Source organism: Aeromicrobium sp. CF3.5, assembly GCF_051262695.1.
GTDB lineage: Bacteria > Actinomycetota > Actinomycetes > Propionibacteriales > Nocardioidaceae > Aeromicrobium.
Genome location: NZ_JBIMEZ010000001.1, coordinates 1 through 113857, shown reverse-complemented (window position 1 = coordinate 113857; position 113857 = coordinate 1). Strand labels below are relative to the sequence as shown.

Genomic DNA, 113857 nt, shown 5'->3' with positions numbered 1-113857 from the left:
CATCGACGGCACGGACGCGATGTTCTTCGCCGTCCTGCGCCGCTCCTGACCCGATCCGGTCGAGGTTCGACCCCTTCGTCAGCCCGGGCCCCAGGTATCGGTCACAAGTCCAGGAAGTCGCGCACCCACTGACGCACAGCTTCGACGGTCGACCCGTCGACCCGGCCTGCAACCCCGACGATGCGCTGGCGGGACACGGTCCGGATCTGCTCGGTCATGGCCCAGGAGGCTCGGGGTAGATCGCCGCCGTCGATCTGCACGTGGTTGGGCCAGCCGCGATCCACGCTCGTCACCGGGACGACGATGGCGAGCGTGTCGATCACCTGGAGGTAGTCCGTGCCAGCGACGACCATCGCAGGGCGCCGTCCCGACTGCTCGCGCCCGACCGACACGTCGGGTGAGACCCAGACGAGGTCGCCGGGGCTCAGGTCAGGCACGGTCGATCCGGTCCCAGTTCTCGACCTCCGCCGCATACGAGGCCAGGTCGTCGGCAGACGTCGACTCGATTGCCGTGCGCACCCGTGCGAGGCGGCGTTGACGTTCGCCCAGGTCGGCCAGGTGCGTGAGGTGCTGACCGAGTGTGCGGTTCTCGGCCGACGCCTGCTCCTTCAACCGGTCGCGGACCTCGGTGGAGACTTTGATCGTCGTGATGGTCATACTCTGAGTATACCTGCAGGGATACCGGCTACGCTCGCCTCGTGGGCATACAGATCTCGCCGAGCATGTTGAGCTCGGACTTCGCCAATCTCGAGGCCGAGGCGGCGCGCATCGCCGGAGCCGACTGGCTGCACGTGGACGTCATGGACAACCACTTCGTCCCCAACCTGACCTTGGGCGCGCCGGTGATCGAGGCGCTCGCGAAGGTGGCGAAGCAGCCCATCGACGCCCACCTGATGATCGAGAACCCGGATCAGTGGGCGCCGTCGTTCGTCGAGGCGGGAGCGGGCAGCGTCACGTTCCACGTCGAGGCTGCGGCCGCTCCGGTCCGGCTGGCTCGCGAGATCCGAGCGCTGGGAGCCCGCGCCTCCATGGCGCTCAAGCCCGCCACTCCCATTGAGCCGTACCGGGACATGCTCGGTGAGCTCGACATGGTGCTGATCATGACGGTCGAGCCCGGCTTCGGCGGTCAGTCCTTCCTGGATCTGTGCCTGCCCAAGATCGAGCGCACCCGCACGCTGATCGAGCGCCACGGTGGCGAGATCTGGCTGCAGGTCGACGGTGGTGTCTCGGTCGACACGATCGAGCGGTGCGCGGCCGCTGGTGCCGACGTGTTCGTGGCCGGATCGGCCGTCTTCGGCGCGGACGATCCCGACGCCATGATCTCCACATTGCGAGACCTCGCCTCGGCGCAGGACGTCGACGAGTAGAATCGACTTATTCGAGCAATTGCTCGCGTGCTCCGGGGTCGGTGCAATTCCGAACCGGCGGTGACAGTCCGCGACCCGCGGTCCCATCTCGGTGGGGTCCGGTTGAGCCGGTGGAATTCCGGTGCCGACGGTGAAAGTCCGGATGAGAGGCGCACGCAGGCGACGCACCCCGTGCGTGGCCTGTCCCCGGATCGCGCGTGCAGCGACACCGGAGGACGACATGGCCAGCGACATCGAGATCGACGCCCTGCGTCGTGCGCTCGAGATCGCCCGTGCGCGCGGCAACGCCCTTCCGAACCCCACGGTCGGTTGCGTGCTGCTGTCCCCGGAGGGTCGCGAGATCGCCAGCGGGGCGACGGTGCGGCACGGTGTGCACGCCGAGATCGAGGCGCTGCGAGCCGCGGGCGGCGCCGCGCACGGAGCGACCGCGGTCGTCACCCTCGAGCCGTGCAATCACACCGGCCGCACGGGTCCGTGCTCCCAGGCCCTCGTCGAGGCGGGTGTCCGGCGGGTCGTGTTCGCGCAGTCCGATCCTCACGAGACCGCCGCCGGTGGCGCGGCCGCACTCGCGGCAGCGGGCCTCGACGTGGAGGGCGGTGTGCTCGTGGATGAGACCGCCGATCTCAACGCCGCCTGGTCCTTCGCCGTCACCGAGAACCGGCCCTTCGTCACCTGGAAGTACGCAGCGACCCTCGACGGTCGTAGCGCCGCCCCCGACGGCACCAGCCAGTGGATCACCGGGCCCGAGGCGCGCCGCGACGTGCACAGGCTGCGTGCCGAGGTCGACGCAGTGATGGTCGGCACCGGGACGGTCCTGGCCGATGATCCCCGACTGACGATCCGCGACGCCGACGACCAACCACTGGCCCCGGACCGCCAACCCCTGCGCGTCGTGGTCGGCCAGACCGACATCCCCGCGACCGCGCGGGTGCGCGACAGCTCCGCCGAGACCCTCGTGGTCGCCTCGCGTGATCCCCACGCGGTGCTGGCCACCCTGGCCGACCGCGAGATCCGTCACGTCTGGCTCGAGGGCGGCCCGCGGCTGGCGGGTGCCTTCTGGGATGCAGGACTCGTCGATCGCGTCATCGCCTATCTCGCGCCCACGCTCCTCGGGGCCGGTCACTCGGCCCTCGCCAGCGCCGCGACGACCCTGACCGATGGACGACGGCTCGACATCACCGACCTGAGAACCCTCGGACCTGACCTTCGCATCATGGCAACACCGACAGCACGAGAGGAGCTGGTCTGATGTTCACCGGACTGGTGGAGGAGATCGGCACGGTCACCGCGATCGAGTCGCTCGGTGACTCGGTACGTCTCACGGTGAGCGGGCCGGTCGTGACCGGCGACGCCGCGCACGGGGACTCGATCGCCGTCAACGGCTGCTGCCTGACCGTGATGGCCCAGGACGGCGGGACCTTCAGCGCCGACGTCATGGCCGAGTCGCTCGACAAGACGTCGCTGGGCGATCTCGGCGTCGGGGACCCGGTCAACCTGGAACGCGCGATGGCGGTGGGACAGCGGTTCGGCGGTCACATGGTGCAGGGGCACGTGGACGGCACCGGTCGTCTGATCGATCGCACACCCAGTGCGCACTGGGAGGTCCTGCGCTTCGAGCTGCCCGAGCACCTGGCCCGCTACCTGGTCGACAAGGGTTCGATCACGGTCGAGGGCACGTCGCTGACCGTCGTCGAGGTCCGTGACCGCACCACGGACGAACCCGCGTGGTTCTCGGTGTCCCTGATTCCCACGACCCTGGCCGACACCACGCTCGGCACCCTCGTCCCGGGTGACCGGGTCAACCTCGAGGTCGACATCCTCGCCAAGCACATCGAGCGGCTCCTGGCTCGCCAAGCAGACACACACCGTGAAGGAGACACCCATGAGTGAGCAGATCCGGCTCGACAGCATCGAGCAGGCCATCGCCGACATCCGTGACGGCAAGGCTGTCGTCGTGGTCGACGACGAGAACCGCGAGAACGAGGGCGACATCATCTTCGCGGCCAGCAAGGCGACGCCCGAGCTGATGGCGTTCCTCGTGAGGTACTCCAGCGGCCTGGTGTGCGCCCCCACGACCGGAGAGATCCTGGACCGGCTCGCCATCCCGCTGATGACACCGCACAACCGCGAGAAGATGCGCACCGCGTACACCGTGTCGATCGACGCCCGCGACAACATCACGACGGGCATCTCGGCCACCGACCGGGCCCGCACCTGCCGGGTCCTGGCCGACTCGGCCACCGAGCCGTTCGAGCTCAACCAGCCAGGCCACATCATTCCGCTGCGCGCCAAGCCCGGGGGAGTCCTGGAACGTGCCGGGCACACCGAGGCGGCGGTGGACCTGACCCGTCTTGCGGGGCTCACCCAGGCCGGAGTCATCGGCGAGGTCCTGCACGACGACGGCACGCTGCAGCGGCTACCGGCTCTGCGGGAGTTCGCCGACCAGCACGGGCTGTCGCTGGTCTCCATCGAGGACCTCCAGGTGCACTTGCGGCTGCACGAGTCACAGACCGACCGGATGGCCACGACTCGGCTGCCCACGGAGTTCGGCGAGTTCACGGCCCACGGATTCCGTGACCGCATCGACGGTGCTGAGCACATCGCGCTGGTCTACGGAGACCTCGACTCCGGGACCGACGTGCTGACCCGCATCCATTCGGAGTGCTTGACCGGCGACGTGCTCGGCTCGCGGCGCTGCGACTGCGGCCCGCAGCTGGACCTGGCGATGACCGAGATCACCCGCCACGGCGCCGGGGTCGTGGTGTACCTGCGCGGCCACGAGGGTCGTGGCATCGGACTGCTGCACAAGCTGCAGGCCTATCAGCTGCAGGACTCCGGCGCCGACACGGTCGACGCCAACATCGAGCTCGGCTTCGGCGAGGACGAGCGGGACTACGCCGCCGGGGCTCAGATCCTGCGCAACCTGGGCGTCACGTCGGTGCGGTTGCTGACCAACAACCCGGACAAGACCACGGCACTGGAGGCGTACGGGGTCAAGGTGGCCGAGCGTCTTCCCCTGCTGATCGAGCCGAATCCTGACAGCCTGCGCTACCTGCAGACGAAAGCCGAGAGAATGGGCCACGACCTTCCCGGGTTGAGCTCGAAGGAGCGGTCATGAGTGGAGCGGGAGCACCGACCCTGACGATCGACGCCAGCGGTGCACGAGTCGTGATCGTGGCCTCGTCGTGGCACACCGAGGTGATGGACGGTCTGATCGCCGGTGCCCGGGCCGCTCTGGCCGACGCGCAGGTCACCGACGTCGAGCTGGTGCGCTCGCCCGGTTCGTTTGAGCTGCCCATCGTGAGTCAGGCAGCTGCTCGTGGGGGAGCGGACGCCGTGATCGCCCTCGGCGTCATCATCCGCGGTGGCACGCCGCACTTCGAGTACGTGTCTGCGGCGGCCACCGACGGGCTCGCCCGGGTCGCACTGGACACCGGTGTGCCCATCGGCTTCGGTCTGCTGACCTGCGACGACGACGCACAGGCGCTCGACCGGGCCGGACTGCCGGACTCCCGCGAGGACAAGGGGCGCGAGGCGGTCGAGGCGGCCCTCGCCACGCGTGCGGTGTTGATCGGCTCCTTCGGCTCGGGAGCTCGCAGCAGCTGACGTCCGGTACCAGAGTCTTCCTTCTGGTACTGAAAGCTGTAGGTTGTGGCCATGGTGCAGACCGTCGCGCGACCGCATCGGCGCCACCTGGCCGTGCTCGACGAGCTCGTCGAGGTGTTCTGCGCCGAAGGCTTCGCCGACACCACGCTCAGCGATCTGGCCGCGCGGCTCAAGTGCTCCAAGAGCACCCTGTACGCCGTCGCGGCCAGCAAGGAACAGCTGATCGCGGCCGTCGTGCGTGAGTTCTTCCGCCGCGCGACCGAGCGGGTCGAGGCCGCTGTTGCCCCCCACCGCGACCCGGTCGAGGCCATCGGCGTCTACCTGGAGGCCATCTCGGTCGAGCTGGCTGCCGGGTCACCGGAGTTCTTCGCCGATCTGGAGAACTTTGCGCCGGCCCGCGAGATCTACACCCGCAACACCGAGCTCGCGGCCGACCGGGTCCAGGAGCTGGTGCGTGCCGGTGTGTCCCACGGCCCGGGGATCGACCCGCGTTTTCTCGGTGTCGTCGCCGGCCAGGTGATGGAGGCCATCAACCGCGGACGCATCAGCGACGCCACCCATCTCGACCACGCGACCGCCTACCGGGCGCTCGCGGCGCTCATCACTGCCGGAGCGACCGGCACTCACGAGAGGACCACCACATGATCAGCACGAGCTTCACCGCCGAGTACGGCGTCGACCACCCGATCCTGTGCGGGGGCATGACCGGCCTGGGCACCGCCGAGCTGATCTCGGCGGTCGCCAACGCCGGCGCCCTGGGGTTCCTGACCGCACTGACCCAGCCGTCGCCGGAGGCGCTGTCGGCCGAGATCGCCCGCACCCGCGAGATGACCGACAAGACGTTCGGCGTGAACCTCACGATCCTGCCCACGATCAACCCCGTGCCCTACGACGAGTACCGCGCGGCGATCGTCGAGGCCGGCATCACGGTCGTCGAGACCGCCGGATCGAGCCCCGAGCCCCACCTTCCGGACTTCCACGCTGCGGGCATCAAGGTCATCCACAAGGCCACCTCGGTGCGACACGCTCTGTCGGCGCAGCGCAAGGGCGTCGACGCCATCAGCATCGACGGCTTCGAGTGCGCCGGACACCCCGGTGAGGACGACGTCCCCGGCCTCATCCTCATTCCGGCAGCCGTCCGCGCCCTCGACATCCCGGTGATCGCGTCGGGCGGCCTCGCGACAGGGCCGGGCCTGGCCGCGGCCCTGGCGCTCGGCGCCGTCGCCGCCAACATGGGAACTCGGTTCATGGCGACCCACGAGGCCCCGATTCACGAGAACGTCAAGCAGCAGATCGTCGCCAACGACGAGCGCGACACGGTCCTGGTGTTCCGGGACTTCCACAACACCGCCCGCGTGGTGCGCAACTCGGTCTCCGAGCAGATCGTCGAGATCGCCGGCCGAGACGGCGCCACCTTCGACGACGTCGCCGCACTCGCCTCGGGTCAGCGCGGACGCCAGGCCGTGCTCGCCGAGGGCGACATGGAAGGCGGCATGTGGTGGGCCGGACAGGCCCAGGGGCTCATCGACTCCGTCGGCAGCGTCCAGGACGTGATCGACGAGATCATCGCCGAGGCGGAAGCCACCATCGATCGACTGCCCTCGCTGCGCAGCTGACCCCGCGCGGCGTGTGCCACATGGTGACCGGGCTCCCTGGTGTCCTCCGGTCCGCCTAGACTTCGCTGGGTGAAGACCGCCAGGAAGGGTGAACCGTGCAGGCCTGCCTGAACGGCGCGCGCAGCAGCGACGAGCACCCGGTGATCGCCGTGACGCCCGAGGCATGCGCGGCCGAGGCCGTCGCCGCGGTCGAGGCCGGCGCCGACGACCTGCACATCCATCCCCGTACCGCTGACGGCCGCGACAGTCTCGTCGCCGACGACGTCGCACGGTGGGTTGGCGCGGTGCGAGCCGTCTGCGACCTGCCGGTCGGCGTCACGACGGGGGCCTGGGCGTGGTGCGGAGGACTGTCGGCCCCCCAGGCCGTCCGTTCCTGGTCGGTCCTGCCCGATCACGCGTCGGTCAACTGGCACGAGCGTGAGTCCGAGCAGATCGCCGAGGCCCTGGTCGAACGTGGCGTCCGCATGCACGCCGGACTCTGGACCGAGGAGTCGACGCGTCGCTGGGCGGACTCGCCGTGGCCCGAACGCACAGCATGCGTCCTGCTGGAGCTCTCGGACTCTCCGGACCAGACCGAGCTCGCCCGTCGTCTGGTGGACCTGGTCGTCGAGCGCCTGGGCGATCGAGAGGTCCCGATCCTGCTGCACGGAGAGGGCCTGTCGGCGTGGCCGGTGCTCGACTGTGCGGTTGCCTGGGGTGTGCAGGCACGCATCGGGCTCGAGGACGTGCTGGTCGGTCCTGACGACGAGGAGGTCGGCGGCAATGCCGACCTGCTGCATCTCGCGGCGCGCCGATAGACTCCTGCTCGATGAAGACCTTCGACGATCTGTTCGCGGAGCTCGCCGCCAAGGCGCGTGACCGACCCGAGGGCTCGCGCACCGTCGCCGAGCTCGATGCCGGTGTCCACACGATCGGCAAGAAGCTGGTCGAGGAGGCCGCCGAGTCCTGGATGGCTGCCGAGCACGAAGGCCCCGAGCGCACGGCCGAGGAGATCAGCCAGCTGCTGTATCACGCGCAGGTGATGATGCTCGCGGCCGGAATCTCGCTGGACGACGTCTACGCCCACCTGTGATCGCCCGCCCCCTCACCCGACGCCCCCTCACCCATCGCAGAGCTCCCGAGGACATCCCATGCTGAGAGTCGCCGTCCCCAACAAAGGCGCCCTGGCCGAGTCGGCCGCCGAGCTGCTGTCCGAGGCGGGCTACCGTCAACGGCGCAACCCCAAGGACCTGGTCACGATCGACGCCGACAACGGGGTCGAGTTCTTCTACCTGCGTCCGCGCGACATCGCGATCTACGTCGGCGAGGGGACGCTCGACGTCGGCATCACGGGCCGTGACCTCCTGCTGGACTCGGGCGCCGATGCGGTCGAGGACGCGACCCTCGGCTTCGGAGCCTCGACCTTCCGCTTTGCAGCACCCACGGGGGCCATGACCCGCGTCGAGGACCTCGCAGGCTGCCGCATCGCGACGTCATACCCCGGCATCGTCCGGTCTTTCCTGGGCGCGCGCGACATCGAGGCCGAGGTCGTGCGGCTCGACGGAGCGGTGGAGTCCTCGGTGCGTCTCGGTGTGGCCGATGCCATCGCCGATGTCGTCGAGACGGGCAGCACGCTCAAGCAGGCCGACCTCGAGGTCTTCGGCGAGCCGCTGCTGTCCTCGGAGGCCGTGCTGATCACGCGGCGTGACCCTGAAGCAGCAGACGGCTTCGAGGTGTTCCGCCGGCGCATCGACGGCGTGATCACAGCTCGCACCTACGTGATGATGGACTACGACATCCCCTCCGACGCCGCCGAGAAGGCCATCAGCCTGACGCCTGGTATCGAGTCACCAACGGTCTCCCCGCTGCATCGGGACAACTGGGTCGCCGTGCGGTCGATGGTGCCGCGGGTCGACGCCCAGAAGGTCATGGACGACCTGTACGGCGTCGGGGCCCGCGGCATCCTCGTCACCGACATCCTCGCGTGTCGGATCTGAGCGTGTCGTCACTCAGCTGGAGGCCCGGGGGATCGCGCTACGTCGCCTACGGCGTGGCCGTGATCCTGCTGGTCATGACGGCCGTCATCGGGGCTGCGCTGCCCGAGGACATCACCTTCACGCCGGCTGAGCTCGTCACCCTGGCGCTGTTCCTGATCGCCACGATGGTGATGCTGCACGGGGTGGGACGCAGTCGGGTCACGGCCGACGAGGCTGGAATGCGCGTGACGAACGGGTACAAGCGGCACGACGTGGCCTGGAGCGACATCGAGGGCTTCAGCCTGAACACGGGCGCTCCCTGGCCCACCCTGGTCACGACCGACGACGATCGCATCATGCTGTTCGCGATCCAGGCGTCGGACGGGCCGTCGGCGCGTGCGGCCGTCGGGAGTCTGCAGACCCGGCTCGAGCAGTTCCGGGTCGATGAGTTCCGTCGCGAGCTCGACACCGATGGCGAGTCATGAGCCACGACCGCACCCTGGCCGAGCCGCAGTTCCCCGGGGACGACGGCTTGGTCGATCCGCGGCTCGAGGCTGCATTCGGCGACGACGCAGCGGTCTTCGAGGTTCTGCCAGAGGTACGCGTGTTCGTCCCGATCGTGCCCATCCTCGGCGAGAGCACTCCGACCGGTGGTGACAAGAATGCCGACATGGCGGCGGTGCTGATGACCGGCGCCGACGGGCGCACCGCGTTGCTCGCGTTCAGCAGCACCTCGACCATGACGCACTGGAGTGCAGACGCCCGGCCGGTGCCGGTGCTCGGCTCGGGCGCCGCCCAGGCGGCCCTCGACGAGGGAGCCAGTGCGATCCTGCTCGACCTCGGCAGCCCCACCTTCACGGTCGTCGAGCTGACGGCGCGGCAGGACCGCCCCAGCTCCTGACGCTCGATGTCCGGCACGAGGTCAGACGGCGATCGCGCGAACGGCCTGGTTCGCGCGGCCCGCGGACTGCTTGACCACCAGGGTTGACTCCCTGCTCGGGCCGGATCAGGCGGCGAGCCATGCGCGTGGTCATCGGCATCTTGGTCGAGGACGTCATGCCGGACCGGACGCCTCGGCGTGATTTCACCGGCGAGGACAACGCCTGATAGGCTGACACATGAAGTGGAGGCCACTCCCACCTGCATGATTGAGAAATCGTGGGGTCTTGCCAGTCGATGGTGCCGGTTCGTCCGGTCTGTCGTCTGACTGCGATCACTCGCGGACACGCTCCGCCGGTCGTGGAACCGTGGCCTCCGTTTCGACGGAGGCCATTTTTCTGTCCGGACACCGATGGACCTCCACCCACGAACCCCAGGAGGATCCATCACCACAGAGATGCGCGTCAACGACCGAATCCGCGTGCCCGAGGTACGTCTTGTCGGTCCAGGCGGAGAACAGGTCGGCATCGTTCGCATCGAAGATGCCCTGCGGCTTGCCGCCGAGGCAGACCTTGACCTCGTCGAGGTCGCACCGACGGCTCGTCCGCCGGTCTGTCGCCTCATGGACTACGGCAAGTTCAAGTACGAGAACGCACAGAAGGCGCGCGAGTCGCGTCGCAACCAGACCAACACCGTCATCAAAGAGATGAAGTTGCGTCCCAAGATCGACCAGCACGACTACGACACCAAGAAGGGTCACGTCGTGCGGTTCCTCAAGGGGGGCGACAAGGTCAAGATCACGATCATGTTCCGCGGACGCGAGCAGCACCGACCCGAGCTCGGGTACCGGCTCCTGCAGCGTCTGGCCGCCGACGTGGAGGATCTCGGCTTCATCGAGTCCAACGCCCGCCAGGACGGCCGCAACATGACGCTGGTGCTCGGGCCGCACAAGAAGAAGTCCGAGGCCCAGGCCGAGGTCAAGGCCGAGAAGGCGATCACCACCGCCGAACGCGCTGCTGAGAAGGAGGCCGACGAGGCCGCCGACAAGGCGCACCGCGAGGCCCATCACGAGACCGCCACACCCAAGAAGCCACGTCGTCGTTCAGAGAACCTCGACCCGGACATGGAGGCATAGATGCCTAAGTTCAAGCCCCACTCGGGGATGAAGAAGCGAGTCAAGCGCACCGGTAGCGGCAAGCTCCGTCGCGAGCAGGCCAACCGTCGGCACCTCGCCGAGTACAAGACGTCCACCCGCAAGCGCCGCCTTGAGGGCACCACCGACGTCGCGAAGTCCGACACCGCCCGCGTCAAGAAGATGCTCGGCCTCTAAACCCGCCTGACCCACAGATCCAAGGAGTACCGACATGGCACGCGTCAAGCGTTCAGTCAACGCCCAGAAGAAGCGTCGCGTCACACTCGAGCGCGCCTCGGGTTACCGCGGTCAGCGCTCACGCCTGTACCGCAAGGCCAAGGAGCAGGTCACCCACTCGCTGGTCTACAGTTACCGGGACCGTCGCGCCAAGAAGGGTGACTTCCGTCGCCTGTGGATCCAGCGCATCAACGCTGCGGTTCGCGCCGAGGGCATGACCTACAACCGCTTCATCCAGGGGCTGCGGCTCGCGGGTGTCGAGGTCGACCGCAAGGTCCTCGCGGACCTCGCCGTGCACGAGCCTGCTGTGTTCTCGACCCTGGTCAAGACCGCTCGGGCAGCACTTCCGGCCGACGTCAACGCACCTGTTGCGTCTGCCTGAGACACCCACCACCCGTGGCGAGCACGCCTGATCGTGTCGTGACCGTTCGTTCTGGACGCGTCAAGCACAGTCGGCGGCTCGCCACTCGTGCGTTCCGGGCCGAGACCGGGGAGTTCCTCGCCGAGGGACCCCAGGCCGTGCGTGAAGCGCTGCAGATCCCCGGAGTCGTCCTCGAGGTCTTCGCCACCGGCGAGGCCACGAGTCGTCATCCCGAGCTGGTCGCCTCGGCAGGTGACGCCTGGGTGCAGGTCGACGACGACGTCGTCGCTGCGGTGGCGGACTCCGTCCACCCCCAGGGCATCGTGGCGCGGTGCCGCAGCACCATCGGTCAGCTCTCCGAGCTGCCCGGCCAAGCCGGTTTCGTCGTGGTCTGTGCCGACGTCCGCGATCCCGGCAATGCCGGTGCCGTCATCAGGTGCGCCGACGCCGCCGGTGCGGACGCCGTGATCTTGGCGGGCGACAGCGTCGACCCGCTCAATCCCAAGGCGGTACGCGCCACGGCCGGGAGTCTGTTCCACCTCCCGGTGCTGGTGGAACGTGACATCGGCGCAGTTCTCGCCGAGCTGCAGGGCCGAGGACTGCAGGTGCTGGCGGCGGACGGCACCGGTGACGTCGGGCTCTTCGATCCAGCCCTCGATCTCGCGGCGCCGACCGCGTGGCTGATGGGCAACGAGGCCTGGGGCCTGCCGACGGGGACCCGCGCGCTGGCTGACCACGTCGTGGCCGTTCCCCTCTACGGGCGGGCGGAGAGTCTGAATCTCGCCACTGCCGCGGCGGTGTGCCTGTACGCCTCGGCCGCCGCGCGTCATCGCTGACGCCAGCGCGGAGTGGCAGAGGTGACACCGCGTACTAGATTGGCCCGTCATGGACATCGATGATCATCCCGATGGCGTCATCATCGCGGGCCCGGACGGCATCGTGGAGTACGTCAACGACCGCATCAAGGAGATGTCCAAGGCCGTCGATGACGAGATGATCGGCATGCACCTGTCGACTGCTGTTCCGTTCGACGACCTGAACGGGAACTCCTGGTACGACTGCACGCAGCCGTACGACGGATACGCCCATCGCAGCCGACTGTCGGAGACCGCATGGTGGTCACCCCGCGGTAGCGAGTACCTGATCACCGCATCACTCGTGCGCGATCGACCCGCTGGCGCCGTCCAGCGCGTCATCGTCAGCGTGCGCAACGCCCGCGTCCGCAATCAGCGCGACCGGGAGCGTTCGGACCTGGTCGCGACGGCCGCCCACGAGCTGCGATCACCGCTGACCGGGATCAAAGGATTCACCTCCACCTTGCTCTCGAAGTGGGACAAGTTCACCGAGGAGCAGCGTCAGCTGATGCTCGAGACGGTCGATTCGGACGCCGATCGTCTGACCCGCCTGATCACCGAGCTGCTCGACGCAGCGCGCATCGATGCTGGCCGGCTGACTTTGCGGCGGGGACCCGTCCGTCTCGACGAGGTGGTGTCTCGGGTCCTGACCAATGTCTCCGCAGGATCCGGCGAGTCATTTCCCGTCGAGGTCGGACCCGACCTGGCCGTCATCTGGGGCGATGCGGATCGCATGACCCAGGTCGTCACGAATCTCGTCGAGAACGCGATGCGTCACGGCCTCGGACTGACCCGAGTGCTGGTGCACAACACCGTGCACCCCGACTACCAGGGTGGGGTCTCGTTGCAGATCCACGACCGGGGTCCTGGCATCCCCGCCGAGACGCGCCAGCGCGTGTTCAGCCGCTTCTGGCGCTCCGGCCCCGGCCAGGGGAGCGGCCTTGGCATGTACATCGTGCGCGGCATCGTGGAGCAGCACGGTGGATCGATCGACATCCAGGATGCCGACGGTGGCGGCGCCAACGTTCGCGTCTGGTTTCCGATCAACGAGCCCGAGACACTGAGCGACTGATCGGGGCCGACTGACGCTCGATAGACTCGGTCGGCACCTGCATCACACCCCTGCACGAGTCCCCCGGAAAGAGGTCAGCATGTCCACGCCCGCGGCACCGACCGCCGACGAAGTCGACCGACTGCGCGACGAGGCGGTCGTTGCCATCGACGCTGCCGTGACCCTCGCCGATCTCAAGCAGGTGCGACTCGACCACAGCGGGGACAAGTCGCCTCTTGCTCTGGCCAATCGTGGCATCGGGCAGCTGCCGACCGAGGACCGCAAGGACGCGGGTCGGCTCATCGGGCAGGCTCGTGGCGCCGTGCAGCAGGCGCTGGCCGCGCGCACCGCCGAGGTCGAGGCGGCCGAGGAGGAACGCGCGCTGATCGAGGAGCGCGTCGACGTCACCCTGCCGTGGGATGTCGAGCCGGTCGGAGCGCGCCACCCGCTGACCACCATCCAGGAACACGTCGCCGACATCTTCGTGGCCATGGGCTGGGAAGTCGCCGAGGGCCCCGAGGTCGAGGCCGAGTGGTTGAACTTCGACGCGCTGAACCTGGGCCCGGACCACCCGGCGCGCACGATGCAGGACACCTTCTGGGTGTCGCCCGAGAAGGCCGCAATGGTGCTGCGCACGCACACCTCACCGGTGCAGGCGCGCACCATGCTCGACCGCGAGCCACCTCTCTACGTCATCTGCCCGGGCCGGGTCTTCCGCACCGACGAGCTCGACGCCACGCACTCGCCGGTGTTCCACCAGGTCGAGGGCCTCGCCATCGACGAGGGCCTCTCGATGGCGCACCTCAAGGGCACGCTCGACCACTTCGCGCAGGCGATCTACGGCGATGACATGGTCACGCGCTTCCGCCCGTCGTACTTTCCCTTCACCGAGCCGAGCGCCGAGATGGACCTGCTCTGCTACGTGTGCAAGGGCAGGCCCGGCGAGGTCGCGGCCTGCCGCACCTGCCGCGGCGAGGGCTGGGTCGAGTGGGGTGGCTGCGGAGTGGTCAACCCGCGCGTGCTCATCGCTTGCGGGGTCGACCCCGAGAAGTACTCGGGCTTCGCCTTCGGCATCGGGCTCGATCGCACCATCACCGGTCGCTACGACATCGCCGACCTGCGCGATCTGTTCGACGGCGACATCCGTTTCACCCAACCGTTCGGAGTTGAGCTGTGAGAGTGCCGATCAGCTGGCTGCGCCAGTACGTCGACCTGCCAGCCGACCTCACGGCCGAGGCGTTGGCTGCACGTCTGACCGCATTCGACCTCAAGCTCGAGGAGATCGTGTCGTCGGGCATCTCAGGTCCGCTCGTGGTGGGTCGCGTGCTGGCGCTGGCTCAGTCGCCGCAGAAGAACGGCAAGACCATCAACTGGTGCCGCGTCGACGTGGGGGAGCACAACGACCCGAGCACGCCGGACGCTCCCCCCGCACCGGAGGCGGCAGATGGGAGCAGCGGCGACGTGCCGTCCCGTGGCATCATCTGCGGCGCCCACAACTTCGTCGAGGGCGATCTGGTCGTCGTGTCCTTGCCGGGTACCCGGCTGCCCGCGCTGGCCCACGTCATCGAGCACGGCGAGATCGGTGCGCGCAAGACCTACGGCCACGTCTCGGACGGCATGATCGTCTCGCTGGCCGAGATCGGTCGAACCGGCGACTCCCCGCTCATGGTGCCCGGGTCCGGCGCGGACGGCATCATCGTGCTCGAGCCGGGATCGGCCCAGCCCGGCGACGACGCCATCGGTCTGCTGGGGCTGGACGAGGTCGTGCTCGATCTCGAGGTCAATCCCGATCGTGCCTATGCCCTGTCGATGCGTGGAGTCGCCCGCGACGCGTCCATCGCGCTCGGCGTGTTGTTCCACGACCCCGCAGAGGTCACGGTCGACGTGGAGGGACCGTCGTACCCCGTGCGGGTCGACGACCCCGAGGCATGCCCCGTGTTCGTCACGCGGGAGGTGACCGGTTTCGATCCCACCGCCCCGAGTCCTGCCTGGTTGGTCGATCGGATCACGGCGGCGGGCATGCGGCCCATCTCGCTGGCCGTCGACGTCAGCAACTACGTGATGCTCGAGCTCGGCCAGCCGAACCACGCTTACGACCGCGCCAAGATCCGCGGCGACATCACCGTGCGGCGGTCGGGGGCAGGTGAGAAGGTCACCACCCTCGACGACGTCGAGCGCGTGCTCGATCCTGCAGATCTGCTGATCGCCGACGACGCCGGGCCCATCGGACTGGCTGGCGTGATGGGCGCTGCCCACGTCGAGATCGACGGCACCACGACCGACATCGTGATCGAGTGCGCCGCCTTCGACCCGCCCACGGTGTTCCGCATGGCGCGCCGACACAAGCTCTCGTCGGAGGCTTCCAGGCGCAACGAGCGGGGCATCGACGTCACGCTGCAGGCGCGCGCCGCCACCCGCGTGGCGGAGCTGCTGGTCGAGCTCGGCGGCGGAACGGTCGGCCGCGGTGTCACCATCGTCGGTGAGGCTCCTGCCAGGGCGACGGTCACCCTTCCCGCCGACCTGCCGGCCCGCATCAGCGGCGTCGACATCGATGCGGCCACGTGCGTCGAGGCGCTGCGGGCCAACTCCTGCACGGTCGAGCTCACCGACGCGACGCTGGCCGTCACGCCGCCGCCGTGGCGACCCGATCTCACCGACCCCTACGACATCGTCGAGGAGGTTCTGCGCGTCGTCGGCTACGACCAGGTGCCGTCCCTCCTGCCGCCAGCACCTGCAGGCCGCGGCCTCACGCACGCCCAGCAGCTGCGGCGGCGTGTCGGCCTGGTCGCCGCCGGCGCCGGACTGATCGAGGTCAAGACCTTCCCGTTCACCGGGCCGACCGCGCTTGATCGTCTCGGTCTGCCCGCCGACGACTCCCGGCGACAGCAGGTGCTCCTGGAGAACCCGCTCTCGGCCGAGGAACCTGGCATGACCACCACCTTGCTTCCCGGGCTGCTCAAGGCCTTGACGCTCAACGTCGGGCGCGGGCACCCCGACGTCCAGATCATGGAGCTCGGACGGGTCTTCCACCCCAAGCCGGCCGGTGCCGAGGCCCCGATCCTGCCGGTCGACCACCGGCCGAGCGCCGAGCAGATGGCAGCCTTCGCCGCTGCTCTGCCGGACCAGCCCCAGCATCTTGCCTTCGTGCTGGACGGTCAGCGCGAGCGCTCGGGCTGGAGCACCACGGGCCGCACGGCCGGCTGGTCCGATGCACTCGCGATCGTGCGACGCATCGCAGAGTCGCTCCACGTCGACCTCGTGGTCCGACAGGCCCAGCGGGCGCCGTGGCATCCCGGTCGCTGCGCCGAGATCGTCGTGCGGGCGGCATCTGATGTGCCCGGGTCCGGCACGGTGTCTGATGTGCCCGGGTCCGGCACGGTCATCGGTTACGCCGGTGAGCTGCACCCGCGCGTCGTGCGCGATCACGACCTGACCGGTGTCGTCGCGGCCGCGGAGATCGATCTCGACGCGCTGATCGCAGCCGCCCCGGTGGTCGGTCCGCGTCCGGACTTCTCGGCCTTCCCCGTCGCCAAGGAGGACCTGGCCCTCGTCGTGGCCGAGGAGGTCCCGGCCGAGACGGTCGCCGCGGCGCTGCGCGGTGCGGACCCGCTGATCGAGTCGGTAAGGCTGTTCGACGTCTACGTCGGCGACCAGGTGCCCGAGGGGCATCGATCGCTCGCCTTCGCGCTGCGCCTGCGGGCTCCCGACCGCACCCTGACCGACGAGGAGATCAAGGCCTCCCGAGAGGCTGCGGTCTCCGCTGCGGCTCGACTCGGCGCGACCCTCCGCTCCTGACTTCACGGCGAACCGCCGACCTCACCAACAGCCACGCCACCCAGACTGCAAGATATTGCAGAGTTGTGCAATACTGTGAGCATGTCCAAGGTACTCACCAGTCTTCCCGTCGGCGAACGCGTCGGCATCGCCTTCTCCGGAGGCCTCGACACGTCCGTCGCGGTCGCGTGGATGCGTGACAAGGGCGCCATCCCTTGCACGTACACCGCCGACATCGGCCAGTACGACGAGCCCGACATCTCCGGCGTGCCCGGTCGCGCCATGGAGTACGGGGCCGAGCTGGCCCGCTTGATCGACTGCAAGCGTCCGCTGGTCGACGAAGGGCTGGCCGCACTGGCCTGCGGCGCCTTCCACATCCGCTCGGGCGGCCGCACCTACTTCAACACGACGCCGCTGGGCCGCGCCGTCACCGGCACCCTCCTCGTGCGCGCCATGCACGAGGACGACGTCAACATCTGGGGTGACGGCTCGACCTTCAAGGGCAATGACATCGAGCGGTTCTACCGCTACGGGCTCCTGGCCAACCCTGAGCTGCAGATCTACAAGCCGTGGCTCGACGCTGCGTTCGTCGCCGAGCTGGGCGGCCGCACCGAGATGAGCCAGTGGCTCGTCGAGCGCGGCCTGCCGTACCGCGACAGCCAGGAGAAGGCCTACTCCACCGACGCCAACATCTGGGGTGCGACCCACGAGGCCAAGACGCTCGAGCACCTCGACGTCTCGCTGGAGACGGTCGAACCGATCATGGGCGTGAAGTTCTGGGACCCCGAGGTCGAGGTCGTCACCGAGGACGTCACGCTGTCCTTCGAGGAGGGACGCCCCGTCGCGATCAACGGCGTGCGGTACGACGACCCCGTCGCCCTGGTCCACGAGGCCAACGTCATCGGCGGTCGCCACGGCCTCGGCATGTCCGATCAGATCGAGAACCGCATCATCGAGGCCAAGAGCCGCGGCATCTACGAGGCCCCGGCCATGGGCTTGCTGTACATCGCGTACGAACGGCTCGTCAACGCCATCCACAACGAGGACACGATCGCCAACTTCCACCAGCACGGCCGCAGGCTCGGCCGGCTGATGTACGAGGGCCGTTGGCTCGACCCGCAGGCGATGATGCTGCGTGAGTCGATCGAGCGGTGGATCGCCTCGCTGGTGACTGGCGATGTCACGATCCGGCTGCGTCGCGGCGAGGACTACTCGATCATGGACACGCAGGGTCCGGCGTTCTCCTACCACCCCGACAAGCTCTCGATGGAGCGCACCGACAACGCGGTGTTCGGGCCGACCGATCGCATCGGCCAGCTGACGATGCGCAATCTCGACATCGCCGACTCGCGCGCCAAGCTCGAGATGTACGCGTCCCAGCCGCTCGACCAGGGGCAGGTGCTGGTGGAGAACGGCACCCTGTTCGGCGAGCTGCCGGCCGGTGGTGCCATGCGCATCGAGGCGAACCCGTCAGCAGGCGCCGACGAGGAGCAGTCGCTGGATGCTGCCGCCATGGAATCTGGGACGGACTGACCATGCCTGACGTCAACGACTCCAAGAAGTTCACGGTCGCGGTGGCCGGCGCCAGCGGCTATGCCGGTGGCGAGGTGCTGCGCCTGCTGCTGGACCACCCCCACATCGAGATCGGTGCCCTGGCCGCGGCGTCGAGCGCCGGATCGAGACTGGGCGAGCACCAACCACACCTGACCCCGCTGCACGACCGGATGCTGGTCGAGACGAGCGCGGAGACCTTGGGTGGACACGACGTCGTCTTCCTGGGGCTGCCGCACGGTCACTCCGGTGCCGTCGCAGCCGAGCTCGGTGACAGCTCGCTCGTGATCGACCTCGGGGCGGACCACCGTCTCGAATCGGCCAACGACTGGACTGAGTACTACGGCGGGGAGCACGCCGGCACCTGGGCCTACGGCCTGCCCGAGCTCATCGTGGGTCCAGGGCGTCAGCGCGACCACCTGGTCGGCGTCGACCGCATCGCCGTTCCCGGCTGCAACGTCACGGCCGTGACGCTCGGCCTCCAGCCCGCGATCGCTGCCGGGCTGGTCGACCCGACCGACATCGTCGCAGTTCTGGCCAACGGCTACTCCGGCGCAGGCAAGGCCGCCAAGCCGCACCTGATGGCCTCCGAGGCGCTGGGTGCCGCGGTGCCCTACGCCGTGGGAGGCAGCCACCGCCACGTCCCGGAGATCGCACAGAACCTCACCAAGGCAGGAGCCAGTGACTTCTCGATCTCCTTCACACCGACCCTGGTGCCGATGGCGCGCGGCATCCTGGCGACCTCGACGGCCCGCATCGCAACCGGGACCTCGATCGAGCAGGTTCGCGAGGTCTTCGAGCAGGCCTATGGAGACGAGCCCTTCGTGCACCTGCTGCCCGAGGGCCAGTGGCCCTCGACCGCGGCCACGACCGGTTCCAACACGGCTCTGATCCAGGTCGCGATCGACGCCAAGGTCGGCCGCCTGGTCGTCACCAGTGTCATCGACAACCTGGTCAAGGGCACCGCCGGCGGTGCCATCCAGTCCATGAACATCGCCCTGGGTCTCCCCGAGACCACGGGCCTTCCGTCCACAGGAGTCGCACCATGAGTACGTCCCAAGATTCCCAGGAGCACCCCGAAATATTCCAGGCGTCCCCCAGAAACCTGACGCTTCACCCTCGTTGCAACAGGGGTGAAGTGTCAGCTTCGGGGGTTCTCCTGGGAATCTTCACACCCGGAGGAACACCATGAGCGTCACGGCAGCGCAGGGATTCCGGGCCGCGGGAGTGGCTGCCGGTCTCAAGAGCACGGGCGCAGCCGACATCGCCGTCGTGGTCAATGACGGACCCACCCAGTCGGCCGCAGCCGTCTTCACGTCGAACCGGTGCAAGGCCAATCCGGTGCTGTGGAGCGAAGAGGCCATCAAGGGCGGCACGGCGAAGGCCGTGGCGATCAACTCCGGTGGCGCGAACTGCTACACCGGCGCCGACGGGTTCGCCATCACCCACCAGACCGCAGAGCTGGTCGGTGAACGCCTCGGCGTCGGCGCGGTCCAGGTGCAGGTGTGCTCCACGGGCCTCATCGGCCTGCTCAACGATCGCGACGCCCTGCTCGGCGGGGTCGGGGCAGCCATCGACGGGCTCGACCACACCGCCGGTGACGCTGCGGCCGCCGCCATCATGACCACCGACTCGGTGGCCAAGCAGGCTGTGGCCCAGGCATCCGACTTCGGCGATGAGGGGTGGATCGTCGGTGGCATGGCCAAGGGCGCTGGCATGCTCGCCCCGGCCCTCGCCACGATGCTCGTGGTCATCACGACCGACGCCGACGTCGATCCCGTCACCGCCGACGCTGCACTGCGCGCCGCCACGGCACAGACCTTCGACCGCCTCGACTCCGACGGCTGCCAGTCCACGAACGACACGGTCCTCCTCATGGCCAGCGGAGCTTCGGGAGTCTCCCCGGACGTCGAGGTGCTGACCGATGCCGTCACCGCGGTATGCCACGATCTCGCGATGCAGCTGCTCGCCGACGCCGAGGGCGCCGACCACGAGATCGCGATCGAGGTCGTGGGTGCCGCCTCGGAGGACGACGCACTCGAGGTGGGACGTTCGGTGGCGCGCAGCAACCTGTTCAAGTGCGCGATCTACGGCAAGGATCCCAACTGGGGCCGCATCCTGGCGTCCGTCGGTACGACTCAGGCCACCTTCGACCCGGCGGATCTCGACGTCGCCCTGCAAGGCGTGTGGGTCTGCCGCAACAGCGGGCCGGGGGAGTCCCCGAACACCATCGACCTGACCGATCGCGCGGTCTCGGTGACGATCGACCTCAAGTCGGGCGATCGCACGGGCACCATCTGGACCAACGACCTGACCACGGCGTACGTCCACGAGAACTCCGCCTACTCCAGCTGACATGACACCAGAGAAGAATCCAGACATGAGCACTGATTTTCCCGACCCCGACCACGAGTGGCATCCCGACGAGTGGAAGAAGGCGACCGACAAGGCCGCCACCCTCGCCGATGCGCTGCCCTGGCTGAAGCGCTATCACGGCAAGGTGATCGTGGTGAAGTACGGCGGCAACGCCATGACCGACGAGTCGCTCAAGCAGGCGTTCGCCGAGGACATCGTCTTCATGCGACTGGCCGGCTTCAAGCCGGTCGTGGTGCACGGCGGAGGTCCGCAGATCAGCTCGATGCTCGATCGCCTCGGCATCGAGTCGGAGTTCAAGGGTGGCCTGCGCGTCACGACGCCCGAGGCCATGGAGGTCGTCCGCATGGTGCTGACCGGTCAGGTCGGCCGCGAGCTGGTCGGGCTGCTGAACCAGCACGGCGACCTGGCCGTCGGGCTGTCCGGAGAGGACGGTGGCCTCTTTCGGGCCAAGCAGTGGAAGCCGGTCATCGACGGCGAGCCCACCGACATCGGGCTGGTCGGCGAGGTCGTGGGCGTCCGTCCCGAGGCCGTGCTCGACCTGATCGAGGCCGGCCGCATCCCGGTGGTCTCGACCATCGCTCCGGACGAGCATGGTCAGGTCCACAACGTCAACGCCGACACCGCGGCTGCTGCCCTCGCCGCAGCCCTTGGCGCGGAGAAGATGCTGGTCCTCACCGATGTCGAGGGCCTGTACGCCGACTGGCCGAACAGCACCGACGTCATCGGCGAGATCAGCCCGGAGGCGCTCGCTGAGATCATTCCCGGCCTGGCCACCGGCATGATCCCCAAGATGACCGCCTGCCTCAAGGCGGTCCAGGACGGCGTCAAGCGGTCCACGGTGATCGACGGCCGTACCCCGCACGCCGTGCTGCTGGAGATGTTCACCGACGAGGGTGTCGGCACCCAGGTGGTGCCGGGCGTGGAGACGCGCATCCGCACGGCGCTGTACACCACGAGCGCCACGGGAGACGACGCATGAGCTCGACGCAGCACGATTCGGCCCAGCAGTGGACCGAGCGCTACACGCACGCGGTGATGAACACCTTCGGCCCGCCGCAGACCGTCCTGGTGCGCGGTGAGGGCTGCTACGTCTGGGACGCCGATGGCAAGCGCTACCTCGACCTGCTGGCCGGCATCGCGGTCAACGCCCTGGGCCACGCCCATCCGGCTCTGGTCGAGGCGGTGTCCACCCAGATGTCAACCCTGGGGCACGTCTCGAACTTCTTCGCCACCGAGCCACAGGTGGGTCTCGCCGAGAAGCTCCTCGAGCTGGTCGGCCAGCAGGGTCGGGTGTTCTTCGCGAACTCCGGTGCCGAGGCCAACGAAGCCGCGCTCAAGGCCACCCGTCGCACCGGTCGTACCAAGATCGTGGCCACGCACGGTTCTTTCCACGGTCGCACGATGGGCTCGCTCGCACTGACCTCGAAGGAGGCCTACCGGGCCCCCTTCGAGCCGCTGCCCGGCGACGTCCTCTGGGCGCCGTACGGCGATGCCGAGGCGCTCGAGGCAATCGTCGACGACACGGTCGCAGCAGTCGTCATCGAGCCGATCCAGGGCGAGGCCGGCGTCATCGTGCCGCCCGACGACTACCTGGCGAAGGTTCGCGAGATCACCCAGCGCCACGGTGCCCTGATGTGGATCGACGAGGTGCAATCAGGCATGGGTCGCGTTGGTGAGTGGTTCGCGTACTCCGCCTCCGGCGTCGTGCCGGACCTGCTGACCCTGGCCAAGGGACTGGGTGGGGGTGTCCCGATCGGAGCCTGCATCGGCATCGACGAGGCGGCCATGCTGCTGCAACCGGGCAACCACGGCACCACCTTCGGTGGCAATCCCGTGGCCACCGCCGCAGCCCTCGCGGTGATCGACACCATCGAGCGCGACGAGCTGCTCGCGCACGTCGTCGAGATCGGACAGCGGTTCCGTGACGGGCTGGGCGACCACCCCCGCGTCACCGACATCACCGGGCGGGGCCTGTTCCTCGGGGTCGTGCTGAGTGATCCAGTGGCGGCCGAGGTCATGAAGGCTGCGCTCCCGGCCGGCCTGATCGTCAATGCACCCACCCCCGATCGTCTGCGCATCGTGCCGCCGCTGATCCTCACCGCCGACCAGGCCGACGACGCCGTGGCGATCCTGCGCGAGCTGCTCGACACGGTGCCTGCTGCGCCGGCCGGGACGTCCTCGTGAGGCACTTCCTGCGCGATGACGACCTCAGCCCGGCCGAGCAGGCCGAGGTGCTGGCGCTCGCGGCCGAGATCAAGGCAGCGCCGTACGCGCGCACCCCGCTTGCCGGGCCGCGCAGCGTCACGGTCGTCTTCGACAAGGCGTCCACGCGCACCCGGGTCTCGTTCGCGGTCGGCATCGCCGATCTGGGTGGCCACCCGGTCATCCTCGAGACGGCCATGACCCAGGGGGCGCGCGGCGAGATGGTGGCCGACACCGCGCGTGTGCTCGGCAGCATGACCAGCGCCATCGTGTGGCGCACGTCGGCCCAGTCCGGGCTCGTCGAGATGGCTGAGCACGCGGGTGTGCCGGTGATCAACGCCCTCAGCGACGACTTCCACCCGTGTCAGATCCTCGCCGACTGGCAGACCGTCATCGAGCGCAAGGGCGCCCTCGCCGGCCTCACGGTGGCGTTCCTGGGAGATGGTGCCAACAACATGGCGCACTCCTACCTGCTCGGCGGAGCCACGGCCGGCATGCACGTGCGGGTCGGTGCGCCCGAGGGATATCACCCCAGCCCCGCGATCCTCACGGAGGCCGAGAACATCGCCGGCACGACCGGGGGATCAGTGCTCGTGACCGACGATCCGGTGGTGGCCGTCACGGGCGCTGACGTCGTCATCACCGACACCTGGGTCTCGATGGGGCAGGAGGCCGAGAAGAAGGCACGTCTGGCTCTGTTCGGCCCCTACGCGGTGACGCCGGAGGCCATGGCCCTGGCTGCGTCCGACGCCATCGTGCTGCACTGCCTCCCGGCCTACCGCGGCCTGGAGGTCGCCGCCGAGGTGCTCGACGGTCCGCAGAGCGCCGTGTGGGACGAAGCAGAGAACCGTCTGCACGCCCAGAAGGCATTGCTGGTCTGGCTGCTGGAGCGCGCATGAGCATCCCGGCCACCAAGGCAGCGCGGCAACAGCTCATCATCGATCTGTTGGGGCGACACACGGTGCGGTCCCAAGGAGATCTGACGGTCCTGCTCGACAGCCACGGCGTCACGGCCACGGCCTCCACGGTGTCACGTGATCTGGTCGAGCTCGATGCCGTCCGGGTGCGCCACACCGACGGTTCGCTGGTCTATGCGGTGCCGGCGGAGGGGGGCGATCGCACGCCTCGCTCGGCCGAGTCGACCGACGCGGCTCAGAACCGGTTGCAGCGGCTGGCCCGCGACGTGCTCGTCTCGGCCGACTCCACCGGAAACCTCGTGGTGCTGCGCACGCCGCCGGGCGCCGCGCAGTACCTTGCCTCGACCATCGACCACACCGCGCAGCCAGACCTTCTGGGCACGATCGCGGGCGACGACACCGTGATGCTGATCGTGCGCGACGCCGACGGTGGGGCCGCCATGGCGCGTCGGTTCCTGGCACTGGCCGACCTGCCGCTGGACGTCTCCCACCCATCAGAGAGGGTCTGATCGTGACCTCCGCATCGGACAACACCAGCCACGAGAAGACGGGCCTCTGGGGCGGCCGCTTCGCGTCCGGCCCCTCGCCCGAGCTCATCGAGCTCTCGCGCTCGACTCATTTCGACTGGCGTCTCGCGCCGTACGACCTGGACGGCTCGCGCGCCCACGCCCACGTGCTGGCCGCCGCGGGGCTGCTGGGACCCGACGACCTGGTGGCCCTGATCGCGGGCATCGACGCGTTGGCCGGGGACGTCGAGGCCGGTGACTTCGTGCCGGCTCCCGGCGACGAGGACGTGCACAGCGCGCTCGAGCGCGGCCTGATCGAGCGTCTCGGGCCCGAGCTGGGCGGTCGCCTGCGCGCCGGCCGCTCGCGCAACGACCAGGTCGCCACCCTGTTCAAGGTCTACCTGCGCGACCACGCCCGCGTGCTGGCCCGGCTCGTGCGTGACCTGGTCACGGCGATCGCCGACCAGGCGGAGGCCCACCTCGGCGACCCCATGCCGGGACGCACCCACCTGCAGCACGCGCAGCCGGTGCTCCTGTCGCACCACCTGATGGCGCACGCCTGGCCGCTGGTGCGCGATCTCGACCGCCTCGCTGACTGGGACGAGCGAGTCGGTGCCGACTCGCCCTACGGGTCAGGTGCTCTTGCGGGAACCTCGCTGGGGCTCGATCCGCGCAAGGTGGCCGCCGATCTCGGCTTCAGCGACTCCACGCCCAACTCCATCGACGGCACGGCGGCGCGCGACTTCGTGGCCGAGTTCGCCTTCGTCACCGCCCAGATCGGCGTCGACATCTCCCGGCTCGCCGAGGAGATCATCATCTGGAACACCAAGGAGTTCGACTTCGTCACGCTGCACGACGGGTACTCCACCGGCTCGAGCATCATGCCGCAGAAGAAGAACCCTGACATCGCCGAGCTGGCGCGCGGCAAGGCCGGCCGACTCATCGGCAACCTGTCCGGCCTGCTGGCGACGCTCAAGGCCCTGCCGCTGGCCTACAACCGCGACCTGCAGGAGGACAAGGAGCCGGTCTTCGACTCGATCGACACGCTCGAGGTCCTGCTGCCGGCGTTCACCGGCATGGTCGCCACGCTCACCTTCCACACCGAGCGCATGGCTGAACTGGCGCCCCAGGGATTCGCGCTCGCCACGGACATCGCCGAATGGCTGGTGCGCCAAGGAGTGCCGTTCCGCATCGCCCACGAACTGTCCGGTGCCTGCGTGCAGGCGTGCGAGCAGCGCGGCATCGAGCTGTGGGACCTGTCCGACGACGACTTCGCCGCCATCTCCGAGCTCCTGACCCCGGGAGTTCGCGAGGTGCTGACGGTCCAGGGCTCCCTGGCCTCGCGTGACTCCCGCGGCGGCACGGCGCCGGACCGGGTCGCCGAGCAGCTGACCGAGCTGCGTGCACGGTTGGACTAGCGGTGAACTGATCAGCAGGTCGACGGCGGTTCGGGCAGTGCGGCTCTGATCTGGGCGACGACCGTGTCCAGCGCGTCGACGTCGGCCGAACTCAGCACGAGGGGAGCGAATGCCCGCGACGTGGTGAAGCCCGGTGGTTCACCACAGGGGTCGTCGGGCGATCCGACGGTCGCCGGTTCGCAGACCGTGACGGCACTCCCGTCGCGCACGGCGGTGAATGACCGTCGATCGTCCAGCTCGAGGATCCGGGGGGCCTCGACACCGAGCAGCTCGCGGGCGCCGTCGAAGGTGGGCGCGTACCCGATGGGAGCTGTCAGGCAGTCGGTCGAGCAGGCCGACGCCGTCGACACGGCGAGTGCCGCGGCGACGGTGACGAGCCGAGCTTGCATGTCTCGAAGATAGCCCAGGCACGATGCCAACGTCCTGCGACAGATCCGCTCCATCCGGTCGCGTCACGTGCGTTCACCGCACGTTCACGCGGCTCGGGCATGATGTTCCGGTGGCCGAGAATCACGATCTCGACGTTCGGCTGCTGAGGTCGAACCTCGCTGCCTCGCCTCGGACGATGGTCGACATCCTGCGGGAGACCGCCGCCAGGTTCCCCGACGATCCCGCCATCGACAACGGCGCCGTCGTGCTCACCTACGGAGACCTGCTCGAGCGGGCCGATGAGGTGGCCGACCATCTGGCCGCGACAGGCGTCGGCCCGGGGTCGAGGGTCGGCATCCGCGTGGAGTCCGGCACGGTCGACCTCTACGTCGCGATCCTCGGCACGATCCTGGCCGGGGCGGCCTACGTGCCGGTCGATGCCGACGACCCGGACGCTCGCGCACGAGTGGTGTTCGACGAGGCCCAGGTGGCAGCAGTGCTCGGATCCGGCCTGGTCTGCACCCCACGGGGCGTCGCACCTGCGGTCGCCCGTGCCGTCCCCGGGCTCGAGGACGACGTGTGGGTCATCTTCACCTCCGGCTCCACCGGCACCCCCAAGGGCGTCGCGGTCTCGCACCGCTCGGCGGCCGCCTTCGTCGACGCCGAGTCGCGCCTGTTCCTCACCGAGGCACCCATCGGCCCGGGGGATCGGGTCATGGCTGGGCTCTCTGTGGCGTTCGACGCCTCCTGCGAGGAGATGTGGCTGGCCTGGCGCCACGGCGCCTGCCTCGTTCCCGCGCCGCGGTCACTGGTGCGCAGTGGCACCGACCTCGGCCCGTGGATGACGGCGAACGCCGTGACGATCGTGTCCACCGTGCCGACGCTCGTCGCGCTGTGGCCGGCCGAGGCGTTGGACGCCGTGCGACTGCTGATCCTCGGCGGCGAGGCCTGCCCGCCCGAGATCGGATCCCGACTGGCCCGCCCGGGCCGCGAGGTCTGGAACACGTACGGCCCGACCGAGGCCACCGTGGTCGCGTGTGGCGCACAGCTGACCACCGAGCCGCCCGTGCGCATCGGCATGCCCTTGGACGGCTGGGACCTCGCGGTCGTCGATGACGACGACCACCCCGTGCCGCAGGGTGAACCGGGCCAGCTGATCATCGGCGGTGTCGGGCTGGCCCGTTACCTCGACACCGAGAAGGACGCCGCCACCTACGCGCCCATGCCGACCCTCGGATGGGATCGCGCCTACCGGTCCGGCGACCGCGTGGTCTTCGACGGAACCGGCCTGCTGTTCGTGGGTCGCGGTGACGAGCAGATCAAGATCGGCGGCCGGCGCATCGAGCTCGGTGAGGTCGACGGGGCGCTCCTCCAGCTGCCGGGGGTCCTGGCAGCTGCCACCGCAGTGCGCACCACCGAGTCGGGCAACAAGATCCTGATCGGCTACGTCAGCACCGAGTCGGACTTCGACGCCGGAGCGGCCGCAGCTCGGCTGCGGGCCGCGATGCCAGCGGCGATGGTGCCGCGGCTCGCCGTGGTCGCGACCCTGCCCACCCGCACGTCGGGCAAGATCGACCGCGACGCACTGCCGTGGCCCATCCCCGCGAGCGAGACCGATCGGGCTGCCCCCGACGAGATCACGGGCACGGCGGCCCGCATCAGTGAGTCCTGGCGCAGGTTGCTCGGCTCACCGGCGACCTCGCCGACCGACGACTTCTTCGCACTCGGGGGCGGGAGTCTCACCGCCGCCCAGCTCGTTGCAGAGCTGCGCTCGGAGTGCCCCGACCTCACGGTCGCCGACGTCTACGAGCACCCGCGCCTCGTCGATCTCGCCACGGCGGTCGAGCGGCTCGGAACGGGCAGCGGGCCGACCAACGAGTCAGTGCGTCCGGTGCCCCTGAAGACGCAGACCGGTCAGGTCGTCGCCAGCGTGGCACTGCGGGGCCTTGGCGGGCTGCGGTGGGCCACCTGGCTCGCAGTCCTCACCGCCGTGCTCTCCACCACGGACCCGTTCAGCGATCTACCGGCACCCCACCCCGTGTGGATCGTCGTGGGGCTGGCGCTGCTGGTGTTCGCGCCCGGACGCATGCTGCTGGCCGCCGGGGCGGCACGCGTTCTGCTGCACGGGGTGGAACCGGGGGAGCACCCCCGCGGTGGAAAGGTCCACCTGCGACTGTGGTTGGCCGAACGCATCGCCGACGAGCTCGGGGCGGCCTCGCTGTCCGGTGTGGCGGTCATGACCTGGTACGCCCGCCTCCTGGGCGGTGACGTCGGCCGGGGTGTCGATCTGCACACCGTCCCACCGGTGACCGGCATGCTCACGATCGGCCAGCGTGCCGCGATCGAGCCGGAGGTCGACCTCTCGGGCTACTGGGTCGACGGCAACACGCTGCATCTGGGCCACGTGCACATCGGCGCCGACGCCCGCGTCGGGGCGCGCACCATGCTGGCCGGGGGAGCGCGGATCGGCAAGCGGGCCGAGGTCGCTCCGGGCTCGGTGGTGTTCGGTCATGTGCGTGCCGACGAGTACTGGTCCGGCGCTCCCGCCGTGCATTTCGGCACGACCCGCGGGCCGGCCGCCGAGGACCTCGCCCCGCGTCGCACCTCGTGGCAGGTGGCCTATGCGGTGAGCGGCCCCGCCATCGCCGTGCTGCCGGTCCTGGCCGTGCTGGCCGGATTCACCGCCGCCCTGCCGTTCGTCGACCTCGGAGCAGACGTCGTCTCGACCGCCGGCCACGTGCTGGTCGCGCTACCGCTGATCGTCCTGGTCGGGTTCGTGACGCTGTGCGCCCTCGTGCTGGCGGTCGTGCGTGTGCAGTCCATCGGCCTGGTCAGCGGGGTGCACCCGGTGCACGGTCGCCGAGCCTGGCAGGCATGGACCATCCTGCGGGTGCTCGACGAAGCCCGCACCTGGCTCTTCCCGTTGTACTCCAGCTCGCTGACGTCCGTCTGGCTGAGGTGTCTGGGTGCCCGCATCGGACCCGACGTCGAGGCCTCGACCGTGCTGATGCTGCCGAAGCTGACGGTCGTCAACCAGGGTGCCTTCCTGGCCGACGACACGATGTTGGGCATGTACGAGCTCGGAGGTGGGTGGCTGCGGATCGAGCGGGTCAAGATCGGTCGTCATGCCTTCGTCGGGAACTCTGGCATGACCGCGCCGGGCCGCAAGGTGCCCAGGGACGGGTTGGTCGCCGTGCTGTCGGCGGCGCCGCGACGGGCCAAGGCCAAGGCCGGCACCTCGTGGATCGGCAGTCCGCCGGCCAGGCTGCCCCGATCTGCATCCGATGCGGACACCTCTCGCACCTTTGAGCCACCGACCCGACTGAGGTGGGCTCGCGCAGCGGTCGAGGCAGCACGCATCGCGCCCCTCGTCGTGTCCGCAGCTCTCGCCGTCGGCAGCGCGGCAGGCATCCTCGCTGCAGCTGACCACAGCTGGTGGCTCGCGGCGCTGGTGGCGGGACCTGTGCTCGTCCTGGCGGGAGCTCTGGCCGCGGCGATCTCGAGCGCCGCCAAGTGGCTCCTGGTGGGTCGGGTGCGCGCCGAGGACCATCCGCTGTGGAGTGGGTTCGTGTGGCGCAACGAGCTGGCCGACACCTTCGTCGAGGTCGTGGCGGCGCCGTGGTTCGCCCGCTCCGTGGTCGGCACCCCGATCCTGACGTCGTGGCTGCGCTCGATGGGCGCGCGCATCGGTCGCGGCGTGTGGTGCGAGACCTACTGGCTGCCTGAACCGGATCTGATCGAGCTGCGTGACGGCAGCACGGTCGGCCGTGGGTGCGTGGTGCAGACCCACCTGTTCCATGATCGGATACTGAGCATGGACACCGTCACGCTGCGGACGGGGGCCACCCTGGGGCCGCACAGTGTCGTGCTGCCCGCCTCGAGCCTGGGGCGTCACGCCACGATCGGCCCCATGTCGTTGGTCATGCGCGGCGAGGTCGTCCCGCACAAGACGCGGTGGATCGGTAACCCCATCGGCCCGTGGGCCGGAGCCGCAGACCCCAGCAAGGAGCACGTCACCCCATGAACCCGCTGTCCGTTCCCGCGGCCGATCCGCGCTACGTCCCCGGTCACGGTGACCCCACCTACGCCGTCGAGTCGTACGACCTCGAGCTCAGCTGCACGCTGGAGAACAACGGCCTGACAGCCAGGGCCACGCTCTCGATCGTGGCGCTGGAGGATCTCGACCGGTTCGCTCTCGACCTGTCCCACCTCCGGGTGCAGCGGCTCAAGGTCGACGGCACTGCGGCCAAGTACACCCAGCGCCAGCACAAGGTGCTCGTGCGCCTCGGCCGTCTGGTGGCCGCGGGGGAGCGCTGCGAGGTCGTCGTGCAGTACTCCGGATCGCCGAGGCCGATGGCCGGGCTCGACGGTGATGCCGGGTGGGAGGAGCTGACCGACGGTCTGATCGTGGCTTCGCAGCCGCACGGTGCACCGTCGTGGTTCCCGTGCAACGACCGTCCCGACGACAAGGCGCTGTATCGCTTCAGCGTCACCGCCCCCAACGACTACCGGGTCGTCGCGAACGGCGAGCTGGAGTCCAGGCCACGCCGCCGCGCCGGCGCCACGACCTGGGTGTGGCGGGAGAAGGCGCCGATGGCCACGTACCTCGCCACGCTGCAGATCGGTCGCTACGAGGTCTCCGAGGACGTCGTGCTGCGTGTCCCGGTTCGGGTCTACGCCACGTCCTCGAACATCGAGGCTGCCGAGCGCGCCTTCGGGCGCCAGACCGAGATGATCGCCTTCTTCTCCGAGGCCTTCGGCCCCTACCCGTTCGAGGCCTACTCGGCCGTCATCACCGACGACGAGCTGGAGATCCCGCTGGAGGCCCAGAGCCTCTCGATCTTCGGGATCAACCACGTCAGCGACGACTGGGAGGCCCAGCGGCTGATCGCGCACGAGATGTCGCACCAGTGGTTCGGCAACAGCCTCACCCTGCGGCGCTGGCAGGACCTCTGGCTGCACGAGGGCTTCGCCTGCTACTGCGAGTGGTTGTGGTCTGAGGCCAGCGGTGGCCCCACGACCGCCGAGCAGGTCGACCACCACGCGCGGGCCCTCGCCCAGAAGCCGGCCGACCTCCTGGTCGGCGATCCCGGGCCGGAACTGATGTTCGACGACCGCCTCTACAAGCGGGGTGCTCTGACGCTGCACGCCGTGCGACGCGCCGTGGGTGACGAGGCGTTCTTCGCACTGCTCAGAGCCTGGGTGACCGAGCACCGCCACGGATCGGTGACGACCGAGGACTTCCTGGCTCTGGTCGCGGACCGTCTGGGTCAGGACGCCGCCGACATCGTGCGGCACTGGACCGAGGACGTCAGGCTTCCGACGCTGCCCATCGGAGACTGACGTCGCTGCGACTCTGGCCGCGGTCCGGCAGAGCGATCGCCGCGACATGATGGGGTCCCACGTCGAGGTCCAGTGCGAAGGCCCCGGGCCGAGCGGACCCGGCTGGCCACTGTCGGACCCGATGGAGGCCGGCCACATCGGCGGTGTCGACAGCCTCTGGATCCACGGTGAGGCCGTCTCCGGTCAGCTTCAGCAGGGCCTCGACCCGAACCCAGTGCGCGACCCGACGCGGAGTGAGGCCAGCCGGCGGCCGCACCGGCTCGACGTCGACTCCCACAGGCCCCTCCGCAGCGAGCACAGACACGCCGCGGTCGTGGCAACGGCTCAGACTCACGTGAACGGTGGGGCCACCCAGCACGATCGGACGCCCGTGCGACGCGCTGCCGCACTGCGGACAGGCGCGGACGAGACGCAGGTCTTCGAGGTCGACCCCGGTGATGTCGGCCGCCGCAGCGAGGGTCATCTGCCGCAGTCGTTCCGGCTCCGCCGTCCAGAGCACGGTCACGTTCACACCGTCATGGTGCCATCGATACTCTCGGTCGCATGCGAACACGACTGCTGGCCCTGCCTGCCGCTGCCCTGATGACCTTCGCCCTCGCCGCGTGTGGATCCGACGAGGAGGAGCCGGCAGCGGCCGAACCGAGCGGCTGTCAGTACACCGAGACCGGCGACGGCGCCAAGCCGGTCGATCTGCCTCCCAGCGAACCGGCGGGTGGAGATGAGCTGACGATCGCCACCAACCGCGGGGACATCAAGGTCGCCCTGACCCCCGACGCCGCCCCGTGCGCGGTCAACTCCTTCGTGTCGCTGGCCGAGCAGGGCTTCTTCGACGACACCGTGTGCCACCGGGTGGTCCCCAACTTCGTGCTCCAGTGCGGCGATCCGACGGCCACCGGAACCGGCGGCCCCGGGTACGCCTTCGCCGACGAGGTCACCGGGTCCGAGACCTACCCGGCGGGCACGCTCGCGATGGCCAACTCAGGCCCTGACACGAACGGGTCGCAGTTCTTCATCGTGCTCGAGGGTGCACAGCTCGATCCGCTGTACACGGTGTTCGGCACCGTCGACGACGCGGGCCTGAAGATCGCCGAGGACATCGGCGCCGAGGGCACGGGCCCCGACGGAACAGCCCCCGTCAACGAGGTCCGTATCGAGTCGGTCAGCTGAGGTACTGAGGGCCGATGACCGCCGAGGGTCCGGTGCAGGTGCGAGCCACGTCGTTGCTCGGGCGCATCTTCACCGGTCACGGGGTGGCAGTCCGCATCACCGAGGTCGAGGCCTACGGGGGTGTCGACGACCCGGCGTCGCACGCGTTCACCCGGACTCGGCGTTCCGAGCCCATGTACGGGCCGCCCTGGCACCTGTACGTGTATCGCTCCTACGGCATGCACTGGTGCGCCAACGTGGTGACCGGCCCCACCGAGCAGGCCGCCGCAGTCCTGATTCGCGCGGGCGCAGTGGTGTCGGGCGTCGAGCTGGCCCGCGAGCGTCGCGGCGACGTCGCGAACCGCCAGCTCGCGCGCGGACCGGGCAACCTCGCACGGGCGCTGGGCATCACCGGCGATGACCTGGGCACACCGGTGGGCGAACCCGGGGGAGTGACGCTCGGCCCGGCCCCCGAGGTGCGGCCCACGATCACCGCCGGTCCACGGGTCGGGGTCTCGCGGGCCGCGGACGTGGCGTGGCGGTTCTGGGTCACGGATGACCCCACCGTCTCGGCGTACCGCCGCAGTCCGCGCGCGCCCTGAGCCAATTGATCTGAGGGCAGGCGATGTGGGCCAGGCGCACCTACGCTGGCCTCATGACCGCCACATACGAACCGACGACAGCCGATGAGGTCTACACGTCGGCTCTCGAGCCGCCACCGCGCGGGCTGGTCGGTCGCGTGGTGTGCTCGGCACTGGACCTGTGGTGCGCCATGACCGGCGGACTGCTGGAGCTGACCAGCGCTGCCGACGTGGTGGTCCGACGCCGCAGCGACTCGGCCGAGGAGTTACGGGTGGCGGGTGGGCCACCCACGGTGTCGCTGGCCCTCCTCGAGCAGGTCCGCATCGATCTGATCGAGCTGGGACCGGATCAGTTCCGTTCCGAGTGGGGCATCGACTGAGCGACCGTCGCGCCACCCATGGTGGAACTCTCCGCAGGCTCAGCCGAGACGGCGCACACGCCGTCCTCGCACACGGGCGCGCCGGGGCCGACCATCTCGAGCGGACGCGTCATGACGACACCGAACCGGCGGCCTTGCGCAGGGCCTGTTCGAACACGGCTGGTTCCTGAGCTCCTGAGACGGCGAAGCGGCCGTCGAGCACGTAGGACGGAACTCCGCCGATGCCGTACTCGACGGCCTGGTCACGGTCGGCCTCGACGTCAGCGGCATAGGTCTGATCGGTCAGTGCCTGCACCGCTTCGTCGCGGTCCAGGCCGATCTCGGCCGCCAGGTCGGCCAGATCGGCGATCCGGCCGACGTGTCGGCCCTGCTCGAAGTACGCGGCCAAGAGGCGTTCCTTCAGGTCCAGCTGGCGTCCGTGCGCCTTGGCGAAGTGCAGCAGCTGGTGGGCCAGCACCGTGTTGGTGTGCTGGAGCGCATCGAAGTCGTACGACAACCCTTCGGCGGCGGCCAGATCTGTCATCTGTGCATTCATCTGCCGGGCCTGTTCGACCGGGACTCGCAGGTGCTGAGCCAGGAACTCCTCGGACCGACCGGCGAACTCGACCGGAGTACTGGGGGAGAGCTCGTAGGAGTGGAACTCGATCTCGACCTCCCCGCCGTCATCGGCGAATGCGGCGACAGCCCGCTCGAAGCGACGCTTGCCCACGAAGCACCAGGGGCAGGCGATGTCGGACCAGATGTCGACCTTCACAGGGGCACTCATAGCGGGGTCAACGCCGGGCCGTCCGGGGTCATTCCTTTCTGCAAAAGAACTCAGAAGGACTATGGTCTTGTCATGACAATCGCTGTTGCCTGCCGCCCTGACGAATACGGTCGTGCCGCTCTGGCTTGGGCCGCCGCTCATGCTCGCACCCAGCACGACACGCTGCTGATCGTCAATGTCAATCGCGCAGATCCGCGTCTTGACGGTGGCCATGCGCGCGGCGACCACATCCAGGACTTGACCGAGGCACTCAAGGCCGATGGTGTGGCCCTCGAGGTTCGACAGGTCACCGGCGAGAACGTCTCCGACGCCGTGCTGTTCGAGGTGGAGCAAGCCGGAGCGTCGCTGCTCGTCATCGGTGTTCGGCCCCGCAGCCCGGTGGGCAAGATGCTCATGGGCAGCGTCGCCCAGTCCATCCTGCTGGACTCCCAGGTCCCCGTCGTGGCGGTCAAGCCCTGACCTGAGACGCGTCACCGATCGAGGGGGCGACCGATAAGGTCGCCGGTGTGACTCATGTCCTCGACGACCTGGAAAAGCGCAGTCTGATCGCGCACTCGACCGACGCCGACGCACTCAGAGCGGCACTCGACGAGGGGCCGATCACGTACTACGTGGGCTTCGACCCGACCGCGCCCAGCCTGCACATCGGCAACCTGTTGCAGATCCTCACGGCGCGCCGACTGCAGCTGGCCGGCCATCGGCCGTTGATGCTGGTCGGGGGTTCCACGGGCCTGATCGGCGACCCCAAGGAGGCGGGGGAGCGAGTGATGAACTCGACCGACACCGTGGCGGCGTGGGTGGAACGGATCCAGAGCCAGGTGGCCGCGTTCGTGGACTTCGACGGTCCCCACGGTGCCGTCATGGTCAACAACCTCGACTGGACGCAAGGACTGAGCACGATCGACTTCCTGCGCGACATCGGGAAGCACTTCCCGGTCAATCGGATGCTGGCTCGCGATGTCGTCAGCAGCCGACTCGAGTCCGGCATCAGCTACACCGAGTTCAGTTACGTGCTGCTTCAGTCGATGGACTACCTGGAGCTGCACCGTCGACACGGCTGCATCCTGCAGACCGGGGGCAGTGACCAGTGGGGCAACATCACGGCCGGTGTCGAGCTGATCCGACGGGCAGAGGGTGCCAAGGTGCACGCCCTCGCGACCCCGTTGGTGACCAAGGCAGACGGCACCAAGTTCGGCAAGACCGAGAGCGGAACGGTCTGGCTGGACCCCGAACGCACGAGTCCCTATGCCTTCCACCAGTCGTGGATCCAGGCGGAGGACGCCAAGGTGGGCGAGTACCTGCTGCAGTTCACCTTCGTGCCGGTCGCCGAGATCGAGGCACTCATGATCGAGCACGAGCAAAAGCCCGGACTTCGGCTCGCACAACGACGCCTGGCCGCGGAGATGACCACGCTCGTGCACGGGGCCGACCAGACCGCGAGTGCCGAGCTGGCCGCTCAGGCACTCTTTGGGCGAGCCGAGCTCATCGACCTCCCCGAGGACGTGCTCGTTGCTGCGCTGCGCGAAGCGGGTGCCGTCGATGTCGACGAGGCGCCGAGCATCGTTGATGCGCTCGTCGCATCCGGGCTGGCGCCCAGTCGTTCCGCGGCCCGTCGAGCGGTCGCGGAAGGCGGCGCGTACCTCAACAACGAGCGGGTCACCGATCCAGATCTGCGGTTGCAGGGAGAACTACTTCTGCACGGCTCGTGGGCCGTGTTGCGCAAGGGCAAACGGTCGGTGTCCGGCGTGTGCGTGGCAACCCAACAGGCGAGAAACTTCTGACCGTCGTTTCAGGCAAATTCGGAGAGCGCAAGCCAATGTGACGGCCGCCACAGGGCACGGATTTGACGGCGGCGAATCGCATCCGTAATGTTCTTCTTGTTGCACAGCACGGCGGAGCGAAAGGCCGAAAGGCAGGTCGCTCGGGCTGGCATCCATCTCGACCGAAACGATCAACGCCAGGAAGTTTTCTTCCGGATACGGATCGCTGACAACGGGGGATGCGCACGGTGACCGACCCGGGTTTGACCGGTGAAAACGAACCGTGTAAGTTAGACGAGTTGCCCCGAAGCAGCCGGCCGCAAGGCTCAAGCTGAGGTGTGCGTCTGATCCTTGAGAACTCAACAGTGTGCCAAAAGTCGACGAGATTAATTAGTAATACCCCGTCGAGACCCGTCAGTGAGCTTCGGCTCGCTGATCTCGATGGTAATCAATTCCGACAATTTATTTGTCAGCAAATAGTTTGTCGGGATCAACTGAAGTTGAGCAGGCCTTGAGCCTGCACTTTCAACGGAGAGTTTGATCCTGGCTCAGGACGAACGCTGGCGGCGTGCTTAACACATGCAAGTCGAGCGGTAAGGCTCCTTCGGGAGTACACGAGCGGCGAACGGGTGAGTAACACGTGAGCAATCTGCCCTTCTCTTTGGAATAAGCGCGGGAAACTGCGTCTAATGCCGAATATGACCTCCTTTCACATGATCGGAGGTGGAAAGCTCCGGCGGAGAAGGATGAGCTCGCGGCCTATCAGCTTGTTGGTGAGGTAATGGCTCACCAAGGCATTGACGGGTAGCCGGCCTGAGAGGGTGACCGGCCACACTGGGACTGAGACACGGCCCAGACTCCTACGGGAGGCAGCAGTGGGGAATATTGGACAATGGGCGAAAGCCTGATCCAGCAACGCCGCGTGAGGGATGACGGCCTTCGGGTTGTAAACCTCTTTCAGCGGGGACGAAGCGAAAGTGACGGTACCCGCAGAAGAAGGACCGGCCAACTACGTGCCAGCAGCCGCGGTAATACGTAGGGTCCGAGCGTTGTCCGGAATTATTGGGCGTAAAGGGCTCGTAGGCGGTTTGTCGCGTCGGGAGTGAAAACTCAGGGCTCAACCCTGAGCGTGCTTCCGATACGGGCAGACTAGAGGTATGCAGGGGAGAACGGAATTCCTGGTGTAGCGGTGGAATGCGCAGATATCAGGAGGAACACCGGTGGCGAAGGCGGTTCTCTGGGCATTACCTGACGCTGAGGAGCGAAAGCATGGGGAGCGAACAGGATTAGATACCCTGGTAGTCCATGCCGTAAACGTTGGGCGCTAGGTGTGGGGACCTTCCACGGTCTCCGTGCCGCAGCTAACGCATTAAGCGCCCCGCCTGGGGAGTACGGCCGCAAGGCTAAAACTCAAAGGAATTGACGGGGGCCCGCACAAGCGGCGGAGCATGCTGATTAATTCGATGCAACGCGAAGAACCTTACCTGGGTTTGACATATACCGGAAAGCTGCAGAGATGTAGCCCCCCTTGTGGTCGGTATACAGGTGGTGCATGGCTGTCGTCAGCTCGTGTCGTGAGATGTTGGGTTAAGTCCCGCAACGAGCGCAACCCTCGTTCTATGTTGCCAGCACGTAATGGTGGGGACTCATAGGAGACTGCCGGGGTCAACTCGGAGGAAGGTGGGGATGACGTCAAGTCTTCATGCCCCTTATGTCCAGGGCTTCAAGCATGCTACAATGGCCGGTACAAAGGGCTGCGAAACCGCAAGGTGGAGCGAATCCCAAAAAGCCGGTCTCAGTTCGGATTGGGGTCTGCAACTCGACCCCATGAAGTCGGAGTCGCTAGTAATCGCAGATCAGCAACGCTGCGGTGAATACGTTCCCGGGCCTTGTACACACCGCCCGTCACGTCATGAAAGTCGGCAACACCCGAAGCCGGTGGCCTAACCCCTTGTGGGAGGGAGCCGTCGAAGGTGGGGCTGGCGATTGGGACGAAGTCGTAACAAGGTAGCCGTACCGGAAGGTGCGGCTGGATCACCTCCTTTCTAAGGAGCACTTGGCAGCCCATCGCAAGATGAGGTTGTCCATTGGCTTGTTTGTACGGCGAATGTTCGTACGCAGGCCAGCTCACTAGTGGATCGTCGATTATTTGGTGCGAGATGACTCAGATATTGTCAGTACACCTCTTCGGAGGACGGAACCGCAGTTGATGGGAAGTCTCGCTTCAGGCACACTGTTGGGTCCTGAGGGATCAGTTACTTGATCTCTCGGACCATGCACCACTCCCGTCGCCGGGAGCATGAGCATGGGACCGCCCGTATTTTGAGAACTTCACAGTGGACGCGAGCATCTTTGTAGTAATAACAAGCTACTAAGTGCACATGGTGGATGCCTTGGCATCGAGAGCCGATGAAGGACGTTGGAGTCTGCGAAAAGCCCCGGGAAGGTGACAACCAACCTGTGATCCGGGGATGTCCGAATGGGGAAACCCACCTGGAGTAAAGTCCAGGTACCTCTGTCTGAACACATAGGGCAGCAGGAGGGAACGTGGGGAAGTGAAACATCTCAGTACCCACAGGAAGAGAAAACAACCGTGATTCCGGTAGTAGTGGCGAGCGAAACCGGACCTAGGCTAAACCCCTTGTATGTGATAGCCGGCAGGCGTTGTACCTGGGGGGTTGTGGGGCCAGATCGTTGATTCTGCCGAATCAGCAAAGAGTTATAAACCATGAGTGAAGTGGAAGCCGACTGGAAAGTCGCGACATAGAGGGTGATATCCCCGTACACGTAAGCTCATGGCTCTTTTCTGTCACCCCGAGTAACACCGAACCCCTGAAATTCGGTGTGAATCTGGCGGGACCACCCGTTAAGCCTAAATACTCCTCGATGACCGATAGCGGACAAGTACCGTGAGGGAAAGGTGAAAAGTACCCCGTGAGGGGAGTGAAATAGTACCTGAAACCATGTGCATACAATCCGTCGGAGCAGTTCCTTGTGAACTGTGACGGCGTGCCTTTTGAAGAATGAGCCTGCGAGTTAGCGTGGTGTAGCGAGGTTAAGGCGAGAGCCGTAGCCGTAGCGAAAGCGAGTCCGAATAGGGCGCCTGAGTTGCACCATCTAGACCCGAAGCGGAGTGATCTATCCATGGGCAGGTTGAAGCGCGGGTAAGACCGCGTGGAGGACCGAACCCACCTAGGTTAAAAACTGGGGGGATGACCTGTGGATAGGGGTGAAAGGCCAATCAAACTCCGTGATAGCTGGTTCTCCCCGAAATGCATTTAGGTGCAGCGTTGCGTGTTTCTTGCCGGAGGTAGAGCACTGGATGGACTAGGGGGCCTACAAGCTTACTGAATTCAACCAAACTCCGAATGCCGGTAAGTGAGAGCGCAGCAGTGAGACTGTGGGGGATAAGCTTCATAGTCGAGAGGGAAACAGCCCAGACCATCAGCTAAGGTCCCAAAGAGATCACTAAGTGGAAAAGGATGTGGAGTCGCACAGACAACCAGGAGGTTGGCTTAGAAGCAGCCACCCTTTAAAGAGTGCGTAATAGCTCACTGGTCAAGTAATTCCGCGCCGACAATTTAGCGGGGCTCAAGTGATCCACCGAAGCTATGGGATTCATGCAATAGCCCGATGGCAGTTTCGACTGTTGTCCAGGCGTATGGATCGGTAGGGGAGCGTCGTGTGGCGAGTGAAGCGGCGGTGTGAACCAGCCGTGGACGCCACACGAGTGAGAATGCAGGCATGAGTAGCGAATGAGGAGTGAGAAACTCCTCCACCGAATGACCAAGGGTTCCAGGGTCAAGCTAATCTTCCCTGGGTAAGTCGGGACCTAAGGCGAGGCCGACAGGCGTAGTCGATGGACAACGGGCTGATATTCCCGTACCGGCACTGAACCGCCCATGCTGAATCTGGTGATGCTAAGTGCCCGAAACCTTTCCTTAAGTCCTCTTCGGAGGGCATGGAGAGGCAGAGCGCACGACCCGAACCAGTAGTAGGCAAGCAATGGTGTGACGCAGGAGGGTAGCTCAACCGCGGCGATGGTAGTCCGCGGCCAAGGAAGTAGGACTGATGGTAGGCAAATCCGCCATCTACATGTCTGAGATCTGATGGCGAGACGTTTTAGTCGAAGTGAGTGATCCCATGCTGCCGAGAAAAGCATCTAGCGAGGTTCTGAGCCGCCCGTACCCCAAACCGACTCAGGTGGTCAAGTAGAGAATACTAAGGTGATCGAGTGAACCATGGTTAAGGAACTCGGCAAAATGCCCCCGTAACTTCGGGAGAAGGGGGGCCGGATTTGTTAGTGAGCTTGCCTCACGAAGCGATGAAGGCCGCAGAGACCAGGCCCAAGCGACTGTTTACTAAAAACACAGGTCCGTGCTAAGTCGAAAGACGCCGTATACGGACTGACTCCTGCCCGGTGCTGGAAGGTTAAGGGGACGTGTCAGCGCAAGCGAAGCACAGAACTTAAGCCCCAGTAAACGGCGGTGGTAACTATAACCATCCTAAGGTAGCGAAATTCCTTGTCGGGTAAGTTCCGACCTGCACGAATGGAGTAACGACTTGGGCGCTGTCTCAACCATGGACTCGGCGAAATTGCAGTACGAGTAAAGATGCTCGTTACGCGCGGCAGGACGGAAAGACCCCGGGACCTTTACTATAGTTTGGTATTGGTGTTTGGTTCATCTTGTGTAGGATAGGTGGGAGACTGTGAAGCGTGGACGCCAGTTCATGTGGAGTCATCGTTGAAATACCACTCTGGCTGAACTAGATATCTAACCTAGGTCCGTTATCCGGATCAGGGACAGTGCCTGATGGGTAGTTTAACTGGGGCGGTTGCCTCCCAAAAAGTAACGGAGGCGCCCAAAGGTTCCCTCAGCCTGGTTGGCAATCAGGTTTCGAGTGTAAGTGCACAAGGGAGCTTGACTGTGAGAGTGACAACTCGAGCAGGGACGAAAGTCGGGACTAGTGACCCGGCGCTGGCTTGTGGAAGCGGCGTCGCTCAACGGATAAAAGGTACCCCGGGGATAACAGGCTGATCTTCCCCAAGAGTCCATATCGACGGGATGGTTTGGCACCTCGATGTCGGCTCGTCGCATCCTGGGGCCGTAGCAGGTCCCAAGGGTTGGGCTGTTCGCCCATTAAAGCGGCACGCGAGCTGGGTTTAGAACGTCGTGAGACAGTTCGGTCCCTATCCGCCGCGCGCGTAAGAAACTTGAGGAAGGCTGTCCCTAGTACGAGAGGACCGGGATGGACGAACCTCTGGTGTGTCAGTTGTTCTGCCAAGAGCACCGCTGATTAGCTACGTTCGGAAGTGATAACCGCTGAAAGCATCTAAGCGGGAAGCACGTTCCAAGATGAGGTTTCTCACTGGTTTACCAGGTAAGGCCCCCAGCAGACCACTGGGTTGATAGGCCGGAAGTAGAAGTGCAGCAATGCATGGAGCTGACCGGTACTAATAGGCCGAGGGCTTGTTTCTTACAAAGATTACCGCGCGTCCACTGTGAGGTTCCCGAGATACGGTCGGGAGCCTGTTCGAGGCCTAAGGGCCTCTCCTCAGGTGGGGTTCGACGAATTCGTCGGCTCCGTCTGAGAGGAACGGCTTTTGATATCTCCATAGAGTTTCGGCGACCATGGCAAGAGGGAAATACCCGGCTACATTCCGAACCCGGAAGTCAAGCCTCTTTGCGCCGATGGTACTGCACTGGAGACGGTGTGGGAGAGTAGGACGTCGCCGGACAATCATTTGCGCGAGGCCGCTCCTTCGGGAGCGGCCTCGCTGCATTTCCCCTGCGACTGCCGCGATGGCAGCGTGTGGGGCACTGACACGAAAGGACCTGCCTGATGGCTGAGTCGAACAGGCCCCGTGGGGGCGGATCGAGCAATCGCCGCGACGGCGGTCGCCCGCCAGCATCAGGGCGAGGCAGCGGCGGGCGTGACGGCAAGCCGGCCGGCCGAGACGACCGGGGAGGCAGCGGTCGAGGTCGTGATGATCGTGGCCGCGACGACCGTCGGCGTGACGACCGAGGCCGCGATGATCGTGGCCGGGGTGATCGCCCGACCGGTGGTCGAGGGCGCCCCGACTCGCGTCGACGCCCCACACCTGAGGAGCGCACCGCTGAGCAGCAGATCTACGACGGTCCGCCCATTCCGGACGACATCAGCGCCAGCGACCTGGACAAGTACGCCAGGCAGCAGCTGCAGGGCCTGCCCGAGAAGCTGGCCGACAAGGTCGCCAGGCACCTCGTGATGGCGGGTCTGTTGATGGTCGAGGATCCCGAACAGGCCTACAAGCACGCGTTGGCGGCGCGGGCTCGAGCGACGCGCTCGGCCCTGGTGCGCGAGGCGTGCGGCGAGACGGCCTATTCCGCTGGCAAGTGGACGGAGGCTCTGTCGGAGTTCCGCGCCGCACGGCGCATGTCGGGCAATCAGATGTACGCGGCCATGATGGCCGACTGCGAGCGAGCACTGCGCCGTCCCGAGAAGGCCATCGCCTACGACACGCCTGAGCTGCGCATGAAGCTCGACGATGCCGGAGGTGTCGAGCTGTCGATCGTGGTGGCCGGGGCCAGGCGCGATCTCGGTCAACCCGAAGCTGCTGTACGGCTGCTGGAGACAGAAGCACTACACACGCCCAGTCGAGCACCCTGGGTGGCCCGACTGCGCTACGCCTACGCCGATGCGCTGCTGGACGCCGGCCGCACCGAGGAGGCGCTCGAGTGGTTCCACCGCACGGTGGCCGTCGACAACGAGTCCTTCACCGATGCCGCCGATCGTCTCAAGGAGCTCGGGGCCTGAAGATCCACAGGCCGACGTGAGCGTCGGTCTGTCCACAGGCCGATCATCGGCGAGTTCGCCGTGCTCGACGTGCGGCGACAGTGGTTCCATGAGTGAGTCCGTGTTTCGCCACCTAAATCGTGTGGAGCTGGTCGGCCGCGTGTCGGCACTCCCACAGTCGCGTACGTTGCCCAGCGGAGACGAGGTCGTCTCGATCCGCATCATCGTCGACCGGTCCGCGGCCGCACGTCGTCGTTCCAAGCAGCTGGTCGACACCTTTGAGTGCAGTGCCTGGACTGTTCGGTTGCGGCGGCGCGTGGCTCGTCTGTCGCCCGGTGATGTCGTCCAGGTGCACGGCACGCTGCGTCGCCAGTTCTCGCGCGGTGCGGCCGGTCCGATCAGTCGTGTCACAGTTGATCTGACCTCGGTCACGACGCTTGAGTCCGCGCGTCGATAACCTCACTGCATGAGTCCTGCGACCGATCTCGACGTCTCGAGCGGACCCTTGGAGAACCAGCACGATCTCGTGATGCTCGACCTCGACGGTGTGGTGTACCTCGGGCCGCAGGTGATCGATGGTGTCGTCGACGCCTTGTCATCGGCGCGGGAGGCCGGGGCCCGACTGGCCTACCTCACCAACAACGCCTCACGACCGGCCACGGACATCGCACAGCACCTGCGCGAGCTGGACCTTCCCGCCCTGGCCGATTCCGACGTGGTGACGTCAGCCCAGGCGGTGGCGCGTCTCATGGCTGCGGACCTGCCGCAGGGGTCGGCTGTTCTCGTGATCGGTGGTCCGGGCCTTCGTCGTCCGCTGGAGGAGTGTGGGCTGCGGTGTGTGGAGTCCCTCGATGACGGGCCCGTCGCCGTGGTGCAGGGGTTCCACGCAGATCTGGGGTGGCGCGACCTGGCCGAGGCCTCGTACGCCGTGGCCACCGGGCTGCCGTGGTACGCCAGCAACACCGATCTGACCATCCCGACCCCTCGAGGAGTGGCTCCGGGCAACGGCGCCCTGGTCCAGGCCGTGGCCACCGCCACGGGCCGCCGGCCGGTGGTGGCCGGCAAGCCGGAGCGTCCACTGTTCGAAGTGACCCTCGCTCGGCTCGGCGCTGACCGTCCGCTCATGGTGGGCGATCGGCTCGACACCGACATCGACGGCGCGATCAACGCCGGCGTCGCCAGCATGGTCGTCCTGACCGGAGTCAGCACGCTCTCGGACATCTTCGCCACCCCACCCGGGCACCGGCCCGACTTCGTCAGCCACGACCTGCGTGGACTGGGCCACGAGCACGAGCCGGTGCACGTCGTCGGCGACACGGCCACCTGCGGCACAGTCACTGTCGAGGTGGACTCCGACGACGTGGTGCAGGCCCTCGACCACGCCGAACGGGACGACGACACGGGAATCCACACGACCCGGACCCTGCGCGCCGCCGTCGCGCTGGCGTGGTCGATGCGGGACGGCTCCGGCCGCGACGTCGCACCGGGTGGGACACTGGACGCATGAGTCAGTCTCCTGCGGAGGACGCGCACAGCGACCAGGGCGACGTGTCGGTGTCCACGGGTGATTCCCGCGTGGATGAGGCACTTCGGACGACCGAATCGTTGGATGACCTGGACGTCGCCGAGCACCCGGCCGCGTTCGAGCACGTGCACCGCGTGCTGCGCGACTCTCTCGCGGGCACTCCACCCACGTCGGACGAAGGGCAGCGGGAGTGACCGTGGCGCCCGGGCACCTCGCATGACCCGACGACTTCGTCTCGACGCCGAGCTGGTGCGCCGCGGGCTCGCCCGGTCGCGCGACCACGCCGCCACCTTGATCGACGACGGTCTCGTCCGCGTGGCCGGCACCCGCGCGAGCAAGGCCGCGACGGGAGTGACGACCGATCAGGCGATCGTGGTCAAGGAGTCCCACGAACCCTCCTGGGCCTCGCGCGGCGCGCACAAGCTGCTCGGCGCCCTGGAGGTCTTCGAACCCCAGGGCCTGCAGGTGGCAGGGCGCCGGTGCCTTGACGCAGGTGCCTCGACCGGTGGCTTCACCGATGTCCTGCTGAGTCGGGGGGCGGCGCAGGTCGTGGCGGTCGACGTTGGCTACGGCCAGCTGGTCTGGTCCCTGGCCAGCGACGACCGGGTGCACGTGGTGGACCGCACCAACGTCCGACACCTGACCCCGGACGACATCGACGGCACCGTGTCACTCGTGGTCAGTGACCTGTCCTTCATCTCCCTGACGGTGGTGATGGGCGCGCTGACGAGCCTGTGCGAGCCCTCGAGCACCGAGGGAACCCAGATGCTGGGCGGGGACATCGTGCTGATGGTCAAACCACAGTTCGAGGTGGGCCGCGAGCGCCTGGGCAAGAACGGAGTCGTGCGTGATCCGTCGCTGCACGCCGAGGCGGTGCACGGAGTGTGCGAGAGCGCGCAGACGTTCGGGTGGGGCACGCGAGCGTTGGCCCCGAGTCCTCTGCCGGGCCCGGCAGGCAACGTGGAGTACTTCTGCTGGTTGCGGACCGACGCGCCTGCACCCGACCCATCGGCCGCTGACGCGGTCGTCGCCGCCGGACCCCTCACCGCCGACTCACCCACGAATCGAGAGCCCGCATGAGAGCAGTGCTGATGCTGGTGCACGGCGTGCGCACCGAGGCGGCCCGCGTGGCCGTCGACTTCGCGCACGCCATCCAGTCCGAGGGCATCGAGGTCTGCGTCCTCGAGTCGGATGCTGCCGTGCTCCAGGCAGCAGGTCTGATGGGCACCCGCCAGGTCCAGACTCCACCATCGGAGTGTGAGCTCGCGGTCGTGTTCGGCGGTGATGGCACCATCTTGCGCGCGGCCGAGTCGTGCCGAGGCACCGAGATCCCGGTGCTGGGCGTCAACCTGGGCCATGTGGGTTTCCTCGCCGAGGCCAACGCCGAGGACGTCAACGCGGTGGTCCGTGGCGTCATCGATCGCACGTACACGATCGACGAGCGCCTCACCGTCGACGTCTCGGTGATGGTCGGCGGTGAGGTCGTGGCCACCAACTGGGCCCTCAACGAGGCGTCGGTGGAGAAGGCTGCTCGTGAGCGCATGCTCGAGGTGGTCGTGGAGATCGACGATCGACCTGTCTCGCGCTGGGGATGCGACGGCGTGGTCTGCGCGACGCCCACAGGCTCGACCGCGTACAACTTCAGTGCCGGCGGTCCGATCGTCTGGCCCGGTGTCTCGGCCCTGCTGATGGTGCCGATCAGCGCCCACGCGCTGTTCGCCCGCCCCATGGTGGTCTCGCCCGACTCCACGCTGGCCATCGAGATCGTGGGCCACCAGAGCACAGGTGTGCTGTGGTGCGACGGGCGCCGGGCCGCAGATCTGCCGATCGGTGCACGGGTCGAGGTCGTCCGGGGCGCCAGCGTGGTCCGCCTCGCCCGACTGAGCTCTGGGTCGTTCGCCGATCGACTGGTCCGCAAGTTCGACCTGCCTGTCGCCGGGTGGCGCGGCGGTGCCGCGAGACGAGACGAGGACCACTGATGTGGCAGCACCTGCAGCTGACCTCGCTGGGCGTCATCGACTCGGCCGAGCTCGAGCTCGAGGCTGGTTTCAGTGTCATCACCGGCGAGACCGGCGCGGGCAAGACGATGGTCGTGACGGCGCTGGGTCTGTTGCGCGGTGATCGGGCCGATCTCGGACTGGTTCGTCATGGGGCCGACCAGGCTCGGGTCGAGGCCACCATCTCGCTTCCTCCCGGGTCCACTGCTGCCACCGTGGTCGACGGTGCTGGAGGTCGGGTCGATGACGACGTCGTCATCATCGGACGCGTGCTGTCGGCGCAGGGACGATCGCGTGCGGTGGCCGGGGGAGCGACGGTGCCGGCGGCGTTGCTCGCCGAGGTCACCGACGAGCTCGTCGCCGTCCACGGACAGTCCGATCAGCACCGGCTGCTGCGCGCAGCCGAACAGCGAGCCGCTCTCGATCGGTTCGCAGGTAGTGACCTGGCCGACGCGATGTCGACCTACCAGCCCGTCCACCATCGGTGGCGCGAGGCGGGGCGACGACTCGACGAGCTGCGCAGCCATGCTCGTGAACGAGCTCGCGAGCTCGACGTCCTGCGCCACGGCGTCGACGAGGTCGCTGCGGTCGAACCCCAGGCAGACGAGGACACCGCCCTGCTCGCCGACGAGCAGCGACTCGCTCACGCCGAGGCCCTGGCCCGCGCTGCCGAGATCGCCCACGGTGCACTGGCCGGTGATTCCGACGAGGTGGGAGTCGGCGCGGCGCGCGACGTCGTCGGCAGCGCCATCTCGGCGCTGCGCGACGTCGCGGGACACGACCCCGAGCTCGACGCACTGGCAGGCCGCACCGACGAGCTGGTCATCCTGCTCGACGAGGTGGCGGCGGAGCTGTCGGTCTACGCGACGAGCATCGAGCTGGACCCCGAGCGGCTCGCCGACGTGCAGGACCGGCGAGCGCAGATCGCAGGCCTGCAACGCAAGTACGGTCCCACCCTGGACGACGTCCTGGACTGGGCGGCCACGAGCGCCAAGCGGCTGGCCGAGCTGGTCGACGACGACTCGGTGATCGAGCAGCTGCAGGCCGAGTGTGCCGAGCTCGAGCCGCAGGTGCGGCAGCAGGCCGAGGAGCTGTCGCGCCTGCGCCAGGAGGCCGCAGGTCGTCTGTCCGGCCTCGTCGACGGTGAGCTGGCCCAGCTGTCGATGCCGTCGGCCCACCTCGAGGCTCGCGTCTCCACACCCGAGGAAGCAGTGCCCGGCCCGTACGGCATCGACGATGTCGAACTGCTGTTCGCGGCCAACAGTGGTGCGGGTCTGCGGCCCCTGAACAAGGGAGCCAGCGGCGGCGAGCTGTCGCGTCTCATGCTGGCACTCGAGGTCGTCCTCGCCGATCGCTCGACCGTACCGACCCTGGTCTTCGACGAGGTCGATGCCGGAATCGGTGGTCGCGCCGCCGTCGAGGTCGGGCGCCGCCTGGCCCGTCTCGCGGAGCACGCCCAGGTCATCGCGGTCACCCACCTGCCCCAGGTCGCAGCATTTGCTCACCACCACTTCGTCGTGGACAAGGACGATGACGGTGCCGTGACGCGCAGCTCGGTGGTCCGGCTCGGTGACGGCGAGCGGGTCGACGAGCTGGCGCGGATGCTGGCGGGACAGGACGACTCGGCGAGCGCTCAGGCGCATGCGCGCGAGCTGTTGCAGCTCGCCGGACACGCGGACTGAGACGCAATAGCTGCCGACACGCCGCGCCAGCGTGGCAGAACGCCGGCCGACTCGGGGGACGATGGCCCCGATGGCCAGACTTCGTAGAAACAGCAAGCAACCCGTTGCGCCGGGAGCGTTGGTGGGACCTGTGCGGTTCGTCCGGCGGCCCAGCGAGCTCGGGGCACTGCGCTCGGGCGACATCGCCGTGGTGCAGATGCCCGATCTCAATGCACGGCAGGCTCGATCCCTGGTCGACCACGGCGTGCGGGCCGTCCTGAACATCGGGTTGTCAGCGTCCGGACGGGTGCCCAACCGCGGACCCAGCATCCTGGACTCGGCCGGCGTCGTGCTGATCGACCTGCCCAACGACGACGCGTGGTCGCGGCTGAAGAACGGCGAGACCGTCCAGCTCGACGAAGGACGGGTCCTGCGCGACGCCGAGGTCGTCCTCGAGGGCCAGCTGCTGGACGGCGATCTCAGCCGGTCGGTGCTGGCCGAGGCCGAGTCCGGTCTCGTCAACCGCCTGGACAGCCTCACCGCGAACGCCTCCGACCACATCCAGCACGAGCAGGCGATGCTGCTCGACGACGCCCGGATCCCGCACTTGCGGACGCGCGTGCGCCGCCGGCCCGCGGTCGTGGTCTCCCACGGATTCGACGACGCAGCCGACCTGGCGTCGCTGCGTCGATTCATCGCGGGCAACGATCCGGTCCTGATCGGCGCCGGGTCCGGTGCCGATGTCCTCATCGCCGCCGGCTACACACCCGACCTGCTGGTCGGTGCGGTCCAGAACCTGTCCGATCGCGCCATCCGCAGCAGCGGCGAGGTGGTCGTCACCACAGCATCGGGAACTGTCGAGGGTCACGAGCGGCTGGAGCGTCACGGCAAGGAGATCGTGACCTTCGTGTCGACCGGTTCGGACGACGACCTCGCGATCGTGCTGGCCGACACCAACGAGGCCAGCGTGATCGTGCACGTCGGTGGCCCACCGACGCTCATCGAGCTGCTCGAGCGGCCCGCAGCCGAGGCATCGCGTCTACTGGTCGCCAAGCTTCGCGCCAGCTCCAAGATCGTCGACGCGAAGGCCGTCGATCATCTGACCGTCCGCCAGATGTCCTGGTGGCCCCTGGTCCTGCTCGTCGTCGTGGGACTGGTGGCCGTCGCGGTCGCCATCACCGTGACCCCGATGGGCCAGGACTGGTTCGCACGCATCACCGACACCATCGGCCTCGGCGACACCATCAACTCGATCGGCCGTGTCGGCACCTGGAGTGCCGGCACGTCGCCTGAATGGGGAACCAACTCGTGATCAACTTTCGCTACCACGTCGTCTCCCTCGCGGCGGCTCTGCTCGCACTGGCAGCAGGCGTCGTCCTCGGGGCGGGATTCCTCGACACCACCGACAACGCGGGTGAGGACGCCGATCAGGCCGCATCCGCCGATCCGGCCGTCGAGTCGTTCGAGTCCGGGTTCGCCGGTCGCGTCGAACCCGCTCTGCTCAACGACCAGCTGGCTGACCAGACCGTCCTGATCCTCACCACGCCCGGCGCGGGGGCCGAGGACATCAGCGGCATCAGCGGTGCCGTCGAGCAGGCCGGCGGCGAGGTCGTCGGTCAGGCCGAGCTCACCTCCAAGCTGTTGGACCCGGCGGGCCGGCAGTTCGCCGAGGGCGTCGCGCAGCAGGTCGGCGAGGGCGTCGACGGCATCGACGCCGAGGGTGACAGCTACCAGCGCATCGGCGCTGCGCTGGCCCGTGCGCTGGTCTCCGACGAGGCGGCCGACGTCGATGACGACGCCACCACGCTGCGTGCCGCCTTCGTCGAGGGCGACCTGATCACGCTGGAGGGTGAGCCGTCCGCCCGCGCCACGTTGACCGTGGTCGTCACGGGTCCACGCAGCTCGACGTCTGAGGACCAGGGCGTCAGCCTGGCGGGCATCACCGCAGCCCTGGACACCGCGAGCTCGGGCGTCCTCGTGGCCGGGCCCGCCTCGGCCTCACGCCCGGGCGGCTTCGTCGCCGCACTCCGTGGCGACGACCTGGCCGGCACCGTGTCGACCCTTGACGTGTCCGACTCCCCGGCAGGGCGGATCGTGGCCGCGCTCGCCCTGGCCCAGGAGGCTGGCGGCGACGCGGGCGCCTGGGGAACCTCGCGCAGTGCCGACGGCGCGGTCCCCAGTGACGACTCCTGATCACTCGGCCCGAGCAGCACGGTAGGTTGGAGTTCCGTGGAGCACGACACGGCGAACAGATCGCCGGCAGCCACATCGGCCTTCGACCACGGGAGTCATCTTGGCAGGTAGCGCGGTTACCAAACACGTCTTCGTCACGGGCGGCGTCGCATCGTCGCTGGGCAAGGGGCTGACGGCGTCGAGCCTCGGTCGGTTGCTCAAGTCGCGCGGGCTGCGGGTCACGATGCAGAAGCTGGACCCGTACCTCAACGTCGATCCCGGGACGATGAATCCGTTCCAGCACGGCGAGGTGTTCGTCACCAACGACGGCGCCGAGACCGATCTCGACATCGGCCACTACGAACGGTTCCTCGACGAGGATCTGGTCGGACGAGCCAACGTCACCACCGGCCAGGTGTACTCCGAGGTGATCGCCCGTGAGCGCCGCGGCGACTACCTGGGAGACACCGTCCAGGTGATCCCGCACATCACCAACGAGATCAAGGACCGGATGGTCTCGATGGGTGGACCCGACGTCGACGTCGTGATCCACGAGATCGGCGGCACGGTCGGCGACATCGAGAGCCAGCCGTTCCTGGAGTCGGCGCGTCAGGTGCGTCACGAGATCGGCCGCGGTCACGTCTTCTTCCTGCACGTCTCGCTCGTGCCCTACATCGGCCCGTCCGGCGAGCTCAAGACCAAGCCCACCCAGCACTCGGTGGCAGCGCTGCGGTCGATCGGCATCCAGCCCGACGCCATCGTGTGCCGGTCCGATCGAGAGATCCCCGAGAACGTCAAGCGCAAGATCTCCCTGATGTGCGACGTCGAGCCCGAGGCGGTCGTGACCGCGACCGACGCCCCGTCGATCTACGACATCCCCAAGGTCCTGCACAGCGAGGGCCTCGACGCCTATGTGGTGCGCCGACTCGATCTGCCGTTCCGCGACGTCGACTGGACCGAGTGGGATGCGCTCCTGCGTCGGGTCCACCAGCCGGCCGAGAACATCACGATCGCCCTGGTGGGCAAGTACGTCGATCTGCCTGACGCCTACCTCTCGGTGGCCGAGGCGCTGCGTGCCGGTGGCTTCGCCCACGACGCCCGCATCACGCTGCAGTGGGTGCCGTCCGACGAGTGCGCCACCGAGGCGGGGGCCGCTGCGTACCTGGGCGACGTCGACGGCATCTGCGTGCCCGGCGGGTTCGGCGTGCGCGGCATCGAGGGCAAGGTCGGGGCCCTGCGGTACGCCCGCGAGCAGGGCATCCCGGTGCTTGGTCTGTGTCTCGGCCTGCAGTGCATGGTCATCGAGTACGCCCGGCACGTCGCCGGCATCGAAGGAGCGAGCTCGTCGGAGTTCGACCCCACGGCCTCGGACCCGGTCATCGCGACGATGGCCGAGCAGCTCGACATCGTCGATGGGGCCGGTGACCTGGGTGGCACCATGCGACTCGGCCTCTACCCGGCCTCGCTCACCACCGGCAGCATCGTGGCCGAGCTGTACGGCGCGGACAAGGTGCAGGAACGTCACCGGCACCGCTACGAGGTCAACAACGCCTACCGGGAGCGGATCGAGTCCGCCGGACTCGTCTTCAGCGGCACCTCGCCGGACGCTCAGCTCGTCGAGTTCGTCGAGCTGCCGCGCGACGTGCACCCGTTCTACGTCGCGACGCAGGCGCACCCCGAGCTGCGGTCGCGACCCACCGCTCCGCACCCGCTGTTCGCCGGACTCGCGGCGGCCGCGATCGATCGTCAGCGCCAGACGCGGCTTCCCGTCGACGACCCGGCATGACCGAGCACCCCCGGCTGCCGGGACGGATCGTCGAGACCGAGATCCTCACCGACGAGGCTGCTGCCTGGCCGGTGGCCTCGACCGAGGTCGTCTACGACAGCGACTACCTCAGCGTCACCGTCGACACGGTCGCCGATCCCGGGGGAGCCGAACACCTGCGAGCCGTGGTGCGGCCGCATGGCGCCGTGGGAGTCGTGGCGCTCGACGAGGACGATCGGCTGCTGCTGATCGCGCAGTACCGCCATCCGGTGGGGCGTCGTCTGCTCGAGATCCCCGCAGGCACGCTCGACGTCGTCGGCGAACCACCCCTCGTTGCCGCCGCGCGAGAGCTGGCCGAGGAGGCCGACGTCACGGCAGCGACGTGGTCGCACGAGCTGACGCTGTTCGCGTCTCCCGGTTATTCCTCGGAGCAGTGGGACCTCTACGTGGCCACGGACCTGTCGCCGGTACCGCTCGACGACCGCACGGAGCGGCACGCCGAGGAGGCCGACATGGCGCACTGGTGGATGCCCTTCGCCGACGCGGTGGCTGCGGTGCTCGACGGTCGCATCACCGACTCCATGGCTGTCGCGGCCATCCTCGGAGTGCACGCCCGACGCACGTGACGGGGACCGAGCGCGCTGTCCAGGACTACCTCAGCCACCTCGCCGTGGAGCGCGGGCTGGCCGAGAACACGTTGCGCTCGTACCGCCGCGATCTGCGGCGCTATCTCCAATTTCTGCACGCGCACGACATCATCGAGCCGGAGGCCGTCGGAGAGCAGGACGTGGCGGCCTTCCTCGGTGCCCTGCGCACCGGCGACGAGGACCATGTGCCGCTCGGTACCGCGAGTGCCGCTCGTGCCGTGGTCGCGGTTCGGGGCCTGCACCGGTTCCTGCTGAGGGAGCAGGTGCTCACGACCGACGTGACCACGGCGGTCAAGCCGCCGCGACCACCGTCGCGACTGCCCAAGGCATTGACGGTCGAGCAGGTCGAGTCGATCCTGGAGGCTGCGGCCGGGCCGGGGACCACGCTGTCGGCGCGCGACCAGACCCTGCTCGAGGTGCTCTACGGCACCGGCGCCCGCATCTCCGAGGCGGTCGGGCTCGACATCGACGACCTCGATCTCGGGGAGGTCTCCGGCGCGGGTGTCGAGCAGGGCTCCGTGCTCCTGCGCGGCAAGGGGGGCAAGCAACGCATCGTGCCCCTCGGCTCGTACGCCTCGGCCGCGGTGCGTGACTACCTGACCGCCTCGCGACCTGCGCTGGTCACCGCATCGGGTTCCGGCTCAGGAGCGGCGTTGTTCCTGAACGCCCGAGGCGGTCGTCTGTCCCGCCAGAGCGCGTGGACCGTCCTGAATCGTGCCGCCAGCCGGGCCGGAGTCACCTCTGACGTGTCGCCGCACACCTTGCGACACTCCTTCGCCACCCATCTGCTCGATGGGGGAGCAGACGTCCGTGTGGTCCAGGAGCTGCTGGGACACGCATCGGTCACCACGACCCAGATCTACACCCTGGTCACGGTGGAGAAGCTGCGCGAGATCTACGCGACCGCCCACCCGCGCGCGTCACGGTGACGGGCGCGCCGGACGGTATGCTCAATATCGACAAATCGTCTACGTCAGGGGAGCAGATGGACCTCACGACAGGGCCCACGGGCCGGTCGACACCACACTTCCCCGATCCCGCGCCGCGTGCGCCGGGAGCGCCGGCGGTCATCATCGCCATGTGCAACCAGAAGGGTGGCGTGGGCAAGACCACGACCACGATCAGCCTCGGTGCGGCACTGGTCGAAGCTGGTCGACGGGTGCTGCTGGTCGACTTCGACCCGCAGGGGTCCCTGACCGTCGGTCTGGGCTTCAACGCCCACGATCTCGACCAGAGCATCTATCACGCCCTGATCGATCGCGAGATCGGTGTCAAGGACCTGGTCATGTCCACGTCGGTCAAGGGACTCGATCTGGTGCCGGCCAATATTGACCTGTCCGCCGCCGAGATGCGCCTCGTGACCGAGGTGGGCCGAGAACAGGCATTGGCGCGGGTGCTCAAGCCCGTGCGGTTCGACTACGACGTCATCTTGATCGACTGCCAGCCCTCGCTCGGGCTGCTCGCGGTCAACGCGCTCACCGCGGCGCACGGGGTGATCATCCCACTGGAGTGCGAGTACTTCGCCCTGCGGGGGGTGGCGCTGCTGAAGGACACCATCGAGCGGGTGCGTGAGCGCACCAACGACGAGCTGTCCATCATCGGTCTGCTCGGCACGATGTACGACAGTCGCACGCTGCACGGCAAGGAAGTGCTGCAGTCCCTGGTCGAGGGCTGGGGCGACCTCGTCTTCCACACCGTCATCCGCCGCACCGTGAAGTTCTCCGACGCGACGGTCGCCGGCGAGCCGATCACCGTGTACGCGCCGAACTCACCGGGCGCTGCGTCCTACCGTGAGCTGACCCGAGAGGTGCTGTCGCGATGCCCCGACGCGTGAGCATGCCCGGCGCCGACGAGCTCTTCCGTGCCACCGCCCGCGAGGGACTGACCGACGCCCCCGCGGCGGAGGCAGCGACGACAGATGACGCGACACGGCGACTGCGGCCGGTCGATCGCGACTCCTCCACCGAGAGCGGTCGGGTCAAGCACGACGAGAAGATGACGATCTACGTCACGGCCGACGAGCTCCTCGCCGTGGAGCACGCGCGCCTGCAGCTGCGCGTCGCGCTGGGCCGCACGGTCGATCGCGGCCGATTCGTGCGGGCTGCGGTGGCGTTGGCGCTGGCGGACCTCGAGGAGCACGGCGTCGACAGCCAGGTGGCTCGGCGGTTGAGCGAGACGTGACCGTCACCGCCGCTGACCAGAGCGGGTCGGCGGGCTTCTCGGTCAACCTCGCCAACTTCGAGGGACCGTTCGACCTGCTCCTGCAGCTGATCTCCAAGCACGAGCTGGACATCACCGAGGTGGCTCTGTCCTCAGTGACCACCGAGTTCATCGCCTACGTGCGCGGACTCGACGACGATCTGGACCAGACCACGAACTTCCTTCTCGTCGCCTCGACCCTCCTGGACCTGAAGGCCTCTCGCCTGCTGCCCCAGGCCGCCGTGGAGGACGAGGAGGATCTCGCGCTGCTGGAGGCGCGTGACCTGTTGTTCGCGCGGCTCATGCAGTACCGCGCGTTCAAGCAGGTGGCGGCCACCTTCGGTGCGCGGCTCGAGGCCGAGGCGCGCCGCCACCCGCGGATCGCTCAGCTCGAGCCGCGATTCGCCGAGCTGCTGCCCGAGGTCATCATCTCGGCCGGACCGGATGAGCTGGCCCGCCTCGCGGCGGCCGCCTTCGCTGACAAGCCGGTCCCCATGGTGTCGTTGGCCCATCTGCACGCACCTCAGGTCAGCGTGCGCGAGCAGGCCCACCTCGTGGTCGATCGGCTGCGCCGCAACGGCGAGATGTCGTTCCGCGCCCTGACGGCGGACGCTCCCGACCTGATGACGCGCGTTGCACGCTTCCTGTCCCTGCTCGAGCTGTTCCGCGAGGGCGCCCTGTCCTTCGAGCAGGCCACGCCGCTGGGTGATCTCCTGGTGCGCTGGACCGGTTCAGAAGCGGGCGATCTCGATGTGGGCGATGAGTTCGATGCGCCCCCCGGCGAGCTTCCCGTGGACGAGATCCCCGTGGACGAGCCACCCACCGTCGAGGAGCCCGATCAATGAGCAATTCCGAGAACCACGATCCCCAGCAGGTGCCGACCGGCCCGCACGAGCTCGAGCTGGAGATCCTCGAGCTTCGCCCGGCGCTGGAGGCTGTGCTGATGGTCGCCGACCAGCCCTTGGATCACCTCACCCTGGCGCAGGCCGTGGGACATCCTCCTGCAGAGGTCGAACGAGCTTTGGCCGACCTGTCCGCCGAGTACCTCCAGCAGGGGCGCGGTTTCGATCTGCGTCCGGTCGCCGGTGGCTGGCGGTTCTTCTCCCGGGCGGAGTTCGCCTCGGCGGTCGAGCGCTTCATCCTCGAGGGACAGCAGGCTCGACTGACGCAGGCCGCGCTGGAGACCGTGGCAGTGGTGGCCTATCGCCAGCCGATCAGCCGCTCGCGGATCTCGGCGATCCGAGGCGTCAACGTCGACGGAGTGGTCCGCACGCTGGTGACCCGCGGCCTGATCGAGGAGCACGGCACCGACGCCGAGAGCGGCGCGCTGCTGTACCGCACCACGTCGTACTTCCTGGAGCGGATGGGCCTGGGCGGCATCGACGAGCTGCCCGCCCTGGCGCCCCTGCTCCCCGAGGTCGACGACCCCGACGCGTACGGTTCTGATGAGTTCGCGCACGCCGCCCCGACCCCAGACGGTGACACCCCAGACGGTGACACCCCAGACCGTGACCCCCCAGATGCAGAGAGTGACGACGATGCCTGAGATCCGTCTGCAGAAGGTGCTCGCGGCGGCCGGTGTCGCCAGTCGTCGTCGGTGCGAGCAGCTCATGGCGGACGGTCGGGTGGAGGTCGACGGCGAGATCGCGACCGAGATGGGGGTGCGCGTCGATCCGGCGGTCGCCGTGATCCGGGTGGACGGTGCACGGCTCCCACCGCCCAGCGACCACGCCTACGTGGTGCTCAACAAGCCCACGGGCGTGGTGTCGACGATGTCGGACGAGAACGGCCGGCCCGACTTGTCGGGGGTGCTCGAGCGACGCACCGATCGGCTGTTCCACGTCGGACGACTCGACACCGACACGTCCGGACTGCTGCTGCTGACCAACGACGGAGAGCTGGCCCACCACCTGGCCCACCCGTCGTTCGAGATCTCCAAGACCTACGTGGCCCTCGTCGAGGGTGCTGTCTCCGACCGGGTCGCGACCCAGCTGCGTGCGGGCATCACCCTCGACGACGGACCGGCGCGCGTCGACCGTTTCGAGGTCAAGAGTCGCGGCCGCGGGCGCTCGATGATCGAGATGGACATCCACATGGGACGCAATCGGATCGTGCGCCGCATCCTGGACCACGTGGGCCATCCGGTGGTCGAGCTGACGCGCACCTCGTTCGGGCCGCTGCGACTCGGGGGCCTGGGCGTCGGACAGCTGCGCGACCTGTCGCGCGGCGAGCTGGGCGAGCTCTTGGACAGCGTGACGCCGTGACGCTTCCTCCTGCTCCTGTGCTGGTCATCGGCTGCGGCCTGATCGGCACGTCGGTGGCGCTCGCGCTGGCCGCGCACGGCACGGAGGTGTTGCTCGATGACACCTCCGACGCCCATCTGGCCGAGGCGGTCTCGCAGGGTGCTGGGGTCGGGCTGTCGTCGGACGACGAGCCGCGCTTCGTCGTGGTGGCCGTGCCGCCTGTGCACGCGGGAGCGGTGGTCGTCGAGGCGCTGCATCGCTGGCCGCAGGCCCTGGTCACCGATGTCACGAGTGTGAAGTCCCGCATCCAGGACGCCATCGTCGAGCAGTCGCATGCAGTCCCGACCGGTGCCGGCCGGTACGCCGGCGGCCACCCCATGGCCGGCAGCGAGCTCTCGGGCCCGGGGGCAGCCAACGCCCAGCTGTTCGAGGGGCGGCCGTGGGCGGTGACGCCCACGGCAGCCACCCGGCCCGAGGCACTCGACGCGGTGGTCGATCTCGCGCTCCAGGTCGGTGCTGTGCCCATCATCATGAACGCCAGTGCCCACGACCGTGCCGTCGCCGTCGTCTCGCACGTGCCGCAGGTGATGGCCACCCTGACGGCGGCTCGGCTCAACGACGCCCCCGACAACCACCTGGCTCTCTCGGGGGCCGGGCTGCGTGACGTCACCCGCATCGCGGGCAGCGACATGGCGTTGTGGCGCCAGATCCTCGGTGACAACGCTGCCGACGTGCGGTCGGTGCTGGCAGAGGTGCGCGCTGACCTCGACCGGGTCATCGGAGTGCTCGAGACGGGCGACGACGCCCAGCTCGACGCGGTGCTGGGAGAGGTGCTCGAGTCCGGCCGCCGGGGGACCCAGCTGATCCCGGGCAAGCACGGCAGTGCACCGTCACGCCTCGACAGCGTCTTCGTGCAGCTCGCCGACCGCCCGGGCGAGCTGTCCAGGCTCATGGCGCACACCGGCGAAGCGGGGGTCAACATCGAGGATCTGCGCCTCGATCACGATCTCGGTCGACCCGTCGGCCTGGCCGAGATTTCGGTCGCCCCGGGGCTCGGTGAGACACTGGTGGAGGCGTTGACGTCACGTGGATGGACCGCGTACCGCTGAACCGTGTCAGGAGCTGGAGCACACCGTGAGCACGTCTAGGGTCGTCGCGATCGATGGACCGTCAGGATCGGGCAAGTCGAGCACGTCCAGAGCAGTCGCGGCTCGACTCGGACTGGCATACCTGGACACCGGGGCCATGTATCGCGCCATGACGTGGGCCCTCCTGCAGGCGAAGGTCGATGTCACCGACGCGGAGGCCGTCGCGACAGCAGCTCACACCGTCACCCTGGCCTCGGGAACAGACCCCGCGAGTCCCACCATCTACGTCGATGGCCAGGACGTCTCCGTGCCGATCCGCGGTGAAGAGGTCACGGCAGCGGTCAGCCCCGTGGCGACCGTCCCGGCCGTGCGCCACCTGCTGGTCGCCCGGCAGCGCGACATCATCGCCGGCAGTGACGGCATCGTGGTCGAAGGTCGCGACATCGGCAGCGTCGTCGTGCCGGACGCTGCGGTGAAGATCTACCTCGTCGCCGATCCCGGAGCACGGGCCGTTCGCAGGGCCGCCGAGACGGGTGCCACCGACGCCAGCGCCACCGAGCGGTCCTTGGTCCGACGCGACCAGATCGACTCCACCCGAGCGACCTCACCGCTCCTGAAGGCCACGGGCGCCGTCCAGATCGACAGCACCCACCTGAGCCTCGACGACGTCGTCCAGGCCATCGTCGACATCGCCCACGCATCACTCGAGGCGGCTCGATGAGCCGCGGACTGTCCGAGGTGGGACTCGCCACCGCGCGCGCCACGCTGGGGCCGCTGTTCCTGCGCCGTTGGGACATCCAGCTGCACGACGAGCAGCACGTTCCGGGCCAGGGGCGGGTCATCATCGCCGCCAACCACCTGGGCTGGGCCGACGGACCGGCGCTGGTCGGCCGGTCGCCTCGACCCCTGCACATGATGGTCAAGGAGGAGGAGTTCGCCGGAGGCCACCGTCACCTGCTGCGCGCTCTCGCGCAGATCAAGGTGGCGCGCAACAGGGTCGACTCCGGCGCGATTCGTCGAGCCGTGCGCGCCCTGGAGGCCGACCAGGCGGTCGGCATCTTCCCCGAAGGACTTCGCGGCGACGGCGAGCTGAGCACCATCAAGTCCGGCGTCGCCTACCTGGCCCTGGCCACAGGTGCGCCGATCGTGCCGTTGGCGATCTTCGGCACCCGCGAGCGCGACGAGGACTCGTCGTCGCGTCCGGCGGCCGGGGCACGGATCGACCTCGTGTTCGGCGCGCCGATCCAGCTCGACGCCGCGCCGTGGCCTCGCACACCCGATCGACTCGGTGCAGCCACCGACACGATCCACGCACACCTCACTGACCACCTGGCCCGGGCCAAGACGGCCGTCGGCCGTGAGCTTCCCGGTCCTCTTCCGGCGGGAGCCTGGGATGTCTGAACACCAACCTGTCCTGGCGGTCATCGGCCGCCCCAACGTCGGCAAGTCGACGCTGGTCAACCGCATCATCGGTCGCCGCGAAGCCGTGGTCGAGGACGTCCCGGGCGTGACCCGCGACCGCGTCTCCTACGAGGCGGTCTGGAACGGACGCACCTTCACGGTCGTCGACACCGGCGGCTGGGACCCCAATGCCAAGGGCATGGCCGAGCGGATCGCCGCGCAGGCCGAGATCGCCATCCAGATCGCTGACGCGGTCCTGTTCGTGGTCGATGCCACGGTGGGCATCACCGACGTCGACGAGAAGGTCGTGCGCATCCTTCGCGCGGCCAACAAGCCGGTCGTGCTCGCAGCCAACAAGGTCGACGACCAGCGCGGCGAGGCGCAGGCCGCCACGTTGTGGAACCTGGGACTGGGCGAGCCGATCCCTGTCTCGGCGTTGCACGGACGAGGCAGCGGCGACATGCTCGACTCGATCCTCGAGGCCCTGCCCGACGCGCCTCCCGAGGACTGGGAGCCCGAGCTGGGGCCCCGACGGGTCGCGATCGTCGGCAAGCCCAATGTCGGCAAGTCCAGCCTGCTGAACCGGTTGGCCGGCGAGGAGCGGGTCGTGGTCGACGACGCGTCCGGCACCACCGTCGACCCGGTCGACGAGATCGTCGAGCTGGGCGGCCGGATCTGGACCTTCATCGACACGGCCGGAATCCGGCGTCGCGTGCGCGACGCATCGGGCCACGAGTACTACGCGAGTCTTCGCACCTCATCGGCGATCGAGCGCGCCGAAGTTGGCGTGCTGATCATCGACGCCAGCGTCCCGCTGACCGAGCAGGACCTGCGCATCGTGTCCTCGGTGTCCGAGACCGGTCGCGCGCTGGTCATCGCGTTCAACAAGTGGGACCTGGTCGATGAGGAGCGCCGCTACTACCTCGATCGTGAGATCGAGCGCGAGCTGGTGCAGGTACAGTGGGCGCCGCGCATCAACATCACTGCCCGCACCGGATGGCACGTCGACCGGCTCGTCAAGGCTCTCGACGCGTCGCTGGAGGGCTGGGAGACCCGCGTACCCACGGGTGCGCTCAACGCCTTCCTGGGTCGTCTGGTCGCCGAGCACCCGCACCCGGTGCGCGGCGGCAAGCAGCCCAAGATCATGTTCGGCACCCAGGCCAGCACCGCGCCCCCGACCTTCGTGCTGTTCACCTCCGGCAAGCTCGAGGCGTCCTACATGCGCTACATCGAACGTCGCCTGCGCGAGACGTTCGGGTTCGTCGGTTCTCCGATCCACCTGACGCAGAGGCCGCGCGAGAAGCGCAAGCGCCGCTGAGAGTTCTCGAGGGTCAGCGCAGCTCGTCGAGCACCACCGCGGCGGCGCGGGCCACGAGCTCGTCGTCGTATTCGGCCGCTGGGTCTGTCCTGGTGGTGAGAACGGTGATGATGATGGGGTCCCTGCGTGGAGGCGTGACGACGGCGACGTCGTTGCGCATCGCGCCAGCTCCTCCGGACTTGTCGGCGACGACCCAGCCTGTCGGCGCTCCCGCTCGGACGAGGGTGTCGCCGGTGGCGTTGTCGCTCATCCAGTCGAGCAGGGTGGCGCGGTCGCGATCCTCCAGCACCGAACCGTCGAGATAGGCCTCCAGGTTCGCAGTGAAGGCTGCAGGCGTCGTGGTGTCGTCGGTCGATCCCGGATCGACGTCGTTGAGATCGGGTTCTGTGTTGACGACCTCCGTCGTGTCGTCGCCGATCCGCTCCAGGGCGGCGTCGAGGCCTGCGGGGCCACCGATGCGTTCGAGGATCAGGTTGGTCGCGGTGTTGTCACTGTCCCGCACGGCCGCCTCGGCCAGCTGGTCGAGCGGGAGCCCCTCCTCGGTGTTGTCCGCCGTGACCGGTGAGTACCCGGCCGCGGTCACGTCCTCGCCGCTCCAGCGAACCGTCTCCGTGCGATCGCCCGGGGCCACCACGCGCAGGAACTCGGCCGCGATGAACACCTTCAGGCTCGATGCGTAGCCGAAGCGGGTGTCCGGTCGGTACTCGAAGGTGGTGTCGTCGCCGGTGTCGACGGCGACGACGCCGACCCGGGCATCGAACCGGGTCTCCAGCGACTGGAGCGCATCGATCGCAGCCGATGCCCCCGTGCTCGAGGTCGGCTCGGCCGTGGGTGTCGCGGGCGTGGAGGTCGTGCACGCCGCCGTGGTGAGCGCCAGGACTGCGACGAGCCAGGTCAGGATGAAGCGTCGTCGACCGTGCATGGACGAAATTCTTGCAGAGGGTGACGCTCGGTCGCGAACTACGTCAGCGGCGTGACGCGACCCACCAGGTGGGGGACCGGCTTCTTCGTGCCGACGACACCGAAGGTGATGCCGGCCTTGGGTCCTCCGGCTTGTCCGAACACGACGGTGCCGGGCAGGAAGATCGGCTTCTTGAACTCGACGTCGACCGTGAAGCCGTCGGGTAGCCTGGCGTCCAGGGCGGCGAGACAATGGGCCTTGGTCCACATGCCGTGGGCGATGTTGGACGGGAAGCCGAAGGCCTTGGCCGTCAGCGGGTGCAGGTGGATCGGGTTGCGATCGCCGGAGACCGCGCCGTAGCGACGCCCGAGATCACCGTTGAGCTTCCATTGGACGGCAGCCGGGGGAGGGTCGACGCCCTCGAGGGGTGCTGCTGCCTGCTCGGGCCCGCCACCCTTGCCACGGGAGAACAACGCGGTGCTCTCGCGCCAGACACTCTCGCCGTCGATCGTGACATCGGTGCGGAGGTCGATCAGCTGTCCCTTGGGGTGGGGGCGCAGGTCGGCCGCACGGACCGCGACGTCGAACGTCTCGTCCGGTGAGATGGGGCGCACCTGGGTGATCGTGTTGCGCAGGTGGACCAACCCCATCGGGGCGAATGGGAAGGCCGTGTCGGTCATCAGCGCCAGGTGCAGGGCGAAGGCGGCCATGTGCGGGTAGGTCGCAGGCAGCGTCGTGGACGGCTCGAACCCGCAGACCTCTCGGTACGCGCCGAGGTGCGCCGGATCGGTGGTGACGCCGCGGCGCTCGAGCACCAGGTCGGGCTCGTTGCCGCGCTGGTGTCGGATGCCCGGCAGGCCGCCGACCACCGGCAGCGCCGGCAGCACCGCCTTGAGCATCAGCGGCAGCGTCGACGGTGCTCGGTCGAAGGTGCGCGTCGTGGCACTCACGAGGCGCCGATCAGCATCTGGCCGTTGACGCCGATCACGTTGCCGCTGACGGCGGCAGAGCCCGGCTGGGCCAGCCAGGCGATCGTCTCGGCCACGTCGACGGGCAGACCGCCCTGCGACATCGAGTTCATGCGCCGGCCGGCCTCACGGATGCCGAGGGGGATGGTCGTGACCATCTCGGTCTCCATGAAACCGGGTGCGATGACGTTGGCCCGGATGCCGTCCTTGGCCGCGCGCTCGGCGAGCGACTGGATCCAGCCGATCACGCCGGCCTTGGCCGATGCGTAGTTGGTCTGGCCGTTGTTTCCGGCGATGCCGGCGATCGAGGCGATGCCGACGACGAGTCCGCCGGAGTTGATCAGACCCGCGTCGAGCAGGTGATCGGTGATGCGCTGGGGGGCGCCCACCGAGATGTCCACCACCAGCTGCCAGTTCTCCGGGGCCATGTTGCGCAGGCGCTTGTCGCGGGTGATGCCGGCGTTGTGCACGATGATGTCGACGCCGCCGTGCTTCTTCTTGATGTGCGCGGCGATGTCGGCGGGAGCCTCAGGTGCCGTGATGTCGCCGACGATGTACTCACCGCCGAGCTCGGTGGTGAGTGCCTTGAGGTCGTCGGCGAGCGCAGGGACGTCGAGGCCGATGACGGTCGCGCCGTCGCGCGCCAAGGTGCGCATGTCGGCCTCGCCGAGGCCACGCGATGCGCCCGTCACGAGCGCGACCTTGCCGGCGAGAGGCTTGGTCAGGTCCTTGACGGTGGGCGCCGAGGTGATGCCTGTGGCACCGACGCGTGTCACCTGGGCCGAGACGTAGGCCGACTTGGCGGACAGGAAGAAGCCGAGCGTCGATCCGAGAGTCTTCTCGGCCCCCTTCGACACGTAGATGAGGTTGGCCGTGGAGCCACCGTCGATCTCCTTGCCCAACGAACGGGTGAATCCCTCCAGGGCTCGCTGGGCGATCGCGGCGCGCTCGGTGGCTGCCTCGTCGACGGCACTGCCGATGACCACGATGCGTCCGCAGCTCTTGAGCTGGCGCAGTACCGGAGTGAAGAACTCCTGCAGGGCGACCAGACCCTCGGCCGAGTCGATTCCGGTGGCGTCGAACACCAGGCCCTTGTACTTCTTGCTGGGCGCCGACACGGTCGTGGACTCGATGCCGGCCGCCTTGAGCGCCGCGGCGACATTCTTGCCCAGCGAGGTGCCGGCAGCCGCTCCGTGCAGGACGGTGCCATCGACCAGCGGATCGCCCGCAGAGAACCGCTCGAGGAACGGCGGGTTCGGCAGGCCCAGGTTCTTGACGAGGAACTTGCCGATCGGGTTGTGGGCGAAGGACTGGTAGTTGTCTGACACGGTGTGTCCTAACTCTCGAATACCATCGGTATCTGAAATCTCTTCCTGACTGTAGCCTCGTCGGACAGACCCAGTCCACAGGGCTGGACGAGGCGTGTGTCACGTCACGCTCACCGTAGTCTCACCCCGCACCGAGGAGCCCCCATGGCTGAGTCCACCCCCCAGACGACCCCCGCGAAGAAGAGCACCCCGAAGAAGAGCACAGCGAAGGCGACCCCCGCGACGAAGAGTGCGGCCACCGAGGCCGCCTCGGCCTCGACGCCCGACACCGGGGGCATTCGCCGGGTCGCCGTGATCGGCGGCAACCGCATCCCGTTCGCCCGGTCCAACTCGGTCTACACCGACATCTCCAACCAGGAGATGCTCACCGCCGCACTCGATGGCTTGGTCGATCGGTTCGACCTGCGCGGCGAGCGTGCCGGCGAGTTCGTCGCTGGCGCGGTGCTCAAGCACAGCCGTGACTTCAACCTCGCCCGCGAGTCGGTGCTGGGCTCGGCCCTGTCGCCCGACACTCCGGCGTACGACATCCAGCAGGCCTGCGACACCGGCATCCAGGCGACCATCCAGGTGGCCAACAAGATTGCGCTCGGCAAGCTCGACTTCGGCATCGCCGGCGGCACCGACACCACCTCCGACGCCCCGTTGGCGGTCGGCGACAAGCTGCGCAGGATCCTGCTGGAGGCGAATCGGGCCAAGGACAACAAGGGCCGCCTGGCCGCCTTCGCCAAGATTCGCCCGGGCCACCTGGTGCCGGATCAGCCGCAGAACTCCGAGCCGCGCACCGGACTGTCGATGGGGGACAGCCAGGCGCTGACCACCAAGCAGTGGGGCATCACGCGCGAGGCGCAGGACGAGCTGGCGGTCGCGTCGCACCGCAACCTCGCTGCTTCCTACGAGCAGGGGTGGCAGGACGACCTCGTGACGCCGTTCCGTGGCGTCACGAAGGACACCAACATGCGCGCCGACTCCTCGATGGAGAAGCTGGCCAAGCTCAAGCCGGCCTTCGGCAAGAAGGACCCGGCCGCGACGATGACCGCCGCGAACTCGACCCCGTTGTCCGACGGAGCCTCCACCGTGCTGCTGGCCTCCGACGAGGAGGCGGCCAAGCGTGGGTGGCAGCCGCTGGCCTACCTGGCCGACTACGAGACGGCCGCGGTCGACTACGTCAACGGAGGCGAGGGCCTGCTGATGGCACCCGTCTACGCGGTGCCGCGGATGCTGGCTCGTCAGGGCCTGACCCTGCAGGACTTCGAGTTCTACGAGATCCACGAGGCCTTCGCCTCGCAGGTGCTCACGACGCTCGCCGCCTGGGAGGACCCCACGTTCTGCACGGACAAGCTGGGCCTCGACGTGCCGCTGGGCGCGATCGACTGCAGCAAGCTCAACGTGAAGGGCTCGTCCCTCGCAGCAGCCCACCCGTTCGCCGCCACCGGCGCCCGCATCGTGGCGAACGCCGCCAAGCTGCTGCACGAGAACGGCTCGGGCCGCGCCCTCATCTCGATCTGCGCCGCCGGCGGCCAGGGCGTCGTCGCGATCCTCGAGGCCTGAGCTCGGCGGTGATGGTTCCCCAGGTTCAGTGGGTTTCGTGTCACTCCACCTGGCGAATTTGCCCGGTGGAGTGATGGCGTTCCTACGTAACCTGGGGAACCATCACTCCGACGCGGCTCAGTTGAGCATGCGGAAGTGCGGGGGGAGGCCGCCGCCGGCGACCACGTCGCTGGCGAGGTCCTGCAGGGCCATCAGGGCGACGGACTGCGCGAACGGGCCGTAGGACACCCGGGCCACGCCGAGCTGGGCCATGCGCGCCAGAGGTACGGTGCCGGGGGCGCCGATCAGGGTCAGCTTCTGCGGACCCCACACGTCGACGATCGCGGAGATGTCGTCCTCGGACAGTCCGCCGGGAACGAACACGAGGGGAGCGCCTGCAGCGATATAGGCCGATCCGCGTTCGATCGCATCGGCGAGCACGTCGGCGTGCGGTCGGTCACCTGCTTTCACGAAGGCATCGGTGCGGGCGTTCAGCACGAAGTCGATGCCCTCGGCCTGGCCGGCAGCCAGCACCGCCTCGACGGCGGCCACGGCTTCGGCCAGCGGCTTCATCTGGTCCTCGAGGTTGGCGCCCACGATCCCGACGCCGATGGACTTGCGGGTGGTCTCGCCGGGGTCGCCGTAGCCGGCCTCCAGGTCAGCCGTGACGGGCAGCGAGGTGGCTGCGACGATCCGACCGGCGGCCTCGATCATCAGGTCGGCGGGGATGTGCTCGCCGTCCTCGTACCCGTAGGACGCAGCGATCGAGTGGCTGGCGGTGGCGAGTGCCTCGATGCCATCGACGTCCGTCACGACGCGAGCGCTGATGGCGTCCCACACGTTGACGACCTTGAGCAGGTCGGGCGCTGCGTGCAGGTCGAGGAGCCGCTGGGACTGGGCCGTGATGTCGGTCATGACACCGAGGCTACCGAGCGGGTCAGGCGGCGATCTTGGTCTTGGGCTTCGACTTCTTGTCGATCTTGACCAGCTTGCGCTTCTTGACGGTGTAACCGGGGGGAAGTGTGCCCTTCTTCATCATGACGAGAGGACAGCGCTTGCAGGCAGGTTTGTCGCTGCAGCACTTCTTCTTGGGCATCTTCGGCACGCCCCTAGACTACCAGTCGGAGGTGAGCCTCGCCTTACTTCACGCCTGTGGCACGATTCACTCATGGCAGCCCCAGCATTCGTCAGCAAGCTCAACGAACAACTCGGCCACGAGTTCGGAGCCCACCAGCAGTACATCGCGATCGCGACCTACTACGACGCGCTGACGATGCCGCAAACGGCCGCCCTGTTCTACCAGCAGGCGCACGAGGAGCGCGATCACGCCATGATGATGGTGCAGTACCTCCTCGACGCCGACGAGGTGCCCCTCATCCCGGCGCTCGCGGCCCCGCGGGCCGACTTCGCCGACGTGATCGAGCCCGTCGCGGCGGCGCTCGCCCAGGAGAAGCAGGTCACCGAGCAGATCAACGAGCTGACCCGAATCGCCCGCGAGAACAACGACTTCGCCTCCGATCAGTTCATGCAGTGGTTCATCAGGGAGCAGGTCGAGGAGGTCTCGAAGATGAGTGACCTCCTGGCCGTCGTCACACGCTCCAAGGACGACTACGAACGGATCGAGGACTGGGTCGCCCGCGAGGACGCTGGCGAGAGCGCCGACCCCACGGCCCCGCCCATCGCCGGTGCGTAGAGCGCTGCTGGCTCTCGTCGCGATGGTCGTGCTCAGCGCGTGCGGATCTGGTGGGGAGCCGTCCGCCGATGTAGCGCCGACCCCGGACGCGTCGACCGAGACGTCATTGACGATCACCGTGGTGACGGACGAGGGCGCAGCCCCGAATGTCCTGGACCTGCGGTGCGATCCGGTGGGGGGAGACCACCCCAACGCCGAGGCTGCCTGCGCGGCGCTCGTGGAGGCCGGCGGTGAGGTGGCCTTCGAGCCCACCCCTGGTGACCAGGTGTGCACCGAGATCTTCGGCGGCCCGCAGACCGCCACGATCACCGGGACCTACCGGGGCGCCGACGTCGATGCCACCTTCAGCCGCGAGAACGGTTGCGAGATCGACCGCTGGGATGCTCTCGGCACCGAGGTCTTCGACGTGCCGATGCTGTGAGTCAGGCGGCGAGTCGGGCATAGAGCAAGGCGTCCATACGACGGTCGCCGACGGGGGCGAAGGACTTCATCAACCCCTCGTGCTCGAACCCCGCCCCTTCGACGACCCGGATCGATCCGGTGTTCCACGGCTCGATGTAGGCCTCGAGTCTCATCAGTCCGGGCTGCTCGAGCGCCCAGTCGGCCGCGAGTCGCACCGCCCGGGTCGTGAGTCCGCGCCAGAACACGCCGACGAAACCGACGGATCGCTCGCTCTCGGCAGGCACGACGGCGAAGGCCCAGCCGACACCATCGATGACGCGCTGGTTCTGCCGCGTGATGTAGTCGAGGGCACTGGCGTGGCCGCCGTCCGTCGGTACAGTCGAGATCAAGGGAATCAGCGGATCGTGGGCCACCGCGAGAACCACACCTGTGTCGGAGTCGCGCCAACCGCACAGCATAGCGCTCTTGCCGCGCAGGGCAGGTACTTCCACCGATCAGGCCCGGGCGATCAGGTGGGTTCGGGAAGTCGCCGCAGCACCTCACCGAGAGTGCTCTCGATCCGGTCGATCTTGACCTCGACCGAGCCGAGTCTGCCTTCGACCTGGCCGAGTCTGCCTTCGACCGAGCCGAGTCTGCCTTCGACCTGGCCAAACTTTCGATCGACCTGGTCGAAGCGGGTACGGGTCTCGCTCCGAAAGTCATCGATCAGCTCGTAGATCGCGTCGCGGTCGTTCTCCAGGCGAGCGACTCGGAGCTCGATGTCGGCGTCGTGGGTCATGTGGCCCAAGGTGCGAGGCCGAACCGAGATGCGCCAGCATCCGGCGGATCTGCTGTGGACGCTAGAACAGCCGCAGGCTCGGGTCGTCGATTCCGCGCAGCTCGTCGTAGTTGACCACGACGCAGCTGATGCCGCGATCCTCGGCCAGCACGCGCGCCTGGGGCTTGATCTCCTGCGCGGCGAAGATGCCACGGACGGGACGCAGGCCGGGGTCGCGGTTCATCAGCTCGAGGTACCGGGTCAGCTGCTCGACGCCGTCGATGTCGCCGCGACGCTTGATCTCGACCGCGACCGAGGAGTTGGACTCGTCCTTGCAGAGCAGGTCGACCGGCCCGATGGCGGTCATGTACTCGCGGCGTACCAGCGTCATGCCGTCGCCCAAGGTGGTGGTGTGCTCGGCGAGCAGCTCCTGCAGGTGCTTCTCGACACCGTCCTTGCGCAGACCCGGATCGACGCCGAGATCGTGCGAGGTGTCGCTGAGGATCTCTTCGAGTCGGATGCGCAGGGTGTCGTCGCTCTTGGTGGCCGACACGGTCCACTCGATGACGCCGTCGTCGCCAGAACCGTCGGACACTGTGCCCTCGCGCAGCGTGCACGGCGGGCTCATCCAGTTCAGCGGCTTGTAGGAGCCACCATCGGAGTGGATCAGCACCGAGCCGTCGTTCTTGACCATGATGACCCGGGTGGCGAGGGGCAGGTGAGCTGCGAGCCGGCCGGCGTAGTCGACCTGGCAGCGAGCGATGACCAGTCGCACTACTGCCTCGTCAGGGTGCCGAGATTGAACTCGATCTGCAGGTCGTCGCCCGAACCGGACACAGTGCCTTCGTCGGTGTTGCCGTCGTCGCCGATCAGGCGCACGGTCTCGCCCTCGACCTCGTACTTGCCGACCCGAAAGTCAGTGACGCCCTGGAAGTCCTCGGAGTACGAGCCGTCCTCCTGGAAGTGCACGATCCACTCTGCGTCGGGTGCCTCCCAGTCGCCGCGGATCGCGATGGCTCCGTCCGTGGACGAGTCGACGGATGGGGTGGCGCTGGGAGAAGGTGTCGGAGAGGCGGTCGACGTCGTCGAGGGGCTGCTCGGGTCGGCCTGATCGGCGCCGTCGGACCCGCCACAGGCGGAGAGAGCGGTGGCCGATGCCGCAACTACGGCCCATGTGGCGACGGTCATACGCGTGTTCATGGCATCTCGCTTCTCTCGACGGGAGGTCACGTTAGTGTGTCACGAGCCCGAACCTACTCAGGAGTAGCCATGCAGGAGATCGTCGACCAGTTCAACGGCACCGGAGCAGACGCTGACATCGCGCGCACGCTGTTGCTGCCCTACCTCAACCACGCTGCCACGATGTACGAGAGCGGCTACGCGACCGCACCCGACATCGATGCGGCGATGCGTTTTGGTTGCGGCTACCCGATCGGCCCCTTGGCGCTGGTCGACGCGCTCGGCGCCAAGGCCGTGGCATCGGGTCTGGACGATCTGTTCGCCCGCACCGGCGACGAGCTGCACCAGGCCGCGGCCGTGCTGACGGCGCAGGCCAGCAACGGTGGAACCTTCGCGGCGGCCGGGGCCGATGCCGACCAGGCCGAGCCCGCGTTCGCGCACACGATCGAACGGGTCGGCGTCGTGGGCACCGGCACCATGGCCTCGGGAATGGTCGAGGTGTTCGCCAAGGCCGGCTACGACGTCACCTTCGTCGGCCGCAGCACGGACAAGGTCGATGGCGTCATCGCAGCCATCACCAAGAGCCTCGACAAGGCGATCGCACGCGGCAAGATCGATGAGGACGTCAAGTCGAGCGTGCTGGGTCGTCTGACCGGCGCCACGGAGCGCGAGGCGCTGGCCGACGCCGACATCATCGTCGAGGCCATCGCCGAGGATCTGGCGATCAAGCTCGAGCTGTTCGCCGATCTGGACCGGATCGCCAAGCCGGGCGCGATCCTCGCGACGACGACCTCGTCACTGTCGATCAACGCCTGCGCGGCAGCCACCGGACGTCCGCAGGACGTCATCGGCATGCACTTCTTCAATCCTGCGGCGGTCATGAAGCTGGTCGAGGTCGTCACGGCCGACGACACCTCCGTCGAGGTCGACGCGACGGTGCGGGCCCTGTGCCTGGCCACCGGCAAGCATCCGGTCTCGTGTGGAGATCGCGCCGGGTTCATCGTGAACGCACTGCTGTTTCCGTACCTCAACGACGCGATCAAGCTGAACGAGGCCGGTGGCGCCTCCCTGACCGAGATCGACGACGCGATGAAGGCCACCCAGCTGCCGCTGGGACCGTTCCAGCTGCTCGATGTCGTGGGCACCGACGTGTCGCTGGCGATCCAGCGCTCGCTCGTCTCGACCTTCGGACACGCTGGTTGGCAGCCGGCCCCGGCCCTGGAGAGCGCCGTGGCGCAGGGGCGACTGGGCCGCAAGACCGGCGAGGGCTTCCACGCCTACTGAGCGTCCCTAGGATGGTCGGGTGCCCCGTCGACACAGCCGCCGCCCCACGGAGCGGCCGCCTGCGCGGGCGGGGTCCTCCGACCACGTCGAGGTACGCGCCTCGGGGGAGTGGAACGTGCGCCCGTTGGCGGGGTCGCAGCGCGAGTACACCTGCCCCGGATGCCACCGACCGGTGCGCCCGGGCGTGGGGCACGTGCTCGTGTGGCCGGTCCAGAAGGCATTGCTCAGCGCCGAGGCCATCGACGAGCGACGCCACTGGCACACCGACTGCTGGCGGCGCGGCCTGTCCTGAGGGGTCCCGCCTGAGCGGACTACCTGTCGTTCGCCGTGCCATCCTTGGCCGCGGCCGCAGACGGGTCTTGCTTGGTCTGGGCCTGCTCGTCCTGGACTTGCTGGACCGGGGCCTGCTTGTCCTGAGCCTGCTTGTCCGGCGCCTGCTTGCCTGGGGTCGCGTGCTTGGCTCCGGAGGTCTCACCCGAGGTGTCGGTGGTGAAGGTCGAGACGATGTCGCGCAGCTGGCCCATCTGAGCCACGATGCCGTCGCGCCTGCGTTGCAGCTCCTCGACCTCCGAGCGCAGCGATCGCGTCTGACGCTCGGTGTCGGTGGCCGCGCTGGCCCGGGAGTGCTCGGCGTCGGCCCGGGCTCCGCTGATCAGCTGCGCTGCGTCCTTCTTCGCCGCCTCGATGAGGCGGGTGGACTCCACGCTGGCCGCGTCCCGCGACTTCGTGGCCTGAGCCATGATGTCGCGAGCGCGGGTGTCAGCGGCCGCTGCGCGTGACTCGGCATCAGAGACCAGCTGCTGGGTCTGCTGGGTGGCTGACTGGTGCGCCTCCGTGGCTTCTCGGGCGAGCCGCTCTCGCTCGACCGCCAGCACACGGCGGGCCTCGGTGACCTCACGGTCGGCTGCGGCGCGGGCCTGCTCGACCTCGCGGGTGGCCCCCAGGCGCATGTTCTGTGATTCCTGCTCGGCGCCGAGCTTGAGCTGGGCCGCCTCCCGCTCGGCGTGGGCCCGGAGGTCCTCGGAGTGCGCCTTGGCATCGGCGTGCAGTGCCTCGGCCTCCTCGAGCAGCGTGGTGCGACGGTCGTCGATCTCCGCCGTGGCCTGCGCCTTGGCGCCCTCGGCAGACTTGCGAGCCCCGGCGAGCATGACGGTGGCCTCGTCCTGAGCGTTGCGCACCATCTCCTCGGAATCGCGCGCGGCGCGACTGCGCACGTCCTCGGCCTCCTGCTCGGCAAGACCGAGCAGCTGGGCGGCGTGATTGCCCAGACCTGTGTAGGTCGGCTTCTCGACGGCTTCCACGCGGTCCTTGAGCTTCTCGATCAGCTCGCGCAGGTTCGCGTTCTCGTCCTCGGCGGTCCTGAGTGCCTGGGCAGCACGCTTCAGCTCGGCGGTCTGCGTGCGGGCCCATGTGTCGACGGCATCGCTGTCGTACCCGCCGCGACGTGCGAGCGGGAACGAGGCGTCGGCCGACTTGCGGGCGGCATCGAGGACGGATTTGGCGAGCTGATCAGACATGAGCATCCAAGGTCGTCGAGTGGAGAGGGACGATCGTCAGCATACCGGCCCCCACCACCGCCGAGAACCCGCTCAGACCCCGCGGAAGCGGTTGATGGCGTCGAGGTGGATCGCCCGCTTCTCGGGGTCGCGGACGCCCAGGCCCTCTTCGGGCGCCAGGCACAGGACGCCGACCTTGCCCTGGTGAGAGTTGCGGTGCACGTCGAGCGCCGCCTGCCCGGTCTCGGCCAACGGGTACACCTTGGAGACGGTGGGATGGATGAGTCCCTTGTCGATCAGGCGGTTGGCCTCGAACGCCTCGCGGTAGTTCGCGAAGTGCGAGCTCTTGATGTTCTTCAGGTTCATCCACAAGTAGCGGTTGTCGTACTGGTGCATGTAGCCCGAGGTCGACGCGCAGGTGATGATCGTGCCGCCCTTGCGCGCGACGTAGACCGAGGCGCCGAAGGTCTCGCGGCCCGGGTGCTCGAAGACGATGTCCGGGTCCTCGCCGCCGGTCAGCTCGCGGATCTTCTTGCCGAACCTCTGCCACTCCTTGGGATCCTGGTTGTTCTCGTCCTTCCAGAATGCGTAGTTCTCGGCCGAGCGGTCGATGACGTGCTCGGCGCCGAGCGACCGTACGATCTCGGCCTTCTCCGGCGAGGAGACGACGCACACCGGGATGGCTCCACCGTTCAGTGCCATCTGGGTGGCGTATGAACCGAGCCCACCAGAGGCGCCCCAGATCAGCACGACGTCGCCCTGCTTCATGTTGGCGCCGTTCTTGGACACCAGCTGGCGGTACGCGGTGGAGTTGACCAGACCGGGGCTCGCCGCCTCTTCCCAGGTGAGGTGGTCCGGCTTGGGCATCAGCTGGTTGGCCTTCACGATCGCCAGGTGGGCCAGTCCGCCGAAGTTGGTCTCGAATCCCCAGATGCGCTGCTGGGGATCCATCATCGTGTCGTCGTGACCGTCGGGGCTCTCCAGCTCGACCGACAGGCAGTGGGCCACGACCTCGCGGCCCGGCTTCCACAGGTTGACGCCGGGACCGGTGCGCAGCACGACGCCGGCCAGGTCCGAGCCGACGACGTGGTACGGCAGATCGTGGCGCTTGGTGTACTCGGACAGGCGGCCGTACCGCTCGAGGAACGAGAAGGTCGAGACGGGCTCGAAGATCGACGTCCAGACCGTGTTGTAGTTGATCGCGCTGGCCATGACGGCCACGAGGGCCTCGCCGGGCGCGAGTTCGGGGATGGCGACGTCGTCGAGGTGCAGGCTCTTGCGCGGGTCCTTCTCCTTGCTGGGTACTCCCTCGAACATGTCGACGTCGTCCTTGTGGACGGTGATGGCCTTGTACGAGTCGGGCAGGGCGATGGAACCGAAGTCCTCGGCGGGCGTGTCGCCGGCGAGGATCGCGTCGAGAATGTTCTGCACAGTGGGACCTCCTGAGGTGTCCCGGCGATGTTACCTATCCGTAACCGAGCGGGCTACGGCGTTCGGTGTGATCCAAGCCTCAATGTGCAGGCTCGACCAGCTCGACGAGCACGCCGCCAGCATCCTTGGGATGCACGAAGTTGACCCGGCTGTCGGAGGTTCCGCGACGGGGTGCGTCGTACAGCAGACGGACGCCGCGGTCACGCAAGATCTGCGAGACCGCCTCGATGTCGGCGACGCGATAGGCCAGCTGCTGGATGCCCTGACCATTGCGCGCGATGAACTTCGCGATGGTCGACTCCTCGCTCAGTGGCGCGAGCAGCTGGATGCGGGTGCCCTGCGGTCCCTGGGACTGGTCGCCGACCGCCAGCATGGCCTCACGCACCCCTTGCTCCTCGTTGACCTCCTCGTGCACCGCGTGCAGACCGAAGGTGGAGGCGTAGAACTCGAGGGCGTCATCGAGATCGGGCACCGCGATGCCCACGTGATCGACGGCCAGGAGCAGGTGTTCGGGGACGAGTGCATCAGACATGCGAATGAGCGTAGGCCAGGAAGCGCCGAGGTGGTGGTCGGGTCAGGCGAATAGATGGATCGCAGCGACGGATACCAGCACGATCGCGATCGGTGTGCCCACGAGGATCCCGATCGCCCAGGGCTTCCCCGTCACCATGTCCTCGCCCGTGCGGGGGTCGGCCACGCGCGTCGACCGACGTCGCACCGCGAGGGCTCCCGGCACGCCGATCGCCAGGCCGAGGACGATCCAGAGCCATCCGGAGCGGCCCAGGTACAGGTCGTCGAGCAGTACCGCGAACAGGCCCTGGGCGACCAGCCAGCCGGCGGCGAACGACCAGATCACGGTGAGCGTGGTGAACCACCACGGCCCCGTCCGGTGCTCGGTCGTCAGGGTGGCCGCGTAGTCACGGGGGATGCCGAAGGCCTCGGTCGGGTGCTCGCCCGTGTCGGCGACGTGGCTCTCGACCTCCGCGACGATCTCGCCGATGCGATCGCCGGGGACGTTCTTGAGTCGAAGGGCCAGGATCAGCTCCTGGCGATAGCTGGCGAGGGTGGTCTCGTCGGATCGTTCGCTCATGTCGCACTCCTGGTGTGGGGGAGCAGGCCGGCGGCCCGCTCGGTGAAGGACGCCCACGCTGCGGCGCGTGCGTCGAGGTGGGCTCGGCCCTGTTCGGTGACGGCGAAGAACTTGCGGCCCGGCCCGCCGACGCCTTCGCGCCAGGACGAGGTCAGCAGCTCGTCTGCTTCCAGTCGATTCAGGATCGGATAGAGCGTTCCGCCCTTGATGGTGCCCAGTCCGGCTGCCTGGAGCCGTTGGCCCACCGCGTAGCCGTAGGTCTCCTCCTCGGCCACGATCGCAAGGGTGGCCAGCGGCAGCACGGCTCGGAGCCACTCGGTCGGCAGGTTGTCGGAGCTCATGACTAGAACCTATTCGTCACTAGTCAGGGAGTCAAACTAGTTGGACGGCTGAAGTGTGCCGGTGGGTGCCTGTGACAGTTACCGCTGGGTACAGTTCGACTCACGTCTTTGTTCACGTCCAACGTCGTTTTCAGGAGCACTCATGACCCAGTCCGTCATCGTCGCCGGAGCCCGCACCCCCATCGGACGCCTGCTCGGAGGGTTCAAGACCCTCTCCGGTTCTGACCTCGGTGGTCTGGCCATCCAGGGTGCGCTGAGCAAGTCCGGCGTGTCCGGCGACCAGGTCGACTACGTCATCATGGGACAGGTGCTCACCGCAGGAGCCGGCCAGATCCCCGCTCGCCAGGCGGCGCACAAGGGCGGCATCCCGCTGAACGTGCCCGCGTTGACCATCAACAAGGTGTGTCTGTCGGGCATCAACGCCATTGCTCTGGCCGACCAGCTGATCCGCGCCGGTGAGCACGAGATCGTCGTCGCCGGTGGACAGGAGTCCATGACGCAGGCGCCGCACATGCTGCTCGGGTCGCGCGAAGGCACCAAGTACGGCGACACCAAGCTGACCGACCACATGGCCTACGACGGACTGTGGGACGCGCTGACCGACCAGGCCATGGGCGGTCTGACCGAGCAGATCAACGCCGACCAGCAGAAGTTCACCCGCGAGGAGCAGGACGCATTCAGCGCCCGGTCGCACCAGCGAGCCGCCGAGGCCCAGAAGAACGGCCTGTTCGACGAGGAGATCGTGCCGGTCGAGATTCCGCAGCGCAAGGGCGATCCGGTCGTCGTGGGACAGGACGAGGGGGTGCGGGGCGACACGACCACCGAGTCGTTGGGCAAGCTGCGTCCGGCGTTCGACAAGAACGGAACCATCACGGCTGGCTCCGCCAGTCAGATCTCCGACGGTGCCGCTGCCGTGATCGTGATGAGCAAGGACAAGGCCGTCGAGCTCGGCCTGACGTGGATCGCCGAGATCGGCGCGGCTGGCGTCGTCGCGGGACCGGACTCCAGCCTGCAGAACCAGCCGGCCAACGCAATCGCGCTGGCGTGTGAGAAGGAAGGCATCACGCCCGCCGATCTCGACCTGATCGAGATCAACGAGGCGTTCGCGGCCGTGGGCATCGCCAGCGCCAAGGAGCTCGGTGTCAGCGAGGACATCATCAACGTCAACGGCGGTGCGATCGCTCTGGGTCACCCCATCGGTGCCAGCGGCGCCCGCATCGCCCTGCACCTGGCGCTGGAGTTGAAGCGTCGCGGTGGTGGCATCGGTGCGGCCGCCCTGTGCGGTGGCGGCGGTCAGGGCGACGCCCTGATCATCCGCGTGCCGAAGGCCTAGAGGCCACCGTGACCCGCCCCGACGACGTCGAGACCCTGGTCGCCGGCGCGCGGGACGGGTCCGCCCGCGCGGTGGCGCGGCTGATCTCGCTGGTCGAGGATCGGTCGGCGCTGCTGCGCGAGGTGAGTGCTGCGCTGGCGCCCACGGCTGGCCGAGCGCACGTTGTCGGCCTCACGGGCTCGCCTGGCGTGGGCAAGTCGACGTCGACCTCGGCCTTGGTGTCCCGCCTGCGTGAGGTCGGCCGCACGGTGGGTGTGCTGGCCGTCGATCCCACCTCGCCATTCACCGGCGGTGCGCTGCTCGGCGACCGCATCCGCATGCAGGATCATGCCACCGACGCCGGGGTGTACATCCGCTCGATGGCCAGTCGTGGGCATCTGGGCGGACTGTCGACCTCGGCCCCCCAGGCCCTGCGCGTCTTCGACGCGGCCGGGTGCGACATCGTGCTGGTCGAGACCGTCGGCGTGGGCCAGTCCGAGGTCGAGATCGCCGGAATCGCCGACACCACACTGGTGCTGCTGGCACCGGGCATGGGTGACGGCATCCAGGCCGCCAAGGCGGGCATCCTCGAGATCGGCGACATCTTCTGCATCAACAAGGCCGACCGCGACGGCGCGGAGTCGACGCGTCGCGAGCTGCGGAGCGTGCTGGCGATGAGCGCGGGGCGCGACGGCTGGAAGCCGCCCATCGCCATGACGGTCGCCACCACCGGTGACGGCCTGGACGCGCTCGTCGAGCAGATCGATGCGCACCGAGCCCATCTGCGAGACAGCGGCGGCCTGCAGCGTCGCCGTCTGTCTGGTGCGCGCCGCGAGATCGAGGCACTCGCCGTGGCCGCCGTGCAGGAACGGTTAGCGCACGTGTCTGGTCACGCGGATCTGGAAAGCCTGGCCGAACAGGTCCTGGCGGGGACCAATGATCCGTTTGCAGCCGCAGATGCCCTGGTGGCGGGTCTGGAGCGACACGACACGCAGGACAACGAGGTTGCAGTGACTGACGTGACGCGTGGGACACAATGATGTCGTGCTCAAGAAGGTTGTCGCGGTGCTCATCCTCGGATTCGCCGTGTTCTATCTGCTCACCGCCCCCGCAGGCGCGGCCGATGCCGTGTCCAATGCGGCCGGCGCGGTGATGGATGGCTTCGCCCAGGTTGGCGTCTTCGTCAACGAGCTCGTCGCGTAGGGGTAGACCGATGCTGCAGTCGGTGCTGAACCGCCTGCCCGAGCAACAGGTCGAGCGGCATCTGCTGTCCGAGCAGGGCGAGCACGTCGTCGATCTCGTGCGCCACCACCCGATCGTGTACTGGCAGGCATCGACCGAGCTTCTGGTCGTCGCCGCGCTGTGGGTCGCCGCGGTCTTCGGGCCGATATCGCTGGGATGGTTCTTCATCATCGCGGCTTGTGCCCTCGGGGTCCACGCGCTCTACGTGATGGCGCGCGAGCACCGCGACGTCTTCGTCATCACCAACATGCGCGTCTTTCGTGCCAGTGGCGTCTTCTCGGTGCGGATCGCCACGATGCCACTGCGCCGCATCCTGGACATCACGGTGGAGAAGCCGTTCCTCGGCCGGATCCTCGGTTACGGCCACTTCGTCTTCGAGTCGGCCGCTCAGTCGCAGGGGCTCCGCGACATCCGTTTCATCGGTGATCCGGACGGACGCGACCTGACCATCCAACGAGTCGTGCAGGGGAGCGGACTGCGGGGCAGCTCGGACCAATTCCTCAGCGAGTGAGTCCGCTTCCTACACTGCAGGTATGACTTTCTCGCGTCACGGAGCCATGGACCTGTCCGCACTCAAGCAGCCTCCGGCCGGCCAGCAACCTCCCGGCGCCGCGGCGCCCATGTCCGGAGGGGGTGGATCGTGGGTGCTGGACGTCTCCGAGGCGAACTTCCAGGACGTCGTGCAGTCCTCGATGTCGCACATCGTGGTGCTGAGCCTGTGGTCCCCACGGTCGCCGGAGAGCGCTGCGTTCAACGACACCGTCGCGGCGATCGTCAACGGTCACCAGGGCAAGATCCTGTTCGCTCGCGTCGACGTCGACGCCAACCCGTCGGTGGGCCAGGCCCTGCAGGTGCAGGCTGTGCCGGCCCTGTTCGGGCTGGTCAAGGGTCAGCCTGTCCCGCTGATGCAGGGCACCGCCGACGAGGCGGAGGTCCGCTCGCTGTTCGATGAGCTGCTCAGTCTTGCCGTTCAGCACGGTGTCACCGGTGTTGCTGCCCCCGTCGGCGCAGCGCCCGAGGTCTCGCCCGAGGGCGAACCGGACGAACCGGCCGACGACCCACGATTCGCCGAGGCGGATGCTGCCTTCGCCGAGGGCGACCTCGACCGGGCCGTCGCCGAGTACGAGAAGATCCGCGCGCAGTACCCCGCCGACGACGAGGTGTCCGAGCGGCTCGCCGGGGTTCGCCTGATGTCACGTGCGTCCGGCGCCGATCTGCAGGCCGCGCGGGCGGCTGCCGCCGATGCGCCCGACGACGTCGAGGCCCAGATGCTGATCGCCGATCTCGACGTGTCCGGCGGGCATGTCGACGATGCCTTCGACCGCCTGATCGGACTCATCGGCCGATTGCCCGCAGACGAGCGCGAACCGGTGCGCGAGCGGCTCATCGAGCTGTTCACGGTGGTCGGCCTGACCGACCCGCGGGTCGGCACGGCTCGACGCGCCCTGGCGCGGGCCCTGTTCTGACCGGTAGCGGCGCCGGTGGCCGGTAGGGTCGGCTCACCATGAAGACGGCGACGGGGTGGGCGATCTCGGCGATCGGCGTCGTCCTCGCTCTGGCTGGCGTCGCGCTCATGGTCGTGCTCGGACCCGACAACCGCATCGTGACCGGTCCCCATCCGGTCGACGTGGAGGGCTCGGTCGTCGTCACGGGCCCGCGGGTGATCCGCTGGACTGATGCCCAGGTCGACATCCTGGCCGAGCTCCCGGCTCAGAAGCCGATGTTCCTGGGCATCGGCAACAGTGTCGACGTCGAGAGTCTGGTCGACGGCGCCGAGCGGGTCGAGGTCACCGGGTTCGACACCCCGTGGGACCCCACGACCCGGGTCGTCGACGGGCGTCCGAGCGTGCAGGCTGCCCCGACGTCGCTGGACTGGTGGCTCGCCGACTCTGCCGGTCTGGGGGGAGCCAGCATCAGCCTGCGCCTGCCCGAGGAGCCGGTGTCGCTGGCGATCGTCTCGATCGGCGCCTCGAATCTGTCGGGCCTCCAGGTCACCTTGGCTTACGGGATTCAGGGTGGCTTCACCCGTGGCATCGGGCTGCTGCTGCTGGGTCTGGGGGGAGTGCTGGTCGGTCTCGTGGTGCGCCGGCGCCCCGCCGACGGTGGCGTGCTCGACGAGCTGGTGGAGACCGACGAGGGGATCGTCTACGTCGTGGGGGACGACGACGGAGTCGAGCGCGAGCTCACCGCGGATGAAATCGAGGCCGGGGGCTTCGTCGTGACGGACGACGAGATGCCGCCTCCTCCCGAGCTCGTGCCCGAGCCCACTGAGCCGGCGGCGAGGGTGATGTACGTCTTCGTCGACGAGGATGGTGTCGAGCACGAGGTCTCCGAGGATGAGTTGGACGAGTTCGAGATCGTGGAGGACGACGACGTGGGCCCTGCGGGCGCCGGCGAGGAGGGCGAGTCCCGATGACACCAGTGAGGCGCCTGAGCGTGCTCGGTCTCGTGCTGGGACTCGTGCTGGCCGGATGCGCCGTGCCGCGCGAGCGCGAGGTCGAGACGATCGACAAGATCGCGGCCTCCGACGACGACGTGCTGGGTGTCTACACCCGTTATCGCGAGGTCCGCAATGCTGCGATCGAGCTGCTGGATCCCAAGCCGTTGTCGACGATCGAGACCGGAGCGACGCTGGCCATCGATGCTGGTTCCTTCGAGGTGGCCCAGCGGCTCAGCACCACCCGTGAGGAGACGACCGGCGACATCGAGGTCCTGGACATCAAGACGCCCCGGTTCGAGAAGTACCCGCTCTGGTACTACTCCGTGGTGCGCGACGGCGCACGTGGGGTGCAGCGGGTGCAGATCTTCGAGCGGGCCTCAGCAGTCGAACCGTGGTTGCTGGTCTCGACGCCAGAGACACTCGCCGACACGAGCCTGCCCTCGATCCGCATGTCCGACGGTGCAGCTCGGCGGGTCAGTCCGGCGGACGGCGCTGGGATGGCGATGTCGATCGACGAAGCGGCCGAGGCCTACGTCCGCACGCTCACCGACCCGACCGCTGCGGAGGCCGACACGATCGAGGAGGACTCGTTCATCGACCAGATGCGCGAGGCCGCGGCGGTCAACGCGTCGCTCGATGGCGTGGGGTTCTCCCAGGAGTGGGAGGCCGAGGACGTGCAGTACACGCTGCGCACCAGTGATGGCGGGGCCCTCGCGTTCGTGACCCTGCTGCGTACCGACAGCTACACGGTCGAGGACGGACTGCAGGTCACCTGGCCGCCCGGATCGCCACAGCAGGCCTTCCTGGCCGACGGCGTGCAGGGGTCGGGAGTCCTGAGCTACTACCACCAGATCCTGGTCTACCTGCCCGGAGGCAACGACAAGCCGCGCGCGCTCGGACAATTCGGCGGCGTCGTCAGCGGCGACGTCGGCTGAGCAAGACGCCCCAACTTTTGTAGCGGTACGCAGGTTCAGATGTGCTTCTCGCCTGCCAAAGGCTACAAAAGTTGGGGGTCAGGGCCCTTCGGGCGCCTCGCGGTAGGGGCGGTTGTCGCCGTCGCTGAGTCCCTCGAGCAGTGCGACGGTGGCGGCGGTGGCCTTCTCGCGGATCGTGGCGGGGTCGCACCAGTGGACGGCCTTGATCTCGGTCGGCTGCAACGACATCGACTCGGTGATCGCAGCGTCGACCGTGCCGAGGTCGAACAAGAAGATGCAGGCGTCATCCCAGCCGCGCCAGGCCGGCAACCAGTTGACGGTCACGAGCCCGCGGATCTCGGCCTCGATGTCCAGCTCCTCGCGCAGCTCGCGCACCAGGCCCAGCGCCGGGGACTCGCCCACCTCGACCACGCCGCCGGGCAGGTCCCACTCGCGCTTGTAGGTGAGCTCGCACAGCAGCACCCGTCCCTGCTGGTCGCGCAGCAGTCCCTGACCGATCGCGCGCTTGGTGGGCAGGCCCGCGTTCAGGATCGCGATGAATCCGTCGCGCCCGCCGGTGGGCGGATCGTCGACGAGGCGGGCCATGAGGGCGCGATCAGGATCCGAGCCGGCGCCGCGCAGGATGCCTTCGCGGCGAAGCCCGGAGATCGACGCGGCGCGGACGTCGTCAGTGCGATCAACCGGGATGCGCGCCTCGACCCGCGTGGCGTCGAGCTCGTCGAAGGCGTGGGGGATGGCCAGTCGCAAGACACGCACGGCCAGCGCCAGAGCGTGCTCACCCATGTTCCAGCGAATGGACACGGTGCGCGCGCTCTCGCGACGGAACGCGAGGGTGCCGACCCGCTCGCCGGCGTGCTCGACGGCGAAGCCGATCAACTGATCCGATCCCGAAGTTGGCTCCAGGACGAGGTCCTCGTCGCGCAGGCTGCTGCTCACGCGTCCACCGTAGGCGAGACCTGCCGAGCCGCGCATCCGGCGCTAGCGTGGAGTCACGGTTCGGACCGGACTCGTGGATGAGGGGCCTCGCTGATGGAGCTGTCGGGAGCACGGGTGCTGGTCGTCGGTGGAACCGGAGTGCTGGGCGCAATGATGGCGACGGCGCTCGTCGATCGCGGCGCCCGCGTCGTCGTCACAGGACGTGACGAGGGCAGGCTGGCCACGATCGCTGCAGCGGTCGGCACCGAACCGATTCGCCTCGACGTCGTCGACGACCAGGCCTGCGCTGCGGCCGTGGCCTCCGCCGTCGACCAGCTCGGTGGTCTGGACGGACTTGTCGTCGCCACGGGCGTGCCAGCCTTCGGGCCAGCGGTCGAGACCGATCCGGCCGTCGCCGAAGAGCTGTTCGCCGTCAACACGCTGGGTCCGATGTCCCTGGTGCGCGCCGCCGCTCCCCACCTGGCCGAGCGAGACGACCACGACGGGTTCGTCGCCGTGCTGTCCGCCATCCTGGCGGACCTGCCGACCAACCAGATGGCCGAGTACTCGGCATCGAAGAGCGCCCTGTCGGCCTGGCTGGACGTCCTTCGCCGCGAGAACCGGCGTCAGTTCGCGGTCCTGGACGTGCGCCCACCCCACCTGGACACCGGTCTGTCCGATCACCCGTTGGCCGGCACCGCCCCGAAGCTGCCCGATCCGCTGGCTGGTCAGGTCGTGGTCGACACCATGGTGCGCGCGATCGAGCAGGGCGCGCACGAGATCACGTGGGATCCGAAGGCGAAGGAGCTGACGATCTCGTAACCGAGCAGGACTGCAAAGAAGTGTTTGCAAAAAGATCTTTGCGGTTTACGATCGATGCATGTCGTTCACGTCGAAGCAGGTCGAGGATCTCGACACCCTCAAGGCCGTGTCGCACCCCATCCGGATGTCGCTGCTCGCAGCGCTGCGGACGCACGGTCCCGCCACGGCCTCCGAGCTCGGTCGCCGGATCGAGCAGTCGAGCGGGTCCACGTCATATCACCTGCGCCAGCTCGAACGCTTCGGCTTCGTCGGCGACGACACCGAGCAGCCGTCGGGCCGCGAGCGTCGATGGCGGGCCCTGCAGGACTCGACGCGACTGCCGACGTCGCTGGCTGCCCTGCCGGGGGGACACATCTACCTGGACGCGGTGCGACGGCGGCAGCAGGAGTACCTGCTCGAGGGCCTGAACGCGTGGACCGAGAACGACCCCGGGCTCGGACACTCCGACTACCTGGTGCGCCTGGAGCCCGATGAGATCGACCAGATGATGGACGAGATCGGGGAGGTCGTGAGTCGCTACGCGGGTCGCTCGGGTCCGCTGACCGCGGCGGTGCACGTACTCGCGCTGCCCGCAACGCGCGCATGAGTCTGGTCCATCGGTTCTGGCTGCTCACGGCGCTGCGGTGGCTGCCGACCGGATTGATCCTTCCTGTTCTCACGCTGCTCCCGCTGGATCGAGGATTGTCCCTGCAACAGCTGGGAGGAGTCTTCGCCGTGCAGGGCCTCGTCGTGCTCGCCCTCGAGCTGCCGACCGGCGGGTTCTCCGACTCCATCGGCCGACGCCCGGTCGTGCTCGCCTCGGCGGTGATCGCCCTGGTGGCGTACGTGGCGTTCGCCCTCGCTCAGGACGTGCTGTGGTTCGCGGTCGCGATTGCGACGATGGGCGTCTTCCGTGCTCTGGACAGCGGCCCCCTGAACGCCTGGTTCGTCGACCGGGTGCACGCGGAGGTCGAGGCGCCCTCGGTGGCGGTGACCCGGGGGTTGTCGGGAGCCTCGGCCGTGACGGGCTCCTCCCTGGCCGTCGGCTCGCTGTTGGCCGCGGCGCTCATCGCCTGGGCCCCGATCGACCGATCGTGGTTGCTCGCCGCTCCGTACTGGGCGGCCGCGCTCCTGGCCGGCGTGCAGCTGATCGCCACACTCCTGTGGATGGACGAGGACCGTCCCGCAGACGGCCCTCGCCTGCTGACCTCGATACGACGCACCCCACGCACGGTGGCCGAGGGGGCAGCGCTGCTGGTCCGGTCCCGGGTGCTGGCGGCCCTGGTCGCTGTGGAGCTCTTCTGGGGCTTTGGCATGTCGGGCTTCGAGATCCTCATGCCTGTGCGGTTGTCGGAGCTGCTGGGCGACCGGGAGGACGCCGCTGCCGTTCTCGGGCCAGCTCTGGCCGGTGCCTGGCTCTGCTCGGCACTGGGGTCACTGGCCGTGCCCGCCCTCGCCCGGGCCTGGGGTGCCGCGCCGGTCTCGGTGGCGCTCCGGCTCGTCCAGGGCGCCACGGTCGTGGGCATGGGACTCGCCTTTGGGCCGGTCGGCCTGATCGGGGCGTTCCTCGCGACCTACGCCGTCCACTCGGCCGCGGGCGTGCTGTACGAGACGCTGCTGCACGAGCAGGTCGGCTCAGCCCACCGTGCCACGGTGCTGTCCCTGGCCTCCATGGCTGCGCAGCCTGCGGGCTCTGTCGGGGCGATCATGCTCGGTGCCATCGCCGCGGGCTGGGGCTCGGGCGCGGCGCTGATCCTCGCCGGTGTCGTCCTGGCTCTGGCCGCACCGCTGTTCCTGGTGCGCCCGAGGTCAGGGGACGAGCGGCACGATGTCCGCGATGGAGTCGTAGATCGCGGACGGTCGGAACGGAAAGCGCTCGACGGCCGAGGCGGGAGTCGAACCGCTGAGGACCAGGAAGGTGCGCAGGCCCGCTTCGAGTCCTGACAGCACGTCGGTGTCCATGCGGTCGCCGATCATCACGGTGGTCTCCGAGTGCGCCTCGATCTGGTTGAGCGCACTGCGCATCATGAGCGGATTGGGCTTGCCGATGAAGTAGGGCTCGACCCCGGTCGCCTTGGTGATCAGGGCGGCGACCGATCCGGTGGCCGGCAGGGAGCCCCCGGGGGAGGGGCCCGTGACGTCGGGATTGGTCGCGATGAACCGCGAGCCCTTCTCGATCAGCTGGATGGCGCGCGTGATGGCCTCGAAGGAGTACGTGCGCGTCTCGCCGAGCACGACGTAGTCCGGCGCGGTGGTGGTCATGGTGTAGCCGACATCGTGCAGCGCGGTGGTCATGCCGGCCTCGCCGATCACGTAGGCAGTGCCGTCGGGGCGTTGCTCGGCCAGGAATCTGGCTGTGGCCAGGGCCGAGGTCCAGATGGCGGACTCGGGCACGTCGATGCCGGCGGCGCGCAGTCGGGCGCGCAGGTCTCGCGGCGTGAAGATCGAGTTGTTGGTCAGGACCAGGAACTTGAGACCGCTGGCACTGAGCCGGGAGATGAACTCGGCGGCGCCGGGAATCGCAGTGTCCTCGTGGACCAGCACTCCGTCCATGTCGGTGAGCCAGGTGTCGATCGGCTTGGCCTCCACGGGGGCGCTCACCGGACGACCAGGGGGAAGGTGGTGCCGGTGCGCTGCTCGGAGATGTCCCAGAGGTCACGCGCGACGTCGGAGCTCTGTGCCTGTGTCGACCGGGGGTTGGGTCCGGGCGCGCCGCGCGTGCCACCGAGCCTGGTCGGCCCGATGTAGCTGGCTGGTGGCAGGTCGGCGGTCGCGGCGTGCACGGTGGGCCGCGAGCCGAACTCGGCACTGGTGGCCACGACCTTGTTCGCGATCCACATCAGCTTGTTCATCAGGGGATTCGCATGGTGGGACTGCAGGTTCGTCGCCGAGTACCCCGGGTGGGCGGCGTGGGCGACGACTGCCGAACCCGACTCACGCAGGCGCCGCTGCAGCTCGAGGGTGAACAGCAAGTTGGCGAGCTTGGACTGCTGGTAGGCACGCGAGGGCGTGTAGGCGCCGTCGAGATCGAGATTGTCCAGACGCACCTGGGGTCCGTGGTGCAGTCCCGAGGAGATCGTGACGACCCGGTCGGTGACGTGGGGGAGCAGCAGGTTGGTGAGTGCGAAGTGACCGAGGTGGTTGGTACCGATCTGGCGCTCGAAACCGTCTGCGGTGCGGCCCTCGGCGACCATCATGATGCCCGCGTTGTTGACCAGCGTGCGGATCGGCCTGTCCCAGTCCTCGGCGAACGAGCGCACCGACGACAGGTCGGCCAGGTCGAGCTCGCGCACCTCGGTCGAGCCGTTGATCGTGGCGGCGGCCGCGCGGCCCTTGGCGATGTCGCGGACCGCCAGGACGACGTGCGCCCCACGTGCGGCGAAGGTTCGGGCGGCCTCGAGGCCGATGCCGGAGTTGGCGCCGGTGACGACGACGGTGTGACCAGTCAGATCCGCAGTATCGCTCATGAGACCACGGTATCGGTCCGGTCGGGGCGGTCCTATGCTCGACGTGATCTATCAACGTGGAGGACACATGCCCGAATTCGTTTCACTGCAGGTCGACGACGGGGTCGGAACCATTCGACTGGATCGTCCCAAGATGAACGCACTCGACGCCCAGCTCCAACGCGAGCTGATCGAGGTCTCGATCGAGGCGGACGAGCGTGCCGACATCGGTGCGGTGGTCGTCTACGGAGGCGAGCGGGTCTTCGCCGCTGGCGCCGACATCGTGGAGATGGGCCAGATGTCCTACCAGGACATGGCTCGCCACTCGCACCTGCTGCAGAACTTCACCAAGGCGCTGGCTGCCATCGGCAAGCCCACCATCAGCGCGATCACCGGCTTTGCCCTGGGTGGCGGCCTCGAGGTCGCGCTCGCGACGGATGTGCGATTCGTCTCCGACCAGGCCAAGCTCGGCCAGCCCGAGGTGCTGCTCGGTGTCATCCCCGGCGCGGGCGGAACACAGCGTCTCGCGCGCCTGGTCGGCCCGGCCAAGGCCAAGGACCTCATCTACACGGGTCGATTCGTCGGCGCCGATGAGGCGCTGACCATTGGCCTGGTCGATCGTGTCCTGCCGGCCGACGAGGTCTACCCCGAAGCTGTGCGCTGGGCCCAGCAGTTCACCGGCGGACCTGCCCTCGCGCTGCGGGCAGCGAAGTCTGCGATCGACCGTGGCCTGGAGGTCGACCTGGCTACGGGGCTCGAGATCGAGCGTCTCGAGTTCAGCGCCTTGTTCGCCACCGACGACCAGGCCGCCGGCATGCAGTCCTTCGTGGAGAACGGTCCGGGCAAGGCCTCGTTCACGGGTCGGTGAGGAAATCGAGGTCCTGGGACGTCCCAGGACCTCGGCAGGCCCGTTTCGCGATGAGCCGGTGTGACGGCGCTTACATGAGGCATACTGACCGCACCGATAAGACAGCGCTTCAAAGGTGGAAACATGTCGGACTCCCAGTCCAGCAGTTCGTCCGGTTCTCGTCGCTTCGATCCGCTGCAGGCGGCTGCCGAGACCATGCGCGAGCCCGAAGCGTCGGAGGTGGCCGAGTCCGTCGACGAGGGCCGCGACGGCGAATCCGGCGAGCTGAGCCCGCGCGAGCGACGCGCCTCGGCCCGGATGGCTCGACAGAAGGCTGCTGAACGGCGGCGTGAGGAGCGAGCCGCCGCGAAGGGTCGCAGCAGCTCGAAGGAACGCGGCAAGCGCCGCCAGGACGATGCTCCCGAGCCGGTCGAGGAGAAGTCGCTGACCGAGAAGCTCGCTGACGCGCGGCGCCCGGTCACCGACGATTCCCCCGCGGTCGAGCACTCTGCTGCCGATGAGACGGCACCCCACGACACCGTGACGGACGACACCGTGACGGACGGTCGACGCGTCGACGCCTCGGCCGACGTGACCGAGGAGCACGTGCGCGAGGCCACAGCGGCTTTCGACCTGCCGGCCTGGCCAGCGCCTGTCGAAGCGCAGGACCAGCCGTTGCGTGAAGAGCCGCCGAACGTCTCGTCCTTCGCCGACGATCTGAACGCCGAGAACGAGCAGTCCCCCGCATCGGCTGAGCGGCCGGTCGAGGAGCCGCCACGCCCATCTCCGGCGGCTGATACGAGCCGTTTCGGCGGGATCATGACGGCCTCCCAGCTGGCCGATGACCCAGCACCTGCGGGTCAGGCGGGTCCAGCCGAGTCGGACGACCTCTCGGCTGAGTTCACGCCGGAGCCCGAACCCGAGTCGGTGCCCGAGCCCGAACCCGAGTCGGTGCCCGAGCCGGAGCCGGCACCGGAGCCGGAGCCAGCCGCGGAGCCCGAACCGTCCGGCGAGCCGGTGGCGACGGCGGACGAGCTCGACGAAGGGATCGAACCCGAGGAGCCCGACGCAGGAGTGGTGCAGGCAGACGTGACGCAGGAAGGAGCAGCGCAGACTGACGAGGCACCGACTGACGACGCACCCATCGAGGAAGCACCAGTCGAGCAGCTCCAGGTCGACGAACCTCCGGCCAGGGAGCCCGCAGCACCCGAACCCACCATCACCTCGTCGGTGTCCTTCGCCGAGAAGTTGGCTGCGGCCAGTGCCGCCGCGCAGGGCCGCGTTGCGGCCGCGCGGGCCGAGGCAGCTCGTCTCATGGAGGACGCGGCTCGCGAACGTGCCGACGTGGCGGCGCGTCTGTCGGCGGACGAGGCGGCCCAGCGTGAGCTGGCGAGCCAGAAGCTCAGGGCGGCCGAGGAGGTCGCCGCGGAGCGTGTGGGTGCCGCTCGGGCCGAGGCTGACCGTGTTGCGGAGGAGATCGAGCGTGAACGGGCCGCGGCCAACACCAAGATCGCCGAGCTGCAGCGCGAGGCCGATGAACGGGTGGAAGCCGCTCGTGCCGAGGCCGAGCGTCAGGCGCAGCGGCGCATCGACGAGGCGACCACGGAGGCCAAGCGGCTGACCGAGGAGTCCGACCAGCAGACGCGTGCGATCGCCGAGCAGAAGCTGAGGGAGGCGGAGGAGGCAGCCGAGATCGCTGCAGGCCGCCGTCTGGAGGCAGCGGAGTCCGACGCACAGCGCCGCATCGAACAGGCCACGGCTGAGGCGCAACGTGTTGCTGCTTCGGCCGCGGCCGATCGCGACGCCGCAGAGGCGCAGCTGGCCCGCGAGCGTCGCGATGCGGACAACCGACTCGCGGAGGTCAAGGCCCAGAGCGAGCAGGTGGTGCGGGAGGCGGACCAGAAGGCGGCCGAGCATGTTGCCGCGGCCCGGGCCGAGGCCGACAAGGTTGCCACGCAGGCTGCCGCCGATCGCGATGAGGCGCAGCAGCGGCTTGCCGCTGAGCGCGAGGAGGCCGAGACGCGACTCGCCGAAGTACGGGCCGAGTCCGATGAGATCGTGCGGGAGGCCGAGAAGAAGGCCGCCGAGCACGTGGCCGTGGCACGCGAGCAGGCAGAGAAGGTGTCGGCCTCGGCGCAGGCCGACCGTGAAGCCGCGCTCGCCCAGCTGGCTGCAGAACGCGAGGAAGCCAACGCCCGGCTGTCCGAGGTCAAGGCCGAGTCCGAGCGCATCGTGGCCGAGGCCGAGAAGAAGGCCGGACAGCACGTCGATGCTGCGCGTGCCGAGGCCGAGAAGTTTGCCCAGGAGACCGCCTCCGAGCGTGTCGCCATCGCCGTGCGCGTCGCCGACGCCGAACGCGCAGCCGAGGAGAAGCTGGTGGCGGCCAAGGCCGACGCCGATCGCATGGCGAATGAAGCCCAGCAGCGCCATGACGAGGCGGCGGCCGGACTCGAGCGTGAGCGCGACGAAGCCAAGGCGATGGTCGAAGGGGCCAACGAGGAGGCTCGTTCGGTGGTGGCTGCCGCCGCCGCAGAACGTGAGGAGGCCGCTCGCAAGCTGGCGGAGGCCGAGAAGGAAGCCGAGTCCAAGGTGCGCGCCGCCCAGGTCGAGGCCGAGCGGGTCGCGGCCAACGCCGCGGACTCCGAGGCCGCTGCCGAGCGGGCCAAGGTCGAGGCCGACCAACGCATCGCCCAGGAGGCGGATGCGTCGCACCGGCGGGTCGAAGATGCGCTGGCCAAGGCTGACAAGGAAGCCGCAGAGCGGATCGCCTCAGCCGAGGCGGAGGCCCGCAAGATCGCGGAGCAGGCCGATCGCCAGGCTCGCGATCGGGCTGCGTCAGCAGAGGCGGAGGCCCGGCGCGTGTCGGAGCAGACCAAGATCGAGGCTCAGGACCGCATGTCGCAGGCCGTTGCCGCTGCCCGCCGTGCAGCGGAGGAGAAGCTGCAGGAGGCAGAGCGGACCGCCATGGAGTGGATCGCGGCTGCCGAGGCCGAGGCCGACCGCGTGGCACAGTCCCACATCTCCGCGGCTCACTACCCCTCGAACCAGACGTCCCTCGCCGCGCCACCACCGACGGCCGAGGAGTACGTGGACGAGCGCGAGACTCCCAACGGTGACTCCGAGAAGCAGCCCGAGGAGGTGAACGACGAGTCCGGGGCACTTGCCGCCCCGACCAAAAAAAGAGTCATCCGTCGACGATGAGCTGAACCAACCATCCCCGGCCCCGTCGGTGGCATCAGCCCCGAGGACTGCTCTGCAGTCGGATCGGGAACGCTTCGAGCAGGCCCTCAAGGCGGCGCGAGCCGCGAACGATGCCGAACGGGCCGCGGCTCTGGCCGAGGCCACTCCTGCCGTGGCCGCCCACGAGGCGGCAGCAGAGGCTGCGGCGACTCAGGCCGCGACGCCTGCGCCGGAGGAGACCACACCCGGTGACACCAAGGCCGATGATCGCGAGCAGCGTCGCGACGAACGCCGTCGCGTCAAGGCTGAGCGCACCGCCGCGCGCGCCGAGGCCAAGCAGCAGCGGACACAAAAACGTGACGCGGCCAAGGTCGAGCGCGAGGCTGCCAAGGCAGAACGGGATGCCGTCAAGGCAGAACGGGATGCCGCTCAGCAGGCGGCCGCTGTCGCTCCCGACGTCGAGGAGCCGACCCCGACCGAGACCGGCACCGATGACGTCGACGGGGACGTCGACGGGGATGAGCAGACTGCGCTGATCGCAGCAATGCCCGAGCACACCGACGTGGTGGCCGAGCCTGACACGCCTGAGGCTGACACCAGCGGTGCGCCCACCAGCAACGAAGACATCGGTGACAACGAAGACATCAGCGATGACGAGCAGACAGCTCTGACCGAGGAAGCCGCCCCCGAGCGCGAGCCAGGACATCGCGCAGACCGGACACCCGACGACTCGATCGTCGAGCCGCCGCCGGCCCTGCCTGTGGCACAGAAGAAGAAGTCCACGACCAACGAGAAGATCGGCGTCCTGCTGGTCGGGCTCGGAGCGCTCGGTCTGCTGTGCTCGGTCGTGCTGGCTGTCGGCGCTCTCCTGGCCGCGATCGAGGTCGACGTCGATGCGGCGTTCGCGGGCGCGGTCTCTGACGTCTGCGACGCGCTGGTGGGCCCGCTGAGTGGTCTGTTCTCCTTCTCCGGCGAGAACGCCGAGGCCCGCAACGATCTGTTCGCGCGGGGGATCGGATCGATGATCTACCTGGCGATCGGACTCTTCCTTCCCTCGGTGGCGCGTCGCCACGAGCGCTGATCATCGACCACGTGTGACCGATCCCATGCCTCGACTCATCGCGCCCACTGCTACCAGTAGGTAACATCGTGATGAAGAAGGGCTGCTCGGTCTGTCGGCTCCGACAGTGGCAGAGTGGGCCCCGACATCAGTCATCTGACCAACAGGAGGGTCCCTCGTGACCAAGATCGTTGTCGCTGTCAAGTATGTGCCGGACGCCACCGCGAACCGCACCTTCAGCGCGGACAACACCGTCGATCGTGAGGGCGTGGACGGCTTGCTGTCCGAGCTCGACGAGTACGCGGTCGAGCAGGCGCTGCAGGTCGTCGAGGCCGGAGAGGGAGAGGTCACGGTCCTGACCGTCGGCCCCGCCGACGCCGCCGACGCCGTGCGCAAGGCATTGCAGATGGGCGCCCACGCCGGCGTCCACGTGCAGGACGACTCGATCGCCGGTTCGGACGCGTTCGCCACCTCGCTCGTGCTGGCCAAGGCCATCGAGAAGCTCGACTACGACATGGTCTTCTTCGGCATGGCGTCCACCGACGGTGGACTCGGCGTCGTGCCGACCCTGGTCGCCGAGCGTCTCGGCCTGCCGGCTGTCACCTACGCCTCCGAGATCACGGTCGACGGTGACACCGTCAAGATCCGTCGCGATGGCGACACCGCCACCCAGGAGATCGAGGCCTCGGGCAAGCTGCTGGTCAGCGTGACCGATCAGACCGGTGAGGCCCGCTACCCGTCGTTCAAGGGCATCATGGCGGCCAAGAAGAAGGACGTCCAGGAGTGGACGTTGTCCGACCTGGGTGTCGATGCCGGCGATGTCGGCCTCGACAACGCCTGGACCAAGGTCGAGTCGTACGAGCCCCGCCCGCCGCGCACCGCCGGCGAGATCGTCACCGACGAGGGAGACGGCGGCACCAAGCTCGCCGAGTTCCTCGCCTCCAAGAAGTTCGTCTGAGAAGGGCTGAGACATGTCTGAAGTACTGGTACTGATCGATGCCCCCGACGGCAAGGTGACCAAGCCTTCCTTGGAGCTGCTGACGATCGCCCGTTCGATCGGCGAGCCGTCTGCGGTCGTCTTCGGCGACTGCGACACCACCGTGCTCGGTGAGTACGGCGCCGAGAAGATCTACACCTACGACGACGCCGCGTACGCCGAGTACCTGGTCGCCCCCAAGGCCGAGGCGCTGGCCCAGCTGGTGGCCGACAAGAGCCCGGCTGCCGTGCTCGTCGGCGCCAGCACCGAAGGCAAGGAGATCAGCGCCCGCGTGGCCCTGAAGACCTCGTCGGGCTGGATCAGCGACGCGGTCGACGTCTCGGTCGACGGCGACACCATCACCACCACGCAGTCGGTCTTCGCTGGCAACTTCACGGTGCAGTCGCAGGTCACCCAGGGTGCCCCGGTCATCACCGTCAAGCCGAACTCCATCACCCCCGAGGCCGCCTCGGGCGCGGGCGCAGTCGAGGCGATGACCGCCGAGATCTCCGCCGCGGCCAAGACGGCGAAGATCACTGCGAGCAAGCCCAAGGAGTCCTCAGGACGTCCTGAGCTGACCGAGGCTGCCATCGTGGTCTCGGGCGGTCGTGGCACCGGTGGTGACTTCACCGAGGTCGAGGGCTTCGCCGACAGCCTCGGCGCTGCGGTCGGCGCGAGCCGCGCTGCGGTCGACTCGGGCTGGTACCCGCACAGCTTCCAGGTCGGCCAGACCGGCAAGACGGTCTCGCCGCAGCTGTACGTCGCCAACGGCATCTCCGGTGCGATCCAGCACCGCGCCGGCATGCAGACGTCCAAGACGATCGTCGCGGTCAACAAGGACGACGAGGCTCCGATCTTCGAGCTGGTCGACTTCGGCGTCGTCGGCGACCTGAAGACGGTCCTGCCGCAGGCGACCGACGAGGTCAAGAAGCGCAAGGGCTGACTGCTTGCAGGTCAGCCCAGTAAGCAAGGGCTGACTGCTTGCAGGTCAGCCCAGTAAGCAAGGGCTGACTGCTTGCAAGTCGGCACCTCCCCCTTCGACGGGCGTCACCACCAGGTGGCGCCCGTCGTGGCGTGTCCGCACGGTTCGATGGGGCCAGCAACGGTGGTTCCAGTCAGCCATTGACCAATTTGGTGACACTTCGGTTACGGAGCAGTAGGCCTCTACCCCAGACGAGTGAACAGGTGATATTCATAGGGGGCGCGTGACAGCGCGCACACCTTTTTGACACCTCAGGAGGAACCCCTATGCAACTCACTCGGCGCACACGCCTTGCGGGTATCGCATTGCTCGCCGCATCCAGCCTCACGCTGGCTGCTTGCGGCGGCGGCGGAGACGGCGGCGGCAGTGGCAGCGACCAGGTCATCTCGGTCTACGGCACCAACCCCCAGAACCCGTTGATCCCCACCGCGACCAACGAGGTCGGTGGCGGAGACCCGCTCGACAACCTCTTCTCCGGAGTCGTGGCCTACAACTCCGACGGATCGGTGTCCAACGAGGTGGCCGAGTCGGTCGAGCCCAACGAGGACAGCACGGTCTGGACCGTCAAGCTCAAGCCCTGGAAGTTCACCGACGGTTCCGACGTGACCGCCGAGTCGTTCGTCAAGGCCTGGAACTACGGCGCCAACCCGGACAACAAGCAGCTCAACAACTACTTCTTCTACCCCATCGAGGGTACCGACGAGGTCGGCAACACCACCGATGGCGCCGACACCGTCTCCGGCCTGGAGGTCGTCGACGAGTCGACCTTCACGATCACGCTGAAGGAGCCGGAGTCGGACTTCAACCTGCGCCTCGGCTACTCCGCGTACATGCCGGTCCCCGAGAGCGCCTACGACGCCGACGGCAAGATCACCACCGAGTACGGCGATGCCCCGATCGGCAACGGCCCTTACATGCTGACCGACGCCGGCTGGGAGAAGAACAAGCAGATCTCACTGGAGCCGAACCCCGACTACGAGGGAGTTCACAAGGCTCAGAACGCCGGCCTGGTCTTCAAGTTCTACAACTCGGTCGACTCGGCCTACACCGACGTGCAGTCGGGCAACCTCGACGTCCTGGACCAGGTCCCGCCGAGCGCGCTGACCACGTTCGAGAGCGACAGCGCGGTCACGGCATACAACCAGCCCGGCTCGAGCTTCTCCTCGTTCACGATCCCCGAGCGTCTCGACCACTTCGGCGACGACGAAGAGGGCAACCTGCGGCGCGCCGCGATCTCGCAGGCGATCAACCGCGAAGAGATCACCGAGAAGGTCTTCAACGGCGCGCGCACGCCCGCGTCGGACTTCACCTCCCCGGTGCTGGACGGTTGGACCGAGGACGTCGAAGGCAATGACGTCCTGGAGTTCAACGAGGAAGAGGCCAAGGACCTGTGGGCCCAGGCTGACGCCATCGACGAGTGGGACGGCAGCTTCGAGCTGGCCTACAACAACGACGGCGCCGGCAACAAGGAGTTCTCCGAGGCCGTGACCAACCAGATCTCCAACGTGCTGGGCATCGAGGCCGCTCCCAAGGTCTACCCGACCTTCGACGAGCTGCGCACGGTCGTCACCGACCGTTCCATCGAGACCCCGTTCCGCACCGGTTGGCAGGCTGACTACCCGTCGATGCTGAACTACCTCGGTCCGATCTACGGCACCGGAGCCGGCTCGAACGACGGCGACTACAGCAACGAGGAGTTCGACCAGCTGGTCTCCGAGGCCGCCACGGCCGAGGGCGACGAGCGGTACGACCTGATCGGTCAGGCCCAGGCGATCCTGCTCGAGGATCTGCCCGCCATCCCGCTGTGGTACCAGAACGCAACGGCCGTCACCACGACGGACCTGGAGGGCTTCGAGTTCAACTGGAAGGCCAAGCCGGACTACTACGCGCTGACGAAGTAGCTCGACCCGCCACGACAACGGGGGGCAGCCCGCCTCGGGCTGCCCCCCGTTGTCGTGCGGCGTACAGTGCACGATGTCGCGTGACCACGTGGCAGGTGCTTTTTTGACCCTTCGACATCCATGGAGGCTCGCGTGTGGTGGTACGTCGCCAAGCGTCTGCTACAGACCATCCCCGTCTTTCTCGGGGCGACATTGCTGATCTTCGCGCTCACCAAGCTGCGACCCGGCGATCCGATCCTTGGTCTGGCCGGTAACAAGCCCATCTCCGACGCAGTCCGCGAGGCGCTGCGCGACCAGTACCACCTCAACGACTTCATCGGCGTGCAGTGGCTGTACTTCCTGCGCGACATCGTGACCTTCAACCCCGACCTGGTGGGCCTCGACGGCCAGCCGGTCTTCGAGAAGATCGCCAACGCCCTCCCGGTCACCGCGACGCTGGCGCTGATGGCCCTGGCGATCGACGCCGTCATCGGCGTGGTCGTCGGCACCATCGCCGGTCTGCGCCGCAACGGCGTGTTCGACTCGGTCGTGCTGGTGCTGTCACTGATCCTGCTGTCGATCCCGATCTTCGTGCTCGGCTTCGTGCTGCAGTACCTGTTCGGGGTGAAGTGGGCGATCGTCTCACCCACGGTCGGCGGCAGCTACACGATCGTCGACCTGCTTCTGCCGGCGTTCGTGCTCGCGATCGCCAACATCGCCACCACCACACGACTCGCGCGCACGTCGGTGGCCAACAACCTCACCGCCGACCACGTCCGCACGGCTCGGGCCAAGGGCCTGGGCAACGTGCTGGTGATCCGCAACCACGTGCTGCGCAACTCGTTGGTGCCGGTCGTCACCTACATCGGCATCAACCTCGGCGCGCTGATGGCTGGCGCCATCATCACCGAGGGCATCTTCAACGTCCAGGGCGTGGGCAACCTCGCGTTCGGCGCGGTGACCCGAGGTGACACGCCTCTGACCGTGGCCGTCGTGTCGGTGTTCGTGATGATCTACGTGTTCATGAGCCTGATCGTCGACCTGATCTACGCCGTTCTCGACCCGAGGATCCGCTATGTCTGACTCCAGCGCGAACTCTGCGCGTACCTCTGGGCGCACGTCCGGTCGCCGCGGCCAGGAGCGCTTCGTCGCCTCGATCGAGGACACTCCGCTGCGCGAGATCGACGTCGTCGACGTCGATGCCGTGCCCGAGAGCCAGTGGCGCGAGGCGTGGAAGCGTCTGCGCCGTTCGCCGCTGTTCTGGCTGGCCACGGTGATCCTGGTCGTGCTCGCCGTCATGGTGGCGTTCCCGTCGCTGTTCACGAGCGCCGATCCCAACCAGGCCTCGCTCGGCAACCAGTTCGCGCCGCCGAGCGAAGGTCACCCCTTCGGCTACAACTTCCAGGGAGCCGACATCTGGGCACGCACGGTCTACGGGGCACGCGCCTCGGTGGCCGTGGGGGTGCTCGCCACGCTCGTCACGGTGCTGCTGGGCATCGTCACCGGAGCCATCGCCGGTTTCTACGGCGGCATCGTCGACACCTTGATCTCGCGCATCAGCGACATCTTCTTCTCGATCCCGTTGCTGCTGGCCGCGATCACCGTTCTGTCGGTGATCAACAACCTGATCCCCAATCGCACCTTCTGGACTGCGGTGATCGTCGTGGTGATGGCGCTCGCGCTGTTCGCCTGGCCGCAAATCACCCGCCAGATGCGTGGTGCCGTGCTCGAGGTCAAGAACCTGGAGTTCGTCGACGCGGCCACGGCCATCGGCGCCTCCAAGCTGGCCAACCTGCGCCGCCATATCGTGCCCAACGCCCTGTCGCCGGTCATCGTGACGGCCACGATCACGCTCGGCATCTTCATCGTGTCCGAGTCGGCCTTGTCGTTCCTGGGTCTTGGTCTGCCGCAGAACATCGTCTCGTGGGGCAACGACCTGTCCGATGCGCAGACCTTGGTGCGGTCGGGTCAGAATCTGGTCGTCATGTACGTTCCAGCCACCGCGCTGGCCGTCACCGTGCTCGGGTTCGTCCTGCTTGGTGAGGCCGTGCGCGAGGCCCTCGATCCGAAGGCGAAGAAGTCATGACCGCGTTCACGCACGAAGCGTCCACCGAGCCCCTGCTGGAGATCACCGACCTGAAGGTCGGCTTCACGGGCGAGAAGAAGTCGGTGCTGACCGCCGTCGACGGCGCCAGCCTGACCATCTATCCCGGGCAGACCGTGGCCATCGTGGGGGAGTCCGGATCGGGCAAGTCCACCCTCGCGCACTCGATCATCGGGCTGCTGCCGGGATCCGGTCACGTGATCAGCGGTGAGATCCGCTTCGAGGGCGAGCCGATCAACGACGCGTCGCGCAACCAGGTGATGGCGCTGCGCGGTTCGTCGATCGGGCTGGTCCCGCAGGACCCCATGTCGAACCTCAACCCGTTGTGGCGGGTGGGCAAACAGATCAAGGAAGCCCTGATCGCCAACGACGTGTGCAGCGGCGACGAGGCCGACCAGCGTGTCGTCGAGCTGCTCGAGGAGGCCGGGCTGCCCGATGCCGAGCGTCGCGCCCGCCAGTACCCGCACGAGTTCTCCGGCGGCATGCGTCAGCGCGCTCTCATCGCGATGGGCCTGGCGGCGCGTCCCAAGCTGCTGATCGCCGACGAGCCCACCTCGGCGCTCGACGTCACGGTGCAGAAGCAGATCCTCGACCACCTCGACACGCTGACCGAAAATCTCGGCGTCGCGGTCATGCTGATCACCCACGACCTGGGCCTGGCCGCCGAGCGCGCCGATCACCTCGTCGTGATGTACCGGGGCAACATCGTCGAGTCGGGGCCGGCGTTGGACATCCTCAACGATCCCCAGCACCCCTACACCCAGCGGCTCGTCGCCAAGGCCCCGTCGATCGCTTCGCAGCGCCTGTCCTCGGCGCGCGAGCGCACTCCGGCGGCCGAGGCGGACACGGCCAAGGTCGGTGGCTCGGACGTGCTGGTGGTCAAGGACCTCACCAAGGTCTTCAAGCTGCGCGGCGCCAAGCCGTGGCAGAAGGTCGACTTCACCGCGGTCGACCAGGTCTCGTTCCGGTTGCCGCGCGGCACCACCACGGCGATCGTGGGAGAGTCCGGTTCGGGCAAGTCCACGGTGGCGCGCATGGTGCTCGGCCTGCTGGAGCCCACATCGGGCTCGGTGGAGTTCGAGGGCACCGACGTGCGCTCCTACGCAGGCAAGTCCGACCGACTGCGCCTGCGCCGAGCCATGCAGCCGGTGTTCCAGAACCCGTACGCCTCGCTGGATCCGCTGTACTCGATCTACCAGTCGATCGAGGAGCCGCTGCGCACGCACAGCATCGGCAGCACCAAGGAGCGCGAAGCCAAGGTGCGCGACCTGCTCGACAAGGTCTCGTTGCCCACCACGGTCATGGGCCGCTTCCCCGGTGAGCTGTCGGGCGGACAGCGTCAACGCGTGGCCATCGCTCGTGCGCTGGCGCTCGATCCCGAGGTCGTCATCTGCGACGAGGCCGTCTCGGCGCTCGACGTGCTGGTGCAGGCGCAGATCCTCGAGCTGCTCAACGACCTGCAGTCCGAGCTGGGTCTGAGCTACCTGTTCATCACGCACGACCTCGCGGTGGTGCGCCAGATCGGCGATGACGTCCTGGTGATGCAGGACGGCAAGGTGGTGGAGCACGCGTCGGTCTCGGAGGTCTTCGACAACCCGAGCCAGCCCTACACGCGCAAGCTGCTCGACGCCATCCCCGGCGGGTCCATCGAGCTGTCGGCCGAAGCCTGAACGGGGCAGCCTGACTGCCCACGGGGTGGACGTCTGTGATGTCTCAGGACATCGGTGACAGTTCTGTATCAGGACATCGGTGACAGTTGATGTCTCAGGACATCGGTGACGGTTCGGAGGTGTTTGGGCGTCCTCCGCGGGGTCTGCCGTTGCCGACGTACTTGACCCCTGGTGCGGGCTTGGTGTGTTCGATGAGGATCTCGCCGTCCAGGTCGGCGACGGTGATCTGGTTGCCGTTGGTGATGACCAGGACCTCCTGATAGCCGTAGCGTCCGTCGACTTTGTAGTGGACTCCAGCCAGCATGAAAGTGCCAGCTGTCGTCAGCTTCTTGATGAGGGTGCCGACGGGTAGGTCTCTGGGTGCAATCGTTGACCGATGTCGCTTGGCGGCGGGCTGGTCGAACGATGGCCGACCTGGTCTGGGCCGAGGCGCTTGGGCCTTCACTGTGGCGTTCCACGCCGTCTGGGGTGTGACACGGCCGGGGAGACCCTGGTGGGGTCGTTCGCTGTTGTAGATGTGGTCGAACTGGTCGACCTGGGCTTGCAGTTCTTCGAGCGTGTCGGCGAGTGGCTGCTTGTCGAGGTAGCGGAACAGGGTCTGGTGGAAGCGTTCGTTCTTGCCCTGGGTGGTCGGTTTGTAGGGCTTGCCGGTGATGGCCTCGACCCCTAGCGAGGTCACGTAGATCACGAGCTGGCCTTCCCAGCCACGCCTGCTGGGGTTGAGAGCCAAACCGTTGTCGGACAGCAGCCGCTGCGGGACGCCGTGGGCGGTAATGCCCTGCTTGACCACCACGAGTGCACCCTCGGCGGTCTCACCGCCGGCGACATGAGAAGCAACCGCGAGCCGAGAGTGGTCGTCGATCAACTGGAAGATCACGCACTTGCGGCCACCCGTGAGCACGTACTCGGTGGCATCGAGCTGCCAGCACGCGTTCGGTGCCGGATAGACGAACCGGCGCCATGCCGAGCGGGGTTTCTTCTTCGGCTCACGACGGGCGACACCGGCCTCGCGGAAAATCCGCGCCAACGCTGCGATCGAGGTCACCTGATCTAACCCCATTGAGCGCATCTTGTCGTGCACGCTGATCGGCCCGTGGTCCAGCCCGGAAGCCTCCAAAGCGGCCCTCACCTGCAACGCCTGCTCCTTGATCTCATCGGTCAGCTTCGACGGGCTCGACCGCGGACGCCTGGACTTGGGCTCAAGCACCGCAGCCGGCCCGTCGACTTCGACACGCTTGCGCAGCTCGTAGAACGACTTGCGCGAGATGCCGTGCTCGACGCAGAACGTCGACACCGCCCCGCGAGGCGCATCCTTGGGCCACTGCGAGATCGCGAGACGGACACGGGGATCAATGGGCTCATTGGCAGACACCGCCAGAGCCTCGCGGACCAAGTGTCACCACCAAGACCGCCCACAGTGTCACCGATGTCCTGATACAGAACTGTCACCGGTGTCCTGATACATGACACACGGGGTGGACGTCGATGTTGACTTTGTTCGAACAGGTGTTCGATGATGAGGAGTGACCACATCCCCGTCCCTGGCTGAGCTGCGCGAGCGTGTGCAGCGCCTCGAGGGACGTCCGGCGGCTCAGCCGGTGGCCACCCATCCAGCCCTGTCGGGGTTGGTGCAGCTGCAGACCGGCGGAATCTACACCACCGACTCCGCCACCCTCACCGGCCTGCTGATGGCCGGCCCGTCGGGCGAGGGTGCGTGGTGCGGCGTGGTGGGTTCCTCGGTGTGGGGCCTGGAGGCGTTGGGCGCGCTGGGGGTTCGTCTCGACCGGTGCGTGCTGGTCCCCGATCCGCAAGATTCCTGGCTCGAGGTCACCGCCGCCCTCATCGACGTGCTGGGCGTGGTCGTCGTCTCGCCGCCTGCTTCGGCCAGTCGAACAGGGGTCAGCGAGACTGACGCCAGCCGCGTCGCCGCGCGTCTGCGCAAGCGCGGTGGCGTCCTGCTGGTGCGGGGCAGCTGGCCTCGTGCCGACGCGCGGTTGTCGCTCACCGACGTCCGCTGGACCGGGGTGGGGCGCGGGCACGGTCACCTGCAGGCACGGCAGGCCACGGTCGAGGTGCATCGGGGCGCGCCGGGCTCGGGCGCAATGAGTAGAGCCTCGGTGGCCGCGACCCGGCGCCTGTGGTTGCCCGACGTCGACCAGGTGGTCCGGCGCGTCGAGACGGCTCCGGTCGAGGTCCCCGTGCCGCTGCGAGGTGTCGGATGAGTCGCACGCTGGTGCTGTGGGCGCCCGACTGGCCGGTCGTGTCGGTCGCTGCTCAGTTGGGAGCGGGCGGTGGCCCGGTCGCGGTGCTGTCCAAGGGGGCGGTGTTGGCGTGCTCGCAGTCGGCCCGGGCCGAGGGTGTGCGTCGCGGCATGCGGCGCCGCGACGCGCAGTCCCGGTGTCCCGACCTCGTGCTGCACGACCACCAGCCCGACGCCGACGCACGGGCCTTCGAGGAGATCCTCCTCGAGCTCGAGCAGCTCACCCCCGGGGTGGCTCCGCTGCGACCGGGCCTGTGCGCGTTGCACGTGCCCAGTCGGTTCTACGGCGGCGAGGCCGAGGCCGGGGCCGTCATCGCCGAACGGTTGGTCGCGCTCGGGGTCTGGGACATCCGCATCGGGGTGGCCGACGGCCTGTTCGTCGCCGAGCAGGCGGCTCGGCGCGCGCCGGCGCAGGACAGCGTGGTGGTTCCGGCCGGCGGATCGGCCGCGTTCCTGCGCGACCTGCCGATCGACGTCCTCGACACCGGCGGCGATGGCGCGCAGAGCAGCACCGTCAGCCTGCTGCGCCGCATGGGCCTGACCACGCTGGGCCATTTCGCGGCGCTGCCGGCTGCCGACGTGCACACCCGTTTCGGGTCGCACGGCGCGCTGCTGCACCGGCTGTCGTCGGGCCAGGCGGGACGCGGCGTCAGCCGGCGCACCGTGCCGCCCGAGCTCACGGCCACGGTGGCCTTCGAGCCGCCGCTGGACCGCATCGACCAGATCGCCTTCAGCCTGCGCACCACGGCTGAGTCGTTCGTGACCGCTCTCGCCGACCGTGCCGCGGTGTGCACGGCGGTGCGCATCGAGATCGACACCGACGGCTCGGTGGCCAGCACACGCCGGTGGGTGCACCCGCGCTGGTTCAGCGCCACCGACCTGGTCGACCGGGTGCGGTGGCAGCTGGCGCCAGAACGACCTGGAGAGCGGGGCGCCGTGGGCGCTCCGGTCGACGCGGTGCGCCTGGTGCCCGAGGTCGTCGAACCGTTGGGCGATCACGCCGACAGTCTCTTCGGCGGCGGTCTCGACGAGCAGGTCGAGCGCGGTGTGGCGCGGGTGCAGGGGTTGGTGGGTCACGAGTCGGTCGTGTCGGTCGCGGTGCAGGGAGGCCGAGGCCCGGCCGAGCGGCATCTGCTGGTGCCGTGGGGCGAGAAGTCGGTCGCAGCGCGAGCGGCGGTCTCGCCGTGGCCCGGTCAGGTGCCACCACCGGCGCCGGCCACGGTGTTCGAGCGTCCGCAGGAGGCGTGGGTCGTGGGCGCCGAGGGCAGCTCGGTCGGGGTCACGGGTCGCGGTGTCGTCACCGGTGACCTCGCCCGGTTCCGGCCGGCCGTGGGGTCGGAGTGGCTGCCGGTCGCGTCGTGGGCCGGTCCGTGGCCGGTCGACGACCAGTGGTGGGACCAGGCTGCCGCGCGGCGCATCGCGCGTTTCCAGGTCGTCGGCGTCGACGGCAGCGCCTGGCTCATGATCGTCGAGAACGGCCAGTGGCACACCGAAGCCCAATATGACTGACGAGGTACGACTGATGGGCCAGAGGTAATGGGCTGGAACAACCCCGACATCTCGTGGCGCGAGCTGGAGCGGAGGTTGTCGGGGCGCCCCGATCCCGGCGATGTGCCCATCAGCCAGCGGCGCATCGAGTACGAGGCGCCTTCGGTGCAGGGGCCGACCGGTCCGGTGGTGCCCTATGCCGAGCTGCACTGTCACAGCTCGTACTCGTTCCTCGACGGCGCCAGCGATCCGGCGGCGCTGGTCACCGAGGCGGTGCGGCTGGGGTTGGCCGGGCTCGCGGTCACCGATCACGACGGCTTCGCGGGTGCGCCGCTGTTCGCCGAGGCGGCGGCCGAGCACGCCACGGAGAACCGTCCGCTGCACACGGTGCACGGCGCCGAGCTGTCGTTGGGACTCACCCGGCCCCAGAACGGCATCGCCGATCCCGAGGGTTCGCACCTGCTGGTGCTGGCCCGGGGCGTCGAGGGCTATCACCGCCTGGCCGCGGCCATGACCGACGCGCACCTGCGCGGCGATGAGAAGGGTCGCCCCGACCACGATCTCGACGAGCTGGGCGAGCGCGGCCGGGGTCACTGGGTGGTGCTGACCGGGTGCCGTAAAGGATCGGTGCGCCAGGCGCTGGCGAGCGGGGGACCGGTGGCGGCGGCCGCGGCGCTCGACGACCTCACGTCTCGTTTCGGCCTCGACTCCGTCGTCGTCGAGCTGACCGACCACGGCCATCCGCGCGACTCGGCCACCAACGACCTGCTGGCACGGTTGGCCGCCGACCACGGGCTGCCGGTGGTGGCCACCAACAACGTCCACCACGCCCGGCCCTCCGACCACCGGTTGGCCGCAGCGCTGTCGGCGGTCCGGGCCCGTCGCAGCCTGGCCGAGGTCGACGGGTGGCTGCCGGCCTCGGGGGCTGCGCACCTGCGATCGGGCGCCGAGATGCAGGCACGGTTCGCCCGGTATCCCGGGGCGGTGGCACGCAGCGTCGAGATCGCCGAGGCCTGCACCTTCGACCTGCGCGCCGCCACGCCGCGCCTCCCGCGCCGGGGCATCCCCGCCGGTCACACGGCCATGAGCTGGTTGCGGGTGCTGGCCGATCGGGGCATCGAGCAGCGCTACGGGCACAACCGCGAGGCGGCGCGCGAGCGCATCGAGGCCGAGCTGGCGGTCATCGAGGCCAAGGACTTTCCGGGCTACTTCCTGATCGTGCACGACATCGTGCAGTTCGCCCGCCAGCGCGGCATCCTCTGTCAGGGTCGGGGATCCTCGGCCAACTCCGCGCTCTGCTACGCCCTGGGCATCACGGCGGTCGACTCGATCCGGTACGACCTGCCGTTCGCGCGGTTCCTGGCCACCACGCGCGAGGAGGAGCCAGACATCGACGTCGATTTTGACTCCGCGCGTCGCGAGGAGGTGATCCAGTGGGTCTATGACACCTATGGGCGGCACAACGCGGCGCAGGTCGCCAATGTCATCACGTACCGGCCCCGGTCGGCGATCCGCGACGCCGCCAAGGCGCTGGGGCACTCGGTCGGACAGCAGGATGCGTGGAGCAAGCAGATCGACGGGTGGGGCCGGTCCATCGACCGCGAGGTCTGCGAGGCACCCGACCCGGTGGTCGAGCTGGCCGAGCAGCTGATCGGGTCGCCACGCCACCTGGGCATCCACTCCGGCGGCATGATCCTCACCGAACGACCCATCGGCGAGGTCGTGCCGATCGAGCGCGGTCGCATGGACAAGCGCACCATCGTGCAGTGGGACAAGGACGCCAGCGAGTACATGGGGCTGGTCAAGTTCGACCTGCTGGGCCTCGGCATGCTCGGCGCCATCGACCACGCGCTGCGGATCGTGGCCGAGCACACCGGCGAGCGGTGGGAGCTGCACACCATCCCGGCCGACGAGGCGGGGGTGTTCGACATGCTGTGCCGGGCTGACTCGATCGGGGTGTTCCAGGTCGAGAGTCGCGCCCAGATCGGCACGCTGCCGCGGTTGCAGCCGCGCGAGTACTACGACCTGGCGGTCGAGATCGCGCTGATCCGGCCCGGTCCCATCCAGGGTGGGGCGGTGCACCCGTACATCCGGCGGGCCACGGGACAAGAACCCATCACGTATCCGCATCCGGTGCTCGAGCCGGTGCTCGAGCGCACCAAGGGGGTGCCGCTGTTCCAGGAGCAGCTGATGCAGATGGCCATCGCGATCGGCGACTGCTCTGGTGACGACGCCGACCTGCTGCGCCGAGCCATGGGGTCCAAGCGCGGCATCGAGCGCATCGAGAAGCTGCGCACCCAGCTGTACGCCGGCATGGCGCGGCACGGGCTGAACCAGGAGGAGTCCGACGCGATCTACCTGAAGATCCAGTCGTTCGCCAACTTCGGCTTCGCCGAGAGCCACGCGCTCAGCTTCGCGCTGCTGGTGTACGCCAGCAGCTGGCTCAAGCTGCACTATCCGGGTGCGTTCCTCGCGGCGTTGCTGCGCAACCAGCCCATGGGTTTCTACTCGCCGCAGTCGTTGGTCGGCGACGCCCGACGCCACGGGGTGCGTGTGCTGCGACCCGACGTCATGCACTCGCGAGCCCAGGCCGATCTCGAGCTGTTGCCCGATGCCGAACCCGGGCCCACCGGCCTCGACTCGTGCCTGTCGTTCGAGCAGCCGCACCCGGGCAAGTTCGTGCCCGGCACGCCTGATCCCACGCCGGAGCACCGCCGCGACGGCCGGTTCGCGGTGCGGCTGGGGCTCGACGAGGTGCAGGGCATGGGGCTCGAGGCCGCCGAGCGTGTGGTGGCCGCGCGAGCGGAGCGCCCGTTCGTCGACATGGCCGACGTGTCGCGCCGGGCCGAGCTCACAGTCGCGCAGATGGAGGCGCTGGCCACGGCGGGCACGTTCGACGCCTTCGGGCTGAGTCGCCGCCAGGCGTTGTGGAACGCCGGCTACGTCGAGCGCGCCGACCAGCTCGAGGGCACGCAGGTGCAGGCGCCGCCGCCCATGTTGCCGGGCATGAGCGATGTCGAGATCACCACGGCCGACTTGTGGGCCACCCACATCTCGCCGGACAGACACCCGGTCGAGCACCTGCGTCCCCGCCTCGACGCGGCCGGCATCCACTCCATCGAGGCGTTGGCCCGCGTCGAGCACGCCACTCGCGTGCGCGTGGGCGGTCTCATCACCCACCGCCAACGCCCCGGCACCGCCAGCGGCGTCACGTTCCTCAACCTCGAGGACGAGACCGGCATGCTCAACGTCGTCTGCTCACAGTCGATGTGGACCAAGTACCGCGTCATCGCTCGCACCTCGGCCGGCATGGTCATCCGCGGCCGCCTCGAGCGCAACGACGGCGTCACCAACCTCGTGGCCGACAAGCTCGAGCGGATTGAGGTTGTGTATCCGCACCGGAGTCGGGACTTTCAGTAAGTCATGTTTGGTCGCAGCGACATGGGTCATTTCGCCCACTATGACGCAACTCCTCCCGGGACCGACGGAAACCGACTAGGCGAGAACGCGACCTCTGCGCGCCGCACGAACGCTCGACGGTCGAGTTCCCACTTGACCTGTCACTGTGTTCTGGAAGGGTTCGGGTTGCAGGTCGAGTCGGTGGTGCGAGCCGACGCGAGAAGGGGACGGGCAGTTGGCACCGATGCCGGGCGGCGCAGCGGACAAGATGGGGAACCGCTACGAGGGGATCTGGGCGGTCCGTCATGCCCTCTACTGCTTGCAGAGCGACACCCGTGCGATGACCCTGGAGGAGCTCGACCCTGAGCTCGCGAAGGGGTCAGAGTTCACTTTCGTTGAGGGTGCTGCAATTCAGGTTCACCAGGTGAAGCGTCAGTACAGCACCAACCCGGCGTGGACCATCCCGGTGCTCGCGAGCAGGGGTGTGTTCAAGGCCGCCGCGGACCACGTTGCTGCTGGCCGCGATTTCTACTTCATCTCGATGACCTCGTGCGGTCCGCTCGTCGAGTTGAGCGACCGGGCACGGAGTGCCTCGGACCTTGCCAGCTTCAACCAGGCGTTGGAAACGAGCAAGGAGTTGCGCCAAGCTTTCGACGACCTGACCGCGACAACGGTGTTGGGAAGCGAGAAGACCGCGTATGCGACGTTGCGCGGCATGTTCTTCGAGGTGCATCAGGAGCGCATCACCCGCAAGGACAACGCGCTCATTGCGGAGATGATGCTGACCGGGGCAACCGGGCACTTGATGACCTTGGCTCTGGGTGACGTTCTCGACTCGAACATGGGTCACTCGGTGAACGGCGACGACTTTCTGGCTGCGCTCGAGCCGCACGGAATTTGCCGCCGGCCTGCCGGTTCGCGATCCTCGGTCCAGACGAAGGTAGCGGGCGTCACCGCTCGTTGGCGGCGCAGCGTTCGGCGCGAACTTCTGGACCCGCCGATTTCTCGGGACGAGGCGACTGAGCTCGCCGATTCAATGAACAACGGCAGGTTCAGCTTGCTGGTCGGGACCGCGGGCGATGGAAAGTCGGCGGTGCTCGAGCAGACAGCTTCCGCGCTTGAGGAGGCCGGAGGCACCGTCCTAGCCTTCCGGTTGGATCGTCTCGGCGCCTTCGCCACGACCGCAGCACTGAGTGACGAGCTCGGTCTGGGCATGTCGCCCGTTGCGGCGCTGTCGCTGGTTGCGGGCAACGGGCACGGGTACCTGCTGGTCGACCAGTTGGACGCGGTCAGCTTGGCTTCTGGGCGAATGCCGGAGAACTTCGACGCAGTCGCCGACCTGGTCGAGGAGGCGCTGCTGCTTCCGAACGTGTCGGTGGTCCTCGCATGCCGTGGGTTCGACTTGGACAACGACCACCGCATCGCGTCACTGACGTCGCGGCATCACGTCACGCGGGTCGAGGTGGGTGACTTCCTCGACGCGGCTGTGGACGGGGCCATTTCACGCATGGGGCTCGACCCGACCGTGTTGACTCCCGGTCAGCGTCGCCTGCTGCGCCGCCCGTTGCACCTCGTCCTGCTCTCCGGGGTCGCTTCGCAGCCGGATGCGCTGGCGTTCCGTTCCCGTGGGTCGCTGTTCGAGGCGTTCTGGAATCGGAAACGGCAGACGCTTCAGGAACGGAACGTGCGGTTCAACGAGGTGGTCGAGCGGGTCGCTACCGCCGCGAGCGACCGGCAGACGCTGTCGGTGCCGATCGAGGTGCTCGACACCGGAGAGCTCAACCGGGACGCCCACATCCTCATCTCCGAGCACGTTCTCGCCGAGGACGGCGGCCGCGTGGCTTTCTTCCACGAGGCGTTCTTCGACTACGCGTTCGCACGACAGTGGGTCCTGCGGTCCGAGTCCCTGGTGGAGTTCTTGAGCCATCGGGAGCAGGAACTGTTCCGGCGTGCTCAAGTTCGCCAGATCTTGCAGTACCTGCATGAACGTGACCACGACCGGTTCCTTGAGGAGTGCGAGGCGCTCCTGGTACGTGAAAGCGTCCGGTTCCACGTCAAGGACACCGTCATCGCCGTCATCGCGAGCCTGCCAGCCCCGACCGCCGAAGAGGCCGCGATGGTCCTGCGGGTCGCGGCCACCGGGCCTTCTTACATCGAGCGGCTCTGGCAGCAGTTCCGACGCCCACAGTGGTTCACCCGATTCAGCGCCGACGGCATCCTCGAGGGGTGGCTCGACGGGCCCGACGCCAAGAACAGGGACCTAGGTGCGCTGTTCATGGGTTCCCAGGTGCGCGACGACCCGGCGTCAGTCGCAGGACTACTCAAGAGCCGGCAGAGTGCCCCGGACTATCCCGGTTGGTTGAGGTGGACGGTCCGTTTCGGCGACGTCGAGTCAAGCCGGGACATGTTCGACCTCCTCCTCGCTGGGGTCCGGGCCGGGATGTACGACGGCCCCGACCGCGAGTTGTGGATCAGTGTCCACCAGATCGGGGAGAGCCAGCCGCTGTGGGCCATCGAGCTCCTGAACGCGTACCTGGTCGGCCGCCCGGACGCTCTGGCCCTCGATGAGTTCGGGCAAGTGGCTGCGCTGCAGGATCGCGACCACTACGTCTCCGAGATCGTGCGCGACAGCGCAGCCGCTGAGCCGCTCGCGTTCGTCGAGATGGCGTTGCCGTACATGCGGACGGTGATGGCAGCGACGGCTCGGCCAGCTGCCGATGACGGCTTGGTCCGCGACGAGCACTTTTCACACCGGATGGCGGGCTCCTCAATGTTCGACCGTGAGTTCGACGACGCGCTTGCGGAGGCCACCGCGCTGGCGCTGGAGCATCTCGCCACGAACGAACCGGAGACCGTTCGACCGTGGCTGGAGGTGCTCGAGACGGACCCGTACGAGTCGTCGCAGTACCTGCTGTACCGCGCCATGACAGCCGGGGCGGTTGTGTTCGCTGACTGGGCCGCCGACCTTCTCCTTCAAGGCGGCGCCCGGCACAAGAGCGGGTACTCGTTCAGTGGGGGTAGGTGGGTGGCGCGCGAGCTGCTCCGCTCCATCGCTCCGCACGTCGATGACGAGAAGCACCGTCAACTCGAGGTGGCGTTCCGCGACCTTAAGAACCCGTACGAGAAGTCCCGGACCCGCGGGAGTACGGCATTCATGTTCCTCTCTGCGCTCGACGAGGCGCGCCTGAGTCCCGAAGGCACCCGGCGGCTCGGCGAGTACAGGCGTAAGTTCGAGGAGAACGAACCGCCCGCCCCGACCGGCATGACCGGCGGCGGGGTCGCATCCCCCATCAGCTCCAAGGCTGCCGAACTGATGACCGACGAGCAGTGGCTACAGGCGGTGGCCAAGCACAACGCCGACGTAACCAACTGGGACACCGGTGTTGGCGGCTCCCGTGAGCTTTCTTCAGTGTTCCGCGAACACATCGCCGCCGACCCGGTCCGCTTCGGACGCCTGGCGCTCTCGATGACCCCGGCCCTCGACGATGCCTACACCAGCACCATGCTGATGGGACTAGGCGAGTCCGAGTTCTTACCTGCGGATCTGGAGGTGCTGTTCGACGCCGTGCGCCACCTCGGTGCGTTCGAGCAACCTGAGACTGACCGCTGGCTCGGGTGGGCCCTGCAACGGCACCAGCGAGCCGTGCCACTCGACCTCGTAGAGCTCATCCTCCATCGTGCGCTGCACGGCTCTGACCCAGACGACGACGACCCCCGCATCACCCGGCAGGTCGCAGACGGTAACCAGATCGCCGACCTTCACGAGAACGGCATCAACACCGCCCGGGGCGCCCTCGCTGAAATGCTCGGCGACCTCATCATCCGCGAGTCGGCCGGCGAGCGCACGGAACTCGTCCGCCCACACCTCGCAGATCTCGCCGCCGACCCGGTCAGGTCGGTCCGCGCGTGCGTCGCCCACACCATCGGCGCGTCGCTACGAAACGCCCGACCGGACGCCATCGCAGCGTTCAACGTCCTCATCGACACCGACGACACCCTTCTGGCAGCGCCTCACGTCGCGCGGCTGATGCAGGCAATCGGCACCATCAACCCAGAGGTCATCGAGCCCGTCATCACCCGGATGCTCGACTCCGAGGAGGCCAACGTCAGGAGCGTCGGCGGTGAGCTCGCTGGGTACGCCGCGCTCGAGTGGGCTCTGCACGATCTGCTCACGCGAGCGCTGACCCTCGACGCCGAGGTACGAAGCGGTGTTGCATCGGCGTGCGCGAACAACATCAACACGACGTCCAACCAGGCTTTAGCCATCGAAACGCTCCAGAAGTTGATGCACGACCCCGAGCCCGAGGTACTCGAGGCTGTCGCTAGGATCGCCGGCCGCCTCCGGGACAACGCGCTGCGACCATTTGCTGCGCTACTGAGCGACCTCATCGCCTCCCCAGCGTACGGTGAAGCGACCCCGCAGCTGTTCATCACCCTCCAGCACGCTCCCGACCGGGTCGACGACCTCGCCCTCAAGGCGGCACAGCAGTTCATCAACGTCTTTGGTGCCGAGGCTGGCGACATGAGCACCGCGGCCGCAGGCGACACCATGTACGTCAGCGATCTGGTCGTGCGCGGCCTGGCACAGTCGAAGTCTCCTGCAGAACGAGCAGCGTTGCTCGATGTCCTCGACAAGCTCCTCGAGATAGGCGCGTACGGCATCGGGGATGCCATCGCGGCGTCCAGCCGCGACTGACCGGTTCAGTACGCGAGAACCTAGCGACCTGGGCGGTCGCGTCGATCCCCCCGCGAGCTTGGAACCTGTATTCGCGCAATCGTGATGCAGCCACGTAGCCGTTTAGGATCATTAGGGTGGGTGACGTGAGCGGCCCACCAAGCGACTTCGCCCGACTCGTGTTGTTCTGTGACCTGGCGGACCAATATGACGACTTGGCAGTCGCACTTCCCGTGGTCGACATGGATCTACAACTCGTCCCCTTGTCCCCGGAACCGGCGCCCGATCATTGGCCTCGCGTCGTCCGCGCGATGGCACTGCGAAAGTTCATGCTGACGAAGTCGGACCACGTCTACGTGCCTACCGTGCTCGACGCAGTCGAACGGTGCTTAACAGATCAGTCCCTTGTCCAGAACGTGGAGGGATACCGCGAGGGATTCCGAGGACTCGGTCTTGCGATCAGGGTAGATGAGGGCTCAGGTGTGCCTCGCATCGCGCCGGAGATTATCGAAGACCTGATCTACGGAGGGCTCCTTCACGGGGACTATGACCGCCACAGACGAGTTAGAAGTCGCCCATCCATGACTCATGACGTCTCGTTGTGGCAATTCACCAGCGACGCTGAGCATTTCATCCGACAGCTCAGAGGCGTCATCCGCGGAAGCATTGACGAAGGGATTCTCGCGGACGGTCCGACCCGGAGCACCTGACGGCATGGCGGTGCGTCAATCGACCGCTCAAGTTCACGGAAGCCCTAGAGGTTGAGAGATCGACGCATCCGTCGTCGCGGATCGGCGGGTCAAGCGCCCGTCATGTCCGACGAACTGTCGGCGGCCGGGAATAGCATCGTGCATTGTGACCGTCCCCCGACCCAATGTGAAGTCTGGCCCCTTAGCCGGGCATGTACGACGCAAGCGGGTCTTCTCGTCACCGCTCATGGCGACAGGAGCACTCAGCATTGGAGATTGGGTCCGCGATGACTTGCCCGACCTTCTCTGGCCGGCGCTCGTACTGGCGGAGAACGGGACGTCAGCTGGTGAGAATTTCGTGCGATGGCAGCGGGCGCTTCTTGACGAATTTCCCGACGCGAATCGAAGCGACCTTGCTAGCGGTCTCGACGGTCGGATGACAAGCCTAGACCGACTGATTGATGCGGTTCCCGATATTGCTGAGTCCGTTCGAACTCACGCGCGTAAGTTTGGCCTGCTCAGTGACACCGTGACCGAGGCACTACGGTTGTACCCGGAACGGCCCGGACAGGTCCTGGGGTCGTCCGATCCAAGCGTGCTGACGAATGTCGGCGGAAATTTGCTCGTGAAGGCAGTTTATGACTGCATGACCGATGGGCATCGCGAGGCCGTCATCAAGTGCATTTCGATCTGGGCCGCCGTCCAGGCTGGCACGTTCAGTACAGATCACACGACGATTGATCTTCTTCACGACTACCCGACGAACTTCGAGAAGCGGGCGCAGGCCGACACCGTCGTGCGGGCGTCATGGGGTGCGTCGAAAGGCGCTCAGGAGGCTTTCGATCCCGGCAAGTACGAGCATGCCGTCAAATGGGCCAAGATATTCTGGGGGGTCAACTCGATGACGACACCGTGCATTCGCAAGAAGGATGCTCCGGAAGCAGACCAGCCGGCATCGCAAGATGAAGTGGCCGACGCATCGACCGACTCCGCAACCGCGGAAGATGACAAACTTTCCGGGTCGACACTCCGGGAGCGTGCGCTGGATCTTCTGTCGAATTACGTCGAAGCGATCGACAAAAGTCCGTCGCGCCTGTATGACCCGGACCGTGAAGAGGTCAACACCGGACTGGTGATGAAAGCTGGGCGTGACGTTGCTGCCGCACTCAGTGCGCCCGACCTCTGGTGCTCAGAACATGGGGCGCATGTCGGTCGCACACTCGTCGAGAACCGCATCCTCCTTGCATGGATGTATCAGCAGGATCAAGCCTCCATCTACTCCAAGTACAAGTCGTACGGCGCGGGGAAGGCCAAGCTCTATGCCCTCATTGCCGAAGAACTGCCCACAAGCCTGCGCATAAACGGGCACAGCGAGTCCGTGGACCGTTTGCGCGAAGTCAGCCATAACGACGACATCTTCGACTATCGCGCGGTTGACATCAGCAGCACCTTCGCAGATGGAAAGAGCCTTCGTCAGATGGCTGAGGAGTCCGGTTTGATCGATCTGTACCGGCACGCATACCAACTGGAGAGCGGCGTCGCGCACTCAGAGTGGTGGTCCGTCGAACTGCACGCCATGGAACGGTGCCGCAATCCGCTTCATCGAGCGCACCTCATTCCCAGCCTCTCGCTATCAGCGGGCGACAATGCTGAACTCGCACGCAGTTGGGTCGTCGCACTCCACGCATTGATCGTGACGAGCCTGGACATCCTCGACATCCCAGAGGACGTGAGACGCGATGCGTTTGGGTGGCTGACCGATCAGGGTTGAGATCGGCTCCCAGGGAATCGATGAAATCAGCTCTGTTCTGACCGAGCAGCGAGTTGTGGCGCGGTGATCTGGGTCATTCCACAGCGGGCCCGTGGGGGCAGAGGCATCGCTCAGGTGATGTCGAAGTCTCCATTGGCGTGGAGAACGAAGCGGTCTGTCATGAGGGCGACGTATCGCGCGAAGTCGTCTTCGCCCGGTGCCTTCCTCACCAGGTCGCGACTGAGCGGCCAGGTTGCATGAAGTGCCATGAAGAGGCCGGAAATGCGCACGCAGGTTCGCGTCAGATGGGTGTGAGTGTCAACAACGGTCGTGAGGTCTTGGGAAGTCGCCGTGTTGTAACTCTCCTGCAAGTCGTTCAAACGGTGGAAGGTGTTCCATCGAGGCGGCTCCCAGTCGCTTCTGACTGGGTCCGAAAGCCACATGTCGTGGACGACGCGATTTCGAAAGT

107 protein-coding genes, 3 rRNA genes, 2 pseudogenes and 1 riboswitch (1 of these 113 cut by a window edge) are annotated in these 113857 nt (G+C 67.9%); of the genes and pseudogenes, 88 read left to right on the top strand and 24 right to left on the bottom strand.

Annotation, left to right across the window (positions count from 1 at the left end; translation table 11 throughout):
- A protein-coding gene (locus ACHAA3_RS00560) for an RsmB/NOP family class I SAM-dependent RNA methyltransferase (protein WP_435706977.1) crosses the window boundary here: on the top strand, positions 1 to 49 show its 3' end. The gene continues 1232 nt to the left of window position 1, outside the view; only the last 49 of its 1281 coding nucleotides appear in the window; its start codon lies off the left edge, out of view; it ends in the stop codon at positions 47 to 49.
- A gap of 52 nt (positions 50 to 101) precedes the next feature.
- Here ACHAA3_RS00560 and ACHAA3_RS00555 read toward each other — a convergent pair whose 3' ends face one another.
- Complete coding sequence (locus tag ACHAA3_RS00555) at positions 102 to 437, bottom strand: type II toxin-antitoxin system PemK/MazF family toxin (protein WP_435706976.1); 336 nt, start codon at positions 435 to 437, stop codon at positions 102 to 104.
- Positions 430 to 657, bottom strand: a complete 228-nt coding sequence (locus tag ACHAA3_RS00550; protein WP_435706975.1) for a hypothetical protein — start codon at positions 655 to 657, stop codon at positions 430 to 432. The genes ACHAA3_RS00555 and ACHAA3_RS00550 overlap by 8 nt, the downstream gene beginning before the upstream one ends.
- Before the next feature lie 41 nt (positions 658 to 698).
- Between ACHAA3_RS00550 and rpe the strand changes: the two genes are divergently transcribed.
- The 27 genes from rpe to argH all read left to right on the top strand — a co-directional run bounded on the left by rpe (position 699) and on the right by argH (position 25802).
- Positions 699 to 1367 (top strand): ribulose-phosphate 3-epimerase, encoded by a 669-nt coding sequence (gene rpe, locus ACHAA3_RS00545; RefSeq protein ID WP_435706974.1) that lies wholly within the window; start codon positions 699 to 701, stop codon positions 1365 to 1367.
- A 24-nt stretch (positions 1368 to 1391) separates the two neighbouring features.
- Positions 1392 to 1525: riboswitch (FMN riboswitch) on the top strand.
- Between the two features lie 62 nt (positions 1526 to 1587).
- A complete protein-coding gene (gene ribD / locus ACHAA3_RS00540; protein WP_435706973.1) occupies positions 1588 to 2616 on the top strand; it encodes a bifunctional diaminohydroxyphosphoribosylaminopyrimidine deaminase/5-amino-6-(5-phosphoribosylamino)uracil reductase RibD in 1029 nt (342 codons plus the stop codon).
- Positions 2616 to 3257, top strand: coding sequence for a riboflavin synthase (locus ACHAA3_RS00535; RefSeq protein ID WP_435706972.1), 642 nt, complete (start codon positions 2616 to 2618; stop codon positions 3255 to 3257). Before ribD ends, ACHAA3_RS00535 begins: the two co-directional genes overlap by 1 nt.
- Positions 3250 to 4485: a bifunctional 3,4-dihydroxy-2-butanone-4-phosphate synthase/GTP cyclohydrolase II gene (locus ACHAA3_RS00530; RefSeq protein WP_435706971.1), complete on the top strand. Its 1236-nt coding sequence runs from the start codon at positions 3250 to 3252 to the stop codon at positions 4483 to 4485. Before ACHAA3_RS00535 ends, ACHAA3_RS00530 begins: the two co-directional genes overlap by 8 nt.
- Positions 4482 to 4973 carry a 6,7-dimethyl-8-ribityllumazine synthase gene (ribH, locus tag ACHAA3_RS00525; RefSeq protein ID WP_435706970.1) on the top strand — a complete coding sequence of 164 codons (492 nt, stop codon included), beginning with the start codon at positions 4482 to 4484 and terminating at the stop codon, positions 4971 to 4973. The genes ACHAA3_RS00530 and ribH overlap by 4 nt, the downstream gene beginning before the upstream one ends.
- A gap of 51 nt (positions 4974 to 5024) precedes the next feature.
- The gene (locus ACHAA3_RS00520; protein ID WP_435706969.1) at positions 5025 to 5618 is read left to right on the top strand and encodes a TetR/AcrR family transcriptional regulator; all 594 of its coding nucleotides are present in this window, start codon (positions 5025 to 5027) and stop codon (positions 5616 to 5618) included.
- Positions 5615 to 6589, top strand: coding sequence for an NAD(P)H-dependent flavin oxidoreductase (locus ACHAA3_RS00515; RefSeq protein WP_435706968.1), 975 nt, complete (start codon positions 5615 to 5617; stop codon positions 6587 to 6589). Before ACHAA3_RS00520 ends, ACHAA3_RS00515 begins: the two co-directional genes overlap by 4 nt.
- A gap of 95 nt (positions 6590 to 6684) precedes the next feature.
- Positions 6685 to 7386 carry a 3-keto-5-aminohexanoate cleavage protein gene (locus ACHAA3_RS00510; RefSeq protein WP_435706967.1) on the top strand — a complete coding sequence of 234 codons (702 nt, stop codon included), beginning with the start codon at positions 6685 to 6687 and terminating at the stop codon, positions 7384 to 7386.
- Between the two features lie 11 nt (positions 7387 to 7397).
- The gene (locus ACHAA3_RS00505; RefSeq protein WP_435706966.1) at positions 7398 to 7661 is read left to right on the top strand and encodes a phosphoribosyl-ATP diphosphatase; all 264 of its coding nucleotides are present in this window, start codon (positions 7398 to 7400) and stop codon (positions 7659 to 7661) included.
- 58 nt (positions 7662 to 7719) lie between these two features.
- A complete protein-coding gene (gene hisG, locus ACHAA3_RS00500; protein WP_435706965.1) occupies positions 7720 to 8565 on the top strand; it encodes an ATP phosphoribosyltransferase in 846 nt (281 codons plus the stop codon).
- Positions 8566 to 8567: 2 nt separating this feature from the next.
- Complete coding sequence (locus tag ACHAA3_RS00495) at positions 8568 to 9029, top strand: PH domain-containing protein (RefSeq protein ID WP_435706964.1); 462 nt, start codon at positions 8568 to 8570, stop codon at positions 9027 to 9029.
- Positions 9026 to 9445, top strand: a complete 420-nt coding sequence (locus ACHAA3_RS00490) for an SseB family protein (RefSeq protein ID WP_435706963.1) — start codon at positions 9026 to 9028, stop codon at positions 9443 to 9445. The genes ACHAA3_RS00495 and ACHAA3_RS00490 overlap by 4 nt, the downstream gene beginning before the upstream one ends.
- Before the next feature lie 435 nt (positions 9446 to 9880).
- Positions 9881 to 10558 (top strand): translation initiation factor IF-3, encoded by a 678-nt coding sequence (gene infC, locus ACHAA3_RS00485; RefSeq protein ID WP_435706962.1) that lies wholly within the window; start codon positions 9881 to 9883, stop codon positions 10556 to 10558.
- Positions 10559 to 10753 carry a 50S ribosomal protein L35 gene (gene rpmI / locus ACHAA3_RS00480; RefSeq protein WP_435706961.1) on the top strand — a complete coding sequence of 65 codons (195 nt, stop codon included), beginning with the start codon at positions 10559 to 10561 and terminating at the stop codon, positions 10751 to 10753. It begins immediately after the preceding gene.
- A gap of 34 nt (positions 10754 to 10787) precedes the next feature.
- Complete coding sequence (gene rplT / locus ACHAA3_RS00475; RefSeq protein WP_435706960.1) at positions 10788 to 11174, top strand: 50S ribosomal protein L20; 387 nt, start codon at positions 10788 to 10790, stop codon at positions 11172 to 11174.
- Positions 11175 to 11212: 38 nt separating this feature from the next.
- The gene (locus tag ACHAA3_RS00470; protein WP_435706959.1) at positions 11213 to 11989 is read left to right on the top strand and encodes a TrmH family RNA methyltransferase; all 777 of its coding nucleotides are present in this window, start codon (positions 11213 to 11215) and stop codon (positions 11987 to 11989) included.
- A 49-nt stretch (positions 11990 to 12038) separates the two neighbouring features.
- Complete coding sequence (locus ACHAA3_RS00465) at positions 12039 to 13079, top strand: ATP-binding protein (protein WP_435706958.1); 1041 nt, start codon at positions 12039 to 12041, stop codon at positions 13077 to 13079.
- 79 nt (positions 13080 to 13158) lie between these two features.
- Entirely contained in the window at positions 13159 to 14235 is a 1077-nt protein-coding gene (gene pheS / locus ACHAA3_RS00460) for a phenylalanine--tRNA ligase subunit alpha (protein WP_435706957.1), read from the top strand.
- Positions 14236 to 14237: 2 nt separating this feature from the next.
- Complete coding sequence (gene pheT, locus ACHAA3_RS00455; protein WP_435706956.1) at positions 14238 to 16853, top strand: phenylalanine--tRNA ligase subunit beta; 2616 nt, start codon at positions 14238 to 14240, stop codon at positions 16851 to 16853.
- Between the two features lie 81 nt (positions 16854 to 16934).
- Complete coding sequence (argG, locus tag ACHAA3_RS00450; RefSeq protein ID WP_435706955.1) at positions 16935 to 18365, top strand: argininosuccinate synthase; 1431 nt, start codon at positions 16935 to 16937, stop codon at positions 18363 to 18365.
- Between the two features lie 2 nt (positions 18366 to 18367).
- Positions 18368 to 19432 carry an N-acetyl-gamma-glutamyl-phosphate reductase gene (gene argC / locus ACHAA3_RS00445; protein WP_435706954.1) on the top strand — a complete coding sequence of 355 codons (1065 nt, stop codon included), beginning with the start codon at positions 18368 to 18370 and terminating at the stop codon, positions 19430 to 19432.
- A gap of 139 nt (positions 19433 to 19571) precedes the next feature.
- A complete protein-coding gene (gene argJ / locus ACHAA3_RS00440) occupies positions 19572 to 20738 on the top strand; it encodes a bifunctional glutamate N-acetyltransferase/amino-acid acetyltransferase ArgJ (RefSeq protein ID WP_435706953.1) in 1167 nt (388 codons plus the stop codon).
- A 25-nt stretch (positions 20739 to 20763) separates the two neighbouring features.
- The gene (gene argB, locus ACHAA3_RS00435) at positions 20764 to 21738 is read left to right on the top strand and encodes an acetylglutamate kinase (RefSeq protein ID WP_435706952.1); all 975 of its coding nucleotides are present in this window, start codon (positions 20764 to 20766) and stop codon (positions 21736 to 21738) included.
- Positions 21735 to 22943, top strand: coding sequence for an acetylornithine transaminase (locus ACHAA3_RS00430; protein ID WP_435706951.1), 1209 nt, complete (start codon positions 21735 to 21737; stop codon positions 22941 to 22943). The genes argB and ACHAA3_RS00430 overlap by 4 nt, the downstream gene beginning before the upstream one ends.
- Positions 22940 to 23860: an ornithine carbamoyltransferase gene (gene argF / locus ACHAA3_RS00425; RefSeq protein WP_435706950.1), complete on the top strand. Its 921-nt coding sequence runs from the start codon at positions 22940 to 22942 to the stop codon at positions 23858 to 23860. Before ACHAA3_RS00430 ends, argF begins: the two co-directional genes overlap by 4 nt.
- On the top strand, positions 23857 to 24387 hold the full coding sequence (locus tag ACHAA3_RS00420) for an arginine repressor (RefSeq protein WP_435706949.1): 531 nt from the start codon (positions 23857 to 23859) through the stop codon (positions 24385 to 24387). Before argF ends, ACHAA3_RS00420 begins: the two co-directional genes overlap by 4 nt.
- A gap of 2 nt (positions 24388 to 24389) precedes the next feature.
- Entirely contained in the window at positions 24390 to 25802 is a 1413-nt protein-coding gene (argH, locus tag ACHAA3_RS00415; protein ID WP_435706948.1) for an argininosuccinate lyase, read from the top strand.
- An 11-nt stretch (positions 25803 to 25813) separates the two neighbouring features.
- Here the strand turns inward: argH and ACHAA3_RS00410 are convergent, their stop codons facing one another.
- The gene (locus tag ACHAA3_RS00410) at positions 25814 to 26191 is read right to left on the bottom strand and encodes a hypothetical protein (RefSeq protein ID WP_435706947.1); all 378 of its coding nucleotides are present in this window, start codon (positions 26189 to 26191) and stop codon (positions 25814 to 25816) included.
- Positions 26192 to 26301: 110 nt separating this feature from the next.
- Here ACHAA3_RS00410 and ACHAA3_RS00405 point away from each other — a divergent pair, with 110 nt between their 5' ends.
- On the top strand, positions 26302 to 30195 hold the full coding sequence (locus ACHAA3_RS00405) for a Pls/PosA family non-ribosomal peptide synthetase (RefSeq protein ID WP_435706946.1): 3894 nt from the start codon (positions 26302 to 26304) through the stop codon (positions 30193 to 30195).
- The gene (locus ACHAA3_RS00400) at positions 30192 to 31514 is read left to right on the top strand and encodes a M1 family metallopeptidase (protein ID WP_435706945.1); all 1323 of its coding nucleotides are present in this window, start codon (positions 30192 to 30194) and stop codon (positions 31512 to 31514) included. Before ACHAA3_RS00405 ends, ACHAA3_RS00400 begins: the two co-directional genes overlap by 4 nt.
- Here ACHAA3_RS00400 and ACHAA3_RS00395 read toward each other — a convergent pair.
- Positions 31483 to 32019 (bottom strand): 4'-phosphopantetheinyl transferase family protein, encoded by a 537-nt coding sequence (locus ACHAA3_RS00395; RefSeq protein WP_435706944.1) that lies wholly within the window; start codon positions 32017 to 32019, stop codon positions 31483 to 31485. The genes ACHAA3_RS00400 and ACHAA3_RS00395 overlap by 32 nt on opposite strands.
- 38 nt (positions 32020 to 32057) lie before the next feature.
- Between ACHAA3_RS00395 and ACHAA3_RS00390 the strand changes: the two genes are divergently transcribed.
- From ACHAA3_RS00390 to ACHAA3_RS00380, 3 genes are read left to right on the top strand one after another with little or no spacing between them, the layout of a single operon-like run.
- A complete protein-coding gene (locus tag ACHAA3_RS00390; RefSeq protein WP_435706943.1) occupies positions 32058 to 32681 on the top strand; it encodes a peptidylprolyl isomerase in 624 nt (207 codons plus the stop codon).
- Positions 32682 to 32695: 14 nt separating this feature from the next.
- A complete protein-coding gene (locus ACHAA3_RS00385) occupies positions 32696 to 33262 on the top strand; it encodes a DNA-3-methyladenine glycosylase (RefSeq protein ID WP_435706942.1) in 567 nt (188 codons plus the stop codon).
- Positions 33263 to 33315: 53 nt separating this feature from the next.
- Complete coding sequence (locus ACHAA3_RS00380) at positions 33316 to 33621, top strand: hypothetical protein (RefSeq protein ID WP_435706941.1); 306 nt, start codon at positions 33316 to 33318, stop codon at positions 33619 to 33621.
- Positions 33622 to 33730: 109 nt separating this feature from the next.
- Here ACHAA3_RS00380 and ACHAA3_RS00375 read toward each other — a convergent pair whose 3' ends face one another.
- Complete coding sequence (locus ACHAA3_RS00375) at positions 33731 to 34387, bottom strand: DsbA family oxidoreductase (protein WP_435706940.1); 657 nt, start codon at positions 34385 to 34387, stop codon at positions 33731 to 33733.
- Positions 34388 to 34459: 72 nt separating this feature from the next.
- Between ACHAA3_RS00375 and ACHAA3_RS00370 the strand changes: the two genes are divergently transcribed.
- The 26 genes from ACHAA3_RS00370 (at position 34460) to der (ending at position 60940) form a co-directional block, all read left to right on the top strand.
- The gene (locus tag ACHAA3_RS00370; protein ID WP_435706939.1) at positions 34460 to 34846 is read left to right on the top strand and encodes a universal stress protein; all 387 of its coding nucleotides are present in this window, start codon (positions 34460 to 34462) and stop codon (positions 34844 to 34846) included.
- Positions 34847 to 34893: 47 nt separating this feature from the next.
- Positions 34894 to 36168 carry a tyrosine--tRNA ligase gene (gene tyrS, locus ACHAA3_RS00365; RefSeq protein ID WP_435706938.1) on the top strand — a complete coding sequence of 425 codons (1275 nt, stop codon included), beginning with the start codon at positions 34894 to 34896 and terminating at the stop codon, positions 36166 to 36168.
- Positions 36169 to 36672: 504 nt separating this feature from the next.
- Positions 36673 to 38192: ribosomal RNA gene (locus tag ACHAA3_RS00360) — 16S ribosomal RNA — on the top strand.
- A gap of 316 nt (positions 38193 to 38508) precedes the next feature.
- Positions 38509 to 41626: ribosomal RNA gene (locus ACHAA3_RS00355) — 23S ribosomal RNA — on the top strand.
- Between the two features lie 144 nt (positions 41627 to 41770).
- Positions 41771 to 41887, top strand: a 5S ribosomal RNA gene (rrf, locus tag ACHAA3_RS00350).
- The 16S, 23S and 5S rRNA genes sit together here, the layout of an rRNA operon.
- A gap of 104 nt (positions 41888 to 41991) precedes the next feature.
- The gene (locus tag ACHAA3_RS00345) at positions 41992 to 42945 is read left to right on the top strand and encodes a tetratricopeptide repeat protein (RefSeq protein ID WP_435706937.1); all 954 of its coding nucleotides are present in this window, start codon (positions 41992 to 41994) and stop codon (positions 42943 to 42945) included.
- A gap of 88 nt (positions 42946 to 43033) precedes the next feature.
- A complete protein-coding gene (locus tag ACHAA3_RS00340; protein ID WP_435706936.1) occupies positions 43034 to 43381 on the top strand; it encodes a single-stranded DNA-binding protein in 348 nt (115 codons plus the stop codon).
- Positions 43382 to 43390: 9 nt separating this feature from the next.
- The gene (locus tag ACHAA3_RS00335; protein ID WP_435706935.1) at positions 43391 to 44431 is read left to right on the top strand and encodes an HAD-IIA family hydrolase; all 1041 of its coding nucleotides are present in this window, start codon (positions 43391 to 43393) and stop codon (positions 44429 to 44431) included.
- Complete coding sequence (locus ACHAA3_RS00330; RefSeq protein ID WP_435706934.1) at positions 44428 to 44643, top strand: hypothetical protein; 216 nt, start codon at positions 44428 to 44430, stop codon at positions 44641 to 44643. The genes ACHAA3_RS00335 and ACHAA3_RS00330 overlap by 4 nt, the downstream gene beginning before the upstream one ends.
- A 22-nt stretch (positions 44644 to 44665) precedes the next feature.
- Entirely contained in the window at positions 44666 to 45529 is an 864-nt protein-coding gene (locus tag ACHAA3_RS00325) for a TlyA family RNA methyltransferase (RefSeq protein ID WP_435706933.1), read from the top strand.
- Entirely contained in the window at positions 45526 to 46428 is a 903-nt protein-coding gene (locus ACHAA3_RS00320; RefSeq protein ID WP_435706932.1) for an NAD kinase, read from the top strand. The genes ACHAA3_RS00325 and ACHAA3_RS00320 overlap by 4 nt, the downstream gene beginning before the upstream one ends.
- Positions 46428 to 48128, top strand: a complete 1701-nt coding sequence (recN, locus tag ACHAA3_RS00315) for a DNA repair protein RecN (protein ID WP_435706931.1) — start codon at positions 46428 to 46430, stop codon at positions 48126 to 48128. Before ACHAA3_RS00320 ends, recN begins: the two co-directional genes overlap by 1 nt.
- Positions 48129 to 48249: 121 nt before the next feature.
- Positions 48250 to 49419, top strand: a complete 1170-nt coding sequence (gene steA / locus ACHAA3_RS00310; protein WP_435706930.1) for a putative cytokinetic ring protein SteA — start codon at positions 48250 to 48252, stop codon at positions 49417 to 49419.
- A complete protein-coding gene (locus ACHAA3_RS00305; RefSeq protein WP_435706929.1) occupies positions 49416 to 50300 on the top strand; it encodes a copper transporter in 885 nt (294 codons plus the stop codon). Before steA ends, ACHAA3_RS00305 begins: the two co-directional genes overlap by 4 nt.
- Before the next feature lie 100 nt (positions 50301 to 50400).
- Complete coding sequence (locus tag ACHAA3_RS00300) at positions 50401 to 52065, top strand: CTP synthase (RefSeq protein WP_435706928.1); 1665 nt, start codon at positions 50401 to 50403, stop codon at positions 52063 to 52065.
- Entirely contained in the window at positions 52062 to 52670 is a 609-nt protein-coding gene (locus tag ACHAA3_RS00295) for an NUDIX domain-containing protein (RefSeq protein WP_435706927.1), read from the top strand. The genes ACHAA3_RS00300 and ACHAA3_RS00295 overlap by 4 nt, the downstream gene beginning before the upstream one ends.
- Positions 52667 to 53620, top strand: coding sequence for a site-specific tyrosine recombinase XerD (gene xerD / locus ACHAA3_RS00290; RefSeq protein WP_435706926.1), 954 nt, complete (start codon positions 52667 to 52669; stop codon positions 53618 to 53620). Before ACHAA3_RS00295 ends, xerD begins: the two co-directional genes overlap by 4 nt.
- A gap of 56 nt (positions 53621 to 53676) precedes the next feature.
- Complete coding sequence (locus ACHAA3_RS00285) at positions 53677 to 54525, top strand: ParA family protein (protein WP_435706925.1); 849 nt, start codon at positions 53677 to 53679, stop codon at positions 54523 to 54525.
- Entirely contained in the window at positions 54510 to 54872 is a 363-nt protein-coding gene (locus tag ACHAA3_RS00280) for a hypothetical protein (protein WP_435706924.1), read from the top strand. The genes ACHAA3_RS00285 and ACHAA3_RS00280 overlap by 16 nt, the downstream gene beginning before the upstream one ends.
- Positions 54869 to 55735 (top strand): segregation and condensation protein A, encoded by an 867-nt coding sequence (locus ACHAA3_RS00275; RefSeq protein ID WP_435706923.1) that lies wholly within the window; start codon positions 54869 to 54871, stop codon positions 55733 to 55735. The genes ACHAA3_RS00280 and ACHAA3_RS00275 overlap by 4 nt, the downstream gene beginning before the upstream one ends.
- Positions 55732 to 56436 carry an SMC-Scp complex subunit ScpB gene (gene scpB, locus ACHAA3_RS00270; RefSeq protein WP_435706922.1) on the top strand — a complete coding sequence of 235 codons (705 nt, stop codon included), beginning with the start codon at positions 55732 to 55734 and terminating at the stop codon, positions 56434 to 56436. The genes ACHAA3_RS00275 and scpB overlap by 4 nt, the downstream gene beginning before the upstream one ends.
- On the top strand, positions 56429 to 57154 hold the full coding sequence (locus ACHAA3_RS00265) for a pseudouridine synthase (protein WP_435706921.1): 726 nt from the start codon (positions 56429 to 56431) through the stop codon (positions 57152 to 57154). The genes scpB and ACHAA3_RS00265 overlap by 8 nt, the downstream gene beginning before the upstream one ends.
- Positions 57151 to 58242, top strand: a complete 1092-nt coding sequence (locus ACHAA3_RS00260; protein ID WP_435706920.1) for a prephenate dehydrogenase — start codon at positions 57151 to 57153, stop codon at positions 58240 to 58242. Before ACHAA3_RS00265 ends, ACHAA3_RS00260 begins: the two co-directional genes overlap by 4 nt.
- Positions 58243 to 58267: 25 nt before the next feature.
- Positions 58268 to 58942 carry a (d)CMP kinase gene (gene cmk / locus ACHAA3_RS00255; protein WP_435706919.1) on the top strand — a complete coding sequence of 225 codons (675 nt, stop codon included), beginning with the start codon at positions 58268 to 58270 and terminating at the stop codon, positions 58940 to 58942.
- Entirely contained in the window at positions 58939 to 59622 is a 684-nt protein-coding gene (locus ACHAA3_RS00250; protein ID WP_435706918.1) for a lysophospholipid acyltransferase family protein, read from the top strand. Before cmk ends, ACHAA3_RS00250 begins: the two co-directional genes overlap by 4 nt.
- Positions 59615 to 60940, top strand: coding sequence for a ribosome biogenesis GTPase Der (der, locus tag ACHAA3_RS00245; protein ID WP_435706917.1), 1326 nt, complete (start codon positions 59615 to 59617; stop codon positions 60938 to 60940). The genes ACHAA3_RS00250 and der overlap by 8 nt, the downstream gene beginning before the upstream one ends.
- 13 nt (positions 60941 to 60953) lie before the next feature.
- On the opposite strand, the gene bla is transcribed toward der, so the two are convergent.
- From bla to ACHAA3_RS00230, 3 genes are read right to left on the bottom strand one after another with little or no spacing between them, the layout of a single operon-like run.
- Positions 60954 to 61862, bottom strand: a complete 909-nt coding sequence (bla, locus tag ACHAA3_RS00240) for a class A beta-lactamase (RefSeq protein ID WP_435706916.1) — start codon at positions 61860 to 61862, stop codon at positions 60954 to 60956.
- A 38-nt stretch (positions 61863 to 61900) separates the two neighbouring features.
- A complete protein-coding gene (locus ACHAA3_RS00235; protein WP_435706915.1) occupies positions 61901 to 62791 on the bottom strand; it encodes a MaoC family dehydratase in 891 nt (296 codons plus the stop codon).
- A complete protein-coding gene (locus ACHAA3_RS00230; RefSeq protein ID WP_435706913.1) occupies positions 62788 to 64137 on the bottom strand; it encodes a 3-oxoacyl-ACP reductase in 1350 nt (449 codons plus the stop codon). Before ACHAA3_RS00230 ends, ACHAA3_RS00235 begins: the two co-directional genes overlap by 4 nt.
- A 144-nt stretch (positions 64138 to 64281) precedes the next feature.
- Here ACHAA3_RS00230 and ACHAA3_RS00225 point away from each other — a divergent pair, with 144 nt between their 5' ends.
- Positions 64282 to 65685, top strand: a complete 1404-nt coding sequence (locus tag ACHAA3_RS00225) for an acetyl-CoA C-acetyltransferase (RefSeq protein WP_435706912.1) — start codon at positions 64282 to 64284, stop codon at positions 65683 to 65685.
- A gap of 117 nt (positions 65686 to 65802) precedes the next feature.
- Here ACHAA3_RS00225 and ACHAA3_RS00220 read toward each other — a convergent pair whose 3' ends face one another.
- Both ACHAA3_RS00220 and ACHAA3_RS00215 read right to left on the bottom strand, forming a co-directional pair.
- On the bottom strand, positions 65803 to 66579 hold the full coding sequence (locus ACHAA3_RS00220) for an isocitrate lyase/PEP mutase family protein (RefSeq protein WP_435706911.1): 777 nt from the start codon (positions 66577 to 66579) through the stop codon (positions 65803 to 65805).
- Between the two features lie 22 nt (positions 66580 to 66601).
- The gene (locus ACHAA3_RS00215; protein WP_435707571.1) at positions 66602 to 66769 is read right to left on the bottom strand and encodes a hypothetical protein; all 168 of its coding nucleotides are present in this window, start codon (positions 66767 to 66769) and stop codon (positions 66602 to 66604) included.
- 63 nt (positions 66770 to 66832) lie between these two features.
- Here ACHAA3_RS00215 and ACHAA3_RS00210 point away from each other — a divergent pair, with 63 nt between their 5' ends.
- Together ACHAA3_RS00210 and ACHAA3_RS00205 are read left to right on the top strand one after the other, a co-directional pair.
- On the top strand, positions 66833 to 67357 hold the full coding sequence (locus ACHAA3_RS00210; RefSeq protein ID WP_435706910.1) for a ferritin: 525 nt from the start codon (positions 66833 to 66835) through the stop codon (positions 67355 to 67357).
- Complete coding sequence (locus tag ACHAA3_RS00205; RefSeq protein WP_435706909.1) at positions 67350 to 67778, top strand: SSI family serine proteinase inhibitor; 429 nt, start codon at positions 67350 to 67352, stop codon at positions 67776 to 67778. Before ACHAA3_RS00210 ends, ACHAA3_RS00205 begins: the two co-directional genes overlap by 8 nt.
- Before the next feature lies 1 nt (position 67779).
- Here ACHAA3_RS00205 and ACHAA3_RS00200 read toward each other — a convergent pair whose 3' ends face one another.
- From ACHAA3_RS00200 to ACHAA3_RS00185, 4 genes are all read right to left on the bottom strand, one after another.
- Positions 67780 to 68148 carry a GNAT family N-acetyltransferase gene (locus ACHAA3_RS00200; RefSeq protein WP_435706908.1) on the bottom strand — a complete coding sequence of 123 codons (369 nt, stop codon included), beginning with the start codon at positions 68146 to 68148 and terminating at the stop codon, positions 67780 to 67782.
- Between the two features lie 119 nt (positions 68149 to 68267).
- Positions 68268 to 68537, bottom strand: a complete 270-nt coding sequence (locus ACHAA3_RS00195) for a hypothetical protein (protein ID WP_435706907.1) — start codon at positions 68535 to 68537, stop codon at positions 68268 to 68270.
- A gap of 61 nt (positions 68538 to 68598) precedes the next feature.
- On the bottom strand, positions 68599 to 69291 hold the full coding sequence (gene nucS, locus ACHAA3_RS00190; protein ID WP_435706906.1) for an endonuclease NucS: 693 nt from the start codon (positions 69289 to 69291) through the stop codon (positions 68599 to 68601).
- Positions 69291 to 69716 carry a hypothetical protein gene (locus tag ACHAA3_RS00185; protein WP_435706905.1) on the bottom strand — a complete coding sequence of 142 codons (426 nt, stop codon included), beginning with the start codon at positions 69714 to 69716 and terminating at the stop codon, positions 69291 to 69293. Before ACHAA3_RS00185 ends, nucS begins: the two co-directional genes overlap by 1 nt.
- A 69-nt stretch (positions 69717 to 69785) precedes the next feature.
- Here ACHAA3_RS00185 and ACHAA3_RS00180 point away from each other — a divergent pair, with 69 nt between their 5' ends.
- Positions 69786 to 70979, top strand: a complete 1194-nt coding sequence (locus ACHAA3_RS00180; protein WP_435706904.1) for a 3-hydroxyacyl-CoA dehydrogenase NAD-binding domain-containing protein — start codon at positions 69786 to 69788, stop codon at positions 70977 to 70979.
- Positions 70980 to 70998: 19 nt separating this feature from the next.
- Positions 70999 to 71271 carry a hypothetical protein gene (locus ACHAA3_RS00175; protein ID WP_435706903.1) on the top strand — a complete coding sequence of 91 codons (273 nt, stop codon included), beginning with the start codon at positions 70999 to 71001 and terminating at the stop codon, positions 71269 to 71271.
- A 19-nt stretch (positions 71272 to 71290) separates the two neighbouring features.
- On the opposite strand, the gene ACHAA3_RS00170 is transcribed toward ACHAA3_RS00175, so the two are convergent.
- The 5 genes from ACHAA3_RS00170 to ACHAA3_RS00150 all read right to left on the bottom strand — a co-directional run bounded on the left by ACHAA3_RS00170 (position 71291) and on the right by ACHAA3_RS00150 (position 75337).
- Positions 71291 to 72496: a hypothetical protein gene (locus ACHAA3_RS00170; RefSeq protein WP_435706902.1), complete on the bottom strand. Its 1206-nt coding sequence runs from the start codon at positions 72494 to 72496 to the stop codon at positions 71291 to 71293.
- Between the two features lie 72 nt (positions 72497 to 72568).
- Complete coding sequence (ccrA, locus tag ACHAA3_RS00165) at positions 72569 to 73906, bottom strand: crotonyl-CoA carboxylase/reductase (protein ID WP_435706901.1); 1338 nt, start codon at positions 73904 to 73906, stop codon at positions 72569 to 72571.
- A gap of 79 nt (positions 73907 to 73985) precedes the next feature.
- On the bottom strand, positions 73986 to 74438 hold the full coding sequence (gene mce / locus ACHAA3_RS00160) for a methylmalonyl-CoA epimerase (protein ID WP_435706900.1): 453 nt from the start codon (positions 74436 to 74438) through the stop codon (positions 73986 to 73988).
- Positions 74439 to 74480: 42 nt separating this feature from the next.
- Positions 74481 to 74996, bottom strand: a complete 516-nt coding sequence (locus ACHAA3_RS00155) for an HAAS signaling domain-containing protein (protein WP_435706899.1) — start codon at positions 74994 to 74996, stop codon at positions 74481 to 74483.
- A complete protein-coding gene (locus ACHAA3_RS00150; protein ID WP_435706898.1) occupies positions 74993 to 75337 on the bottom strand; it encodes a PadR family transcriptional regulator in 345 nt (114 codons plus the stop codon). Before ACHAA3_RS00150 ends, ACHAA3_RS00155 begins: the two co-directional genes overlap by 4 nt.
- Positions 75338 to 75479: 142 nt before the next feature.
- Between ACHAA3_RS00150 and ACHAA3_RS00145 the strand changes: the two genes are divergently transcribed.
- Genes ACHAA3_RS00145 through ACHAA3_RS00115 form a run of 7 tightly spaced genes read left to right on the top strand, consistent with a single transcriptional unit; the run spans position 75480 to position 81266 of the window.
- Complete coding sequence (locus ACHAA3_RS00145; protein ID WP_435706897.1) at positions 75480 to 76670, top strand: acetyl-CoA C-acetyltransferase; 1191 nt, start codon at positions 75480 to 75482, stop codon at positions 76668 to 76670.
- An 8-nt stretch (positions 76671 to 76678) separates the two neighbouring features.
- The gene (gene meaB / locus ACHAA3_RS00140) at positions 76679 to 77689 is read left to right on the top strand and encodes a methylmalonyl Co-A mutase-associated GTPase MeaB (protein WP_435706896.1); all 1011 of its coding nucleotides are present in this window, start codon (positions 76679 to 76681) and stop codon (positions 77687 to 77689) included.
- Positions 77690 to 77693: 4 nt separating this feature from the next.
- Complete coding sequence (locus ACHAA3_RS00135; protein ID WP_435706895.1) at positions 77694 to 77852, top strand: hypothetical protein; 159 nt, start codon at positions 77694 to 77696, stop codon at positions 77850 to 77852.
- A gap of 10 nt (positions 77853 to 77862) precedes the next feature.
- Positions 77863 to 78402 carry a PH domain-containing protein gene (locus ACHAA3_RS00130; protein ID WP_435706894.1) on the top strand — a complete coding sequence of 180 codons (540 nt, stop codon included), beginning with the start codon at positions 77863 to 77865 and terminating at the stop codon, positions 78400 to 78402.
- Positions 78403 to 78424: 22 nt separating this feature from the next.
- A complete protein-coding gene (locus tag ACHAA3_RS00125; protein WP_435706893.1) occupies positions 78425 to 79357 on the top strand; it encodes a co-chaperone YbbN in 933 nt (310 codons plus the stop codon).
- A 38-nt stretch (positions 79358 to 79395) separates the two neighbouring features.
- Positions 79396 to 80307, top strand: a complete 912-nt coding sequence (locus tag ACHAA3_RS00120) for a hypothetical protein (RefSeq protein ID WP_435706892.1) — start codon at positions 79396 to 79398, stop codon at positions 80305 to 80307.
- Positions 80308 to 80312: 5 nt separating this feature from the next.
- Entirely contained in the window at positions 80313 to 81266 is a 954-nt protein-coding gene (locus ACHAA3_RS00115) for a hypothetical protein (RefSeq protein ID WP_435706891.1), read from the top strand.
- A gap of 78 nt (positions 81267 to 81344) precedes the next feature.
- On the opposite strand, the gene ACHAA3_RS00110 is transcribed toward ACHAA3_RS00115, so the two are convergent.
- The gene (locus ACHAA3_RS00110; RefSeq protein WP_435706890.1) at positions 81345 to 82202 is read right to left on the bottom strand and encodes an NUDIX hydrolase; all 858 of its coding nucleotides are present in this window, start codon (positions 82200 to 82202) and stop codon (positions 81345 to 81347) included.
- 93 nt (positions 82203 to 82295) lie between these two features.
- Here ACHAA3_RS00110 and ACHAA3_RS00105 point away from each other — a divergent pair, with 93 nt between their 5' ends.
- From ACHAA3_RS00105 to ACHAA3_RS00095, 3 genes and pseudogenes are all read left to right on the top strand, one after another.
- On the top strand, positions 82296 to 83003 hold the full coding sequence (locus ACHAA3_RS00105; protein WP_435706889.1) for an SDR family NAD(P)-dependent oxidoreductase: 708 nt from the start codon (positions 82296 to 82298) through the stop codon (positions 83001 to 83003).
- A gap of 58 nt (positions 83004 to 83061) precedes the next feature.
- Positions 83062 to 83589 carry an ArsR/SmtB family transcription factor gene (locus tag ACHAA3_RS00100; RefSeq protein WP_435706888.1) on the top strand — a complete coding sequence of 176 codons (528 nt, stop codon included), beginning with the start codon at positions 83062 to 83064 and terminating at the stop codon, positions 83587 to 83589.
- Positions 83586 to 84674, top strand: a pseudogene (locus ACHAA3_RS00095) (MFS transporter); the annotation flags it as partial. The gene ACHAA3_RS00100 and the pseudogene ACHAA3_RS00095, both read left to right, overlap by 4 nt.
- A 117-nt stretch (positions 84675 to 84791) precedes the next feature.
- On the opposite strand, the gene ACHAA3_RS00090 reads toward ACHAA3_RS00095, so the two are convergent.
- Together ACHAA3_RS00090 and ACHAA3_RS00085 are read right to left on the bottom strand one after the other, a co-directional pair.
- Positions 84792 to 85535, bottom strand: coding sequence for an HAD-IIA family hydrolase (locus ACHAA3_RS00090; RefSeq protein WP_435707565.1), 744 nt, complete (start codon positions 85533 to 85535; stop codon positions 84792 to 84794).
- Between the two features lie 44 nt (positions 85536 to 85579).
- Positions 85580 to 86449, bottom strand: coding sequence for an oxidoreductase (locus ACHAA3_RS00085; RefSeq protein ID WP_435706887.1), 870 nt, complete (start codon positions 86447 to 86449; stop codon positions 85580 to 85582).
- Positions 86450 to 86516: 67 nt separating this feature from the next.
- Between ACHAA3_RS00085 and ACHAA3_RS00080 the strand changes: the two genes are divergently transcribed.
- From ACHAA3_RS00080 to ACHAA3_RS00040, 9 genes are all read left to right on the top strand, one after another.
- Entirely contained in the window at positions 86517 to 87296 is a 780-nt protein-coding gene (locus ACHAA3_RS00080; RefSeq protein ID WP_435706886.1) for an enoyl-CoA hydratase/isomerase family protein, read from the top strand.
- 123 nt (positions 87297 to 87419) lie between these two features.
- On the top strand, positions 87420 to 90476 hold the full coding sequence (locus ACHAA3_RS00075; protein ID WP_435706885.1) for a hypothetical protein: 3057 nt from the start codon (positions 87420 to 87422) through the stop codon (positions 90474 to 90476).
- 28 nt (positions 90477 to 90504) lie between these two features.
- A complete protein-coding gene (locus ACHAA3_RS00070; RefSeq protein ID WP_435706884.1) occupies positions 90505 to 91536 on the top strand; it encodes a hypothetical protein in 1032 nt (343 codons plus the stop codon).
- A 157-nt stretch (positions 91537 to 91693) separates the two neighbouring features.
- A complete protein-coding gene (locus tag ACHAA3_RS00065; protein ID WP_435706883.1) occupies positions 91694 to 92473 on the top strand; it encodes an electron transfer flavoprotein subunit beta/FixA family protein in 780 nt (259 codons plus the stop codon).
- A 13-nt stretch (positions 92474 to 92486) separates the two neighbouring features.
- The gene (locus tag ACHAA3_RS00060) at positions 92487 to 93434 is read left to right on the top strand and encodes an electron transfer flavoprotein subunit alpha/FixB family protein (protein WP_435706882.1); all 948 of its coding nucleotides are present in this window, start codon (positions 92487 to 92489) and stop codon (positions 93432 to 93434) included.
- A gap of 305 nt (positions 93435 to 93739) precedes the next feature.
- On the top strand, positions 93740 to 95374 hold the full coding sequence (locus tag ACHAA3_RS00055; RefSeq protein WP_435706881.1) for a peptide ABC transporter substrate-binding protein: 1635 nt from the start codon (positions 93740 to 93742) through the stop codon (positions 95372 to 95374).
- Between the two features lie 120 nt (positions 95375 to 95494).
- On the top strand, positions 95495 to 96436 hold the full coding sequence (locus ACHAA3_RS00050; protein ID WP_435706880.1) for an ABC transporter permease: 942 nt from the start codon (positions 95495 to 95497) through the stop codon (positions 96434 to 96436).
- Positions 96429 to 97439, top strand: coding sequence for an ABC transporter permease (locus ACHAA3_RS00045; protein WP_435706879.1), 1011 nt, complete (start codon positions 96429 to 96431; stop codon positions 97437 to 97439). Before ACHAA3_RS00050 ends, ACHAA3_RS00045 begins: the two co-directional genes overlap by 8 nt.
- The gene (locus tag ACHAA3_RS00040; protein ID WP_435706878.1) at positions 97436 to 99127 is read left to right on the top strand and encodes a dipeptide ABC transporter ATP-binding protein; all 1692 of its coding nucleotides are present in this window, start codon (positions 97436 to 97438) and stop codon (positions 99125 to 99127) included. The genes ACHAA3_RS00045 and ACHAA3_RS00040 overlap by 4 nt, the downstream gene beginning before the upstream one ends.
- A gap of 433 nt (positions 99128 to 99560) precedes the next feature.
- On the opposite strand, the pseudogene ACHAA3_RS00035 reads toward ACHAA3_RS00040, so the two are convergent.
- Positions 99561 to 100499 (bottom strand): annotated as a pseudogene (locus tag ACHAA3_RS00035) (integrase core domain-containing protein); the annotation flags it as partial.
- A 151-nt stretch (positions 100500 to 100650) separates the two neighbouring features.
- Between ACHAA3_RS00035 and ACHAA3_RS00030 the strand changes: the two are divergent.
- From ACHAA3_RS00030 to ACHAA3_RS00010, 5 genes are all read left to right on the top strand, one after another.
- Positions 100651 to 101349 (top strand): hypothetical protein, encoded by a 699-nt coding sequence (locus ACHAA3_RS00030; protein ID WP_435706877.1) that lies wholly within the window; start codon positions 100651 to 100653, stop codon positions 101347 to 101349.
- A complete protein-coding gene (locus ACHAA3_RS00025; RefSeq protein ID WP_435706876.1) occupies positions 101346 to 102896 on the top strand; it encodes a DNA polymerase Y family protein in 1551 nt (516 codons plus the stop codon). Before ACHAA3_RS00030 ends, ACHAA3_RS00025 begins: the two co-directional genes overlap by 4 nt.
- 27 nt (positions 102897 to 102923) lie before the next feature.
- Positions 102924 to 106295 (top strand): error-prone DNA polymerase, encoded by a 3372-nt coding sequence (locus ACHAA3_RS00020; protein WP_435706875.1) that lies wholly within the window; start codon positions 102924 to 102926, stop codon positions 106293 to 106295.
- Positions 106296 to 106698: 403 nt separating this feature from the next.
- Positions 106699 to 110970, top strand: coding sequence for a hypothetical protein (locus ACHAA3_RS00015; protein ID WP_435706874.1), 4272 nt, complete (start codon positions 106699 to 106701; stop codon positions 110968 to 110970).
- 915 nt (positions 110971 to 111885) lie between these two features.
- Positions 111886 to 113409: a DUF5677 domain-containing protein gene (locus ACHAA3_RS00010; protein ID WP_435706873.1), complete on the top strand. Its 1524-nt coding sequence runs from the start codon at positions 111886 to 111888 to the stop codon at positions 113407 to 113409.
- Positions 113410 to 113519: 110 nt separating this feature from the next.
- On the opposite strand, the gene ACHAA3_RS00005 is transcribed toward ACHAA3_RS00010, so the two are convergent.
- Positions 113520 to 113857 (bottom strand): hypothetical protein (locus ACHAA3_RS00005; protein WP_435706872.1); only part of this gene is annotated, 338 nt, incomplete at its 5' end.

What these genes read in the sequence shown, in the direction of transcription:
- ACHAA3_RS00550 (WP_435706975.1), bottom strand. Translation starts at nt 657, where the DNA reads ATGACCATCACGACGATCAAAGTCTCCACCGAGGTCCGCGACCGGTTG.
- ribD (WP_435706973.1), top strand. Translation starts at nt 1,588, where the DNA reads ATGGCCAGCGACATCGAGATCGACGCCCTGCGTCGTGCGCTCGAGATC.
- ACHAA3_RS00535 (WP_435706972.1), top strand. Translation starts at nt 2,616, where the DNA reads ATGTTCACCGGACTGGTGGAGGAGATCGGCACGGTCACCGCGATCGAG.
- ACHAA3_RS00530 (WP_435706971.1), top strand. Translation starts at nt 3,250, where the DNA reads ATGAGTGAGCAGATCCGGCTCGACAGCATCGAGCAGGCCATCGCCGAC.
- ribH (WP_435706970.1), top strand. Translation starts at nt 4,482, where the DNA reads ATGAGTGGAGCGGGAGCACCGACCCTGACGATCGACGCCAGCGGTGCA.
- ACHAA3_RS00520 (WP_435706969.1), top strand. Translation starts at nt 5,025, where the DNA reads ATGGTGCAGACCGTCGCGCGACCGCATCGGCGCCACCTGGCCGTGCTC.
- ACHAA3_RS00515 (WP_435706968.1), top strand. Translation starts at nt 5,615, where the DNA reads ATGATCAGCACGAGCTTCACCGCCGAGTACGGCGTCGACCACCCGATC.
- ACHAA3_RS00505 (WP_435706966.1), top strand. Translation starts at nt 7,398, where the DNA reads ATGAAGACCTTCGACGATCTGTTCGCGGAGCTCGCCGCCAAGGCGCGT.
- hisG (WP_435706965.1), top strand. Translation starts at nt 7,720, where the DNA reads ATGCTGAGAGTCGCCGTCCCCAACAAAGGCGCCCTGGCCGAGTCGGCC.
- ACHAA3_RS00490 (WP_435706963.1), top strand. Translation starts at nt 9,026, where the DNA reads ATGAGCCACGACCGCACCCTGGCCGAGCCGCAGTTCCCCGGGGACGAC.
- infC (WP_435706962.1), top strand. Translation starts at nt 9,881, where the DNA reads ATGCGCGTCAACGACCGAATCCGCGTGCCCGAGGTACGTCTTGTCGGT.
- rpmI (WP_435706961.1), top strand. Translation starts at nt 10,559, where the DNA reads ATGCCTAAGTTCAAGCCCCACTCGGGGATGAAGAAGCGAGTCAAGCGC.
- rplT (WP_435706960.1), top strand. Translation starts at nt 10,788, where the DNA reads ATGGCACGCGTCAAGCGTTCAGTCAACGCCCAGAAGAAGCGTCGCGTC.
- ACHAA3_RS00465 (WP_435706958.1), top strand. Translation starts at nt 12,039, where the DNA reads ATGGACATCGATGATCATCCCGATGGCGTCATCATCGCGGGCCCGGAC.
- pheS (WP_435706957.1), top strand. Translation starts at nt 13,159, where the DNA reads ATGTCCACGCCCGCGGCACCGACCGCCGACGAAGTCGACCGACTGCGC.
- argG (WP_435706955.1), top strand. Translation starts at nt 16,935, where the DNA reads ATGTCCAAGGTACTCACCAGTCTTCCCGTCGGCGAACGCGTCGGCATC.
- argC (WP_435706954.1), top strand. Translation starts at nt 18,368, where the DNA reads ATGCCTGACGTCAACGACTCCAAGAAGTTCACGGTCGCGGTGGCCGGC.
- argJ (WP_435706953.1), top strand. Translation starts at nt 19,572, where the DNA reads ATGAGCGTCACGGCAGCGCAGGGATTCCGGGCCGCGGGAGTGGCTGCC.
- argB (WP_435706952.1), top strand. Translation starts at nt 20,764, where the DNA reads ATGAGCACTGATTTTCCCGACCCCGACCACGAGTGGCATCCCGACGAG.
- ACHAA3_RS00430 (WP_435706951.1), top strand. Translation starts at nt 21,735, where the DNA reads ATGAGCTCGACGCAGCACGATTCGGCCCAGCAGTGGACCGAGCGCTAC.
- ACHAA3_RS00420 (WP_435706949.1), top strand. Translation starts at nt 23,857, where the DNA reads ATGAGCATCCCGGCCACCAAGGCAGCGCGGCAACAGCTCATCATCGAT.
- ACHAA3_RS00410 (WP_435706947.1), bottom strand. Translation starts at nt 26,191, where the DNA reads ATGCAAGCTCGGCTCGTCACCGTCGCCGCGGCACTCGCCGTGTCGACG.
- ACHAA3_RS00400 (WP_435706945.1), top strand. Translation starts at nt 30,192, where the DNA reads ATGAACCCGCTGTCCGTTCCCGCGGCCGATCCGCGCTACGTCCCCGGT.
- ACHAA3_RS00390 (WP_435706943.1), top strand. Translation starts at nt 32,058, where the DNA reads ATGCGAACACGACTGCTGGCCCTGCCTGCCGCTGCCCTGATGACCTTC.
- ACHAA3_RS00385 (WP_435706942.1), top strand. Translation starts at nt 32,696, where the DNA reads ATGACCGCCGAGGGTCCGGTGCAGGTGCGAGCCACGTCGTTGCTCGGG.
- ACHAA3_RS00380 (WP_435706941.1), top strand. Translation starts at nt 33,316, where the DNA reads ATGACCGCCACATACGAACCGACGACAGCCGATGAGGTCTACACGTCG.
- ACHAA3_RS00375 (WP_435706940.1), bottom strand. Translation starts at nt 34,387, where the DNA reads ATGAGTGCCCCTGTGAAGGTCGACATCTGGTCCGACATCGCCTGCCCC.
- ACHAA3_RS00370 (WP_435706939.1), top strand. Translation starts at nt 34,460, where the DNA reads ATGACAATCGCTGTTGCCTGCCGCCCTGACGAATACGGTCGTGCCGCT.
- ACHAA3_RS00345 (WP_435706937.1), top strand. Translation starts at nt 41,992, where the DNA reads ATGGCTGAGTCGAACAGGCCCCGTGGGGGCGGATCGAGCAATCGCCGC.
- ACHAA3_RS00340 (WP_435706936.1), top strand. Translation starts at nt 43,034, where the DNA reads ATGAGTGAGTCCGTGTTTCGCCACCTAAATCGTGTGGAGCTGGTCGGC.
- ACHAA3_RS00335 (WP_435706935.1), top strand. Translation starts at nt 43,391, where the DNA reads ATGAGTCCTGCGACCGATCTCGACGTCTCGAGCGGACCCTTGGAGAAC.
- ACHAA3_RS00330 (WP_435706934.1), top strand. Translation starts at nt 44,428, where the DNA reads ATGAGTCAGTCTCCTGCGGAGGACGCGCACAGCGACCAGGGCGACGTG.
- ACHAA3_RS00325 (WP_435706933.1), top strand. Translation starts at nt 44,666, where the DNA reads ATGACCCGACGACTTCGTCTCGACGCCGAGCTGGTGCGCCGCGGGCTC.
- ACHAA3_RS00320 (WP_435706932.1), top strand. Translation starts at nt 45,526, where the DNA reads ATGAGAGCAGTGCTGATGCTGGTGCACGGCGTGCGCACCGAGGCGGCC.
- recN (WP_435706931.1), top strand. Translation starts at nt 46,428, where the DNA reads ATGTGGCAGCACCTGCAGCTGACCTCGCTGGGCGTCATCGACTCGGCC.
- ACHAA3_RS00295 (WP_435706927.1), top strand. Translation starts at nt 52,062, where the DNA reads ATGACCGAGCACCCCCGGCTGCCGGGACGGATCGTCGAGACCGAGATC.
- ACHAA3_RS00285 (WP_435706925.1), top strand. Translation starts at nt 53,677, where the DNA reads ATGGACCTCACGACAGGGCCCACGGGCCGGTCGACACCACACTTCCCC.
- ACHAA3_RS00280 (WP_435706924.1), top strand. Translation starts at nt 54,510, where the DNA reads ATGCCCCGACGCGTGAGCATGCCCGGCGCCGACGAGCTCTTCCGTGCC.
- scpB (WP_435706922.1), top strand. Translation starts at nt 55,732, where the DNA reads ATGAGCAATTCCGAGAACCACGATCCCCAGCAGGTGCCGACCGGCCCG.
- ACHAA3_RS00265 (WP_435706921.1), top strand. Translation starts at nt 56,429, where the DNA reads ATGCCTGAGATCCGTCTGCAGAAGGTGCTCGCGGCGGCCGGTGTCGCC.
- ACHAA3_RS00250 (WP_435706918.1), top strand. Translation starts at nt 58,939, where the DNA reads ATGAGCCGCGGACTGTCCGAGGTGGGACTCGCCACCGCGCGCGCCACG.
- der (WP_435706917.1), top strand. Translation starts at nt 59,615, where the DNA reads ATGTCTGAACACCAACCTGTCCTGGCGGTCATCGGCCGCCCCAACGTC.
- bla (WP_435706916.1), bottom strand. Translation starts at nt 61,862, where the DNA reads ATGCACGGTCGACGACGCTTCATCCTGACCTGGCTCGTCGCAGTCCTG.
- ACHAA3_RS00225 (WP_435706912.1), top strand. Translation starts at nt 64,282, where the DNA reads ATGGCTGAGTCCACCCCCCAGACGACCCCCGCGAAGAAGAGCACCCCG.
- ACHAA3_RS00220 (WP_435706911.1), bottom strand. Translation starts at nt 66,579, where the DNA reads ATGACCGACATCACGGCCCAGTCCCAGCGGCTCCTCGACCTGCACGCA.
- ACHAA3_RS00210 (WP_435706910.1), top strand. Translation starts at nt 66,833, where the DNA reads ATGGCAGCCCCAGCATTCGTCAGCAAGCTCAACGAACAACTCGGCCAC.
- ACHAA3_RS00195 (WP_435706907.1), bottom strand. Translation starts at nt 68,537, where the DNA reads ATGACCCACGACGCCGACATCGAGCTCCGAGTCGCTCGCCTGGAGAAC.
- ACHAA3_RS00185 (WP_435706905.1), bottom strand. Translation starts at nt 69,716, where the DNA reads ATGAACACGCGTATGACCGTCGCCACATGGGCCGTAGTTGCGGCATCG.
- ACHAA3_RS00180 (WP_435706904.1), top strand. Translation starts at nt 69,786, where the DNA reads ATGCAGGAGATCGTCGACCAGTTCAACGGCACCGGAGCAGACGCTGAC.
- ACHAA3_RS00170 (WP_435706902.1), bottom strand. Translation starts at nt 72,496, where the DNA reads ATGTCTGATCAGCTCGCCAAATCCGTCCTCGATGCCGCCCGCAAGTCG.
- mce (WP_435706900.1), bottom strand. Translation starts at nt 74,438, where the DNA reads ATGTCTGATGCACTCGTCCCCGAACACCTGCTCCTGGCCGTCGATCAC.
- ACHAA3_RS00155 (WP_435706899.1), bottom strand. Translation starts at nt 74,996, where the DNA reads ATGAGCGAACGATCCGACGAGACCACCCTCGCCAGCTATCGCCAGGAG.
- ACHAA3_RS00150 (WP_435706898.1), bottom strand. Translation starts at nt 75,337, where the DNA reads ATGAGCTCCGACAACCTGCCGACCGAGTGGCTCCGAGCCGTGCTGCCG.
- ACHAA3_RS00145 (WP_435706897.1), top strand. Translation starts at nt 75,480, where the DNA reads ATGACCCAGTCCGTCATCGTCGCCGGAGCCCGCACCCCCATCGGACGC.
- ACHAA3_RS00130 (WP_435706894.1), top strand. Translation starts at nt 77,863, where the DNA reads ATGCTGCAGTCGGTGCTGAACCGCCTGCCCGAGCAACAGGTCGAGCGG.
- ACHAA3_RS00125 (WP_435706893.1), top strand. Translation starts at nt 78,425, where the DNA reads ATGACTTTCTCGCGTCACGGAGCCATGGACCTGTCCGCACTCAAGCAG.
- ACHAA3_RS00120 (WP_435706892.1), top strand. Translation starts at nt 79,396, where the DNA reads ATGAAGACGGCGACGGGGTGGGCGATCTCGGCGATCGGCGTCGTCCTC.
- ACHAA3_RS00105 (WP_435706889.1), top strand. Translation starts at nt 82,296, where the DNA reads ATGGAGCTGTCGGGAGCACGGGTGCTGGTCGTCGGTGGAACCGGAGTG.
- ACHAA3_RS00100 (WP_435706888.1), top strand. Translation starts at nt 83,062, where the DNA reads ATGTCGTTCACGTCGAAGCAGGTCGAGGATCTCGACACCCTCAAGGCC.
- ACHAA3_RS00090 (WP_435707565.1), bottom strand. Translation starts at nt 85,535, where the DNA reads ATGGACGGAGTGCTGGTCCACGAGGACACTGCGATTCCCGGCGCCGCC.
- ACHAA3_RS00085 (WP_435706887.1), bottom strand. Translation starts at nt 86,449, where the DNA reads ATGAGCGATACTGCGGATCTGACTGGTCACACCGTCGTCGTCACCGGC.
- ACHAA3_RS00080 (WP_435706886.1), top strand. Translation starts at nt 86,517, where the DNA reads ATGCCCGAATTCGTTTCACTGCAGGTCGACGACGGGGTCGGAACCATT.
- ACHAA3_RS00075 (WP_435706885.1), top strand. Translation starts at nt 87,420, where the DNA reads ATGTCGGACTCCCAGTCCAGCAGTTCGTCCGGTTCTCGTCGCTTCGAT.
- ACHAA3_RS00060 (WP_435706882.1), top strand. Translation starts at nt 92,487, where the DNA reads ATGTCTGAAGTACTGGTACTGATCGATGCCCCCGACGGCAAGGTGACC.
- ACHAA3_RS00055 (WP_435706881.1), top strand. Translation starts at nt 93,740, where the DNA reads ATGCAACTCACTCGGCGCACACGCCTTGCGGGTATCGCATTGCTCGCC.
- ACHAA3_RS00050 (WP_435706880.1), top strand. Translation starts at nt 95,495, where the DNA reads ATGGAGGCTCGCGTGTGGTGGTACGTCGCCAAGCGTCTGCTACAGACC.
- ACHAA3_RS00045 (WP_435706879.1), top strand. Translation starts at nt 96,429, where the DNA reads ATGTCTGACTCCAGCGCGAACTCTGCGCGTACCTCTGGGCGCACGTCC.
- ACHAA3_RS00040 (WP_435706878.1), top strand. Translation starts at nt 97,436, where the DNA reads ATGACCGCGTTCACGCACGAAGCGTCCACCGAGCCCCTGCTGGAGATC.
- ACHAA3_RS00025 (WP_435706876.1), top strand. Translation starts at nt 101,346, where the DNA reads ATGAGTCGCACGCTGGTGCTGTGGGCGCCCGACTGGCCGGTCGTGTCG.
- ACHAA3_RS00020 (WP_435706875.1), top strand. Translation starts at nt 102,924, where the DNA reads ATGGGCTGGAACAACCCCGACATCTCGTGGCGCGAGCTGGAGCGGAGG.
- ACHAA3_RS00010 (WP_435706873.1), top strand. Translation starts at nt 111,886, where the DNA reads ATGGCGACAGGAGCACTCAGCATTGGAGATTGGGTCCGCGATGACTTG.